Here is a 115,343-nt window from a genome sequence, read left to right as displayed (position 1 = left end):
GCCTGGCTGGAAAAAGCGCAGGGTCTGATGCCGGAGCTTCGCCAGCAAAAGGTCTATCCGGAACATATCGTGAGCGCAGTTCCGGATGCGTCAGCTTTTCAGGGATGGCGTATCGAACCACTCGGCTTAGCAGAACAACTATCTGATCAAGTGTTGTGCAAGGGAGACCGTGTTACGCTGGATTTCGGGGAGCATCTCGTCGGTTATCTGACCTTGTCGCTTCTTAACGAGCGCAGTAATGCAGATGCACCTCTCAGGTTGAAGCTCACATTTGGAGAAATGCCCTGTGAGGTCGGTGATGATTTTGCAGAATATTCGGGTTGGCTTAGCCGTTCATGGCTTCAAGATGAGATCGTGAATGTGGACGTGTTACCTGGCACGCTAACACTGGACCGTCGGTATGCCTTTCGGTATCTGAAAATCGAGGTGGTAGAAACTTCGATCCGTTACGATATTCGAATTAACGATATATATTGCTTGACGGTGACTTCAGCAGACACAGGGGCAGTACCTCAATTGCCTGAAGGTATCGACACGGAGCTGCTGGAAATAGATCGCTTGTCCGTGAAGACACTCCGGGATTGCATGCAGACGGTATTCGAAGATGGACCGAAGCGCGATCGACGTTTATGGATCGGAGATCTTCGCCTTCAGGCCCTCGTCAATTATGAAACATTCGGCTGTAATGATCTCGTCAAGCGCTGTCTCTATCTCTTTGCCGGAACAAGATTGGAGGGAGGCCAAGTAGGAGCCTGTTTGTACGAACAACCGGAACCGTACGTGGACGACATTTACCTATATGACTATGCGTTGTTCTTTATTGCGACATTATGGGACTATTTTGAAGCTACGAAGGACAGGGAAACGTTGGAAGAACTTTGGCCGGTGGCTCGAGAACAGATTGAGATTGGGCTTAAACGACTTGATGAGCGGGGCATCGTAAGGGATGACGATACATGGTATTGTTTTCTAGACTGGCATGAAGAATTAAATAAACAGGCCGGTGCTCAGGCAGTTCTCATCTATAGTATGAAAAGGGGAAGGTCGATTGCCAAAGAACTAGAGCTGCCGGAGTATGAGGAATGGATTAACGCACACATCAAAGACGCTGAGCAAGCAGCCCTCGCACATCTGTGGGATGGTGAGCAGGGCTTTTTCGTCAGTGGTGAGAAAAGACAGATATCCTGGGCATCGCAAGTATGGATGGTACTGGCTGAGATCATGGATGCTCCAGCGGCCCGGCAATTACTTGATCGGTTAATGAGTAACGAAGAAGCTATTGGCATGACCACGCCGTACATGGTTCATCATTATGTTGATGCATTGCTTATGTGCGGGGAAGAGGAGAAGGCACTGGAGCAGATCCGAAGGTATTGGGGCGGTATGCTGAAGGATGGAGCGGACACCTTCTGGGAGCTCTACAACCCGGACGACAAAACGTATTCTCCTTATGGTAGCAATTTGGTCAACAGTTATTGCCATGCTTGGAGCTGCACACCAAGTTATTTTATCAGGCGAAATTTTTCATGAATTTTGGACTTGAGGTCAACCAGGTACGTCTGGTTGGCCTTTTTGGATTAGTTCCAGAATTAAACTTAGAGCCAGCCATGCCTATTGTTTTTATTTATCTGTTTTTGTTCGTACCGTTAAAAGAACGAGTGGCTATTAATGAAGCGATAAATACGAATATTAAAATAAAGTTATATGGGTTTCCTTTAAGGTTGTAGACTTGAACGATGAGTGTCAGAGTTGAGATGCTTAAGATTATTCGCAGGACAATCGCCGATGAGCGATCGGGAACGATTGGAATAATATGACAACTTATTATAACATAGGTTTTTCTGGAGTCGGACATTTCCATAGAAGTTAAGGGACGAACTATGGTGTGCTTGGTGCAATATAGTTGATGTATTTTCACAGGATGGACTTTGCTTTCCTCCGGGGGGAGCGGTAAACTGTTGCATACGAGCCTATGGATTAATGTCCTGGATTTTAAGTCAAAAGGCGTGGCTGTGCTGATATGCATTTTATTTTTCAAACAGATGTGGAGGAAGTACGATTGGAAATGTTTACGATGCTGCTGGGTTTATTTGAACGGGCGGCGCTGTTGATTATATTTTTATTCTTTCTGTCGAGGGTGCCGAGATTTAGGCAGATTCTGCAAAAGGGGAAATTAAGGTGGCAGGAGTCTATTGCGGTTACCTTGTTATTCTGTGCTTTTGCCATCTTCGGGACATATACGGGCATTAATGTTGAAGGTTCACTGGTGAATGTGCGGATCATCGCCGTGTTATCGGGTGGTATTTTGTTCGGAGCGCCTGTGGGTATTATTACGGGGATTGTCTCCGGGGTGCATCGGTATCTGATTGATATGGATGGAGTCACAGCTATACCGTGTCTAATCACGAGTATCCTGGCAGGTCTGGTCTCCGGATATATACATAAGTACACGCCCAAACCCAAGCGATGGATTATCGGTATTGGTGCCGGAATGATCTGTGAAGCGCTCACGATGTTATTAATCCTGCTATTTTCCTATCCCGATCCACTGGGTGCTGATATTGTGTCGCAGATTGCGCTTCCTATGATTCTGGGTGAAGTCAACATTGGGCTGATTGTGCTCTTGGTGCAGAGTGTTGAAGGGGAAAAGGAAATGATTGCAGCTCGTCAGGCGAAGCTGGCACTGGAGATTGCAAACAAAACCTTGCCTTATTTCCGTTCGATTGATGAGGATTCTCTGCGTAAAATCTGCCGGATTATTCAGGAGGATATTCAGGCCGATGCGGTTGCAATTACGGATACCCGGAATGTACTGGCGTATGTAGGATTTGGTGAGGAACGATATCATATCGGTAATGAGATTATAAGTGAGATGACCAAGAAGACGATATCCAGCGGGGAGATTACGATCAGTAATGATGTGATTGATGAAAAAACACCCGATATCCACTCGCTGTTAATCATTCCGCTCAAAGAACGAGGAGACATTACAGGTGCGCTGAAAATTTATTATCGCAAAGCGTACAAAATTACGTATCCATTACAAACAATGGCTGTAGGTCTATCGCAGATCATCTCAACCCAGATGGAAGTATCGCGGGTAGAAGAGATCAAGGCTGCTGCCAACAAAGCGGAGCTACGTGCGTTACAGACAACCATTCATCCTCATTTTCTGTTTAATGCGCTAAATGCGATTGCTTCGTCCATCCGAACCAAACCGGATCGAGCGCGGGAGCTGATTGTGAATCTATCGGGGTACATGCGTTACAATCTGGAGCTGTCGGATGAGTTAATTGATATTCATAAGGAACTGGAGCAGGTCCGTAATTATGTAGAGATTGAGAAAGCTCGCTTTGGTAGCCGACTTAACGTGATCTATGACATTGATGAGGTCGCGGTGCATATTCCGAGTCTTGTTATCCAGCCGCTCGTCGAAAATGCAATTATTCATGGCATTCTCAAGGTCAAAGGACCTGGGACTGTTCGAATTCGGGTACAGGATTATCCGGAGTTTGTGCGAATCAGTGTCAGTGATACAGGAGCAGGAATCAGTGCAGATATAATTGAACGTGTTTACCATGACCGCATGCCTGGTAACCAGATCGGGCTATATAATGTGCATCGCCGGGTCAAGCTTATCTACGGACAAGGTGTAACCATTACAAGGCTGGAACAAGGAACGGATATTTTATTTGATGTGCCCAAAGGAGATGTCGTAACAAGGTGATGATGGATCAATGAGAGCTCTTATTGTGGAAGACGAGATTCTGGCGAGTGAGGAATTGAATTATTTAATCCAGGAACATAGTCAGATTGAAGTGGTGGACCGCCTTGAAGACGGGCTAGATGTACTGAAATTTTTACAGGAACAAGAAGTAGATGTCATTTTCCTTGATATCAATATTCCCTCGCTGGACGGTATGATGCTGGCCCATCATATTGGGAAATTTGCAACGAAACCCTACATTGTATTTACTACGGCGTATAAGGAACATGCAGCGGAAGCCTTTGAGTTGGAGGCGTTTGATTATATTCTGAAACCGTATGACGAGAAACGAATTGCTGCAATGCTCCATAAGCTGGAACTTGCATTCAAACGTGATTATGCGCCGGTGGAGCAACATGATGAGGATGGACCAGCCCCTACGGCGGACGGATCTGCTGCGCATGGTGAACTGGTACGAGAACGAGATACGAATTCCCATACAGACAGAAGAATTAATCTGCTGCGGAATGACAATATTATTGTTACGGATACGGCAGATATCTACTATGCGGAAGCACAAGAGAAAGTGACGAAGGTATATACCAAAAATGGGGAGTTCACCATGCCAGTGAGCATATCGGATTTTCACAGCCGTCTGCCACAGGATACGTTCTTTCGCTGCCACCGTTCGTACGTCGTAAATCTGTCGCAAATCCGTGAAATTGTACCTTGGTTCAACAATACGTATCTGCTCCGTCTGCGCGATTTGGAAGCTGAAGTGCCCGTGAGTCGCGGGAAGGTCAAAGAATTCAGGCAACTCATGCGCATCTAGAAGCATTTCATTCCGCATCTGATGCAACTCATGCTCAAAACGGTGTGATGAATCCCCTTTCATGTATGATTAGCTTGTGAACGCATTCATGTATATGACATCGGCAAAGGGGAGATCACGATGAAAGCAACCATTTCATCCGTTTCATCAACACCTGAATCAACATCTGCACCTACAAAAATGAATCGCTGGCTTATTGTTTTGGGGACCATCATTGTACAAATGGGTCTTGGAACCATCTATACTTGGAGTTTATTTAATCAACCGTTGTCTGATCGTTTCGGATGGGACGTCAGCTCGGTCGCGATAACTTTTTCAATTACCAGTTTTGCTTTGGCATTTGCCACATTGTTTGCAGGCCGGTTGCAGGAACGTTGGGGTCTTCAGCGCCTGATCCGTGTAGCCGGGGTTGTGCTTGGGCTGGGTCTTATTCTGAGTTCCCAAGTCACCTCGTTAACACTGCTGTACATTTTGGCTGGATTTGTTGTTGGTTTTGCAGACGGTACGGCGTACATTACGTCGCTGTCTAATCTGATCAAATGGTTCCCGGAGCGTAAAGGTCTGATCTCGGGGATCTCGGTCGGCGCCTTTGGTACCGGTAGTTTATTGTTCAAATATGTGAACACAGCATTGATTGGTGCCGTTGGTCCTGCTCAGGCATTTATGTACTGGGGTATTATCGTTCTGGTTCTGGTGGTTGCGGGATCATTCCTGATCCGTGAAGCGGTTGTTCGTGAACAGGCTCCTACAAGCAAGGAAGGATCCAAACAAGTCGTAGCACGTCATGATTACACGGTGAAAGAGATGCTGCGTACAAAAGAAGCGTATATGCTGTTTGTTATTTTCTTCACGGCGTGTATGAGCGGTCTGTACCTGATTGGTATTGTTAAAGATATCGGTGTACAGCTTGCAGGTCTTGATGTAGCTACCGCTGCGAACGCAGTGGCCATGGTTGCAATCTTTAACACGGCAGGACGTATTATTCTTGGTGCGCTGTCGGATAAAGTAGGACGAATGAAAGTCATCGCTGGTGCGCTGCTGGTTACAGCCGTAGCTGTCATGACACTTAGTCTGGTTCCACTGACCTTCGGGATCTTCTTCGCCTGTGTGGCGGCCGTTGCATTCTGCTTTGGCGGTAACATTACGGTATTCCCGGCGATTGTGGCCGATTACTTCGGACTGAAAAATCAAAGCAAAAACTATGGTGTGATCTATCAGGGATTTGGATTTGGTGCCTTGGCAGGATCATTCATCAGCGCCCTGCTGGGCGGATTCCATCTAACCTTCATCGTGATTGCTGTACTCTGCGCTGTCTCGCTGTTGCTCGCACTGATCATCACCCCTCCAGGTGAAGGTCGTCGTGCTCGTCAACGTGAAAAACAGATGAACCTTAACCCTTCATCCCGGGCAAGCTAATAACATGCACTGGAAGTACGGAACTGAGGATATTTCTTCATCTTAAAAAGCAAATTAAAAAACAAAGTAAACAAAGCGGTCTCCAGTAGAGGCCGCTTTTTGGTATCTACAGTGGCCAGATTGCTGACTTGTTGGCCTATCGGACCATCTGGCTGCCTGCAAGCGTGGTGCCTTGTGTGCATTCCATCATTCGCATCTGTTATACTCTAGGTGAATTCAACAAGACCAAGACAAGTTATGTACCCCAGAGGAGGCATATCATGAAGTTCATTAAATACACACAACCTGATTTTGATGATTATTATGCATTGGTTTCCAATATGGAAGTAATGAAACAGATTACAGAACATGCAATACCGGAGCAAGAGGCGAGAACGCAATTTGAGTCCATGCTGGAGTTTAATGAGCGTTCCACTTGCGGACATTACCGAGTATATAGTGAAGATGGTGCCGGTGTGGCGTATGCCAAATTGATTCCGGATCAGGAGGACCCGACCAAGGCTGAGATAGGTTACATGATCCTGCCTGAACATTGGGGCAAAGGTCAAGGCACATCCATAGCGTCACGGTTGATTATTCAGGCACAAGCCGCAGGGATTGGATCCCTCTATGCAGTTATCGATCCGGGTAACGCTGCTTCCCGCCGGATCTTGACCAGACAGAACTTTGTATCCACCTGGACGGGTGATTACGATGGTCTTCCTGGGGAGATTTTGGAGTTGAATCTTCAAACGAAGCGGTAAAGGAACTATTCTGAGGGTAATCAGATAATATAGGGCATTTTGCATGAGATGGCTGGAACTCATTATCACCATGGTGCATGGGTTCACCCATGTACATTTCATGCAAGATGCTTATATAGAGATGTGGAGGAGATGACATATGAGCAATTCAACCATGGAACGTCTGAATGCATTGCTGCCGGAGTGGCTGGAGACCAGTCGTTTGCACACCGGGCAGGGTAAGGTGGCTTCTTATATCCCGGAGCTTGTCAAAGCCTCTCAGGATGAGCTTGGTATACATATCATGGACGCCGAAGGGAACTATGTGTCGGCAGGGGATTGCGGTGTCCCATTTACAATGCAAAGTATCTCCAAAGTATTTACCCTTATTCTGGCCTTAATGGACCATGGTGAAGAAGCAGTCTTCTTTAATGTAGGAAAAGAACCCACAGGCGACGATTATGATTCGATGATCAAGCTTGAATTGGTTGAACCCGGTATTCCATTTAATCCACTGATTAATGCGGGTGCGATTACGGTGTCCTCGCTTGTTGGAGGAGACTGTAAGGAAGAGAAATCACGCCGCATTCTGGAGTTTTTCCGCAAACTGGCGAATAATGATCAGCTGGGCTATAACGAAGAGGTATTCCAGTCCGAATCGGAGAGTGGTCATATGAATCGTTCACTTGGCTACTTTTTGAAGCACAACGGGGTCATTAAGGATGACGTTGAAGACGTGCTTGCCGTGTATTTCCGTCATTGCTCCATTGAAGTGACGTGTGCAGATCTGTCTCGAATGTCACTCGTTCTGGCCTATAATGGAACAGATCCAATTACGGGAGAAGAACTCATCCCTCGTCGCTATGTTCAGATTGCCAAAACCTTCATGACCACCTGTGGTATGTATAATGCATCAGGCGAATTTGCCATCGAGGTCGGCTTGCCCGCCAAAAGTGGAGTATCCGGTGGAATTCTGACCCTTGTACCGGGACAATTCGGCATAGGTCTTGTTGGCCCGGCTCTGAATCGCAAAGGCAACAGTATTGCCGGTGTGCATCTGCTCGAGCGTCTGTCCAAGGAATTCGACTGGAGCTTTTTCTAAGAAGTTTTTCAGAAAAAAAGCTTTACCCTTATATGCAGCCGATGAATCACGTATCTGATATTTTGCTTCTTTAGAACGAAGTGAATGGTCTGGGTATGTCTCGTCGGCTGCTTTTGGTATTCACCTGGAAGTGTAGGAAGACAGTCCTGCATGGCAACGACTATGCTGCATCTATCATAGATTATCCGCAACATGGGGGCGGGTATATACGCCTTCAGTCATCGGCTAGGGCCACATCTGTAATGAGGTTCATCTGAATATCCCGGGACCCATCTTCCATCAGCAGTCTGAGGGTACGAGCCGGACGGTCCAGTCGAAGTACTTGACCAGTATAACGGATATCGTCATGTTCGTGAAACACGGTAATGGTGACCCTATCTCCAAGCATCATCGAGTTACTGAGCAAACGGGACATTTCTTCCGCGGCCTGGGCATCCAGGGATGGGCGGGTACGAGGAGCTAGTTGTTCCTGATGAAGAATGTAGGCTTCCCGGTGTTCGGGGAGCATCATGCGTGAGGACTCGAAGATACCGTTTTGCTGCAATTTTTTACTCATTTATAATGACCTCCAATTTTATGAGAACGTTCATGGGCTTGCGCGGACGAGCAGAGGGAGGATGCCCGCATGATGGCGGTATCTCCGTACCTGCGCTTGATATCATCCGTGGCACGTTCCAATTCTCTTTTGCGTTCGCGGTCATCAAACCAGGACAGTTGCACTTCGGAATCGGGTACAAGTCCGGTCAATGACACGCTGATGCGGCGGATGGGTAATCCGTCCCAATGGCGCAGGAACAGAGCTGCTGCCGCATCGTATACTTCATCCGTAATGTTGGTGGGTTCATTCACCTTCATCTGGCGGGAGAAACCGGTTGGTCGATCATAATCCTGTCCGCGACATCCAACCGAGACCACATGGCCCATGAGTGATTTGTCCCGGGAACGTCGACTGACGAGTTCCGCCAGTTCAAGCAGTACCACTTTGATATCTTCCCAGGAGTCATAGTCCCGGGGCAGCGTCATCTGATGTCCGATTCCCTGCTGCTGATGAGCATATGTCCCGGGTTTGACCGGGGAATCGTCAATACCGCGGGCGATACGCCACAGTACCTCGCCATTCACACCCCAACGTTCTCTCAGTCGGGACAGTGGGGTCTGGGCCAGATCACCGATGGTGTGAACCCCCATCTTGTAGAGATGCTGCGCCATGCGGGAACCAACCATGAACATGTCTCGTACAGGCTTCTGCCAGATGGTGGACGGCAGATCTTTGCGAGGCAACGTGCAGATTCCGCCAGGGACTTTTTTGGCATATAGATCACAGGCCATCTTACTAACGACCTTGGTATCACTGATACCGATTCGAATGTACACACCCGTCTCATCCATCACCCTCGATTGAATGCTGCGCGCAATCGTCTCGGGGCTGCCGAACAGATCCAGGCTTCCGGTGACATCGAGGAACTGTTCATCAATACTATAGGGTTCCACCAGATCGGTGTAAGACTGAAGGATACGCGTAATATGAAGGGACACCCGAATGTACTCGGCCATCCGGGGGCGAACAACAACAACATCTGGACATTTGGCGAGCGCTTCGCCCAGTCGTTCTGCTGTCGTAATTCCATAGGACTTGGCGAGTGGACAGGCCGCAAGAATAATACCCGAACGGCGCGCCGGATCTCCCGCGACTACGAGGGGGCGGTCCTTGTATTCGGGATGTGCAGACTTCTCCACACTGGCATAGAATGACTGGCAGTCTGCCAGCATGATGACACGTCTGTCTTGGCGGGGCATAAGACTTCTCTCCTTATTCGTGATGCTAAGCTCTTATGTTAAGAAGCAATTATTTTCATTTGAACATCGATAATTAACAGTTTATTTACAGTATGGAACAAGTGTTCTTGTTTTATAAGCATATCCGACAATTCGAAATGCGGCAACCGGAATTATTTTGCAAATTGGACACAATTATGGGTTAGCCATATTAGAGGCAGAAATTAGGAAATAAGATGTGCTTTTTTACATTTAATGTGAGAGATCCATGACCTACGGTTGATGACCGGGCGTTCATTTGGGTTTTTGTAAAAGGGTTATAAATGGGCACAGTCCTATAGAGGGGGACTGACGTCCTTTTTTGATTTTCTGCATTTTTCAGAAAACCTTGATGTGACGCGGAATATCGCTGATGCGTTATCGGACTATAGTATCAATTTTGTAATCTTTATGGTTAATACTGTAAAAAGGTCCGCAACTTTAACATATGACTCGCGTTTAATGGGGTATGTGTTCAAACGTAAAACGATGCCTGTACCCGCGTTGCACATAACAATAAAGGTTCCAGAAGTGCAAGATCAGCAGGCATCTAATCCATGCAATTCGAGCAATTATTAGTGTTTGGGAATCAGAGGTATCCCAGAGGCTTCCGAGTGGTAGTTGATGGACCTTTTTACGAATCATGGGCAGAATGTTCCATTTCATGTTTGCTTCCATCAGCCTAGTTACAAATACAGAGTCTTAGCGCTATAGTGAGAACTACACCGCTGACATCTCTACCAAGCGGACATCCGAAGCGGAATGATTCCTATGCTTCATGTTGGACCATTCGGTGTTGAAGCAGGATGCATAATAGAGAGGTGAGCAATCTAAAGACATGAGCAGACAAAGACGAAGACGCTGGTTATTAACGGTGTTGACGGGAGCAGTGGTGGTGACTGGCGGGATATTTGCTGGATGGCACTATATGCAACCCAAGCTCGTTACGTACACAGCGGAGAACGGCACGGAGATGAAATTCAAGACCGATGGAGACCGGTTCATGGAATACGGGCCAGATGGAACGTGGAGGGAGATGTTCGTCAAAGGTGTCAACCTGGGCGCAACTTCACCGGGGCATTACCCGGGAGAATTCCCGCTGACCAAAGAGGATTACTTGCGGTGGTTCCAGCAGATCGAGGATCTGGGAGCCAATGTAATCCGGGTATACACGGTTCACGAACCGATTTTCTACTCCGCATTAGTCGAATATAACCGCGGCCGGGAGCAACCGTTATATTTTATACAGGGCATATGGTCGCCTGAAGAAGAGTTAATTGAGAAGCAGGATGCCTATGCGGCGCATATTGAGCAGACGTTCAAGCAGGAGATTGAAAAGGCCGTATCTGCTGTCTATGGCGATGCGGACATTCCTGCCAAGCAGGGAGAGTCCAGCGGCAAATACAAGACGAATGCTGGAAAATATCTGATGGCCTGGCATGTGGGTACGGAATGGGACCCGGCGATGGTAGACAACACAAACGCAAAACATGCGGACGTGCCGCAGTACAAGGGAGTTCATTTCTCGGCGAGTCCAGAAGCGTCACCGTTCGAGAACTGGCTCGCAGAACTGCTGGATCATACAGCGGTCCTGGAGAAGAAGTATGGATGGGAGCATCCGATGACTTTCACCAACTGGGTAACGACCGATGTGCTGGATCATCCCGGCGAGCCGCTGTATGAAGAGGATCTCGTCAGTGTGGATGCCCGACATATTCAGCCGGAGGCGTGGCAGGGAGGTTATTTTGCAGCCTACCATGTGTACCCGTATTACCCGGATCTGTTCCATATCGATAAAACACTCCAAACCATCAAGGATGAGAACGGTGAGTACAACACGTACAAAAGTTATCTGCGCAAGCTGAAAGCCGAGTTTTCCGATATGCCTGTAATGATTACAGAGTATGGCGTACCCTCTTCTCTTGGTATTTCCCATCTGGGTATGGGAGGACGGAATCAGGGTGGACATAACGAAGTAGAGCAGGGAGATATTGACGCGTCACTGACGCAGGATATCTATGATGAAGGATACTCGGGAGCGATTGTGTTCATGTGGCAGGATGAATGGTTCAAAAAAACATGGAACACGATGCCACTGGAAATCCCGGCTGATCGCCGTGCATATTGGCTGAACGTACTGACAAACGAGAAGATGTTTGGTCTGCTTGCCATGGACCCGGGTAAACAGGAACAGTTGACCATCGACGGATCACTGGATGACTGGGATGATCTGAAGGTCGAAGAGGTCACGACCTGGCAGGGCCAAGTGGACGGCATTCAGGAAATGAAGATGACTCATGATGAAGCCTATCTGTATATTGGGCTGACCTTGGATCAACCGTTTGACCCGGAGAAGACAGTGCTGCGAATTGGCACAGATACACTTGCTGGAGGCAGTCAGCCTGACAAGTTACTCCCGGGCCGGACGCTCAGTGATGGTCTTGAGACGGTGATTACACTGGGGCAAGATGAAGAATCACAGGTGGGGATTGCCAAGGATTATGACTTTAATCAGCGCCTGTACGGCAAGGATGGATACGACATGCTGCCAGATCAGCAGTCAGACTCCGCAGATCCGTTCCACCCATGGAATCTGGCAGTCAGCCTGAGGATGACACCGCCGGATACCCGATCTGCTCAACCGTTCATGAATGAAAAGGTCGGAACATTGAAACGGGGAACGACAGCTCCCGGTCAGTCAGATACGGATTCATTAACGGCATGGCAGTATAACGGCAATCAGGTGGAGATGCGAATTCCCTGGATGCTGCTTGGGTTCGGTGATCCGAGTTCGCTGCAAGCGATCGACTATGGACCGCTCAAGAATGGACGTGAGTTCTCCACAGTTGCTGTGGAAGGCGTTACCCTCATTCCGTGGTTAACGGACCGCGCCACGAAGAAAGTATCTTGGCCTGGGGGTGAACAGACGACCCTGGATCTGAAGACATTGCCGGTATATAGCTGGCAGCCTTGGGAGCAGGTGCAGTATAGTGAACGCCTGAAGCTAAGCTACGAAAAAATGAAGAAGAGTTATGAAAAAATTCCTAGTTTTCAGATCGAATAAATAAGTATAAAGGAGGACCTTTTCACATGTTTCCAAGTTTGGCTTTGGCCTATCTGTTTTTGTACATCTGTATCGCACTTGTTGTTGTAGGCGTCATCGTATTGTTTGCCATGAAAATGTCCCACAATGGCAAACGACGCAAGACGGCGTTTTATGAATTGAAGCAGCGTGACTATTTCACCTATCTGCAAACAGCCTTGACCGAGAATAGTCCGCTCAGATTGCCACCAGGCAAACTGGCTCCGCTGGAACGCAGAGTCATTCAGGACAGACTGATTGAATGGATCGACCAGTTCAAGGGTGAGTATCGCGACAAATTAATCGCACTGTGCCGTGAAGCAGGATTCGTAGAGCATGATCTGAAGGAACTGGGCCGTCTGCGTTATGGTCGCCAGATTGATGCGGCTTATCGCTTGGGTGGCATGCGTTGTCCCGAAGCCGTTCCGGGTTTGATGGAATTGCTGAAGGATGAGAAACCAGGCCCGATGGCCATTATGATTGGTCGATCCATCTCCAGATGTACGACTCGGCAAGGTGAACTGAAAGACATGCTCGCTTTGCTGTTAACCAAAGGTAAGTCCATTCACCATCTGGCAGCAGATATTCTGCTCGAAACGAGTCTGGATACGAGCAGAGTTCTAATTGAATTGCTGGAAGACCGGAATCCTGATTTTGTCAAAGTCGGACTGGTTGCCATGTGGGGACAGGCTGTACCTGAAGTGATGCCTGCACTCGACAGACTGGTAGGCGCAGAACATCAGGATGTACGTGCCGAGGCGGTGAAGCTGTATCTTAGCGCAAGTCCGGCACTCCGGGATGAGACAATCCTGAAGCTGATCCAGGACCCCGATCCGGAAGTTCGCGCCGAAGTGGTACAAGCGCTTGGTTACAAGCATGCATCTGGCAGCATTCCATTGCTGCGCAAAGCGCTTCGGGATGAAGACTGGAGAGTTCGATATAACAGTGCGGAGAGTCTGAGCAAGCTCGGTGAACCGGGATTCGAAGCGCTGTGTCAGGCTGCGGTGCAAGGTACAGTTGCTGAGCGCGAGATTGCGATGCAGCAGATTGAGAGTACCATGCAGCATACGAGAACCGATGACAGAGCTGTAGAGCAGATGATTGCACATAACAAAAAAAGACTGCTGTACGATCGCTATTTTGGCCCTGTACGAGAGAACAGAACCAGCAAGAAACGTACAGGTGTCGCTACGGTAGGAGGGGATTACACTGCTTAGGGATCTACTATTAATCTACGGCATGGTCGCAATCTACTATGTTGTTTTTGTAAATACGCTCTATTTTTCCATTCTGGCCTTATCGTTCCGTAACATCTGGACGATCTTCCGGCGGTCGCATTATTCCAAATACAATACATTGTCAGGCTCGGAACTGGTACCTTCCGTTTCTCTGCTGGTACCGGCATACAACGAGGAACTGACGATTATTGAAAATGTGAACTGCCTGATGACGCTGAATTATCCAACGTATGAAGTCATTGTTGTGAATGATGGCTCCAGTGATGCGACACTGAATATCCTGTTGAAAGAATATCGTCTGAAGCCAGTACCCAATACGAAGATTCGGGGCAAGATCGCCTGTCAGAAAATTCGTGGGATCTACCATAACCCGGAGTTCCCGGATCTGTATGTCATTGACAAGGAAAACGGCGGTAAGGCCGATTCCCTCAATGCCGGGATCAACCTGTCTCATTATCCGTTGATCTCTTCCATCGATGCCGATTCTTTGCTGGAGAAGGATGCCCTCATTCGCATGGCACGCATGTATATGGAGAATCCGGAAGAGACAGTAGCCATCGGTGGAGATGTAAGGATCGCCAATGGCTGCAAAATTGAAAACGGGGCAGTGCAAGATGTATCGCTGCCACGCAAGATCTGGCCCATGTTCCAGTCGATCGAATATCTCAAAGCCTTCCTGGGCGGACGGATTGGCTGGAGTCACATGAACGGTCTGATCATTGTCTCCGGTGCCTTCGGCATGTTCCGTAAGGACGCTGTTATCGCCGTAGGTGGATACCGGGATGGTTATCCTGGGGAAGACATGAACATCATCATCAAACTTCACCGTTACATGCTGGAAAACAAATTGAAGTATCGCATTGCCTTCTGCCCTGAGGCCGTGTGCTGGACGCAGGCACCGGATTCCTACCGGATCTTGTCCAGTCAGCGCAAGCGCTGGGGCCGCGGGAATCTGAAGAACATGATAGAGAATCGTGGCATGTTGTTCAATCCAAAATATAAGGTTATGGGTATGGTGACCATGCCATATAACGTCCTTTTTGAAGCGCTCAACCCGTATTTCCGGATTACCGGACTTCTGGCTCTCGCTGGATATGTGCTTCTGGATATGACGCAATGGCCGATTCTGGTTCTGTTCGGACTGCTGAACTTTGTGAGTGGTTATCTGCTGAGTGTAGGCGCACTTGTCCTGGAGGAGATTGCTTTCAAACGTTACAACAAACTCTCCGATCTGGTCAAAATGCTCGTCTACTCCGCGCTGAAATTCGTGGGTTACCACCAGCTCGGCGTACTGTGGAGATTACAGGGACATGTGCAGTTCATGCAAAACAACAACTCATGGGGTACCATGACACGTCAAAGCTGGTCCGAGGATGAGAAGAAAACAAGCGAAGCCGCTTGATTAAAGAATAATCAAAGCAATTATATGTCCAACTAGACATTTACACGATAACGGAGAGGGCAGAAAAAGCCTGAAGAAGAGAAGCGTGCGCCTAAAAGCTTTCCGAAAGAAAGCTGCATCGAAAGCATACGCTTATTCCCGGATTTCCCCTTGTATAAAGGAATCAAAAAATCTGGGGATAACAGTGATCGAAAGGCTGTTCTGTCATCGGAGTGTCAGTGTAAATAATATTTTTTGGACTTATAGATAATCGAGGAGAAGGGTGGAAAAGAACATGCCAAATACGGCGACATTGCAGCGTGAGGCTGCCGTTAATGTGTACCGAAGTGTAGAACAGGGATTGAAGGAAACGGGTGCCGAAACATGCGGCTTAATGTTCATCCATTGTGCAGGAAACTCTCAACCTGAGCAGCAGGTCAGGACACATCTGGAACAAACGAGTGAGTCTGCCTTCCAGGTGTGGAAGGATGGGGCTACCCAAGCGATTGCCGTCCTGCTGCCAGGTTTGTCACTGGATGAAGTTCATTATGAAGGACTTCGGATCAAACATGAGTTGCAAGAGACTGTACCCGGTGCCGATCCACAGATTACACTGGCCAGTTTCCCGGAAGGGGAGCGCCCTTCGAAGGCAACTATTCAGCATATGGCTGAGTCCTCGAAGCTCGTAGATTCGTCGGAGATTCATATCTACACGCTGGACAATACGGCGGACGAGCCGGAACGAATTTTGATTGTGGACAACGATCCGACGGTACGCGAATTCCTGCAATTGCGGTTGAAGATGCAGGGATACGAAACCTATGAAGCCGTTGATGGACTGGCTGCACTGGAGTTGATCGAGAAAGTCACACCAGATCTGGTGCTCACCGAACTGAATCTGTATGGCATCGATGGTCTGCCGTTCATCCATCATATTCAGAATCTGGAGATGGAGCAGCCACCCAAAATTGTCGTGTTGACCGAGCAACGTGTCGAGCAGACGATTAGTCAATGTTTCCGCAGCGGAGTCGATGATTACATGACTAAACCGTTCTCGCCTGTAGAGCTGGATGCCCGAATCAGACGCTGCCTGCATTAGAAGACGGCTTGAATAAGCTGATTGTGTGAAGTGCAAAGTAAGAGCTTTTTTACACTATGAATCAGATAGATTAGAGCAACATTTAGAGCACAGACACTCATCTATTTATATGGATTTTAAGCACCACCAAATACACTGCCCGGAGGGAATATCATGGAGAATCAACAATTCCACACATTACTGAATGCGATTGAAAATAAAGAAGCTGTACTCGGCGTCGTCGGGCTCGGTTACGTAGGACTTCCACTTGCCGTGGAAATGGTCAATCAAGGTTTCACGGTAATCGGAATTGATCTGGATGCGTCCAAAGTAGAAAGTATCTATCAAGGAGATTCCTATATTCACGATATTTCGTCTGATGAGTTGAAAAAAGTAATGCAAAGCGGTCGTTTCCAGCCAACGACAGATTACAGCATGCTGCGTGTGATCGACGCCCTCAGTATCTGCGTACCGACACCTCTTAGTGAGAATCAGGACCCGGATACGTCTTACATCGAGACGGTTGTGGATCAGATCAAACTGCACATGAAACCAGGCATGCTGATTACGCTGGAGAGCACCACTTATCCAGGTACAACCGAAGAACTGATCCAGCAGCAGCTGGACAAGATCGGACAAGAAGCAGGTAAAGACTATTTCCTCTGCTTCTCGCCTGAGCGTGTGGACCCGTCGAACGGACGTTTCACAACATTTAATACGCCGAAAGTAATCGGGGGCACAACTGAAGCTTGCTTGAAGCTCGGAACAGCGCTATATGGAAAATATGTAGAAACCGTAGTACCGGTATCCTCACCAAAAGTGGCTGAGATGTCCAAACTGCTGGAGAACACATTCCGCAGTGTAAACATTGCCTTTGTAAATGAAATGGCGATGATGTGTGACCGTATGGGCATCGATATCTGGGAAGTTATTGACGCGGCGGCGACGAAACCATTTGGTTTCATGCCATTCTATCCAGGCCCAGGCATCGGTGGACACTGCATCCCGCTTGATCCGATGTACCTGTCATGGAAGGCCAAAGGCTTCCGTTTCTATAGCAAATTCATTGAGCTGGCGCAATCCACCAATGACAACATGCCATATTATGTATTGAACAAAACGTCAACAATTCTGAACGAATACGCTAAATCCGTACGTAAATCCAATATTCTGCTCCTTGGCATGTCGTACAAGCCGAATATTGCCGACCTGCGTGAATCACCAGGACTGGAAGTATATGAACTGTTCAAGGAAAGTGGAGCTAACGTTAGCTACTACGATCCACATGCGGATTCCTTCCAGGACAAACATGGCGAGACCGTACACAGTGAAGCGTTCAATCTGGAGCAGTTCAAGAAGTACGATTGCATCGTGCTGATCACCAACCACAGCGATTTGCCTTACTTTGATATTGCCGAGATGGGTGTGCCGATTCTGGATACACGTAATGCGTTCCGTTCGTACACACATCCGCATATCTACAAAATTGGTCACTCGGTACAGCATCCTGTGCTTGAACCAAGTGAAGCGTTGCTCGTCTGAGGAAATATATGAGGCAACGGGGCAAGCTGGTGGGTATGGCGAAATGGGCTATTCTGGCTGTGGTGTTGTGCCTGCTGCTTCTGTCCTGGATGTTCAAATGGTTCTCGGCAGAGGAACACAAAGCGACCTGGCTGTGGGACGCGTCCATTATTGCAGAGCAGACACCTGAGATTATTGCTTTCTCCAAAGAACAGGGCGTTGATACCATCTTCCTGCAAATCCAGGATGAGTTGCCTGACGCAACATACCGCAAATTCATTGCGGCTGCCCGACAGGCTGAGATTGAAGTGCATGGACTTAACGGTCATGCAGACTGGGCCTATGAGGAGAAGCGGGATGAAGGACTTGATTTTATCGAGCGAGTAAGAGCATATAATGCAGCTTCGGCCAAGAATGAACGCTTCGAAGGCATTCAACTGGATGTGGAGCCGTATCAGTTGAAGCGCTGGGAGAACGAGGAGAGCAGCGTCATTGCAGAGTGGCAGAACAACATGAAGGCCTGGACAAAAGCCGGCGAGGATGCCGGACTGTACATGAGCGCTGCCATTCCTTTCTGGCTTGATGCCCGTCAGTCGGCTGAAGGAGGTACATTCAGTCGCTGGGTGATCTCCCACTTTGATGCGGTGGCCATTATGGCTTACCGGGATAGTGGGCAGCAGATGTATGATCTGTCCAAGGAAGAACTGGACGAAGCGGATGATCTCGGCAAGAAAGTCTGGATTGGAGCGGAACTCGCGGATACACACGAGGGTGATCACCTGACCTTTTTCCGTAAACCGGTTAGCAATATGAATGAAGAGATGGCAAAGGTGTTTGATCTCGGTACCTCTCATTCTTCTTTTGCAGGTGTGGCTGTGCATCATTATGAAGCATGGTATGCCAAGGAGAACGGTATTCCGCTTGCGCGCAAGGATGAAAAGAAGGAATAGCGTTAGGTCAACGTAAAAAAGTTTCTAGTTTCAGGTAGTACGTGTAGTCAAGACTATAGTATAGAAAGAAGGCAAGTCCCGGGTAGATGGGGCTTGCCTTTTTGGTGGTGGATTTCGTAATGGGTTTGGCAGCACTATGATGTGCAGGATATGAAACTCAGGAGTCCGTTGTACTTTGGTAGAGGCAACATCTTACACACAGCACACAAGGCGTGGTGCATGAGGCATGGAGTATAGGCTGAGGAGGGAAAGTCGCTCCCTCATTCTTTCGTGCTCTCCGCTGTGCGATAGCGATTGGGCGGCAGACCGACTTGCTTTTTGAACGCTTTGGAGAAGGAGAACAAGTCCGGGTAACCTACGGAATGAGCCACTTCAGTTAAGCTTAGCGGCGTCTGCACGAGCAGACGTTTGGCCTGATTCATTTTCAATTGCTGGATATATTGCACAGGGGACAGGCCATAGGCTTTGCGGAACTGTTTGGCAAAATGGGTTCGATCCACACCCGCATGAGCGGACACGCCTTCCACGGAGATGCCACCTGCAAAATGGATGTCCATGTATTCCTTGCCTTTCTGGAGCCAAGGTGTGGCTGAACCCGGTTGCAATCCTTTAGTTGCGGGGGAGCGGGCTATCCGGTCAAAAAGGTTTAGAAACCGGGTGAGTCGTCCCAGATCACTCGCTCCGTCCTGCGGTTTTCGAACATCCTCCATGAATGAGCGCATGGCACTTGCAGTCTCCGGGGTAAGTACACCTGAACGGTATGGTGAGTCGGGTGTAAGTCCAATTCGGGAAAGCAGTTCGGCTGCATGTGCGCCGTCAAAGGCAATAAATATTTTCTGCAACGTATCCTCGGGGTCCGTCCAGTACTCATGGGTAACATGTGGAAACAGACAGAACGCATCCCTGGCTCGAAGGGCATGACGCTGTCCGTTCTGTATGAATGTACCTTCCCCCTCCAGCACAAACAGCAAATAATAATAAGGTGTAGTGCGCGGGCCAATATGATAGTTGGTCTTGGCTATATTGCGGCCGATGCGGATCGGCCAGGCGCCACCAGCTTTCTCGAATTCAGATGGAGTGAAGAAAATAATATCCAAAAACTCATGGTGGTCCTCCTTCATGCTCTCGGTCATCAGGAACACCTCTTTATTGTATAAGTATCGTTTGTACATTCCAAAAGTTTCGCTTACAGATGTAGTTCAAAAAGTCCACTTTTGATTACGAATCATGCCTAGTGGCATCATCAACATCGAATATGGCATTCAGCCGAAATGTCCGTTGCTCACGTAGCTCTATCTACGCTCTGCTACTCCATTTCTAACTTCATTCCATCTTCTCGGTACTGAAAACCGGACTTTTTGAACACGCATTTAAACCAATTATACAGGTGGGTTTTATATATATTCAAGATCAGGAAGACCTAAATCTGAGAAAAGACCACAAAATGACAAAATAAAATTGCCGCGAAATGACATTGCTCACAGACAAATCAATTGTTATGATGTCCATACCTATTAAACCAAGTTAATTAATCGGCATTTGGATACCTACTTTGAAAATGAGTTAGAAATTAGGCACACTTTAAAAATAAGTTTTAAACGAGTGCAAACGTAGTGGAGGGGACGAAATCGATTCTGAAGAAACGTAGTGTTCACCTTTATCTCCGGATTTCCCCTTAGAAAAGGGAATCAAAAAAATCTGGAGATAACAGTGATCGGAAGAACGATTCGTAACCGGAACGGCCAAGTGGCAGAACAGTGATCTTAATTTTTAACATGAGACTTTATTTATTCATAGAAGGGATTGACTTTTGTGAGCGAACAGGAAGATATGAAGTTTGGATGGTTTTTGCCTACAGCAGGGGATGGTAAGTATGTAGGGGTTGCTCCGGAGCGGGAACCGAGTCTGGATTATCTGGTTGATGTGGCACAGACGGCGGAGAAGGCAGGATTCGAATTTGTACTGATTCCTACAGGGGGAGCCTGTCTGGACGCGTGGGTGGTCGGCTCAGCTGTGATGAGTCACACGAAGACATTGCGTCCACTTGTGGCCATTCGCCCGGGTTTGGTTACACCCGTACTCGCTGCACGAATGGGAGCGGCACTGGATCAGCTCTCTGGTGGTCGCGCCATGATCAATGTGGTGACAGGCAGTTCTGTTCGAGATCTGGAGGAACTCGGCGATCCACTGGCACATGCGCATGATGAACGGTATGTGCGGGCGAGCGAGTATATGGAAGTCATGAAGCGTTCATGGACCCAATCGACGGGACTGAATTTGACGGAGTTTGCCGGAAGTGGTTCAAAATCTGGCGCAGATGCACCCAGTGATCCCAATCCTGAATTCAACGGCCAGTATTACAATTTCAAAGGACCGGTAGGCATGCCGGAGACGGTGCAAAATCCACATCCACCGTTCTATCTAGGAGGAAGTTCACCGATTGCGAAAAAGGTCGCTGTTGAACATGCGGATACGTTCCTCATGTGGGGTGAACCCCATGACTGGATTCAGGAGCAGATCGAAGAGATTGAGGTCATTCGTCAGCAGGTGAAAGAGGAAACGGGACAAGATCGTCAGCTCCGTTACGGCATGCGTGCTCAGGTACTCATTCGGGATACCGAAGAAGAAGCATGGGCAGCGGCTTGGGAGATTATTAGCAAAGTACCACCAGAAGCGATTGAGAAAGCCAAAGCCGCTTTTGCCGAGACGGATGCAACCAACCAACGCAGACAGAACGAGTTACGTGAACTGTCCGAGAAGCAGCAGTTTGTCGTAGGACCCAACCTGTGGACAGGCTTGTCCGTTGTGCGTTCCGGCGGTGCGATTCTCATTGTAGGTTCAGCCGAACAGGTCGCAGAGCGTTTGATGGAATATGGAGATCTGGGTGTGACAACCTTCATTCTGTCCGGTTACCCGCATCTGGAAGAGGCCGAAATTTTCGGCCGGACTGTGATGCCCATCATTCGTGAGAAATGGAAAACAAGACAGAAGCAGCACTCAGTTACTACCAATTAAGTAAGTTAACTTTTTTTACACTTTAACGGAGAGGGCAGAACCCATCTGAAGAAGCGAAGCTAAAAGCTTTCTGAAAGAAAGCTACTTCGTAAGCATCATCTCGCCTTTATCCCCGGATTTTTCCTTTTATAAAAAGGAATCAAATAAATCTGGGGATAACAGCGATCGGAAGGTTATTCTGTCATCGGAGTGGTCAGTATAAACATTCTTTAGTAAAATATCAAGCATCCTCAGGAGGTCGTCTTTCATGAAAAAAAATAAAAAATTGATCCTGCCGCTTGTCAGTATGCTGGTGATGTCCATCCTGCTGTCAGCTTGCGGCGGTGGGGATAACGCGTCATCTGGAGAGAACGGCTCCTCGGGTTCAGGTAAAGTTACGATCAGCTTCATGCACTGGCGTGGAGAAGATTCCGAAGCACTCAACAAGACTATTGACGCATTTGAAAAAGAAAACCCGAACATTAAAGTGGAGATGCAGACACTGCCCTCCGATCAATATCAGTCCACCGTACAATCCAAAATCAGTGACGGTTCGGTAGGAGATGTATTTGCTTCCTTCCCGGGTGCACAGTTCGAAGCCTTCACCAAAGCCGGATTGTTCACGGATCTGACTGGATCCTCGTTCTTGTCGGCCTACAATTCGAAGCTGATTGAATCAGGACAGCACGATGGCAAGCAATATGCAATTCCGTACCAACTCGTATACAACGATCCAATCTATAATGTAAAACTTTTTGAACAATACGGCCTGACGCCACCAACCGATTGGGAAGGCTTCCTGGCCCTTTGCCAGAAGCTGAAAGACAATGGTATCATTCCGATTGCTTTTGCCGGAGCTGACATAGGCCCAGGGCAATTCATGAATACGATGGTGATGAACAATGCACCGAGTGACGACATTTTTACCAAAGTAGAAGCGGGCGAAGCCAAACTGACGGATGAGTTTTGGGTGAAAACATTGACTCAAATCAAGGAACTGAACGATAAAGGTTACTTCCAACAGGATGCACTGGGTACCAAAGACCCTGCGGCGGGCGCACTGTTTATTCAAGAGAAAGCAGCGATGCTGGCAAGTGGATCATATCAGTTGGCTCAGAACAAGCAGCAGAATCCTAATCTGGAGCAAAAACTGCTTGCACCAATTACGGTAAGTGCAGATCAAGCGAAGTATGAAGGAGTGCATACCACTACGTTCATGCTCGCGGTGAACAGCAAGTCAAAACATCCGGAAGAAGCGAAGAAGTTCCTCGAATTCCTGAGCAATCCCGATGTAGCGAGTGACTATGCCAACCAGACGGGACAGAATGTAACGGTGAATGATGTGAAGTACGATACGCCTGAGCTTCAGGTAGCCGGAGAATGGGCGAGCAAAAAGACCGTGTTCCAGCCACGGTTCACCATCCTGAACGGAGACAATCAAAAAGCAGTAACCAACTCCATCCAGGCTGTACTGAGCGGCACTTCTCCGGAAGAAGCAGCACAGCAGGCACAAGCGATCATTGATCAGCATATCGGGAAATAAACGATGAAAAACCGTCTTCAGCTATCCCTATTTCTGATCCCCGGGTTGTTGCTGTACGTTGGATTGTTCGTATTTCCTACATTGACGGGGCTGTTCTATTCCTTTACGGACTGGGATGGGGTATCCCCGTCGTATGCATTTGTAGGGCTGGATAATTACAAGGACAGTCTCAGCAGCATCGTATTCCGCAAAGCCTTTGGCAACAACGTGGAGTTCATGTTAACAGTTGTTATTGCACAAACCTTTATATCACTTGTCTTGGCGCTGCTCCTGGTACGCAATACCAAGACACGCATTGTGCTTCGGGCATTGTATTTCCTGCCTGCGATTCTGTCCTCCGTATCGGTTGGACTGATCTGGGCATTTATGTATGATCCATCCATTGGATTGATCAACTATGGACTGAATGAAGCGGGTATGAGCAGCATCGCTCGCAACTGGATTGGTGATCCCAAGATCGCCATCTATTCCATCGCTGCGGTGCAAGTCTGGGCCCACGCTGGCCAGATGATGATTGTATTTATCGCGGGTCTGCAAGGCATTCCGGCAGAACTGTATGAAGCGGCTCGTATGGATGGCGGCAGCAAATGGCAGGTATTCCGTACCGTGACCTGGCCACTGCTGGCACCTTCGGCAACGATTGTTGTGGCCTATACGACGATTCAGTCGTTCAAGGCATTTGACCTCATTTTCACAATGACGGACGGAGGGCCGAACTACGCAACTGAAATTTTGACAACATATATCTATCATACCGCCTTTGGCAGCTATTCATTTGGTCTGGCTTCTGCCGGTTCCATGATCTTCCTGGTGTTGCTCGCGCTCTTGACGCTGTTGCAGTTCAAGGCACTACGTGCCGACCGGGTAAGTTATTGAGGTTGATGTTGGAGCATTCATCCTGCAATCGAGGCAGAAGGGAGTTCACATGTTTTTAAAATGGTTCAATCGCCTGATCTTATTGGTGTACGCGCTGCTGATTCTGGTGCCGCTGTACTTTGTGTTTGTATCCTCGTTCAAAACAAGCAGCAATTTCTTCACCAGTCCATTCAGCTGGCCGGACCCGTTTACGTGGGATAACATCACTGGCATGTTCCGCAATCAGCCGATGTGGCAATATTTCGGAAACAGTCTGGTCGTGACGCTTGGTACGGTTGCCATTGAGTTATTGCTGAGTAGCATGATTGCTTACGCCATTGTCCGCTGGGGCGGCAGTGTAGGCAAAATTGTATTTGCTCTGTTCGTAGCAGGGTTGATCGTTCCTTCCCAAGTGAGTATGCTGCCGATCTATTCTCTCACGCGTACACTCGGGTGGTCGGACAGTCTCACGGGATTGATTGTCGTATCCGCGGCAATGCTGATGCCTGTCTCAGTATTTATGCTGACAGGTTTCATGCGCATGCTCAATTCGGAGATTCTGGAAGCAGGCAGTATGGATGGAGCAAGTGAATGGAGACTCTATACCCGGATTGCACTGCCACTGGCTACACCTTCGCTGGCGGCAACGGCTACGTTCCTGCTCGTCATGGTCTGGAATGATTTGCTTATTCCGATGCTGATGCTCAGCAGTAAGTCCAAGCTCACTTTACCGCTCGCACTTATGCAGTTCCGCGGGGAATACGTGACGAACTACCCGATGATGCTTACAGGTGTGCTGGTAACGGCCATTCCGATGATCGTGCTGTTCCTTCTGCTCCAGCGTTACTTTGTAGCAGGTCTGACAGCGGGTTCACTCAAGGGGTGAGGTATCGCAGAAATCGGAAGGAAAAGCTTATTTTGCATTGATTTCTGGAGCATTCTGCATAATAATGATTTAGTGTCAGAATGACTACATAGAGATCAAGGGAGCTATAAGTGATGAGCAAACTGGAAGTATTGCGGAATCCCAAGCAGCGCAAGCTGCTGTTTAGTGCCGGCATGAGCTGGCTGTTTGATGCGATGGAAGTTGGTATGATCTCCTTTATCGTGGCTGCACTTGCCAAGGAATGGAGTCTCAGTCCCGGACAAGTCGGCGTGCTTACGAGTATTAACTCGATCGGTATGGCGCTAGGAGCTTTGCTTGCAGGTGCACTTGCGGACCGTTTTGGACGGAAGGCCATTCTGATGTGGACCTTGTTAATCTTTACGATTGCAAGCGGTCTGTCTGCACTTGCGACCGGATTTGCTGTATTGTGTGCACTGCGTCTGGTTGCGGGTATCGGACTTGGCGGAGAGTTGCCAGTGGCATCTACACTGGTATCGGAGTCGATGCCTACAGCGGAACGGGGACGTGCCGTTGTATTATTGGAAAGTTTCTGGGCAGGGGGCTGGATTGTATCCGCGCTCATTGCGAACTTTGTTATCCCGGAGTACGGATGGAGAATTGCTTTTGCCATTGGTGCGCTTCCGGCGTTCTACGCACTGTATCTGCGTCGTGCTATTCAGGACCCGCCGCGGTACAAGAATCATACCAAGCTTCATAAAATCACGTTCCGCGAGAAAGTGGCTACCGTCTGGTCAGCACCACATCGCCGTACAACGTTGATGCTCTGGATTTTGTGGTTTACCGTCATTTTCTCTTATTATGGAATGTTTCTGTGGCTACCTTCGGTTGTGATGGCAAAAGGATTCACGTTGGTTAAAAGTTTCCAATACGTGCTGATCATGACGATTGCACAGTTGCCAGGTTACTTCACCGCTGCGTACTTTATTGAACGTTACGGTCGCAAGTTCGTACTGGTTGTGTATCTTACCTTGACTGCATTCAGTGCGATTGCGTTTGGATTGGCTACAACGGAAGCTACGATCCTGACCGCAGGAATCTGTCTTTCCTTCTTCAATCTGGGAGCTTGGGGTGGTCTGTACGCCTACAGCCCGGAATTGTATCCAACTTCCGTTCGTTCGACAGGTGTTGGCCTTGCCACATCGGTTGGCCGAATCGGTGGCGTACTGGCTCCATTAATGGTCGGTATGCTGGTTCAACGCGAAGTGGCAATCAGCCTGATTTTCACGATTTTCTTCGTGACAATCCTCATTGGCGCAGCGGCTGTACTGTTCTGGGGCCGGGAAACGAAGGGTCAGGAACTTGCTGAGTAATTGTCAATAAATACAACGCAACTTTTGTACGGGTCTGCCAGCCTACGAAAATGCCGGGTTGGACAAGCGTTGTAAGGTTGATAGAAGAAGGGGTATGACCATGGTGTGACCATGGGCTCATGCCTCTTTTTGTTATGTTCAGCGTCGTTTTTTCACTGCGTCATCGGTCCGATAGACTTCATTTTTTCTATATCCTATAATGACACTCGGGATGTCCAACCGTGAGGATTCAGGAGAAAGATGTGGGATCTGGATTCAGAAAAGTGGAGGTTAATGGAATGATGAAGAATAATATTGGAATGGATCAAGCGAATGAAATCAATGAAAAGAATATGATAAGTGAATTAGATAGCGTAAGTGAGATGACAGAGATGAAGGGGGGAAGCCATATGAACAGTAATGAACGGACTACAGTTGATAGCACGAATGAGGGGCTGAATCCATTAACGTTTGCTGACAACATGGAACCTATCACTGTCAGTCGGAAAGTCACTCATGGGAAGGGTAACATGGCTGGCAAAAGAGCAGGGCGGGTCAGTATGCTTCTCGGTGCCTGCGCATTGACTCTGGGCTTGACCGTGGCAGCTCCTTCTGCGGGAGCACAGAAGCTGGAACAGGGCGTTCGCAGCGAGCATGTGCTGCAATTGCAGGAGCAATTAAGCGATCTGGGGTACTTTGACGCCGGAATGACTGGATATTATGGTACCATCACCAAAGGTGCTGTCCGCAAGTTCCAGCAGGCGCAGGGACTGAGTGCAGATGGAGTTGCAGGTCCGGCGACACTGAACAGGCTGAATAAAAAGGCCAAAGCCGAAGGCGAGACGTTACGCCAGTTGGCGAAGCTGATCCACGGTGAAGCGCGCGGAGAATCTTTTGAAGGGCAAGTCGCTGTAGGAGCGGTTGTGTTGAATCGGGTACATTCGAGTGAATTCCCGTCATCTATTTCGAAGGTTATTTTCCAGAAAGGGCAATTCACGGCTATAGATGATGGGCAGTTTAATACCAAGCCAACCCAGACCTCTTACAGGGCTGCTCGTAAGGCATTGAATGGCGCTGATCCGACGAACGGAGCGCTGTATTATTACAATCCGAAGATTGCCACTTCGGTGTGGAGTAAGAGCAGGCCGACGCTGCTGACCATTGGGCAGCATGATTTTACAAGATGAGTTTAAGTAGAGATATGTAGTGTAATATTTGAAATGATAATGGTGAACCTCGGCCGTACGCTGCTGAATGCAGACGTGTACCGGGGTTTGTTTTATATTTTGGTTGTGTAGGCGAGGAGTGGCTACTCATCCTTTAACCGCCATTGATACAAAATAACAGACACAATCGTTAATACAACCGTCCATATCAAAATAATGAGGAGGGGTTTAAATAGGTCTCCAAATGTAAAGCCTGCGTTGGGTATATTTAGCAAAGTCACAAGTTGAATGCTTGGTATATAATCCAGCATTTTAAAAATCGGGAAATCTCCAAACAAGATTGTTGCAACAGGAGGAGCAGAAAATACCATTGCTGCAGGAATGATTGATAATGAAGCTTCAAGGACCGTTTTAGAGAATAAACCACATATCGTTCCTACTGCTGTGTATAGAATTATTGAAAGAATGATTGCAATTGCAAATGCCCATATACTAGGTGGCTCATAGCCTAATATAAACGTAGCAATAGCCAGAACAATAGCAGACATGACAAAGACTAAGGTGCTTTTACCAACTAATACATCCATCGTTGTGGCTGGAGTCATCATTAATGATCGTAAGGTGTTACGTTCCTTTTCTTCCGCGATCAAACATGCTTGTGCGAAAGAGGTTAAGAGCACAAACGAAATATTTAGAAGAAAACCTATTGCCCCAGGGAAAGAAGGGCCTGCAGTGCGAAAAAGAAATGCGAATAGAATCGGAACAAGCAACATGATGGAAATGCCATAATTGCGTGAAAACTCTTTGTAGTCCTTTACAAATATTGCTCGCGCACGTTTTAACGAGATACTCATAACAGTTCACCTCCTGTCACTTTAATAAAGATATCGCCTAAACTTGGCTCTTTCGATTCCAATCGCTCGATTAAGCCTCTCTTCATCCAATCGGCAATTTGCTCAGCCGTTCCTTCATTCATCGGGAGCTCGTAGGTTTCCCCGTTTACCAATTCTACACAAACGACGTTTTCCCGATGCTGTTTTCTAAGCGCCTTAGGCGAGCCAATAGCTTGGATTTCACCTTGATACAAAATCGCTACACGGTCACATAACAATTCTGCTTCTGACATATCGTGTGTCGTTAGAAAAATTGTTGTCCCTTTCTCATTTAAGTAGCGTAGCCCTTTATAAATATGTGTGGAGTTTACCGGATCCAAAGCTGAAGTAGGTTCATCTAAAAATAATAATTCCGGCTCATGGATAATTGCGCATGCCAGCATAACACGCTGACGCATCCCTTTCGATAAGTGGATGACTTTCTTTTTGCGTTCTTCGCTTAAGTTTACAAACTGCAATACTGTATCGATCGAAGTTTTAGGAAGGTCATATAATTGGCGATACAACTCTAGATTTTCATCTATCGATAATCTTTCATATAGACCACTGTTATCTGACAAAATACCAAAGCGCATCTTCTGTGCAGACTGATGCATCATCTCCACTGGCTGGTTAAATACAGTTGCCTGTCCACTTGTCGGATTTAATTGCGCAGTTAAAATCTTAATTAAAGTTGTTTTTCCAGAACCACTTGGACCTAGAAAACCTAAAATTTCACCTTTTGGAATTGAAAAAGATACTTCTGATAATGCATTCTTATTTTTAAATCTTTTTCGAATACGTTCTACTCGGATAACATCCATGCATATCACTTCCTTGGAGTTGATGACTTAAGCATATAAAGATTACATGCCTCCAACCATCGAAATCCGCCGAAATGTAGCTGTCAACGGCTGAACGGTACCATTAGTTGCTGGATTGAATCGATATTTCCCTGGAAATCAAATGTTAAGATGTGTTTTTAATTCTTGTAATTTTGAACGAGATAACGGAACAATCGCATCTTGTCCTGTATTTAATCGCAAGCTGTAGCTATTTTTCGTCCATGTAATAATCTCTCTTACCTTCTGTAGATTAACAATATAGGATCGATGACATCTAAAAAATCCGAAGTTAAACAATTTCTGCTCGAGCTCGGTCAGCGTCAGCGCACAGATAAAACTTTCTCCACCTACATGGACAAGAACTGAACCATCCATACTTTCTATGTAATCAATTTCAGGCGGGTTAAATAAAATTACTTTGTCATTTTTTTTCGTATAAATCTTCTGCAGGGTTATATTGGCTCGATCTTGTTCCTGCACTGCTTGTTTATCCTCTTCTGAATCACGAATATCCAATAGATGAAATCCGGATTCATTCAGACGATAAATTGAATCACAGGAAATCATGGCATCCTCTAGATTAGAAGTTAAAATTAAAATCTGTATTTGTTTCGAAAGATCATCTAAAATCCGTTTAAACTGGCGCCGGTCTTGTTCTTCCAAATAAAAATAGGGCTCCTCCAGTACGAGTGTAGGCTGATGTGCAAAATAAACGCGCAGCAACGTCACATACATCCTTTTTGATGGACTTAGATTCTTGATTTTTACCTTCCGTTCTTCTTTCAAAGCGAAATAATCCAATAACATAGTGGCACGATCATTCCGCTCTGTTACGTTGATCAGAAAAGTGATTAATTCTTCCACCGTTAATTGTGTATACTCGTTTTGTTGAGCTCGAAGTATGTAATATTGGGAACGATCCTGTAGTTGATTCATTAAAATCTGTTTTCGCTTCAAGTCTGTTATAATGCCAATTGATTGGTTACATGCCATATTTAATTCGATTTTGGGTAAAAATAGTTCCCCATCATGATACACTGGTTGAAATTGCATCTTGTCCTCCTGGTCATCACTGCTTTTGGATAATATGTAACAATTATAATGTTGAAGTAATTTTTTGTCAGCTTCAATTGAGATAATTTAGATCCTCGATCAGGCATATGAATAATGAGCCTCCAGAAATCGGTTGGACGTAGCAGCATTGCATACGAAAAGCGATTGGATACCATGGATATATAAACAAAAAACCACTCCAAATGAATGAACTGCACTCCAATTGTTAGACACAACTACCAATTGGAGGTGCAGTTCAATGAATTAGGGTGGTTTTTAGAGTAGTAGTTTTGTCATAATGTGCGATGGGGCTGTGTTTACACTACTCTTGAACAGCAAAAGGAATTTTCAACAAAGTGGGCTCTACAATGGTTTTTCCAGTATCGTAGTCATAGACTTTGTTGAACACAAGTTCAATGGATTCCAACTTATCAGGATCATCGGTATATACCAAACCGTAATTCGTATTATCAATAACTACGCCATCATACTGATTATAGACATATGACTTTCTCATAAAATTGCGATCTGCGGAGATCGGCTTTCCCGTGTTTGGATGAACGGAGTTTAAGCCGTAAAAACCGATATTCTGATCGGTTGTATTTTCCACAGTGTAGAGGATATTGATATAAGTGATCTTGGAACCGATATCTTCTCGATTTAGAATGGAAATGTTTTTCTGTGAATCCTCAGGAATGTCACTAGCCTCTAATAATTGGGCATGAACAATATGAATGGTTAGTGGGCCACGTTCAAAACGTGTATTCAGAGGCACAGACTTTAGTAATTTCAGATTCCCGCCATAATCAAATATTCCTGTATCGCCAGGTTTGGATAGGATCGGTGACACAACACTTTCAAATAGCCTGTTCTGAAGACTGCTGGCGGCCTGCTCGAATTGATCGAGTTCTGGCTCCCATCCATTATAATTGCGTTCGGACCGGAAAGGTTCTAAACCGGTTTCCATGACTTGTCCAGGAGAAGCATCCATAGGCTGTATTTGATTGATTTCTAGTTGTGTAGAAGTGGCATGATTTGAGCTACCTGAGCTACCCAGAAGTGCGATAGCGAGCAGTAATTGAACAATAAACATAGGATGAGACACCCTTTCTCTCTAAAATAAAATTAAATAAGTTCATCAACCCACCTAGTTGTTATCTGAAAATAATATGGCCTGATATGATATTGGTGGAATAGATTTACGGTCAAAGTAATAATAATCATAGCAAAATGGCGCATTGAGATAATGAGAATAACGACCTAACTTCAGGTAATAGAAGATTGACGAGTGGATATAGTGATTTAGATATAAGGACCCATGCGACAAAGTGGGGATTTCTGTTCGGTAAGGACCAGGGTCGGTTATGAGTGGATACATAGAACCATTTTAGAAGAATAACAATGAAATTTATCGGAGGAACAGATCGAACAGATTCTACAGGCTGGATCGGTTGTGTTAGAATATAGGAATTATGGAAGTTGGAGGGTTGAAGTGGGGATACATAAAGAGTTAAGTCAAATTAGAGCTGAAAACCAATCCACTACAAAACAAAATGTCCTTTCAATTGTAAGTGCGATAACGATCGGAGTGATTTTAGGTTTAGCGGCAAAGCTTGTGGATGCTCAGGGGATTAACCCCATATTTGACGATATTGGTGGGCGTCTAGGTATTTGGATTTTTGTTGCCACACTCATATCGGTTATTAGTTATTCTCCTAAACTAGCAGCAGTTAAGGTATTCTTCTTTTTTGTGTCGCTACTAACTGTTTATTATCTATACACCGTGTTTTTTCTACATTTCGTTCCAATGAAAGAAATTATTTTTTGGGGGATGTGTGCAGTAGTATCTCCGGTGTGTGCTTATGTGATGTGGTATGCCCGAGGCAATGGAACTGTATCTAGTCTAGTGTTATCCCTTCCAATCACAGCTCTACTGTCCGAAGGGTATCAATTGCGCGATGCTTACTTGCCCGAGCATACTCATTACTACTTGATCCCAATACTTATGGGAATATATCTAATCATGGTCATTATTTTATTATTTATTGTTCCTACGAAAAGACTTAAATTTTTGATTATACTACCAATATCTATAATAATGTCTTTCATCATCATATATTTTGATGTTCTAGGGCGGTTATTCGGTGGCTTGAACGGAGTGTTATAGATCACTTTGGCAGATTGTCATACAAATGCGACAGTCTTTTTTACAATAGTATATTTGCTTGTGTCAAAGTCTGGTTCGTCCTGTGTTGCCATAACAGGATTAATATTTGAAAAGATGAGAGCTACTGCAAAAATGGTGACCATAATCTTCTTGAAATTCAAAATAATTCTTCATTTTCTCTAGATGTAATTTATTATGATCTCTTATTTTGCTAATTTAGTATTTGCTATATCTTGACTATAAAGGAGGATTTATTATGAAGAGAGTATCGTTTTTTTTTGCTTTTTTTTCTTCTATTGACAGCATCCGCTTGTTCAAACAAAGTCACTTCATATACAGGAGAGAGTGAGAATTGGAGTGTCTCATGTACCGTTCAAAGTAATAGCTCTGTAGCAAGTTATGAATATGAAATTAGGTACTTAGGAGATAATCCTTCAGTAATTAAAAAAGTTAAAACCAAATTTATGAGCAAAAATATTCATTCTACAGGGGAAGTTCCTTTTAATACTGTAATCAGAGGAAAAGCTGAAGGGATGTCCCCATTTTTGGATGAGGATGAATTTATAGTTCAGATGGATTGGGAAGGAAAATCGGAAAAGATAGTGGTTACCAAATGATGGTGATAATAAGCGGAAATATTAATAGAATTACAAACTACAGGCTAAAGTGAGGTGAATAAAATGAAATTTCTAAAGGGAGTATTGATTGTAATTGCACTAATAGTTGTAGCTTCAGTCACATGGTATGGCTCCTATAAGAATGATATGAAGGATCTTGAAGATGGTTTAAGAACGTATTTAATCGTTGAAAAGGGTATGGATGAACATGAGATTATTAGCATCACCGCTCGTCGAAGTAAAATGCCACAGTATCCTGTAGTCGTCAAATTGGAGGATAACCCACAGGAATATGTCTACACCTACAGAGAAACGAAATGGGTACAACTATGGCCTGATCCATAATTCTTCAATGGTATGTCCGATATTATCCGGTTTTATGGAATATTACGTCCTTTGGATGGGTTAGGCCTTATGTGTTGGATATGCAAGGATAAGTTGCAAGGTCCGGGTTTCAGCTCGCTTTATCAATCTTGGGGTAGCAAACTCTCAGATCATCTTTAATCTGAAAGCAACTGCATCCGGGGCCAAGATGGAAAGAGGGTAAATGGTACGTTGCTAAATAGAAGGAGGGTCATATTTGAGAAAAGGATTATTTATAGGTTTATTATTGATTACAGTAATCATTCTGGTGTTTTTTATGATGAAAGATCCGGTTCCCGTAGAAACTAGCAGGCATGTAAAATCTGTTGAACTAAAAGGTAATGTGTGCTTAGTTACCGTCAATAACCCTCAAAAGTCTACAGAGAGTACTCAAACAGAACAGTTCGAAAGTCAGTCATGCACAAATTTAAAAGAAGGAGATGCAATAAGCTACCAATCTCTAAATCAAGGTAAGTATCTACACATCGTTTCAATTAATAAAGAACTAACAAGAGATCCTCTGTCAGGCTCAATAACTAAGAAGTTTGAGGAGGGTGGAAATATGTATATCTCCGTTGAATTACCTGGTGTAGGGGAAGAAATCTTCTTAATAGATAAATCGGACTGGAGAACAGTCAACATTAAATCGGATATTACTTTTTACTTGGATATTTGGGGACTTCCTATTCATTTAATTTAAGTCTATTGTTCAACCAATACATATCTGAAGACTCACCAGTTGCTTTTACTACATGGGGGAATATGTCGAGGGACAAAATGTGGTCATTTAAAATTCGCTAATTTAAATTTAAAGATAAGTAAGATGTTCAAATATGATAATAAAATGGATCAATAAAGAAGGTAGTACTCTTGCAGTTCAGGTTTTTGATATATGAATAAAGTTAGGAGGATCATATATGGACAAAACGAATATTATGGCTGAATTTATCATTACAGGAGATCATTTCGAACCGAAGTTAATCACAGAACAGATTGGAATTGAACCATCTGGAACCTATATAAAAGGAGAAAAGATTGATGATAGAGATTTGTATCGAAAGGAAACCTGTTGGTTTTTGGAGACGGACTATCAGGAATCTTTTGATATCAATCAGCAATTGAATCACATACTCAATCTTTTGGAGCCACATATAGAAAAGTTGAAAACCTTGAGAATGAAGAATAATTTGAATTTTCGGTTTAGCTTCTCGATTAGGATTATGCATAATGAGACCCCTGCGATTACTATTGAGAAAAAGGCAATTGGTATAGCCTATGATTTGAACGCAGAGTTTGATTTTGATTTGTATATTCTGTAGCAATGGAAACAAGTCATTCTGAAAATACATACAGAGGACAAGTACCCAATTATCTGACCTTGAGAGTGGTGTTCTTTTTTTAAATAATCGCATGGAACTTGGAAAAAAATCAATCTTTCAATTATATTCATATATAGACAAAAGGGAAATGATTAAATGAATATTGGAGATATTGAGAAATTAGCGGATAGGTTACCTACAGAAGTTTTACTGTCTTTGTTCAGGAATGCTTTAAAAGATTTTGAAAATAAGATTCTTGATAAAAAAGTTTTTTTGTTAATCCTGTCCGAATTAACAGATCGACAAATCATGACTTATGAGCTTTTAGAGGATAAAACTAGAAATGAGATAGATGTCTTAATGAGGAAGTTATGGAATACTAATTCCTACGAAGATGTAGATATCATACTCTCTATTGTTGTTAACCTTGGTTTGAAGAATTGTTTTATTAAAATTAAAGAGTCTATAAGTAAAGAAGATAATATAGATTTGATAATTTTAAACGAGATTAAAGAGACGATTATGGAGGTTGGAGATCATATTTCAAATCCATACTATGACTTAGAAAGGTTTAAATCATCTAAAAGTGAGTTTTAGCTCATAAGATGGTAACCTGTGATATAAATTTATAGTTTTAATTTTGGTTCGTATCATTACTCATTCGAAGATGCCATTAAACATTTTGATGGCTCTTTTTTTGTGACAGTAGGGCAGTTTATTTAGAATATGTGTACATCTACAGAGAAGAGCAATGGATACAACTCCTGATCCATAATACCCAGATGAATTGATGATCACTTTCTTGATAGGAATAACTGGTTACTGGACGCCCATTCATCCACCTTTCTCTTCTCTACTTTACCTAATAGTACTTCAAGCGATGAATATCCTTGAAACCTAATACGAATTTACAAAGTATATATAAAGAAGGATATAATTAGTTACCATTTATAAATTTGTACTCGGTTACATCCATAGAGGGGAGGACAGATATGCCATTTATTGGGGGAATCATTTTAATTTTTATCCTAGCATTTATTCTATGGTCATTAATGTTCCCGCTATTCAATAAAATAGGTAGTAGAATTCTGAAGAAATACAATAAATTCAAACAAGAGGAGAATGGTGATGAAAAATTCAAAGACGTTTAGGGTAGGGGCAATTGCGGTTGCATTAGTTATTATTGTGGGAGTGCTAATGGTGACCTTCTTTTTAACACGAATTCCTAATGGATATGTTGGGGTCGTTTATTCACCAAATGGAGGCGTAAAAGATAGCACACTGAGTCAAGGGTGGAAACTCGTTGGAGCGTTTGATAAAGTGACGAAATATCCGATCCGAATTCAAACGGTGGAATACAGAGATATTCAGATTGCTACTTCTGACGGGAAAAACATCACAATCGATTTTGCTTACAACTACCAAGTAGAACCAAGTAAAGTATCTTCTATCTTTAATACATTTGGGCCAATTAGCATTCAAGAAATTGAGGATACATATCTCAAAACACGTTTCCGTGACGCAGCTCGTAAAGGTATCTCCAAGTTTACAGTCATTGATGTTTATGGTGAAAAGTCATCCGAAGCAGGAGTAGACGTGCAACAACGTTTTTCTGATGACGTTAAAGAATTAGGCTTTATTGTATCCAACGTTACTGTAGGTGTTCCTCAACCTGATGCTAAGACGCAGGAAGCAATCGATAAGCGTGTTGAAGCTTCTCAAGAACTGGAACGTAAAACGACTGAACTGGAGATCGCCAAGAAAGAAGCAGATCGCAAGCGCGTGGAAGCGCAAGGTAATGCAGACAAACTATTGATCGAAGCAGAAGGTCAAGCTAAAGCAAACAAAGAGCTTCAACAATCATTATCGAGTCAACTCGTTGAATATGAAACCATTAAGAAATGGGATGGAGCCCTTCCATATGTAAGTGGGTCAAATACGCCAATGATTCAATTGCCGACTACAAAAACTGAGCAAAATAGCGGCGGGGGGAGCGTATCTCCCTAATAGCGGTTTGAAATGCATCCCTTGCTTTCTCACCAATTGAATGTGTTGAATTCTAATGAACAAGCCAGTCCAATCGTGGGCTGACTTGTTCATTTTAAGTCTTTTCAAAGGTACCATGAGGGATTTAGTTAAGCCTTGGCATTGGATTCGCCTGTCCAATCCTGTACAATGGATAACGACAAAAACAACGGTAGATTAAGGATGGATCAGCACGATGAGAATTATCATATCACCAGCTAAAAAGATGAAGATTGATACCGATCTTATGGCTATCGCACAGATGCCGCAGTTTATAAACGAGTCAGAACAGCTATTGAGTCTGCTTCAAAAGTTATCCTATGACGAACTCAAAGCGATGTGGAAGTGTAACGATGCAATCGCCGAACAGAACGTGGAGCGGATTCAGAATATGAATATAAAAGCAAATCTGACACCAGCAATCTATGCCTATGAGGGCATTCAGTATCAGTATATGGCTCCAGGTGTTTTTCAAAATGAGGAACTGGCGTATCTTCAGCAGCATTTACGCATATTATCCGGTTTTTATGGCATGTTACGGCCTTTGGATGGGGTTACCCCTTATCGGTTGGAGATGCAGGGCAAGTTGCAAGGTCCAGGCTTCAAATCGCTCTATCAATTCTGGGGTAGCAAACTCGCAGATCAGCTTCAATCAGAAAGCAACTACATCCTAAATCTGGCTTCCAAAGAGTATAGCAAAAATATTTTACCTTTTCTGAGCGAGGAAACCCGTTTCATTACTTGTGTATTCGGACAAATGGTCAATGGGAAGCTTGTTGAAAAGGCAACCTGGGCTAAGATGGCCAGAGGTGAAATGGTACGTTATATGGCAGAGCATAAGATTACAGAGGTGAAGGACGTAAGAAACTTTGATCGGTTGAACTTCACTTTTTCAGAAGAACGATCCGACGAGAGTACGTATGTATTCATACAAGCAGAGGGCAAGTAGCCTGCTATGCAACGGTGGGTTCCTATACAAAGTCGGCCCTTTAATATCACAAAGAGAAAAGACGCAGGGGGATGTATATCCCTGCGCCTGATCAAGAATCAAATCCATGTCCAAAGCTGATGAGCTTTTGGGCTTATTTCCCGTATTCCTCATGATAGAACCAGGATAGCCAATTCCTCCAATATTCATATTACATCCTTCCTGTTAACGAACATTAATCCAAGCGGTCCACTGTGTTGGAATATTAATGGAATAGACCGTTCCTACAAATTGTCCCCCTGTAGTAGGCGCTTCATAAACCCAAGAATAGGCCCAAGCATCTACGACACGGTCACCGTCCAGATCAATAGCTTCAGACCAGTTGTTTGTCATTGTATTGCCGGCGAGTGTGCCGTAGTGACTGCTGTCATAACCGATCTGGAAAGTAATACACTGAATCCAAGCCCCACCATGATCATTGGTTGTGGACAGTGGGTTGTTATTGAAGCCGTAAATTTCTTGACCGCCATTAGGAGATACGACACCGTATACATTAATGTGAGATACTTTCGGAGCAGGCGCAAACAGAACTGGACCACCCACATTATCAGCCTTCTGCGATTCAAATTCAGCCTTAGCCGCTTTCACAGCTTCACGGAATTCTTTGGAATTAATAATTTCTTCCTTTGTCATAGGTTTGGCTTGAGTCACATCACCGTCTGCATAGGCAGCTACATTAAATGAAAGCATTAGAACAAGAATAAGAGCTAAACTAATCAATTTTCTCATAGCAATAAATTCCACCTTTCTTGTTATGGGTATTCTTTTACAAGAACATGCGGTTACGACAAATAGACCTACTTGCAGCTTAAAGCCTCTTGCCCTCCTCTCTTTTAAAGATGATTCTTCTCCTTTTTTCTTTACTAAAAAGAAATTAAGGAGGTAGAACTCTACAGGCTAGAAAACTCTATGAAGTAGGAATGTATATGTAAAATGAATGCCTGCCAATGATTATGTGTTGCAGACAAAATGTAAAACTCATTTATACGCATTGATATCTTAGTTATGTTAGGCTCTGATACCCATCTTGTTAATATAAGATTCCAAAATAAATATTTAAATTGTAATATATTCCATTTATACAAACATATAGTACACCTAATCATCCGCACGAGTCAAGTTTCTTCATTAATACTATGATTTGTTAAAGTTTTCGGCTTGTCGTAGTAAAATGCCACAGTATCCTGTAGTCGTAAAAGAAAAACCCTCTGGAACATGTATACACCTACATAGAGATCGTATGGGGCTGAGGGACGGATATAAATCATTCTGAGCGTGGATTCATGCAGTGAAATCAGGAGGTTAGCCGGATGTAATTGCCATTAAAATTCTGCTAACATAGTCCTATCATATCTTAGATGAGCGGTGAAAACGGATGAGTACAATTAAGGTGACTCCTGAGCAACTACATCATGTATCCAATCAGGTGGATCAGGCCAGACAACAGTTGGAGCATATTCGCAGTGAACTGACGAGACAGATCATGTTCGTTCAGATGATGTGGATGGGGGCGACGCAGGAGCGATTCTACTATGAGTTTGAACAGTCGCGCCCCATATTGGATAAAGCACTGGAGAGTATGGTGGGCATCTCCAAGGAACTCAAGGAGATCGCCATGCGGTTTGAGAATGCTGATGCTCAGAAGGTGAGTCTTGGAAGTGCTGTTGACGCTGTGGGTGCGGGAGTAATGATGAAGACCTTGGGTAATGATGCGAGTACGGAGGATAAAGGCTACCGGATGGCGCAAGTCAATGTGTATGGGAAGCTGATGTGGATGCCTGTGAACGAGAATGGTGTTACGGATCAGGCAGCCCTTCAGGCATATAAGAAGGATCAGGGGCATTTGGATATCAATCGGATGCAAGCTACGGATGCTGAAGCGCCAGGAGAAGATATTTATGCGATGCAGATCAAAGCCTTTGAAAATGGAATTCATCCCTTCACAGGCGAGCCTGTATCCGATAAATATGCTCAGATGATGTTGACTTCTCTGAAGTTCAGCCAGCTATTTATGGCATTTCAGATGGTTCGTGGGAGTATGCCGGGTGGCAAAGGGCCGTTTCGCTTGCCTGCCTCTGATCCGGCTGTGGCGAAGATTAAAAAGAATCTGGAAGCGAGGAAAGCGAATGAGCAGAAGAAGGGTTCTGAGGGCAAGGGACAAGCAACTAAGACAGTAATAAGTGAACATGTAAGTGATGCGGAGAAATTGCAAAGGCCATATGCTCACCTAGTAAACGTTGATGGATTTAAGAGAGGTAGCAGACCTGGAGTATCTGGCGGTCATAATATGGACAAATTTAATGGGGCCTTACAAGAAGACGCAAATAAGTATGGACTGAGTGTTAAAAAGGATTATTTTATAGGTGAACCCAAGAAGCACAATGTCGAGGGGATTTACGAGGTAGAGTATCAAATTCCGTCCTTGAAACGAAGTGAATCAGATAAAAGTATTTTTGAACCGATAACGGACCCAAATGGAAATGTGCTTGGGAAGAGAGTGAATGATCCCAAAACAGTATATGATCCTAATATAATTTCTAATGAAAAAATGTATAATTGGGGAAAAGCAGCATTAGAGCCACAGATACAGGCTGGAAACGTGAAAAACGGGATAGTTAAAGGAGAACTAAATGGGCTGAAATTTGTGGGGTTCGTAGATGAAAAAGGGAACATAAAGAACTTTTATCCTGCTTTTTAATTAATATCGAAGGAGAGATATGATGTACAAAATTTTGACAACAAAAGCTGAAATAGATAGATTAGTCGAATCTTATTTCTGGATTATTGATTTTCCAAGAGCTTTAACATACTTCGGAGATCATGAGAGACATGGTTATGGTTCAGGTCCACTGGAGGTACAATTTTCATCCTATCATATGCCAGAGGAGGAAGAGTATATTGGTGATCAGAAAGTGTGTTTTATTGGAGAGCCTCCAGCATACGATGAAGATGTAATGGCAGTGATGGAGCATGATGAATTCTATAACTATTTGATGATTTACAGTGAGAAGTACGTGGAGGAGCACCCAGAAGCTAAACCGGAAATTTATAAATTATTAGAACTGGTTAAAAAAAGATTGGGTTTACATTCTTAACTCACTGATTGTGAATCATAAATCATTTGCGAGGAACAACGAAAGTTCGTTTATCTTATACGTCCATAGTATTCATAGTCCAAATATTGGCTGTACAGTTGGGAAGATATGCAAGCACTAAAAACGTTACCGTATGACCCCGATTGATGTTATAAAAATTCGAAAGCTCTTCCCACCTGAACGTTGTGAGGATTGAGCTTTTTTGTATGCAGAAAATAACCAAAGAAGGTGACATGACAGCAAATAAAGGTGCTGAATAAATTATTGTGGGCTATATTGATATGATTACATCCGCCTGTCCATTGTAATAAAAAGATTGGAGATACGAACATGATTAAATATAGGTATACAATCGAATATAAAGAAGATTTCAACGAAGTTATCTTGGACTTAGGCATCGATTCATCGTTAAAGAATGGTTATCTAATTAGTAATTCTTTGGGCTCGGATATATTTGGAGACTTCGCAACGATCCAGGAAGAGATCGGAAACTTAATCGAATTACTGAAAGGGGAAATAACGTTATACGAAGGTGGAGGGAATGTGAACTTAATAAGATCTGACCAGTCTTTTACAACTTTTGAAGATATCTTTGCAGAAGAAGATGAAGAGGACAGTATATGTGAAATTGAGACGTTAGAATATGTAAAGATACTATTGTTATGGGCAAAAGAGAACTTTCAGTATAAAAGCCAGCGAGGCGTTATCTTGAAAGAAGAAGGGCAAGTAGCATTAGAGTGGTTAAACGAAAAATATATTGAGGTTTTAGTTTTGGGTCAAAAGATCGAGCGTATCAACAATTTGAAATTGATTGAATGAATGGTATGAACAATAGATCTGTAATATTTTGCGGAGAAAAGTGAAACTTTTCATTGCTCAAAAGTTACTGCAGTATAGCGAATTCGGAAAAACGTGTGCGAGTCAACGGTTAATACTATATCAAGTAAGTAATTAATAGATCCATTACATATACCTAGTTTGTTTCACTCAATGCGCGTAAGAACCAATTCATCTGCAATACTCAATGAGTTTCCCAATGGAATAACATCAAGAACGCGAAATTCACAATATAAGGAATATTAAAAGACAAAAAAGCCTAACCCCTCAGTATCTTGAACGAGGAATTTGGCTTATGGTCTTCAGCTTAAACAGTCGCGTCCGATGGGTGATTAAAATAATGATTTATTTATCCATGTATAAGTAATGAATTTTAACATTTGCCCATTCATTTCAAATTCTTTATCGCTAGTTTCTGTATGCTCGAATCCGTTTTGCTCTAAAACTTTTTGAGATGCTATATTGTTGGTGGTTGTTTTTGCCTTAACTTCTTTTATATCTAAATCAACTATTGTATTGAGTAATAATTTTAATGCTTTTTTAGCAACACCTTTTCCAGTGTGGATTTGTCCCACTCTATAGCCGAGAAATCCTATTTTATCGGAATCAATATCAACTAAATTTATTCTTCCAAGAATAGAGTTATTTTCGTTTTTTATTAAATAAAAAAAGGAGAGTCCTTTGACTTGTTCATCAAGCAGAGATGCATTCCTTACTTTAAAAACCTCAGGTATGTAATAATCATCTCCTCGAGACGGTACCATTTCCTCGAAAAAAATTCTGTTTTCAATTTCGAATTCATACAAGTCTTCAATATCTGTATCTTTTAACTTCTCAATTATTATATTCATGAACCCTTTCCTCCAATCAACTTGAATGCTAAATACTACGAATCTGCTTATGTAAACTATAATTTGTACTACGATAGTTTGTTCTAGTTCTGTATTTTGGTTATTTTAATTAATATGGAATTTATTTCAACTTTTTTTTGTATAGCAAGTGTAACATCCTATTTTGTTATTCAACATTATGGGCGATTAATGGATATTTAAATCCCTAGTAAATTTGAGTAATATTGGGATCAATATTATGGAAACTTGGGCGCTGAAATGTGGGCTTATATTAAGGGGCTTCTGGAACAAAACATGAGCAATTATATGAACGACGAATCTGCGGTTTTACAATTACCCGATGATGATGTACTGACTTCCCAATTGACTACAAGGAAATGGTCAATGACCAGAAAAAACGCGGTCAAGTCACCAGATAGAGCTGACGCATATGTTCTGACTTTTAGCGAATATTTAACAGAAGCCCTCAGTGTCTATAATGCTTCCGACCATAGCTGGATTGTCATTAAAAAGATAAAGTTCTTTGGATCCTTGAGTAGGGTGCTATAACTATAGAACAGAGATTGGTAGAAAAGCTGTCTTCTTACTAACCTAAAGAGAGGGCGGGGATTTTTCACATCCTCGCCCTTGCTGATATTGTTAAATTTACATTTCCTTATAAATTGTTCCTTTGTACTGTGCCTCCCAGTATGATCCATCGGGATAATTTACTTTTATAACAGTACTAGATCTAGTAAGAACACCACCATAATCGCCTTCATAATAAGTAGCTCTAAGTGGAACCATATCTTTTGTATAACTAGAAGTTGGGAATTTGAGAAAAACTTCCACTTCTCTTTGGAGTAATCCTTGGATCTCGATTTTAGGATGCAGAGAATTAGTTGACACTGAGTTTCCAGTCTCTAAAGCAAAGGCCGACAAGGGTAAAGTGCAGAATGCGGCAATAGCGGCTAATAAGATCTTTTTCTTCATTTTTTTCATCTCCTCATTTATTTTGGATTTCATTACAATTATATAATATATTTACATGTGAATATGTAACATATTTAACAAATGTTTCTCTCTGGGTGTTTATTCTGATAAAAGTATTACTTCCGCAGTATCCGAAAGTCGTTTATACGGAATAAGGATACATGATACCGGTAAGTTGGGGGTATGACGAATAGGTTGAATAAAGTCATATCAGAATAAGGACTTCCTTATGAGGTTATTTCAATCATCAATGGATCATCTTCTTAGGATGAACATTATGGAAACTTGGGCGCTGAAATGTGGGATTATATCAAGGGGCTTCTGGAACAAAACATGAGCAATTATTTGAAAAACGAGTCCGCAGTTTTACAATTACCCGATGATGATGTACTGATTTATGAATTGACTACAAGAAAATGGTCAATGACCAGTAAAGGGAAAATACTACTTGAAAGCAAGAAGGAAATGAAAAAACGTGGTCTCAAGTCACCGGATAGAGCTGACGCATATGTTCTGACCTTCGGTGAATATTTGATGGGAACCCCTCAGTCTATTAGGCTTCCAACAATAGGAGGTGTATCAATAAAAAGATAACAAGAAACTTTGAAATCATATTAAGAGGGAGGGTGATTATAAAGTAACTTGAATCTTCAATAAAACTGATCTGCTGCGGGCAAGACGGCAAACGCTACGATTCTTATAGAGAAACAACGCTGGGTGTACAAAAGATATGACTTCTATACACAACAGTTGGAAAGGGCGCAGCGGCTAATCAAAGACGAAGAAGCCTGTAAAGCCGTTGATTACAGATACATTCAAGGTTATTCACACAAAGAAACGATACTCTTCTTCCGGCGCGCTCTCAGTGATAGTACAATCAAGCGCAAGATCGATGAGGGGCTGGAGAGTGTCTCAAATACCTTGAAGCTAATCGGCTTTTTTGAGCAAGATGATGCAGAATACTAAAAGAGAAGCTGACGATTAATCGTCAGCTTCTCTTTTTTGCACTGTTATCCTTTAATGAAATCTTGCAGTTCGCTCTTAAAGAATTCCAATTTTCCTGGAGTGTTGTTTAACACTAATTCAGTCAGTTCCATTCCATGAACTATTTTATTGTAGTGTAAAGAGTAGCTTTCAAATAAGCGTTCTAACACTTCACTTCCAACGACATCTTTTAATACATTTGTAGAACCTTTTTTAGGGAATAATTTATTGTCATCGATTGATAATAATAAATGGTCGATTTTGCTCTTTATTAGATCTGGATCTGCAGTAGCTATTGACGAATTTCGATTAATGATTTCAGAAAGCTCATGATAACAGTCTAAAAAGTAGTTCTCGTACTCTCGTCGTCCCAAGATAATTATACTATCTCCATAGCTTTCTCTTAATGTGAGAAGTTTTTCGTCGGTTTTGTTATCTGCATCAATAATTATTTTATAAGGTATTGGACTCTCTGATATGCCACTTAGAATTAAGTCAAGTTTACCTTTATACTCTCGCATAGAAGAATTCTTAGTGAAATAATTACCAGTTCCCTTCATATTTAATACTCTGTAATTATAACCGATCTGTTTTAAGCCGAAATGAGAGAGGATCATCGGAATTACAAGTTCTTCAGTTTGTCCTTCTACAAATATTACTTTATCAGACAAAGCATAGTCGCTATTGTTGACACCAATGTCGGATAATACTTCTTGGATATGGCCTAGTTGTGTGAAGACACTTTCTCCATTTAATTTGCTAACATGGACTAAACGTTTTTCAACCGGGTAATTTATCAAAATAGGAGAATGAGTAGTGAATATGTATTGGTGCTCACTGTTATCACATACTAAATCATAAATTGCTTTCTCAGCAGAAGGGTGTAGGAATACTTGTGGCTCATCAAATAGAACTATACTATTATTTTTTGTAAACAGAACACATAACAATAATAGAACATGGGTATAACCACTACCACATTGTGATAAGGGAATTGGTGCTTGCATACCTTCAAAAAAAATACTTATATGAGTTTGATCGTTTTCATTCACTGGAGTGCTAATGTAAGAAGCGTCATTAAATATTTGTATGAAAGTTTCGTTTATTTTAGTGAAAATTCTGGGAGCATTATTATTTAACGTATAAAGTAAAGCATTAAGATTTGTTCCTTCGATATGTAAAGAGTTTTGTAAATTAATTCTCTCCGTTTGCTGCACATATCTTGATCCATTTATATATATAACCTTGTCTTTCAACAATTTGTGAATATTTTTAAGAAAAGTAGGAATTCCAGCTAGGTCATATTTTTGATTTTTGTTGAAGACTTTATATCTAAGATCTTGATCACTTGTAGAAGAGTAATAAAATGGTATGATTGCGTCATCAACAATTCTTTCAACTTTTTCTATAAATGATTGATTGGATTTAATATCGAATTGATAACTCAATCTTAAATGATTTAAATTTAATAGTATATGTTCTTCAAATACATCATTATTCAATAACGATTTTTCTTCATTCGATAAATTGATGTCCATCACTAAGTTTACTGTATCAAATTCACTATTTAGATTATCTACCAATTCACCATGAGTAACTTTATATATTGCTTCAATGAAAGCAGATTTTCCTGTGTTATTTTTACCTGCGAAAGCATTAAGAGTATAGTTCAAATCAATGTTGTCTGAGTCTTTGATACTTTTGTAATTTTTAATACGTACACTAAGTATTTTCATTATGTATACCTCTATTCTTTTTTCTATTAAATATAACAATACCATTATAGTCTATCTTAGCATGTAATTAAGAGAGGGGATTATTGACTCGAATGTGAACCGAGCATGACCTCATCTTGAGACCATGTTGAACCCCACATGACTATTTTTCCGTGATACATTAGGAGCATAGAAAAAGGCGCGAATGAAACGCACAGCTGCACATGCTGCATATGACTAAGGCGTTCCTCTTCTCGCTTTTTCTAATATTATGAAAAGATAAACCGATAAATAATTAGAAGAGGAGTGATAAAATGAGTGAGAATGATTCAGATATCAAACCAGAAGAAGCTATATTGAAAAAAATGAAAGATTTAGTAAAAAGTAGAGATAGAATTGAATTTGTCTCTATTCTTGCTAGAATGTCATTTATTCTTATGGCTTTTTTGTCAATATTTTCAATTGTATTCAGTGTTTATTTAATGGAAAAACCACTCAAGGATATCATACCTTTATCTATGATAGTGGTCGTAAGTTTAATAGCATTAATAATTCAACCATTTTTAATCAATAAAAATAAAATAGAAGACCAAATAATGGGAATTGAAAATGAAATGGATCTTCGAAATATTGGGGTTGAGTCGTTAGAAAAAAGGGCTGAGAAACAGTTTAGGATTCATCAAACTGAACTAAAAAGGTACTATGATTTATCACTTAACCAGAGTAGATGGATATTTTGGGTAGGGTTAATATGTCTACTTGCTGGTGTAGCTATAATTACTGTCACATTATTGTTTCTCTTTGAGGGTAATAACAATGAACTAATAATCTCAGTTACTGGTGGAGTAGCTGGCATGCTTACAAATTTTATAGGTGTTATCTTCTTGAAAATGTATTCTGAAACTGTTAAGTCACTTAGTACTTTTCACGAGAGATTAGTAACTACGCACCACCTTCACTTTAGTAATTTTCTTATCTCCAAAATTTTTGACGATCCCTTAAGAAATGAAGCATGGGCTAAATTGGCACTATCACTAACAAAAGAAAGTAACGAGATTTCATTTGATAGTGTCAGGAATAAGGAGAAAAGCACAGATTAACTGCAAAAAATATGCGGTTCGCTGTTTGACTTGTAAAGTATAGGCTCTGTATAATGGTCTCATTCTTCCTCTATTGTTACAAAGTACGTATGAATTTAAAGCAAAGAGCGCAGTTTTTTTGCTGCGGACGGTACGGACGCCAATTCTTTAAAAGCATCATATGAATCGCCAAAATCGTACATATAACAGCCAAAGTCGTTCCTTCACTGGATCGGCTTTTTTTATTGGAGGAATTGAAGCGATCAGCAGAAGACGGAAGAAGTTACGCATTCGCCCTAACAAGCAGCCGGAGAAATGCAATGGTTGTGTATGGGGCAGATGGGATGGAGTGAAGCAGTTTTGTCTTAAACTACCTGATTGTTGTGTGAGAAAGGGAAAACCTTCCTAAACGTCGAAAGTGGACGTAAGAAAGGGGGAGTGACATGGAACATAGTTTTGTTGATGGGTTTTACTCATTCGTTAGAAAGCGAGCTAAGGAGTTCCCATGTTTGGGCTGTATGGGTTATAACAATGAGCCGAAAACAAGAAAATTCATCAGTTCTACAAAGGCGGAAGTAACCTTGGAATGTCGAGATTGTAGTGGTGAACGGGTGGTAACTATAATAATGAGGGATTAACAGTAAGAAATTCGCCATTGTGCGGCCTTTTCTTTTGCTTTTATAAAATAAGGTGAAACTCTAAAAATGTTTGCTACCAAAATGTCCCAAAGACGTATAGCATAGTGAACTTAGTTGTGTCTATAAATCTAGCGGATAAGGGGCGTTATCGTATGAGTGACTGGATCAAGCAAGCGGCGGGAAAAGCAAAAGACCAAGCTGAAGTAAATGACGCTTTGTTCAAAAAAGTTAAATTAATTGAGAGTAACTTCACTGATTATTCAATGCAACTTTGGTTGAAGTTTGATGAAGTGTTCAAAGAAATTAAAGCTGAATTTGGTGATAATGCTAAAATTCATGCTAATGGTAACCAATTGAGAATTACCATAGGTGACGTTGAAATAAATGGTATCGCTAAGTATGGAGAATACTTCGGTGGATATTATGGAGATGCTCAACTCACATACTCTTCTAAAAGCGCAACCTCCTCCAAAGAATTACCCGTTACTGAACTATCATTGAAAGGGCCTGATAACCCTACTTGGGTGTATAACAAGCCTGTTAGAGACAAACTTTTCGGGCGTGATGAAGTGGAAGAAATATTCAAAACTGCAATGTGGCAATACTTAGATTAATCATTGGCACCCATCGTGGTGCTTTTTCTTTTGGTTTCATATGACAGAATATAAGCCGGTTTAAGCTTCTTGAAATAGGAACATACGTTTGGCATAATCGGTTCGTTGAAGAGCGGATAACAGCGTCTGATTGAGCAAACACATACATATGAAAGTCAGCCCAACGTTGAAAACAACTCAACACAAATATTCTTTGTTTGCACACTAAAAATTAAGTAAAATGTTTTTGAGGGGAGGGATAAAATGGAAGCGATCGGCGACACTCTTCATTTGGATCATGGAGACTTTGGAGAAATTGAAAGAATTAAAGCACAGAACCCTGGAACAGATTATTTGTATGCGTTGAATTCAAGAAGTCTAGCATTAACGGGTATCAATGTGAAGACGATTAAACATCTCAAAACCAATGATGAGATTAAAGAACTTCATGGTAAACTATTCAGGATCTTGGAAGATGCGTTGCAAAGTCAGTAAACATAGAGGTTACAGGGACGAGTCGTTATGCTTGTCCCTCCTTACCAACTGCCTGATTTTGTAAGACAGTGTTTCAGAAATAGTTAGGGGTGTTCAGATGAATAAGAAGTCTATTATATTGATTGCTACAGGAATTATTATTATATGGGCTGGTTTTGGGTGGGGTATAAACACTTGGATTAACCCAAGTTACCGCGGGACATTTGGCGATATGTTTGGAGCTGTCAATTCATTATTCTCAGGGCTTGCCTTTGCTGGACTGATTTACACAATTGCAGTACAAAGACAAGAACTGCAGGCACAAAGTAAGTCAATAGATATGCAAACAGATGAAATGAAAATACAAGTATCAGCTATTAAAATGCAGACCGAGGAACTCTCGCTTCAAAGAGCAGCTGTTCAAATGCAAACAGAAGAGATCAGGATGCAGAGAGAAGAAGCAGCTCGCTCTGCTAATCAACTTGAGGGACAAAAAAACTTGTTGAATCTTCAGATGGCTATGAGTGTAGTAAATGAGTTGATTAAAACGAAGAATATTAGGAAACGGGATATATCCTATGATTCGCAAAAAGGGGCTGATGCAATTCATTACATGACAAAAGTTAATCTTCATTTTTGGAAAGACAGGAGAGCTGTGAAATTATATCTCGAACTATTTTATTTCATCCTAAAATTTATAGAAGATTATGATCTTGAGGACAAACAAAAGAAAATACTTAGAGATTTGTTAATTGTGGAGACGACTGATGATGAGGTTGAAATTTTTTATATCGAGGCAGCATCAGACGAAGATAAATTAAAGTTGCTTAAGGTGAGTGGATTTGATCGCGATAAATTGAATAGAGAATAAACTGATTTAGCTTCCTATGAGATGGTAGCTTTTACTGATTTATAGAGGAGGTAAAGGACGTGAACATCAGAATCGTTGCGATCGATCAGATAAATGCACAGTCTATAACTCTGACTCAGCTTCATAGTCATGAGGAGGAAGATTAAATCCGTAGTAACCTCGTACAAAACGAATGATATTATTTATCCATAGAAGTATGAAGAACTTTAGGAGGTCAGGAAACTTTTCCTGCCTTCTATTTTTATGTCTGGAGGTGAAACATTGAAATGGTATCATAAAGCCATGTTTTCATTTGCGAATTCGGTTCTTCCAGCTACAGTAAAGCGTCAGATGATGGGTATTGGCAGGATGACCTCACCAAGATCGTCAAACGGATGGGATATATTCAATTGGCTCCCGAAAAAGTACCAGAGTGCTCATAATATTGATCTGACCAAACTACAGAATCACACAGCAGAGGAACTACTTGAGATTCTTGTGTCTGTTCATCCCGATATTTCGCATGCGCTCTACAATTTTTTGCGTATGGGTGACACTCCACTTACATTTACAGCAAAGAAGCAGAGTGGTAGTGACGATAAAAATGGGCAGAGATCGTTAGATGAAATCAAGAACTTACTGGATTCTCCACTTCATTCACCTGGTTATCAGCATGGAAGGTCGCTAGATAAGCTTGATACAATTCAGCGGATGATGATCATGGTACGTGGGGCTTGTGCTGGTGAAGTAGTTCTAAACGAGCGCTGTAATGATGTGATTGATATCATACCTGTTGACCCTGCGACGATTTGGTTCAGGAGAGAAGAGGGAACAAATCGGCTTGTCCCTTGGCAATACATTAAGAATCCACATTCTAGTGTTGGCGAAAAATAGTTTGGCTAGTATAAGAGGATCGATACGCCGACAATCATTTATAAAAGTTCGATCTTATAGCTAATGATCCTTACGGACGAACACCTATAAAAAATTTGAAAGATGCATTCATTAATATGGTACTATTTTTGGATTTTCTTCCAGTATGAAAGGACATGGCCTCGGGTATGTAAAACTCGAGCCGAACCACTTTGATGGTTAAGGCATTATTACATCCGTCCGATTCAAAAGATAATCTGTACTGGTCTGATGATAGTCAGCCAACTTAATCACTATAGCCGTTGAAATGTCCCACTCGCCTCATTCATAGTTGCTATATATGCGACTATAGCAAGATAAGCTTCATTTGGTGTTTGAGGCATGGTTTAACTTTAATTTTGACTCAATAAAATACTAGCGCATTTCCCGCTAAATTCACATCTCACCTCATACCTTGATATACAATCTGTTTGAGGTGACCATACCATGAAGGATAACATGTCAAACCTGATCGAGGATTTGTTTCACGGGAACTTGCGGTTGGACGAATCGATTCACCCTGAGCACACTGAGTATCAAGAGATCAATCGCCAGATATCGGACCTGATGCAGGATTACAAAACACAGCTTACCGAGAACGAATATGATGCTTTGGAACAACTGGTAGACCTGATCGGACAATCCACGTCCATGTATGTGGAAGCAGCGTTTGAGCAAGGTTTTCGCACAGGCGGCAGACTGATGATTGAAGTTTTAGCTAAACCGTGAGTATTTACCTACTTCATAAGCCAGCGGCAGACAATACACAGCAATTCAAAAATCCCCTCCTCCGTTACCACCGCTTAGGCGGAATGGGGAAGGGGATTTTGCATTTAATTACTCTATTATTTTACTAACTACCACTTACCGTGCACCAATATTCGTACCCACTGGCGTACCCGAGCCGATCAGATCACTGCCGCCCGCAAGCTTCAGGAAATTGCCCAAGACAGGTGTTCCGTCCGCGCTACGTGTTACCGAAGGCACGAGGGAGACAAAGTCGGCTGCGCTGGCGAGCAGGCCTTTGGCGTTCTCGCTTTTTTTATTCTTCCACCAGACGTTAGTGCTGCTGACGTCGGTTCCGCTTGTTTTGTCACTGGCGCCGCCTTGGAAGGACAGGTTGTTGGTGAAGATGTGGGTGCCAACATCAAAGGCAAAGTTGCTTTGCCCATTGTTCCAGGAGGTGTTGTTTTTCATCTGGATCGAACCGGGATTGCTGTTGTAGGTGAAGCCATGCTTTTTGTTATTAAACGCAATGCTGTTCTCGACGATATGATTCACTGCAATCTTCTCTCCGCCCAGCTTGAAGCCGTTACCGTCACTGTTGGAGGTAGAAGTGCCGTCTGCGGTTGCGCCATTGGCGTAGGCGATGCTGTTACGGATCGTGACTGCGCCAATGGCGCCTGTGTCCGTTTTGCTATACAGATCCCAGCCATCATCCACGTTATAGGCCGCAATACAACCGTCGAAGACATTGCCCGGGCCAACGGTCAATTTGGCTGCAAAACCGTCTGCATCCTCGCCGTCATCCGGGTCATAGTTGTTGTGGGAGTAGGAACGAATCACTTCATTATATGCAGGCCATTCACTCTTGGCGGCTGTGGAAGCATAACGTCCCATTTGAATACCCGTATCCCGATTGTGATGAGCTTCGATCTGCTCCAGACGGTTGTAACTGCCTCCGATGAAGATGCCGTTATCGCCTGCACCCTTCACCTCAAGCCCTTTGACGAACCAGTAGTCTCCGAACATTTGCAGTCCACGATTGGTGGAAGCGAAGGTTTGGGCTGAGAAATCAAATACCGGTTTTTCCGATCCATACGCCACCAGGTTTTTACGTTGTCCGGATGTACCGCTATTGCCACGCTCAATGGTAATAGTCTGAGAAAAGCTGTAGTTGCCGCCGCGCAGATAGATGGTCTTGCCTGGGGCGATCTGGGTCAATGCGTTAGCGAGTGACGTAGGGCTGTTCAGTGTTCCCGGATTGCTGGCTGAGCCGCCAGGAGACACATACAGATCACCAGCAGCAAGTGCGATATTCGAAGTCGCCACCGATTCGGAGGGATTTTGCAAGCTGCTCTCGATCAGCTCTTCAGCACCAGCCGATCCACCACCAATCAATAATAGAGGGAACGCGGCGCTCAGACAGATATGGGCCATTTTGGATTTGAGGGAGCGTTCCTTCAGAGAACGTGCAGATCGTGCAGATACATGAGTGGATGTGGATGGGAATAATTTCATTACGTAAGCCTCCTTGGTTAATTGGGAATAGAATGAAGAGCATGTGGTAGCCGTGTACCAGACCGTTACCTATGAGATAGGTCATGCCGGCTGGTTAGATGTAATCTCTAGGATACAGCTTTATGGTAAATGTTGTAAGCGTTATCATCAATAATCATCTGATCAGATGGAGGTACATGCAGGCAGGTCAGGCCTGCAAGCTTCCAATGCCTGTAATATCACGTGAATTATGTAATCTTTCCATTGGGTGATAGCTCTCATTTAACGAAGAATCATCTGAAATGAACGTAGAGAAGTACGCTTTTCCATCCTCAGAGTACCAGTTTTACTTATGATCCACTCCTATGAACTTCTTTTAATTTAAAATACATAGTTGCATGCATCCTGAAGTGGAGATTACACTCAAGCTAGTCATGAAAAAGCCCTGATAGCAGCTGCAACTGGCAACTTGACGATCAGGGCTATGTTTAATTCAGAACGTAATCTGCTTACTCAACATACTCGAATGTACTAACAGTGTCAGACTCAGCGATCCAAACGCTGTCCATCCACCTTAATAACCGTCCGTCTCACGACTGCGTTTCTCTGCTTGCTCGACACTTGGTTCATGTTTCGGTTGGACTGTGGCACTATCATCGGTTGGTACAGAGGTTAACCCTTCAGAGACGCGCCGACCGTAATCCGCATCCGCTTGGGTGAAATAAGAGATCATGCGCTCCCGGATATCCGGTTTGCATTGTGCCAACGCGCCGACCATGTTGCTGATTAGCTCATCCCGCTCCCAATCCTCGAATGCCCGGTACGTATCACCCGCTTGTCCAAAGTCATTGGTGCGCTCAATCTTCTCACGAACAAGTTGGCCTTCCACTAGTGGTTCATGTTCCTTGCCACGTGGGGCTGCTTCCTTTAAGCCACCAAGCGACGAAGGTTCGTAATTTACATGTGGATTCTGACCCGGCGCACGATCCACTTGATACTGCATCTGTCCGCCGCTCTGATTCGTGGCTACCCGATTTTTCGGTGCATTCACAGGCAGTTGCAGATAGTTCGCACCCACCCGGTGACGCTGGGTATCCGAATAGGAGAAGGTGCGTCCTTGCAGCAGTTTGTCATCTGAGAAATCCAGCCCGTCCACCAAGACACCTGTGCCGAACGCCGCTTGCTCCACTTCATTGAAATAATCTTCGGGATTACGATTCAACGTCATTTTGCCCACAGGTAGAAAAGGGAACTGATCCTGCGGCCATAGCTTGGTTGGGTCCAGCGGGTCGAAGTCCAACTCTGGATGCTCGCCATCTTCCATCACTTGAACGCACAGCTCCCATTCGGGATACTCCCCTTTTTCAATAGCGTGATACAGGTCCAATGTCGCATGATTGAAGTTCTGTCCTTGAATCTCGATCGCGTCTTTTTGCAGCAGGTTGCGTATCCCTTGATTGAGCGGTTCCCAGTGGTATTTGATGAGTACGCCCGTGCCTTCCTGATTGATCCATTTGTATGTATTAACACCCGACCCTTGCATCTGCCGATAATTCGCTGGAATGCCCCATGGAGAGAAGAGGAATGTCACCATATGGGTAGCTTCAGGACTTAGCGATACAAAGTCGAAAAACCGCTCCATATCCTGTGCATTGGTCAACGGGTCTGGCTTGAAGGCGTGTACCATATCCGGGAATTTGAGCGGGTCACGAATGAAAAAGATTTTCAGATTGTTACCCACCAGATCCCAGTTGCCATCTTCGGTATAGAATTTTACAGCAAATCCGCGCGGGTCCCGCAGGGTCTCCGGTGAATGTCCACCATGTATAACGGTAGAGAAGCGAACGAACACGGGCGTTAGTTTGCCTTTTTCCTGAAATAGACGTGCACGTGTGTACTTCGATACTGGTTCATCCCCGGCCGTTCCATACGCTTCAAATACGCCATGAGCACCAGCACCGCGGGCATGGACCACACGTTCCGGAATACGTTCACGGTCGAAGTGAGTAATTTTTTCGAGAAAATAATAGTTCTCCAGCGTAGTCGGTCCCCGGCTGCCAACGGTTCGTACATTCTGATTGTCCGTAATGGGATGACCTTGTCGATCCGTTAATGTCTCAGGGTCTTTGTCTGAGGAATGCTCTGATTGTGAAGACTGATGATTCATGGAGTGGAGCACCGCCTTTCCTTAAAGTGGATTCCTGTATATATTTTCCCTGAAAATTGGTTCTATACATTAAACCTCGCAAATAATCTCGTAAAAAAAGCTTGTCACCCGCTTCATCGCGTGAGATAATTAACTTTTGCCCTGCGGCCTTTTTTGAACGGAAAATGAAAGAGGACCGCGTCTAAGAATGGAGGCTGACCTAGGATTGTCTACACAACGTTATCCTTTTGCATATGATCCGGCTGAACCTTTTGTATCCCGTCTCGGGGAATGGGTTGCCGATGTTTTTTACGATATTTTGCCAGAGTTCGGCTTCGAGGTACGGGATGAACAGATTTTTATGGCGTACCAGCTCGAACGGGCCTATGGAGATAAAAAGACCATTATGGCGGAGGCTGGTGTCGGAACAGGCAAGACGTTAGTCTATCTGCTCTACGCGGTCTGTTATGCACGTTATACGGGCAAACCGGCGGTGATCGCCTGTGCCGATGAGTCCTTGATTGAACAGCTTGTGAAGCCCGGCGGAGATATTGCGAAGCTGGCTGCACATCTGGACTTGGAAGTGGACGCACGTCTGGGCAAATCACCGGACCAATACGTCTGTCTGAACAAATTAAGTGCAATGCGTTTTGCGGATGAGGATGCGCCTGTTATTGAAGAAGTGCATGAGAGTCTGCCGGATTTTGTGAATACCCCGGGTACACTTCAGGCCTTCCATCCGTATGGTGACCGTAAACAGTATCCACATCTGAATGATCGTCAGTGGAACAAAATCAACTGGGATCCGTTCCAGGATTGTTTTGTTTGTCCAAAAAGACAACGCTGCGGCCTGACGCTGTCGCGTGACCATTACCGTCGTTCCAAAGACATCATCATCTGTTCCCATGATTATTACATGGAGCATGTGTGGACGTATGATGCGCGCAAACGCGAGGGACAATTACCACTGCTGCCTGATCACAGCTCAGTTGTATTTGATGAAGGACATTTGCTGGAAGAAGCAGCCCTGAACGCACTGAGCTACAAGCTGAAACACCGCATCTTTGAGGAACTCGTCACTCGCCTGTTAGAAGGAGAGATTCGTGAATCCCTCGCCGAGTGTGTAGATGAAGCGATTGAGAGCAGTGAGCGACTGTTTGCGTTGCTGGATACGTATACGGTCGCGATCCCTGGTTCGGAACGGAAAGAAGTTCGGGTAGAGCCGCCACTGCTACGTGAGATTGAACGTCTGACGAGTGTGCTGGATGCAATCGGCGAAGAACTGGTATTTGAGAGCGGATTGTTCTCGCTGGATGGTTACCAGATGCGTGTCGTGGAAGAACATCTCGATATGATTCAGTCTGCGCTTGCCTTGTTCCGCAAGGAAGATGGTTACATCTGTTGGGCGGAAGAGAGCGAGGATGAGACGACCTTATCGATCATGCCGCGCACCGTGAAGGAAATGCTGAACGAGCGTGTGTTCAACACAGGTATTCCAATCGTGTTCTCCTCCGCCACGTTATCTGTGGACAGTTCATTCCGTTATGTGGCGGACAGCCTGGGCATTGATGATTTTGTATCATTCTCGGTGGCTTCCCCATATGATTATGCGGACAAAATGAAGATGAAGATTACAGATGAAGCTGTACCAGGTCACCCGGAGAACGAAAATCGCATGCGTGATGCGGTGTCGTTACTTCAGGAGAGCGGGGGACGTGCGCTGGTTCTGTTCCGTACGATGGAAGAGCTACGTGCGTTCAAGCAGGACATCGTTCATGTACCTGAAGCAGAAGGTTTGCGCTTTATGTATGAGGGCGATCGGGAGATCAGTGATCTGATCGCGGCGTTCCAGCAGGATGAGGAAAGTGTGCTGTGCTCCGTTAATCTGTGGGAAGGTCTGGACGTTCCAGGTCCGTCATTATCCAATGTCATGATCTGGTCGCTTCCGTATCCACCACAGGACCCTGTCTTCAATGCAAAACGCAGTGCGTCGGCAGCACCATACGAAGAGATTGATCTTCCGTATATGCTCTTGCGTGTGAAGCAAGGTCTCGGACGTCTGATTCGGACAAGCACCGATTCCGGTTCTGCGGTCATTCTCGATGAATCGCTGTATACCAAAAAGGAAGCCAAAGACCGCATTGCGGCCCTGCTTCCCGAAGGTGTGGAATGGACTACCCTGACACACTAACCAGCTTACGTTAAATGTTCTTACTTTGTTTTTGATGATAAGGTTTCTTGCCAAAATAAGTTCTTGTTCTCTGCGGATTCACCATCCGTATGTGAGCAAGAGCTTATTTTTTTATTTTGATGGTTCCTTCAATGTACTTCGCTTCCCTTTTTTCAAGGGATTTTCCCTCGCTCCTCGCTACCAATCGCTTCAACATTCTAACGAACCTACCGCACCTTATTAGGGTGATCATTAAGCGATGTGAATTCTAACGAATCTCAGTAACGTTATCCCGGCGAAAATAGCTTTTAAGCCTGAATCGACCGAATTTGGAGGAATAACGTCGCTGTGATTCGTTACACGTCAAACCCACGCAAAGAGGAGCGAATAGCGTGTGTCAGGTTCATTAGAACCAATGACCAATGAGCGCTAATAAGGGAGGGCCTCTGTCATGCTCATGACTTATGGGAGATGGAAGCCCCTTTTTGATGTGTACAGATTTATGCTGTGTTAAAAAATACCCATGCTCAGATACCGTTCCCCGGTATCCGGCGCAATGCAGAGCACCCGGTGCCCCGGCCCCAGTTCCTTCGCAATGCGAAGGGAGGCCCACACCGAAGCGCCAGAGGAAGGGCCGAGCAACAGCCCTTCCCGGGCAGCAAGCTGCCGCATCGTATCCAGTGCGTCCTCATCGGACACCTGGATGATGGCATCCCACACGTCGGTATTCAGGATGTCCGGAATGAACCCCGGACTTGTACCGACGAGCTTGTGTGGTCCGGGCTCGCCACCGGACAACACCGGAGAACCTTTGGGCTCCACCGCATAGATGCGGATGTCAGGTAACTGCTTACGCAGTTCCTCCCCGGTGCCGGTAATGGTTCCACCAGTTCCCGCCGTAGCGATGAAGGCATCCAGCTTGCCTTCCATCTGCTGCATAATCTCGGGAGCCGTCGTGATCCGGTGAATGTCCGGGTTCGCCTGATTCTCGAACTGCTGCGGAATGAAACTTCCTGGAATGTCTGCTTGAAGTTCTTTCGCTTTGCGAATTGCACCAGGCATCCGCTCCGCAGCAGGGGTGAGTACCACATCTGCGCCGTAGGCTTTCAGAATGTTGATGCGTTCCTTGGACATATTGTCCGGCATAATCAGAATGGCTTTATATCCTTTGGCGGCGGCATTCATCGCAAGACCAATCCCGGTATTGCCGCTCGTCGGTTCAATAATGGTAGCACCAGGGAGCAAGTGTCCCGCAAGTTCAGCCTGAACGATCAGGTTGTAGGCGGCACGGTCTTTGACGCTGCCACTTGGGTTGAAGTATTCCAGCTTCACATATACGTCAGCGGAGTCGCTACCTGTGAGTCGGTTTAGTTTAACAGCAGGTGTATGGCCGATCAGTTCTGTTACATCTGCGGCAATGCCTGTATGTGCGGGTGTTTGTTTAATCGAATGTGTATTCAAATCCATGAAGTACAACTCCTTGATTGATAAGACGTTGAGAGTATATCCGGTTGAAATCAATTCATGCCTTATTGGAATGGTTGGATATCTCTTCTCCATCTTAATGAACGTAACCTTCCGTGGTCAACTTGTTTTGCTGGGGAATGGGTTCTATATTGTTAGAGTTGTATCAGGTCTGCGCCAAGTCCATCTGCAGATGCCGACTGAGTTCTTTTTTGACTTCATTGCGTGCGAATGTCCACAGCATATAGAACCGTTGCCAATACCCTCTGCACATATACAGAGTTTCGATACCCTCGGCTTCCCGTTTCTCTTCCAGTACTTTGACACCGCGTGTTCTCATCTGTTTACGAAGGGCCAACATCTCCTTGAGCACATTGTTCTGAATGCGGGTCAGCGACAGAATGTAGACTTCGGGCATCTTCAGCAGCAACGTATCCAGTGTGTGAATATCTCGTTCAAGTACATCCAGCAAAAGCGTACGCACAACCAGACCTTTAATCAGACGATGGTCTTCATCCGCAGGGGATGGGGCGGAAGTTGAGGATGTCATATGTTCACTTCCTTAACCTTTAATTGGAATTTTATATTTACAGAACATGTGTTCCTATATTATAATCAATATATGTAATGGAGATACACAATACAACCGAGAAATATTGGAAGCACACATTATCGCATTTTTCTAAAGGTACAGATAGTGAGTGAGGCTAGGGATTTAGGGACAAGCCTGCTCCAAAATAAGGTATAATTTATGGGTTTTGCAGGAAACCTAAGGCCATAAACCAAATAAGCCTTATGCAATGCAGTCTGCTACAGAAGTAATTACAAGCAATGAATTGCGATCATGATTCAAGGATGCCTTGCCTTAACACAATGGCACCAGGTCAACGAGTAGAAGCAGTTTTATTTTAGCGAAAATGAGCAACAAAAAAGCCCCTGCCTTGGGCGGCGGGGCCTATGGAATACTGCCGATTCAGCGGCAGGTTTGATGATGTGTTCAGAAATTAAGCAAGATATTGAGGCTTTTCGTAGAACGCCTCTTTTTCAAGGATGACCTTATAAGGTCTTTCCTTGCCCTTCAGGGAGGGCCCAATGGTAGTTAGCGGTACGGCCGGCTTGTGGAAACGATCTTCTTCCTTGGGTTCCGGAACCGGTCGTGATGATTCGGGCGCAGAACTGAGGCGTACCTTTTTTTCGCTGCCCCAGCGCTTGCTTATTTTTTTCGTTTCCGGTTTCATTCCGGTTCGCCTCCTAACAAATCGTTGATGGCGTTGAACAGTTGACGATTCTGTAGGTCAATCTGCTGAAATACCGCCTCATCCGCTTCAATATGTCCAATAATGTGAACGGTGATTACATACCTCTTGGCTACAGGATAGCATAGCAGATACTCTTTCTCAAGGTAATCATCATACAGGTTAATCTTGATTTTATTCTCCCGGTAAGAATCAATCACCAGAATGCGCTTGGGATCATCCGGTTGTTTGTCGTCGTTAGCGGACAAGTCATACTTTCTCCCCGGTTCTCCAACATTACCACATAATTGCTCAATGTAACCACTGTCATCTGTACGGTATATGGCTGTGCCACGTACAGCGAATGGAGGATGAGAGACAAAGGCAGTACGCAAGGCATCGCTCATTCGCTCCAGCATCTTGGCATCTGCTTTGCGGGTACGCAGCAATTCCCTAAAGAACCGCAGCAACTTAAGCAGTTGTAACCTTGCTTCTCCCTCAGTGCGTTTATGCTCCTCAATGATGTTCTCCAATTCTGGATCACTCCAGCGTCCTTGTTCCTCAATACTGTCTGCGATTTTGGAACATGCCACGGACACGGCTGGTGCCCACTTTCCGTCGGAACGGATTTCATATACGAGTGGATTTAATCCCAGCAGATCTGTGGGCATACGCAATCCTTCGACCTTGGTTGTGTCCTTGATGTCTGTAATATCCTCAGGAAGAATGAAAAAAATACGTTTTCGTCCCAGACGACCCATAAACAGACCCATTTCCAGCATTGTATTATCCCGGACTGACGCGTAGTACTTCCCGCGAATTTTGGATATATCATCCGGATGAAAAATAAAAATGGCAAAGTCAGTCGTACGGACCTCTACTTCCAGATCGTCCATGGTATAGCTGCTTGGATTAAAAACCCCGGAATACCAAGGGGTAACTTCGGCTGAAAAACGTAAGTTTTCGTGTACTGCGGCTGCAATCGGCTTCGCTTCCAGCGAGCAGCCAATAAAGACTCTTGGCTTTAACGTTTTCATCAATCCGCCTCGCTTAAACGGTAGTGGGATTCAATTGTTATATTATACCATAAACAGCAGAGTAAGTCTGGAAACGTCTGAACTGGACAAAGAATAAGCCGATTACGTTTGCTATAGTGTATGTGTGAAAGGAAAATGATTCCTTTAAAAAGCGCAAGAAAATAAAAAAAGGCCCCAATTTGTCACAGTTGGGTGACTGACAGTTATTTTTGGAAGCTTTGGTCATAGAATAAAGGAGCAGGTTGCACCATTAGCAAGCATTGCTTATCCTGGTGTTGCCGTATGACTGCTGGAGCAGTCCAAAGGCTACTTTATGCCTGTTTTTGAGGGGTCTACTGTTTAGACCCGGTCACGTTGGTGTTATATAATAGAAGAACAAGCAAGTTAGCTTTGGTGTTTAAACTGAATGAACTTGCAACTGCTGTAAGTTGGATTTACAATTTACACAGGAACGAAGAGTGCAGAACCCATCTGTAGAAGCGAAGCGTTCGCCTGAAAGCTTTTTGAATGAAAGCAGCTTCGGAAGCATAAGCGATCACCGGATTTTCCCCAGAGGGAAAATGGAATTCCAAAAATCCGGGGATAACCGCGATCAAAAGAGGGTACTGTAATCCAAGTGTAAGTGTACAATTAAATGTTCAAGCTTATGCATTGTAGTTATTTTTCAGTTTAACTGAGCACAGCTAACCACAACAGAACAGAAAGGATCAGGATACCATGAGTTCCCGAAGGACAATCTCCCCAAGGACGATCTGGAAACGTTACGATCTCTCATACACATAGCGCCCCTTGTAGAGTACACCAACCGGTTCAAAAAAACGGCTGACTCTGCGAAAGAGGGGATTGGAATGAATATTCGAAGGACGTACACGATGATTTCTTCCAGGCTTACCTTTTGCAGGGTACGGTCGGTCTAAAAAACCAACCTACAAACTGCGAGGGAACCTGAATGAAGAGAACATCGTTAACCTTACAACACGTTAAAACAGAGGCGATCAAATTCGCCATTATGCTACTCGGTACATTTATTTTAGCTTTTGCTTATTATCACATTAACTTTCAGAATCATTTATCGGAGGGCGGATTTGTTGGTCTGGCCCTGCTCGGAAAATACGCAACAGGCTTATCACCTGCTATCGGTATGTTGTTACTGGACATTCCGGTCATGATCCTGGCTTGGTTCCTTAAAGGCTGGAAATTCATGATTCAGGCATTGCTTGGCGTCGGTGCATTTTCCCTATTCTATGACGGCTTTGAACGATACTCCACACTGGTATTGTCGTTTAACGGAAATCTGTGGATTCCGGCAGTTCTATCCGGTATATTGACAGGGGTAGGCGCTGGGATCGTGCTTCGATTCGGTGGAGCGACAGGTGGAGACGATATTCTCGCCGTGCTGGTTAGCCGCTGGAAGGGATGGAAGCTGGGAACAGTTTTCTTTGTCAGCGATGCTTTTGTATTGGGATTGTCGCTTTTCTTTCTTCCGGTAAAAGAAACTTTATATACGATTCTGGCCGTATGGATTGCCAGCAAAGTCATCACGTACGTTGTTAGTGTTCCGGCTCGCGGAACCGTGGTTACAACTTCGGCTGTGAAATTGCCGATGCCATCGGCTGCAGCCAAGGCAGTTAACGCTGCTGCTATTTCACAACGGACTACGGTGGCTAGAGGTGTATCCAATTAACCATACGTTTCAGAACAACCATAACCTGTATGCACATTCAGGTCTTGATAGTTAAAGTTCATACAAAATCCCTTTTGACTGCTCTTCAGTAGCAAAAGGGATTTTGTTGTTTTCCGATTCATTCAGGGCTTGATCGAAGAAGCAATCTGACCATCCTGATTATGGATAATCGCTCGAATATTTTGTTTGCTACTCAGTTCTTTGGCCTTATCTACAGCTTCTGCCTTAGTATCGAATGTCGACAGATAGGTAGACTTTCCTTCTTCCTTGATCGCCCAACCGGAGTCGGTAGGCACGACATGGATGTTGTCATGACTTTTGGACGAAGAGACGGGCTCGGAATGACGACGATCTGTGGAAGACGACTTTTTAGAGTTGGAGTTATCGGAAGAAGATGTGGAGTCCGATTTCGAACTTTCCGGTGCGGGATGGTTCTCATCCCATTCTTCTGCCTTAGCTGTCGCTATGGCAATCGAGCGCCCTTCCTCATACCCGTCATCGAGCAGAGCATTGGCAATCTCAATTGCTTTATGTCTAACACGTGGCTCCAGGTTCTTCATGGATACCGGATAATCCTGTTTGTTCCAAGGCATATGAACCCCTCCTATACAGTAATGGATTAGTTGTATATTACCCTGTGAGGGGAGGGATAAACGATGAACAGCCGAGGTCGTAAGTGCATTTACCGATGATCTATATAAATTGAAATAAACATTTACACGAAACGGAGAGGACAGAAAAAACCTGAAGAAACGAAGTGTTCGCCTTTATCCCCGAATTTACCCCTTTATAAAAGGAATCAAAAAATCTGGGGATAACAGCGATCGGAAGGTTGTTCTGTCATCGGAGTGTCCATTGTAAACATTCTTTATTTAAACTTATATAAAAGGATCTCGTTCCTATACTTTTGCAAGCCAGAGGAGTATAATGCTGTCCATGAAAGAAATAAGTTCAATAACAGGAATATAAAGGAGTACATACATATGTTTAGTCTTAGTCTGGCAATCCCTATGCTGTTCACCATGCTGATTCATGCCGCAGACAGCTTGTCATACGCGCTCCGCCTCGGTGGATTACGCACCCGCAGAATCGCGTTGGCCATTTCATTGGCAGGTATCTTGTTGTTGGTTTCTCGAACCTCGAATATGGCCCAGGGTCCGATGGTAGGTAATCTAGTGGATACTGCAACACGTGGAGCCAATCCACACTTTGCGGCGCAGCTGCACTGGTTAATGGGTGCGGCAACAATTGGAACGGCATTAGCCATATTGTGTTTTCCAACCATGGTGAAGCTCTCATCAAGAATGGTTGTACATTTTGAAGCAGCCGGTTCCATCCCTGCGATGGTTCGCGGTATGCTGAAGCGAAGCAAGATTAGAAATGCAACGTATTACATCACCCCGCCATCCTGGAAGATGGCCAAACGATTAGTACAACATGGGATGCCAAGACGGTTAATGCTGCTTAATGTAGCGGTAACCGCAATCTATACCACGGGTGTCCTGTCCAGCTTATACGCAGCGTACCTTTACCCAGGGCAGGCTGTAGCTGCATCCCAATCAACCGGGTTAATTAACGGAATAGCGACTATTTTGTTAACCATCCTGATTGATCCGCGGATTTCCCTGCTCAGTGACAAATCATTACGTGGCGAGATCCGTTTGGATCGCATGAATCAGATCTATGGATGCATGCTCGTATCCCGTTTATTCGGTACTCTGTTGGCACAGTTGTTATTAATTCCATTTGCGTATTGGATCGGTTGGATCGTAAGTATGATGTGACGACTTCTTTCCTGAATTGTAGCCAGGCACTCTCTTGTACATCTTTTGAAACAGCAAATGAGAGGGTGCCTGTGCAAAATGAATTGACGGAGTATTTGTGCTGTGATATTATTAGACCGAATAGTCGGTTTAATTTATGGGGGTTTTTCCAATCGAAGTTAAACGAAGAAAAGATGTTACCCAGATAAAGAAAGACATTGCACGTAATACCAAGGAACTGTTTGCCCAAAAGGGATATAGTGCAACTTCCATGGAAGACATATGTACGATTAACAATCGGAGTAAAGGCAGCATCTATTATCATTTCAAAAGCAAAGAAGAGTTATTCATGTATCTAATCAAGCTTAACAATGAAGATTGGATGGATGCTTGGCTGGACAAAGAATCCGGGTATAAGACTGCCATAGACAAATTGTACGGACTTGCTGATCATTACGTGGATGATTTGGCTAACCCGCTGAATCACGCCATTAACGAGTTTGTCTCAGGTCAGGTCGTCAGTCAGGAGATGCTTGATGAGATGCTTTCCCTGATCCGAATTCCGTATGCGACATACGAGTCCATTATTACTAAAGGGATGGAAGATGGAGAGTTAAAACCGGATGACCCACAGGATGTAATGCACATCATCTACGGTCTGTTTAGCGGATTGACTACACTCTATTATGAGAAGGACCTGACGGATATTCGTCGTATTTACCACAAAGGCATGGCCGGTCTGCTGGCAGGCATTCAACAACGTTAACCATGAAAAGCTGATGTAAAGTCAGTTTTTCTTTTTAAATATTAATAAACCGGACAGTCGGTTTAAAAGAGGAGATGGAGAATGAACTCATTGTTCAGGAATAAAGCTTTTTTAATCGTGACAGGGTCTGATCTGCTACAAAATCTGGCGATATGGATCCGGAATATGGCGATCCTCTATTATGTGATGGATCGAACTCAGGGAAGTCCAATAGCCGTCTCGCTGATTACCGTGCTTGAATATGCCCCGATTTTTGTTTTCTCCATCATAGGCGGTGCACTTGCTGATCGCTGGAATCCCAAACGTACGATGATACTGGGGGATATTCTGAGCGCGTTGTCTATTGTCATGATTATCGGTGTTTTATCTTCCGGGTATTGGCAGATTCTATACGTAGCCACGTTTGTATCCTCTATCGTTAGCCAGTTTTCTCAACCATCCTCTCTAAAGATTGTGAGGCGAAATGTAAAGGGAGAACATTTGCAATCTGCAATTGCTATTACACAGAGTGGTCAATCGTTGTTTTTAATTCTGGGACCAATCGTCGGAACGTTTATATACACTGCAATGGGAATTCAGGCATCCATGTACGCATTACTCATTCTGTTCCTCATCTCTGCGCTTCTACTCACATTTCTGCCTAAAGACGCCACTCAGCGGGAAACAAATACCTCATTATTAGCGGATATCAGAGAGGGCTGGAAATATGTTGCTCGATCTCGCTCGTTAAAAATGCTTAGTCTGGTATTCATCTGTATAGGGCTTTCGGCGGGTCTCATCAGTCCACTTGGAATATTTCTGATCACTGAACGTCTGGGACTTGAAGCAACGTCGTTACAGTTTTTATCTGGTGCGTCCGGAGTAGGTTTATTGATTGGAGGAGGTATTGCGGCTGCTGTAAGTGCTAAGCTGAACCAGACCTTAACTCTGCTTGTAGGTGTGCTGTGTCTGGCTGTAGCCACGATGGGGGAAGTGTTATCCAGTTGGTTCTGGCTGACCCTTTTGATCAGCTTCTTAAGCTCAATCAGTATGGCATTCATCAACGTCATCATCTCCACATACTTGGTCACTCGGATAGATGAGCATTTGATCGGGAGAGTGAATGGCACCATCACACCTTTATTCATAGGAAGTATGCTTCTTGGATCTTCGATGGCAGGTGTACTGATGAACAGCACATCCATTTTTATCGTCTACGCAATCTCGGTTACCGTGATGATCCTGGGTATTGTTCCAGCGATGCGAATTCAATTTCGTAATGATCAGATGGCTCCTGCCAATCAATTGAATTCGGAAATCTCTTCGAGCCAAACCTAATCAATGCATTCTTGTGCAACAATAGTTCGTCTATGAAAACAAAAATGTACAACAAAAAAGCAGCGGGATCATCCCACTGCTCTTTTTGTATTTGTATTATAACTTATTGGAAAAGGACGGCGTACTCACCGTATCCTTCTTTTTGCAAGTCTTCTTTGGGCACAAAACGAAGTGCCGCAGAGTTGATGCAATAACGCATTCCACCTGCTTCGGCAGGACCATCGTTGAACAGGTGACCCAGATGGGAATCGCCCTCACGACTTCTCACTTCGGTACGAATCATGAAGTGGCTGAGATCGGTTTTTTCCTTCACGTTGTGGTCACGCAATGGACGTGTGAAGCTCGGCCAGCCGCAGCCGGAGTCGTATTTGTCGGTAGAACTGAACAATGGCTCGCCAGATACGATGTCCACATAGATACCATCACCGTGGTGATCCCAGAATTCGTTATGGAATGCAGGCTCGGTCGCGCTGTTCTGCGTAACTTCATATTGAATCGGCGTCAAACGCTCTTTCAGCCCGTCTTTATCCACGTTACCGGTCCAGTTACGTTCGATGAAATCTACACGTCCAGAACCTTTGCTGTAGCGTTTGTAATGGGCAGGGTTCTTCCGGTGATAATTTTGATGATGTTCTTCCGCTTCATAGAACGGTTTGGCTGGCAAAATGGGTGTGAAGATTGGTTTGTCAAAACGTCCGCTTTGTCCCAGCTCCGCTTTGGAAGTTTCCGCAATCTTGCGCTGTTCTTCGCTGTGATAGAAGATGGCCGTCTGATAGGAAGATCCACGGTCATGGAATTGCCCGCCTGTATCCGTAGGATCAATCTGCTGCCAGAACAGTTCAACCAGTTTCTTATAAGGGAAGATGGCAGGGTCAAACGTAATTTGCACAGCCTCTACATGTCCTGTTGTCTCCGAGCAGACCTCTTCATATGTTGGATTCTCGGTATGTCCTCCTGTATAACCCGATACGATCTTATGAATACCGGGCAGTTCTTCAAAGGGGGATACCATACACCAGAAGCATCCGCCTGCAAAAGTTGCTAACTCACTTGAATGTTGTTCCATGCTATAGTCACTCCATTTCTGATGAAGATTTAGCGCTCGTGTTCGAGCTCCAGCAATCTACCGTTTTATTAAACTTGTTACACAAGCATTAGGCTTGCTCTTCTATTATATCCTGAATTGGCAAGCCAACCAAGCCGGAATGAAAACAAGCTGAATCTGAACGGTTTGCGAACTCTGAATTCAGGCTTTGTTGCGTGACCGAAAGCGAAATAAGAGCAATACAATGGCCATGAACACCAGATATCCGGCAAGGATGGCCAAGCTCAGCCAGATTGAGGTTTCAGCTTGTGCACCTGCATAGGCAAATACAAAAATCGCTGGCATTTTCCCAATGGCCGTGGCAAGCATGAAGACCCAGAATGGCGTGTACGTTATACCTGCGTAAATATTAACGGCCATCTGAGGCACGATCGGCAACAGTCGCATCGACATGACACCCATGAACGGATGTGCTTCCATCCATGTGGTAAAACGGTTCAGACCCCGAATACGTTCGAGGTACGATCTCGCCTGATGTCTGAAGATGGTTCTTGCTCCGCCGTAAACGAGCATGGCTGCAAGTGTGGTGCCAAGCCAGCATATCCAGGCTGCTGTGGTGGTACCGTAACTGTAACCAAAGGCGATAATAACAAACTTATAAGGAATTACAGGCACAAGAGCAAACAATGTTGCCATGGCGAGTAACAGCGGAATGGACTGATGAAGATCGGTCCAGGCCAGCAGTTCATATCTGTAAATAAACGTGACTCCTGCAAGTAAAACATATAACAGAAGCCATAACCATTTTCGCAAAATCCCAAACGCTCCTTTCAGATCAGGCAGGTCTGGTCGTGTCCCGATCTGTACTGCTGTTCCTCCTAAGTTTACCACGTTCGCCCATTGTCTGAACAATTCGTGCGAAGTGTGCTGCAATCACTGGCAAGTTGCTGTCCGAAGGGTTACACTATAGGACGTGGAAATATAGAACCGAACTGAAGGTGGAATGATCATCATGGAAACAACCCAACGTAAACGAGTTGCAATTATCGGCCTCGGCGATATTGCACGTAAAGTATATTTGCCGCTGTTAACAGCTCATCCGAACGTGGAGATTGTAGGCATTATGAACCGATCTCCGGAGCCGGTCAAAGCCGTTCAGGAGGCGTATCGATTAGAACGGGGAACAACGGATCTGAAGGAACTGTTGTCCTGGGATCTGGATGCGGTGTTTGTACATACAGCAACGGAAGCGCACTTTGACATTGTCATGCAATGTCTGGAACAGGGATTAGCCGTGTACGTAGACAAACCGTTATCCTATACGATTCGGGAGTCGGAAGAGATGACTGCTTTTGCCGAGGCACAAGGGCTGCTACTCGCAGTAGGCTTCAACCGCAGATTCGCACCGATGTACCAAAAAGCGAAAGAATGGATGCAGGGTGGAAAAGGTTTTGAATCCTTGACAGTGACCAAACATCGTACAGGCATTCAGGATCGTCCTGCGGCAGAAACTATCTATGATGATCTCATCCATATACTGGATCTGATGTTGTGGTACTCGGATCATAATGTGGAGTTGCTTCATCAATGGATTCGGAAGAATGATCTGGACAGACTGCTGCATGCAACCGGAACGGCCAAGCTGGGCAGAACAGCCTACGGTCGATTCGATATGGTGCGTGAAGCTGGGGCAGATCTGGAGAAGATCGAATTGCATGGTGGTGGACGATCTGTTGAAGTGGTGAACATGGACACGATCAGCTACATGGAACAGGGGAGTCTGGAAACCAAAGAAACGTTCGGGAGCTGGGACACCGTGTTAGCACGCAGAGGTTTTAGCGGAGCAGTTGACAATTTCCTGGCTTGTCTGGACTCACCTGATGATTGCCTGATCAGTGCAAGTCATGTCATGGACAGTCATGAACTGGCGGAACAATTGATTCGCAAATAATTGCAGAATACACATACGGAGGAATACAAGTTATGGATGAATATGAAAAGGAACGTAATAAACAGATCGAGGAAGCTGTTGTAGAAACCTATAAACAGGAAGAAGAGATGATGATCCTCGTATTTGCCCAGTGGTGTGTCAATAATGGTTTGGACCCGGAAGAGATGTACCGGCAAGCCTACCCGGATCAGCAGAGCAACGAGCGTTTGCAGCAGGTGCAGAAGCTGATTGTATCCAAGGAGGAAGCCGGTGAGATTCCGGATGATACGGTACTTGGCGTGTTGTCCATGTTTGGCAATGAAGATCTGGCGATGGTTGTATCCGAGGCCATAGCCGCGCGCAAATAAGTTCAACTTACGTATACTAATATGATTACATCTGTTCCCGGTGAATGACGCGGAATTCCTTCGGGGACATGCCGAACCGGGAACGGAATACCCGATGAAAATAGGTATAGTTGTTAAAGCCGGATGACTCAGACACTTGCTCCAGAGTCATTGGACTGAAAATAATCCGTTCCCTGGCCATGTTCAGCCGTACGTCAAGTGTGTATTGCATGATGCTTTTGCCAAACGCTTCTTTGAAGAGATGTACACCCCGTGAGACACTAATGCCAATATGTGTTGCCACATCATCGAGCTTGAATAAAGAGGAAGCGTTTTCTTCAATGTAGTTTTTGATCTCATAAGCCACATAATTGGTGTTGGTTATCGTTGGATGCTCCGCGAGCAGACGATCCACTTCGAGACATAAAATTCGCATATAATAACTTGAAATTTCCGGATAAGGATTGGAGATGCGGCGCTGTTCCAGTACGAGCTGTCGAAACAGGACCAAAAGACTTTCCGTCAGTTCGACTTTGATCCGGGTTGGCCTTTTGTGACGTTTCCACCACTCATCCACCCAGGAACCATTAAAGAAGATGTGATAGTCACCACTCTCCACCAGTCGTTCTCCCATCGGATTGGTTTCATTGTCTATTCTCAGCTCATAGGGTTCATCAGGATCAAAAAGAAGCAGATCGCCCGCATCCACCAGGGACATGTCCCCGTCTATGCGTGCACGGCAACGTCCGTCTGTTTGCAGTCTTAACAGGTAGTTCTTCACACCTTCAGGCTGCACCATAGCGTAGGGTTTACGATGAAATGAAAAGCCTGCTGTAAGAACTTGGCAGGATTGATCTGTCGGCATGGGCATACTCCTTGCAATTTGAAAATTATGACCAGATAGTTCATGTTTCAATCATATTATTCATTTTAATTGAAGCTGAAACGGAATACCATAGTATTAGATTTAAGGAACAGGAAACATCCAACAAAACATATGTATCTCAACCATTCAAACGCAGATTTTCACCATGCGTAAGGAGATGAACGTCACAGTGGAGAAAATGAAAGCAGGCATCATCGGGTGTGGTAACATCAGCGCCATCTACTTGGAAAATCTCAAAAACAACCCGGTCATTGAAGTCGTGGCTGTTGCGGATTTGATTCGTGAACGCGCTCAGGAACGGGCAGATGAATTTAATATCGCAAACGTTTACAATGTAGATGAGTTGCTGCAAAATAACGAAATTGAACTTGTGTTGAACCTTACGGTTCCTGGCAGTCACGCCATGACCGATCTGGCTGCACTCGAAGCAGGCAAACATGTGTATGCCGAGAAGCCGCTGGCAATTTCTCTTGAGGATGGTCGCAAGGTTGTTGAGTTGGCTGAGGAAAAGGGATTGTATGTTGGCTCTGCACCGGATACCTTCCTTGGTTCAGGCATACAGACAGCTCGTAAAGCCATTGAGGATGGGCTGATTGGCAAGCCGGTTGCAGCGACTTCATTCTTCATGGGTGGAGGACCAGAAGCTTGGCATCCTAATCCGGAGTTCTTTTATGTTGCAGGTGGCGGACCGATGTTTGATATGGGACCCTACTACCTGACCGCTCTGATTACGCTGCTTGGACCGATACGCAGAATCAGCGCCTCGGCAGGCATACAGATTGCAGATCGCAAGATTGGCTCCGGACCGAAGGAAGGTACAGCGCTACAAGTAGAGACGCCTACTCACTTGGCAGGAACCATTGATTTCGCAGAAGGAGCCATTGCAACCATGATCACCAGTTTCGATATTCGCGGAGCTTCGGATCTGCCACGTATTGAAATCTATGGTACAGAAGGTACGCTTAGTGTACCGGACCCCAATTATTTTAACGGGGAAGTGAAGGTTCGCAGATACGGTCAAGACACTTGGGAGACGGTCAAACCAGTCTTCGAAAGTGGACAAAACGAACGAGGCATCGGCGTAACCGAAATGGTTGAATCCATTCGTGCCGGAAGGGAACACAAAGCCAGTGGCAAGCTAGCTTATCACGTACTGGAAGCCATGCATTCATTCCAGCGTTCTTCACTTGAAGGCAAGCACATACATCTGGAGAGCAGCTATGATTCTTTTGCAGTAACTCGCACAGTTCAAACTGAGATTGAAACCGTGGAATCCCACTAGTCTGAGTAAAAGTGTTCGAAGCTTGATGCTCTTACAAGTGGTGAAGAATAACCAGTATTCTTACGTTCAATTTCAGGATAGAAACACTCTCGATTTTCCACACTAATCAAACAGGCATGTGATCTGAACGGTAATTGTATACAGTTCAATATTCATGAATTCAGCAATCATACGATATCTAATCCAGGGAGGAATCGCACTTGAAACTCGGCGTATTTTTGGTACTATTCGGAGGACGTAAATTGGAGGATGCTCTTGATTATGTAGCATCCAAGGGATTAAAAGCAGTAGAGATCGGAACAGGCGGACATCCAGGCAATGCACATTGTAAGCCAGATGAGTTGTTAAGCAATCCTACAGCCTTGAAAAACTTCAAAAATGCAGTGGAATCACGTGGTTTGACGATCAGTGCACTTAGCTGTCACGGTAACCCGCTACATCCGCAAAAGGATATTGCCAAAGGATTTCACGATGATTTTGTTAAATCGGTAGAACTGGCTGAGAAGCTGGAAGTACCTGTAGTGAATACATTCTCCGGTTGTCCGGGAGACCATGAGGATGCCAAATATCCGAACTGGCCTGTTGCACCATGGCCAAATGACTTCCAGGAGATCCTGAAGTGGCAGTGGGAGAACAAAGTGATCCCTTACTGGACAGAGTGGGGTAAATTTGCAGCAGATCGTAACGTAAAAGTTGGATTGGAGCTGCACGGTGGATTCTCCGTTCATACACCAGCAACCTTGCTGAGACTGCGTGAAGCAGCAGGTGAAGTGATCGGAGCCAATCTGGACCCAAGTCACATGTGGTGGCAAGGTATTGATCCGGTTCAGGCAATTCACATCTTGGGACGTGAAGGAGCTATCCATCACTTCCATGCAAAAGATACAACGATTGATCCGGTCAACGTGAACAAACACGGTGTAACGGATATGCAGGACTATACCAATATGCTGGATCGGGCTTGGCAGTTCCGCTCGGTCGGTTATGGACATGATAACAAGACTTGGGCAGATATTATGAGTGCCTTGCGTCTGGTCGGATATGATTATGTAGTAAGTATTGAGCACGAAGACGGTCTGATGTCGGTTGAAGAAGGATTCTCTAAAGCCGTGCAAAATCTCCAGCAAGTATTGATCGAAGAACCGCTGGGCGACATGTGGTGGGTTTAGAGCTACACTAGGGGGAAATTGAATATGATCAACGTCACCATTTGGAATGAATTTGTCCATGAGAAAATTCACGATGAAGTAAGGGAAGTCTACCCGGATGGTCTGCATCGAGCACTGGCTGACGGACTTGGCGGCGAAGGCTTTGCTATTCGTACAGCTACACTTGATCAGCCTGAACATGGATTAAGTGATGAAGTGCTGAATTCCACAGATGTGCTCATATGGTGGGGACATATGGCACATGATCGCGTAAGCGATGAGATCTCACAGAAGGTTGCGCAGCGAGTGCTGAACGGGATGGGAATGATTGTGCTCCATTCAGGTCATTTCTCCAAACCATTCAAAGCGCTGATGGGAACAAGCTGCGATCTGAAGTGGCGTGTAGCTGACGAGCAGGAAATTGTATGGTGTGTTAACCCATCTCATCCGATTGCGGATGGCATCGAAGGCAAGATTGTATTGGAAAAAGAAGAGATGTACGGTGAATTCTTCGATATTCCAGTACCGGATGAACTGGTGTTTGTGAGCAACTTCCAGGGTGGGGAAGTATTCCGGAGCGGATGTACGTTCCGGCGTGGTGAAGGTAAAATCTTTTATTTCCGACCAGGTCATGAGACGTATCCGACCTATTACAAACCGGAAATATTAAGAGTGATCAGCAATGCTGTGAAATGGGCATATCCTGCCCGCAGCTTTAAGCCGGAATTTGGCAAGAGCGAACCTGTAAGACCATTTGGTGGCGTGCTGGTCTAATTCACTAACTCAATCGTGTAATGGAAATTATAAGTTTTATACAAAAAGAACCCTTCTCCGAGTCATTGATGACTGTGGCAGCTGGGTTCTTTTTGGGTAAGATAGTACTATGGGGAAGTTATACGATATTTCCCATGGTGACGACGTAGCGTGTAATGTATACTGGGATGTATGATCCATTTTGGATGATATGCTTCTAAAATTTAAACTTTTTAGTTGCAGGCGTTTTCTTTGAAGCTTAAATATGTTATTATGAAATATACTAACAAAATGTAAGTTGATTTGAGTGATCTCTAAAGAGGTGATTAATGTGGAAGGTCAAGACTTGCGGATGTGTCCGCGTTTTGAGACGGCGTTTTCTTTTTTGGGCAAGCGCTGGAATGGTTTAATTATTCAAACATTGATGAGTGGTTCGAAGCGATTCAAGGATATCTCCAATCTGATTCCATCCATGAGTGATAAGATGTTATCCGAACGGATGAAAGATCTGGAGAGTGAAGGTATTCTGGTTCGTCACGTCTATCCCGAGACGCCAGTTCGTATTGAATATGAACTGACGGATAAAGGTAGAGCGCTCCAGCCTGTCATGAATCAAATTCAAGACTGGGCTGAGCAGTGGGTTGACTAAAGAATAACCAATATCACCCACTTTTGTTGCATGAATGACATAGACTCCTGATTTCTGTGGAAATCAGGGGTTTTTGTCTTAAGTACTATGTTGTTCGGCGTTTTTCTCTTGGGCTATGCACATGTTGTCATGAGTTGTAGTATAATCTATAGAAAATGGCCACAGACGGCCGGAGCGAAGGAGGCCCACTTGTCATGAGAGAAGAAAGCTTATCCCGTGAAGTACGCTACGGCAAAAAAGATATTGCAGAACTTGAGAGCGCATCCATTCAGGTCCATCTAATTTACAAAAAAGCTGCAGAGTTGTTTAAGCGCACAGCATATTCCCGTTCGGTTAAGGATGATCTTGCCGAAGTGAATACGCATTCTGTGAACAGCGATGGTCCGAGATTAGCTCCGGCGGTGCTGCAAAAATGGATTCAAACGTCCAGGGGCTGGAAGTGTATCGGATGTGAGCTGGGACAACCTGATTCAACGATGTCTCAGATGGAAGAAACTATGCATGGTAAGCAATTGGCTTTAGATGTGGGAGAAGGTCGGTTGGTTCAGGCAGAAATGCTGATTCAGGCGGTTGTCTGGTCTCAATATGAGAAGATTCGAATGTTTGCACCATGGCTTGGTGATGAACCCTTTTATAGCGTGCAGGAGCTGGATGTCATTGCCCGTTATATTGTGCCTACCTATTTCTCGGAACGGCCTTTGCATGAGCAAGGCAAGGTATTTAAGGTCCATCAACAATATGGGCAGATTCCGTTGTATCAGGAGTATGTAGACGCACCTTCATGTTGCGTGCAGGTTGACGGTGGATTGCTTGAAGGGCGATTGCTGACAGGTGTATACGTATCTGAGGAGCAGTTCTTCGGGCTTAATCCATATCTGAAAGATGGCGATGGAGGACGGACATACATGCAGGCTAGTGTCCAATGATAACGTAACCAATGAGAACATAAAAATGATATAGATTGGAGAGCCTGTGTGCAGGCTCTCTTTCTTGTACAAGCCTTATTTGCAGGCGGTAGCCTATAAAAGTAACGGCTTTGACACTTTTTTTTGCCGAAGGTTGTGCCATAATAGAGGTTATGGACAACAGGGTGAATGATTTTACGCAGGGTGGTGTTACCTACATGATGAAGAAAATCCCCGGTTACATAGGTGTATGTTTGCTCCTACTGGCGATCTTGGCTGGTTGTAGTGAGACACAGCCTTCCGAGCAGCCAATTGTCAAAGAGACAGAAACAGCGAATACAATCACAGTGGCTGTAGATGGCAGTACGTTTTTGCCTGATGCAACAAAGTCCATTAAGCGAGATTTTAGTGAGGGTTTGACACTCAAAAAAGCATTACTCAATAGCGGACTGGTAGATTTTACGGCAGATGGCAAACGGATTCAATCCGTCGGAGAAGTTTCTCTGGATTCTTCGCTGAGCTGGGCTGTCAAATTAAATGGCAAGGATATTGAGCAGCAAGATTGGGACATGGAGCTTCATGCCAAAGATGAAGTGATCATTTACGTGAAAGCCGCTGACAGTGGGGGGGATGGCGTTGCATATCAGACAACGTTACTCAAGGTTAGCGGTGGAAACATTATGCCAACCCTTAATCGTCAATATGCCGGCGTCTACGTTCAAGAGTGCACAGTTCGCGATGTGTTGAAGTCCAGCGGCATTGTAAGAATGTCGGAGAATAACAAATTTGTCGTTTCGGTCGAGAATGTCACGCCTCGTATGAATGAGCGGTGGGTCATTATGGTGAATGACAAAGAATTAATGGAAAATGGTCTGGACATGAAATTGAATCCACGTGATGCGGTTAAGCTTGAATTAACCAATGCATCCTAAGTATACCAAGAAGCCCAATCTCTTTTTAGAGAACTGGGCTTTTTTTCATTGAAATATATAAGCAAGATCCGATCAGCATAGTCAAGTATTAAATACGACAGATCTCGTTCGGGCAAAGCTCACAGTGACAGATTCCTTGTAGCATCTTCAGATCTTTGATGACAATCATGCCATTGTCATATTCAATCCCGTCTTTCTTACGCAGGTCGCTTAACATGCGGTTTACACTTTCACGAGTGGCTCCAATCATATTGGACAGGTCCGTGTGAGTAATTTTTTTGTGAATAATGACATGCTCTCCATGAGGCTCACCATACGAATTCGACAACCGAATGAGGGTGGAGCAGAGTGCACCCGGTTTGCCGTATAACATGAGATCCCGGAATTTGGTCTGTGTCAACCGGTGGTGGATGCCCATCCATTTCATGAAGTCGATCGCAAAGTCACAATGCTGGCAGATTAACATCTCCAGGTCTTTATGCTCCAGTACACCGATCTCACTATCCTCTAATACTTCCGCAGAGAAGCTGTGTTTAGAGCCAAAGAAGGGATCAGCCTGCCCAATCATATCACCGGATTGATACATGTACATGATCAGTTCCTTGCCTTCATCCGTGGATTTGGTGATCTGGGCACGGCCCCGTTTCATATAATAAAGTTTGTCAGAGATGTCGCCTTCCCAGTACAGATGTGTACCTTCCGGATAGGTTCTATCTTTCATGGTAACCAGCAGATGGTTGAAATTTGCTTCCGAGAAACAGTTAGTATTACCGCGCTTTTCCAGTACAGTTGTTAGTTCTCTCATAAGTCTATCTCCCCTTTATGTCCATCGGACGACCTTCTGTAGTAAGCAGTAGCCTCCGAGGTTCGCCGCAAACCGTTGCCGTCCTGATCAGGGTCATCTCGGCCGGGAGGAAGGACGGTACAAATTGCGGTGGTTCAATTTTTAAGTTCAGTATATACCTAATCTTACCGTTTGAGGGGGAAGGAAAGGGGGCAAAAATGACGAAATTTCAAACATTGTGATAAAATTCACTTTTAATGGAGAGGATGAATTTTACAGCCCTATATTTTAAATAAGAAGTAAAAATGGTCGTGTGAAGGACACTACAAAACTTAAATTAAATTTGTTATACTTTGTGAAAAAAATCACATAATTAAGTTTATTGTCATGTTACGATGTGAATGTAAACGAGAGAGACAAACTAATACGAACCTTTAGGAGGATGAGGGAGATGGCTGTAAAGAACGAAGTCGCCCCAGCAAAAGAACCGACAGCAGGTCAGTATATTCAAACGTTAATCGACAAAGCGAATAAAGCACACGCCGCATTCATGAAGATGGACCAGAAGCAGATTGACCGGATTGTGCAAGCAATGGCGCTTGCGGGTCTGGATAAACACATGATGCTCGCCAAGATGGCCGTAGAAGAAACTGGCCGCGGAGTATATGAGGATAAAATCACCAAAAATATATTTGCAACAGAATATGTGTACCACAGTATCAAGTACGATAAAACCGTAGGTGTGATTGAAGATAACGAGTATGAAAGCTTCCAAAAAATTGCGGAGCCGGTCGGCATCATCATGGGTATTACACCAGTTACCAACCCAACATCAACGACGATGTTTAAAGCATTGATTTCCATCAAGACGCGTAACCCGATCATCTTTGGTTTTCACCCATCTGCACAGAATTGTAGCCGGGAAGCTGCCAAAATCCTGCTGGAAGCGGCTGTGAAACATGGTGCACCAGCAGATTGCATTCAGTGGATTGATGATCCTTCCATGGATCGTACAAACGAACTGATGAATCACAATGATGTGGCTCTCATTCTGGCAACAGGCGGATCAGGCATGGTACGTGCAGCGTACAGCTGTGGTAAACCTGCACTGGGCGTAGGACCGGGTAACGTACCTTGCTTTATCGAGAAAAGCGCGGATATCAATCAGGCAGTAACGGATTTGATCCTGTCCAAGTCTTTCGATAACGGCATGATCTGTGCTTCTGAACAAGCGGTCATCATTGAAGAACCGATCTTCGATCAAGTGAAGAAAAAAATGATTGCAAATGGCTGTTACTTTGTTAACAAAGATGAAGCAGCAAAATTGACAGCAGGTGCGATTAATGCCGAGAAATGTGCGGTGAACCCGGCGATTGTTGGTCAATCTGCGGTGAGTATTGCGAAGTTGTGCGGTATTGAAGTTCCGGCAGGCACCAAAATTCTCGTGGCCGAGATTGAAGGGGTAGGTACCAAATTCCCATTGTCGGCTGAGAAATTAAGCCCGGTACTGGCTTGTTACAAAGTTAAAACGGCAGCAGAGGGCATTGAACGTGCAGCAGAAGTGGTTGCTTTTGGCGGCATGGGTCACTCCTCGGTTATCCACTCCACAAATGAAGAAGTGATCAGCAAATTCGCAGATCGTTTGCAAACTGGACGGATTATTGTGAACTCACCATCCACACATGGTGCCATCGGGGATATCTACAACACAAACATGCCGTCATTGACACTGGGATGCGGATCATACGGACGTAACTCGACTTCTTCCAATGTAACCGCTGTGAACTTAATCAATGTGAAAAGGGTGGCTCGCCGTACCGTGAATATGCAATGGTTCAAAGTGCCGAACAAAGTCTACTTCGAAAAAGGGGCAACGCAGTATCTTGCCAAAATGCCTGACATCACACGTGTGGCGATTATTACGGATGCCATGATGGTGAAGCTTGGATATGTTGAAAAGGTAGAACACTATCTGCGTCAACGCCAAATGCCGGTAGCCATCGAAGTATTCTCCGATGTTGAGCCAGATCCATCCACAACAACGGTAGACCGCGGAACCGAAATGATGCGCCGCTTCCAACCAGACTGCATTATCGCACTCGGCGGTGGATCACCGATGGATGCTGCCAAAGCCATGTGGTTGTTCTATGAATACCCGGACACGGACTTCAACGATCTGAAACAAAAATTCATGGATATCCGCAAACGGATCTACAAATATCCACGTCTCGGCGTAAAAGCGAAATTTGTAGCGATCCCAACCACATCAGGTACAGGTTCTGAAGTGACATCGTTCGCGGTTATCACAGATAAAAATCAAGGTAACACCAAATATCCATTGGCCGACTATGAGCTGACACCAGACGTAGCGATTGTCGATCCGGAGTTCGTGTACTCCCTGCCGAGAACAGCCGTTGCCGATACAGGTATGGACGTACTGACGCATGCGATTGAAGCTTATGTATCTGTTATGGCAAATGATTACACGGATGGACTTGCGATCAAAGCAATCCAACTGGTATTCCAATACCTGGAGCAATCGGCACTGCAAGGAGATAAACTGGCACGTGAGAAAATGCATAATGCTTCCACGATTGCAGGTATGGCGTTTGCCAACGCATTCCTGGGCATCAACCACAGCTTGGCGCACAAATGGGGCGGTCAGTATCACACCGCACACGGACGCACAAATGCAATCCTGATGCCACACGTCATTCGTTACAACGCAAAAAAACCGACCAAATTTGCATCGTTCCCGAAATATTCGCACTTTGTAGCGGATGAGCGGTATGCCGAAATTGCCCGTATCTTGGGATTGCCTGCTCGCACAACAGAAGAAGGCGTAACCAGTCTCATCAATGCGATTCGCAAACTGAACAAAACATTGGGCATTGAAGAATCGTTCCAGGAAATTGGATTTGATGCCAAAGACTTTGAAGCACATGTCGATTATCTGGCAGACCGTGCCTTCGAAGACCAATGTACAACCGCCAATCCGAAGTTGCCGCTGGTAACTGAACTGGCTGATGTATACCGCAACGCTTTCTACGGAAAGTTTGAATAATAAATTTAGAACAAAGCGTGCTTTACGGCAAGAAGATCAGGGTTCCCCGAGAGGGGAGCCCCGATTGCCGTCTTTCACACAATAACGAGAGGGCAGAAAAACAGAAGAGCGAGCATCTGTTTTTCAGGATTTATTCTAAGATTTGGTTTGCTCCGAGCGTAGAGGAGCAAAAGGGTTCTAGAGAGGTTACACGTAATCCGTGATGTGGCTGTTTGAGCCAGATGTTCACTCATTAACGGAGTGGGCAGAAAAACAGAAGAGCGAGCATCTGTTTTTCAGGATTTATTCTAAGATTTGGTTTGCTCCGAGCATAGAGGAGCAACGGGTTCTATAGAGGTTACACGGAATCCGTGACGTGGCTGTTTGAGCCGGATGTTCACACATTAACGGAGTGGGCAGAAAAACAGAAGAGCGAGCATCTGTTTTTCAGGATTTATTCTAAGATTTGGTTTGCTCCGAGCATAGAGGAGCAACGGGTTCTATAGAGGTTACACGGAATCCGTGATGTGGCTGTTTGAGCCAGATGTTCACACAATAACGGAGTGGGCAGAAAAAACTGAAGAAGCGGAGCGTTCGCCTTTATCCCCGGATTTTCCCCTTTGAAATATAAAATTGAAAAAATCCGGGGATAACAGCGATCGGAAGTTGTTCTGCCCGCGCAGTGGCTAAGTGTGAAATTTACAGGGGGCAATGGGACACAGCGCAGGTGAAGTGAGTTAGTTCACTGGCTTTGTGACAAAAATCACAGATGATGAAAGCCCCAAGTCGTATACTGAAAATGTAAGAAAAACATTCATCCCGCGGTTCCGGTTCCCAAGTAGAGAGAACATGTTCCGGTTTATGTGAAACAATTCACATTAATCGCGGCTCTGGGCACACAATGCTACGAATGAAGCAAGATGTTATGTGTCCAGAAATCCAAATTAGTGGAGGGATTACGATGTCGGTGATTGAAAAAGATGTCAAACAACAAACAGGCTGGAGAAACTTTACCAAAGGAACATGGACCAAATCCGTAGATGTGAATGATTTTCTGGCACACAACTTGTCTCCGTATTACGGTGACGAAGCATTTCTCGCAGGTGCAACCCAGAATACCAAAGAATTGTGGGAGATCGTATCTGATCTGACCAAAAAAGAACGGGATAACGGCGGTGTCCTTGACGTTGACGTGAACACACCAGGTACTATTGTTTCTCACCAACCCGGTTATCTGGATCAATCCAAAGAGCAGATTGTCGGCGTTCAGACCGATGCTCCGTTCAAACGTTCCATTCAACCAACAGGCGGAATTCGCATGATGATTGACGCATGTGAGGCATATGGCTTTGAAATGCCACAGGGCGTCATTGATATATTTACAAACATTCGCAAAACACATAACCAAGGTGTATTCGATGCTTATACTTCCGACATGCGTGCAGCGCGTAAAGCAGGAATTATTACAGGTCTGCCAGATGCTTACGGCCGTGGCCGGATCATCGGTGACTATCGTCGTGTAGCTTTGTACGGGGTAGACTTCCTGATTCGTAACAAAAAAGGCGAACTGAATGCACTCGAAGTTGATGTTATTGATGAAGATGTCATTCGTCTGCGGGAAGAATTGTCTGAACAGATTCGTGCATTGCAAGAATTGAAACAATTGGGCGATATGCACGGGTTCGATATTTCCTTGCCAGCGACAACAGCAAAAGAAGCATTCCAATGGTTGTACTTCGGTTATCTGGCTGCGATCAAAGAACAGAACGGTGCTGCGATGTCACTCGGACGTGTATCTTCTTTCCTGGATATCTACATTGAACGTGACCTGCAAGAAGGGATTTTGTCCGAAGAACAGGCTCAGGAATTGGTTGACCATTTCGTAATGAAACTGCGGATTGTCAAATTCCTGCGTACACCGGATTACAACGAACTGTTCAGTGGAGATCCAACATGGGTGACTGAGTCCATCGGTGGTATGTCCGTGAATGGTGAAACACGTGTAACCAAAAACAGCTTCCGTTTCCTGCATACACTGCACAACCTGGGTCCTGCACCAGAACCAAACTTGACTGTTCTCTGGTCAACGAAACTTCCAGAAGCTTTCAAAGATTATTGCAGTAAAGTATCCATCGAAACCAGCTCAATCCAGTATGAAAATGATGATCTGATGCGTCCGATCTACGGTGACGATTACGGTATTGCTTGCTGTGTGTCGGCGATGAAGATCGGGAAACAAATGCAATTCTTCGGCGCTCGTGCCAACCTGGCAAAAGCTCTCCTGTATGCGATCAACGGTGGTCGTGACGAGAAATCCGGAGCACAAGTTGGACCTGAGTATCCTGCCATTACTAGCGAAGTGCTGGATTACAATGAGGTTATGAAACGCTTCAAACCAATGATGGAGTGGCTGGCTAAGCTGTATATGAACACCCTCAACGTCATTCACTACATGCACGATAAATACAGCTATGAGCGTATCGAAATGGCATTGCATGACCGTGACATTGTACGTACGATGGCTTGTGGTATCGCTGGTCTGTCAGTTACAGCAGATTCACTGAGTGCAATCAAATATGCCAAAGTAAAACCAATTCGTAACGAACAAGGCATCGCTGTTGATTTCGAAATCGAAGGAGACTTCCCTTGTTACGGTAACAATGAAGACAGCGTAGACAGCATTGCTGTTGAACTGGTCGAGAACTTCATGGGCATGATTCGCAAGCACAAAGCTTACCGTAACGCAGTTCCAACACAATCCGTTCTGACGATCACTTCCAACGTGGTATATGGTAAGAAAACAGGGACTACACCGGATGGTCGTAAAGCAGGTGAACCATTTGCTCCAGGTGCAAACCCAATGCATGGTCGTGACAAAAAAGGTGCACTGGCATCCCTTGGCTCGGTAGCCAAATTGCCTTATGAACACAGTCTTGACGGGATTTCCAATACCTTCTCCATCGTGCCAAAAGCATTGGGTAAAGAGGAGACTACACGTAAATCCAATCTGACTGCGATGATGGATGGTTACTTCGGTCAAAACGCTCATCACCTGAACGTTAACGTATTTGATCGTCAGCAATTGATTGATGCGATGGATCACCCGGAAAACTATCCACAACTGACTATACGGGTATCCGGATATGCCGTTAACTTCATTAAATTGACTCGTGAACAACAGTTGGATGTCATCAACCGTACGTTCCATGGCTCGATGTAAGTAATTTGCTAGTAGAAGACCGCTAGAGCAAGGTATTCCAAATCATATTAAACGCACAGCGGATGCGGATACAGAAAGGAAGAGGCAGCATGGTTAACGGACATATTCATTCACTCGAAACTTTCGGGACGGTTGACGGCCCAGGCATCCGCTTTGTGCTTTTTATGCAAGGATGTCTACTCAAATGTCAATATTGCCACAACCCTGATACTTGGGCGCTGGATGGTGGAAAAGAAATGACGCTTGAGGAGGTACTGGCTGAAATTGAGCCTTACCTGTCTTACTACCGCAGCTCCGGAGGCGGGCTCACGATATCTGGCGGAGAACCAACGTTACAGGCCCACTTTGTAGCCGAGATCTTCAAGGAAGTGAAGCGGCGCTGGGGATTGCATACGACACTGGATAGCAACGGTTTTAACGAACCGGAACGGATTCACGATCTGTTGGATCACACAGACCTGGTTCTGCTGGACCTCAAACATATTGATGATGAGAAACATATCAAGTTGACAGGCAAATCCAACGAGAGAACGTTGAAAACGGCCAAGTGGTTATCGGAGCAAGGTCGGAAAATGTGGATACGCCACGTGTATGTGCCTGGCATTCATAACGAGGAAGAGGATCTGCTTAACCTCGGACGGTTTATTGGAACATTAAATGGCGTCGAAAAGTTCGAAATTCTTCCATACCATCAGATGGGGATCTACAAATGGGAGGCGCTCGGTAAAGTATATCCACTGGATGGAGTTCCTTCACCAAGTGAAGAAGAAGTGGAGCGGGCGTATCGCCTGATCGAACAAGGTCGCCAGGAAACAGCTGGCATGGCTTGTTCAGGTAAGTAATCTGACCTTTATATAATAAAAACAATCAACCAAGCAGTCCTTGCGAACATGTTTCGCAGGGGCTGTTTTTTGTCCAGTGAAGGATTTTATCCCTCCATTGATGAATTGTCATCCTTACGATGTAAGCTCCGGCTTTTTATAATCAGAGTGTAAAGCCAAACGCTCAATATCTTGAGGAGGGTCAACCAGATGAAAAAAAGAATGACATTACTGCTTTCATTATTGCTTATCACTTCATGGACTTTGGCGGGATGTGCAAGCTCAAGTAACGAGCCACAGCAAGGCGCGGGCAATACACCTGTGGAGGAAACAAGTAAGGAACCGGTTGAAATGCTTCTCCGCCACACGCAGGTGGGAGCCGACAAACAGAAAAGACTGGCCATTCTGCAGGATGTTGTGGACAAAGTTGAGGGAGAGATACCCAATCTGACCTTTACGCTGGATGGCGTCGAATCCGATGTGAATCGTAAGGAAAAGCTTCGCGGGGAGATGGCGGCAGGTAACCCGCCGGATATATTTGAACTGTTCGGTAGCCCGGATTCCAAAGTTTATGCCAAGGAAGGTATGCTGCTTGATCTGACTCCGATCTTGCAAGAGCTGGGCATTCAAGACCAGTTTACATCCCTTGAACCGTTTACGTATGAAGGCAAAGTATATGGACTGCCGATTGGCGGTTCGGGCGAAGGTTTTTTCTATAATAAAGAGTACTTCGAACAAAAAGGATGGAAAGCCCCAACTACCATGGCTGAACTGGACAATATACTGGCTGAGATCAAGGCTGATGGCAAAGTGCCGCTTGCTTCCGCATCTAAGGCGGGCTGGGTGCCGCTTATGTTAACCAACCATCTGTGGTCCCGGTATGCCGGGCCGGAGATTACCGCAAAGTTTGCAACAGGTGAAGCGAAGTGGACCGATCCGGGTGTTGTGCAAGGTTTTGCCAAACATAAGGAATGGGTGGATAAGGGTTATTTCAAAAAAGGTGAACTGGGCTTTGAGTATGCCGAATATACCACGCAATTTACAAGTGGAGAAGTGGTATTAATGTATGACGGAACATGGAAATCATCTGTATTTAAGGAAGGTCAGAGCGGTGAATCGCTCATTGGCAAGGTTGGATTCTTCAATATGCCTCCGGTAGAGAACGGAGCAGGTGATCAGACGTCTTTGATGCGGGATGTGAACAATGGATACGGATTCTCGGCAGCAGTGGCGGATGACCCGCAGAAGCTGGACGCAGTGAAAGCTTTTATCAAAAATTTCTACAATGAAGATATGCAGATCCGCGGCCTTGTGGAAGACGGTGTGTTGCCTGCCATGAAGCTGGACGAGAAAGTGCTGACCGATAGCATTACCGATGATCTGATGAAAGAAATTGTGGCTGTGCTTAATGCGTCCAAGACGTCGTTCCCAGCATTTGATGCACTCGTTCAGGCCGATGTGACAACAGAGATCAGTAATCTGCAAATCCAGAAGTTGATTGGTGGGCAGACCACACCAGAGAAAATGGCAGAAGAGTTGCAAAAGGTGCAAGAGGAAGCAAACGCCTCAGTGGAATAAACCAATTCAAGTCGAAACTGCGATCGTTGAAGTGACTGAAGGAGGCTGACTATGAATACTTCACTCCGCAGCCCGTTAATCTATACGTTGTTTGTAATGCCAGCCCTAATTCTGTTTGTAATGTTCTTTCTATACCCTATTGGTAGCTCCCTGTATTACAGTCTGACGAGTTGGAATGGGGTATCGGCTGAGCCACGTTTTGTGGGTTTATCCAACTATGTGAAGGCACTGACCGATGAACGTTTTTGGATTTCCACACGGAATAACGGCTTTTTCATCGGATTTTCGGTACTGATTCAGGTACCCCTAATCGTCCTATTTTCGCTTCTGATTGCCAATGTAAAAAGGCTGAAAGGTCTGTATAAAACCGCTGTTTTTTTACCATCCATCATGTCGACAGCCGTTATCGGTATTTTATGGGGATTCATCTATGAACCGAATATCGGGCTATTAAACAAAATGCTTCATGTGCTGGGAATCGATCCAATCTACTGGTTATCGGATAACCGATTTGCCATGTTGTCCATTTTGGTGACCAATGCCTGGCAGTGGACGGGATTTTACATTGTCATGGTGCTGGCTGCCATACTGGCGATTCCCCGTGATCTGGATGAAGCGGCTGCAATCGATGGGGCAACGGCGGTACAACGTGCAATGCGAATTACGTTGCCGCTGATCCGGCCGATCATTTCGGTGGTGATCATGTTGTCCATCGCAGGTGCCATGAAAGCAGCCGACATCGTGATTGTCATGACCAAAGGTGGGCCCGCTGGGTCCACTGAGGTTCTGGCGACATATATGATCAAATATGCAATTACCAACTTCAAATATGGTTATGGTAATACCATTGCAGTGCTGATCTTTGCTCTGACGCTTGTGCTCACTGCGGTGTATCAACTGCTGGTGGCGAGGCGGGGCGAGAAGGTGGAATATTGATGGCGAAAAGCATAAAAAGCAGTATACCTCATGTGTTGTTAATGTTGTATTTAATCGCGATTTTGTTTCCCTTTTTATTTGTGATTTTCTCTTCCTTCAAGCAGGATAACAATGAAATCGCCCTGAATCCATTCGGTTTGCCTACAACATGGGAGTTTAACAATTACGTGGAGGCTTGGGTGAATGCCAAGATTGGTACGTATTTCTGGAACAGCCTGTACATTTCGGTTTTATCGTCGGCGTGTACGATTGTCCTCGGCGCCATGTTTGCTTTTGCCGTAACCCGGATGAGACACCGGAGATGGAGCCTGTTTCTGTACAGTTTGATTCTGGCGGGCATGCTTATTCCCAACAATGCACTTATGCTTCCGATCTATCTGCTTGTTCGCAAAATGGGCATATTGGATACACATCTGGCATTGATCGTGCCCTATGTGGCCAATGCGATCCCCTTTACAATTATTATCCTGGCGGCTTTTATGCGTTCTCTGCCTGGGGAAATTGAGGAAGCGGCGGTCATGGACGGCTTGAGGGCCCCGGGTATCTTTGCTAAAATAGTGATACCTCTTACAGTTCCAGCCATTGTTACGGTTTTTATCGTTAATTTCCTCGGCAACTGGAACGAATTTTTACTCGCCAACTATTTTTTATCCACCGATAAATTGCGTACGCTGCCAGTGGGCATGGTCCAGTTTCGGGATCAATATCAGATGAATTATGCTCAGATGTCGGCAGGTATTGTATACAGCGTTGTACCTGTACTTGTGATCTACGCTATACTCCAGGAGAAAATTATAGAAGGAGTAACTGCAGGTGGTGTCAAAGGTTAATACCATGAACCAGTGAATAGGGAGAACGGGATATGAACTTGCGAATGAAGCTGGCTTTGGCATTTCTGCTGCTGATTATTGTACCGATGTGTGCGCTGGGCATTGGCATGTTTCTGGTCACATCACATACGATTGAGAAAAAATACAATCAACAGGCCGAATATGCGCTTCAGGCCATCAGCTACAATATCGAGAATGTATTTCAGCAGATTAATAATGTGACCGACAACGGGATAGCGACATCGGTTTTTCAAATGGCGTTGAATGCCAAAGATCCGACCAAGCAGGATCTGGGAACCGGTAATCAGTTATCCCTGAATGCCAGCCAGCGCAATTTCCGTTCCCTTCTATATAATTATCCGTTCATTAGTTATGCCTTTTTATATGATTTGCGTTCGTCCGAGAACAACCAGATTGTCTCCATTTTCACCAAAGAAAATTTTCAAGCCCTTCCTTTTCAGCAATTCAAAGTGCATCCCTTATTCAACGAAATTCAGCAACTTAATGGCGTGCCTAAATGGCTCGCACCTCTGGAATATCCCGAATTAACCGGGGTAGAGCCTGTCTTCACCCAGATCAGACTGGTCAAAGAACTCAGTTATTTTCAAAATATCGGCGTGCTTGTTGTTCAGATCAAAAAAGGAGAGATCGACCGGATCTTCCGTCACCTGCAAATCAGCGATTCGGCACAGGATACATCATTCCTGTTAATTAATGAAGAAGGGCTGATTGTCTATGATCCTGCAGGTATATATAACGGTGAGAACATGCAAAACCTTGGTGCTGAATCCAGCCGTTACGGTCCTGGCTTTAGTAGCGTCAGAACGGTCTTTGACGGCAAGGAGAGCATCATTTCACAATATCATCTGAAGAACTATAACTGGAGTCTCGTCAGTGTGACTTCATGGGAAGCCTTATCTGCGGAAACCAATGCCTTTGCAGGTTGGTCTGTCATCATTATTCTGTCATGTCTGCTCGCAGCGATGATCTTTAATCTTTTTTTCATGAATCGCATTACGGGTAACATTGCTGTACTTGTAAGGTTTATGCGTCGTGTGGATGATGGTGATTTTAATGCAAGGGTGGAAGGAAAAGGGTTCGATGAAATGCAGCTGCTTGCGCAAGGGTTCAATGAACTATTGGATCGGATCGGGGGATTATTCCGTCGTGTTCGTGCAGAGCAAGAGCAGAAGGCCCAAGCGGAACTACGTGTATTACAGGCCCAGATCAAACCTCATTTTCTGTTTAACACATTGGAATCCATTAATGGATTAGCGCTGCGTGGGGAGGGCCGTAAAGTAAGCGAGATGGTGACCAGACTTGGCAATATGCTTCGTATCAGCATTCAGGATCAGGAGGAGATTCCGCTGGGTGAGGAAATAAGACATTTGCAGAGTTATCTGGAGATTCAACAGTACAGGTTCAGTGATTTGTTCACCTATGAGATTGACATTCCACCCCATCTATACAGCTCAATTCTGCTTAAGCTTACCCTTCAGCCTCTGGTGGAAAATAGCATTCAACATGGGTTTGAGGGGATCACCTATCCAGGTGTACTGCGGATAAGCGCATATGCAGAACGGGGTCATCTGGTGTTATGTGTTGAGGATAATGGGATCGGTATTCCCCAGGAAATGCTCGCACGATTTGAGTATATGGCAGAAGATCCACCGGAAGATATGCTCGCGGAAGGGGCGGAATCATTATCGTCCATAACGGAACGCAGGGGATTGGGATTACGAAGTGTGGCAGATCGAATTCGTATTCAATACGGGGCCGGGTATGGCATATTTATATGTTCAGCACCGGGGTATGGCACAGTTATTCGATGCATCATTCCATTATATGAGCAGGAGGAAGCCGGATGAATCTGACTGCAATGCTGGTCGACGATGAGCTGCCGATTCTGGAGAATCTGAACTACATTTTACCCTGGGAAGAGATGGGGATTGAAATCACAGGTACAGCGAGAAGTGGTGTAGAAGCGCTGGGGAAAGTAACAGAAAGTCATCCGGACATTCTCTTGTGTGATATTCGAATGCCGTCTATGGATGGATTGGAACTTATTCGTTTGCTGCGAGAGCAGGGTGAAACGTGTGAGATTATTTTGCTGACCGGGTATCAGCAGTTTGAATATGCTCGAACTGCTATCAAGTATAACGTACATGAATACATATGTAAGCCCATTGATTATTTGAATCTGGAACATAAACTGCGTGAACTTGCCGGACAGATCCAGAAGAGACGTCTGGAAAACGAATCGCAACGTTATCGCAGCCAAGAGATGGAAAGCTGGATCAGACACAAACAGTTGATTGACCTGTTGCGAGGAGAAGCACCGTTGAAGGTTGCCTATCCTGCCTCTGTTCCTGAATTCATAACAACTGCTACACCGTATACGTTGCTGCTGGTGGATGCGGTCGGTTATTTTCGCCATTCTATCGGCTGGTCCGAGCTTCAGCACCAACGATGGCATGAGACCTTAAGTTCCAGACTTAGGGAAGTAGCAGAGAGAATTGAGGGGGACTGTCAGATTCTTTCGACTCGCAAAGGGGAGTGGTGCATCTTGCTGGAGGCATCAGGTGAGTGGAAACGTCGCTCAGAGGAACTGGCCCATCAACTGTGTCTCGAATTAAATGCGATATTGTCCTTGGATTCAAGTGTGAAGGTCAGTGTTGTTCAGGGTGCTGTGCCCGTGAACCTGGAAAGTGAAATTCTGGAGCGATACCGGCATTGTCAAAAAATACTGATGTCCCATTCGGAGAGTGAAGACAAGGTGCTGAAGGCGAGTTGTCCCGAAACCACCTTATCGTATGATCATACGGCCTCCAAAGGGGCTAACTCATGGATTACAAGAGAAGATCTGGAGCTTGTTACTCGGTGGATTCGTCAAGGGAACAAGCAGGGGTTATGTGATGTATTGGAGCGGCTTAAACAGCAAATGGGGAATTCAGGACAATCCTTCAACAGGATAGATGAAACCAATCTTCGGTTTATGCTTGTACACATGCTTCGGGAACTGCGTGAAATACAGGCCCTCGCTGAAGAGCACGAAGTGAACTTTTGGAATGCACTGCAAGGAGCTGTATCCATGAGGGAACTCCTTGAACTTGCAGAGGTCGTTACCCATGCCTCTCAGGGCAAACAAACGCAACCACGTCCTTCTGTATCGGAACTGATCCTCTCTGCATGTGAGTATATGGACGCACGGCTGCAACAGGACTTGGGAATAGATGAAGTCTCAGATTGGCTTGGAATCAGCCCGGGATACTTTTGCCAGCTATTTAAAACCCAAATGGGTGTTACTTTTGTGGAATATATGACGCAGAAACGGATGGAAAGTGCCGCTTTATTGTTGAGTACAACCGAATGGAGCATAACAGCGATTGGGGAAGCAACAGGGTTCAAGGAGCGCCGTTACTTCTCCAAGGTGTTTCATAAACACTTTCACATGAAACCCTCAGAGTACAGGCAGAGTAAACAATTGGGTTTGTAGTACCAAGGGAAACGGGAGGAGAGGTCGAATGAAACCCTTGAATGATCTGACATTGGAGCAAAAGGTAGGACAATTGTTGATGTGTGGATTTCACAGTCAGCACGCAGATGAACAGATTACTCGTTTAATCCGTGACTATCACGTCGGGGGTGTCATTTATTTCCGGCGTAATGTCGAAAGTGTAGATCAATTGACACGGCTATCCGCCGAACTGCAAGAGATGGCTGCTGAAGCAGGGGCTCTACCACTCATGATTTCGGTGGACCAGGAAGGTGGCATGGTTGCACGGATTGACCAAGAGGGAATGACCCAAGTGCCGGGTAATATGGCGCTTGGTGCGACAGGCAATGCGGAATATACTCTGGAGTGTGCTCAAATTCTGGGTCGTGAGTTAAAAAACATCGGTATTGATATGAACCTTGCGCCAGTGGTCGACGTGAATAACAACCCGCTTAACCCGGTTATCGGTGTGCGTTCGTATGGTGAACATGCTGAAAGTGTGGCCGCTCATGGCGTAGCAGCCATCACCGGATATCAATCACAGGGCATAGCTGCTACTGCCAAACATTTTCCTGGACATGGAGATACCGCTGTAGATTCTCATCTTGGTATGGTTACGGTACCTCATGATCGAAACAGGCTGGAACAGATGGAGTTGTTACCGTTCCGTAAGGCGATTGAGGCCGGAGTTGATGCTATTATGACAGCTCATGTGATGTTCCCTTCGATTGAGCCCGAGCCCATTCCGGCTACGTTGTCACATAAGGTGTTAACGGGTCTGCTACGTGAGGAAATGGGTTTTGAAGGCATTATTATTACAGACTGTCTTGAAATGCATGCAATATCCAAACCCTATGGGGTAGCTGAAGCTGCTATTCGTGCTGTGGAGGCAGGAGCAGATCTGATTCTGGTGAGTCATACCTTGCAAGATCAGGTTGCTGCGCTGGAAGCCATTGTGGAAGCAGTTCGAACGGGCCGGATCTCGGAAGAGGTTATTCATCAGGCGGTTGAACGCATTATGACATGGAAAAAAAAGCGCTGTGGCCAGCAGAATGATCATCTGGTTTCGCCGAAAGCGAGTGAAACGGTCGAAGCAACCGATGTTGAACCTGTTGATTGCACTAAACCCACTGAGCCCAACGAATTGACGTTGTTCAAGATTGCTTCAAGCAGTATTACCATCGTTCATAATGATGGGCTGTTGCCGTTGGACCCAGAGAAGGGCGTATATGTCATCTGGCCTGAGGTTGTGCAACGGACAGAGGTGGATGAACCATGGTCCCATACAGAATCGTTGGGTATGGCGTTATCGCAGCTGCGAGGCAGAGTTCGTGAGCACAAAATTACAACGCAGCCCACTTATGATGAAACAGATCGGATATTGGCTGATGTGTCAGATAGTGAACAAGTTATCGTATGTACGTACACATCGGCAGGTCATCTTCCGAAAGGGCAACAGTTTTTGGTTGAAAAGCTTAGTGAAAATCATTCGCTGATTGTAATTGCTCTGCGCAATCCATATGATCTGCTGGAGATTTCGAGGCCGGGAAGTTATGTGTGTACGTATGAGAATACACCTGCAGTTGTTCGGGTACTGTCCCATGTGTTAACCGGTGGACTGCAGCCAACAGGAAGTCTGCCTGTCCGTTTGCGCTAGACCTATTTAATCCTTACATCTCTCTGCGATATGGTGCTGATTGACCATCTCCTGGAGAGATTTTTTTGTTGGAATTTTCTATTGGTTAATTTTGGGATATGAATGCCAAAAAGATAATTGATAGATAACTATTTTCATAGTATTTTCCTTCTATTAAAAGTTTACAATTCTCCTCTTAACTTTTTAGCAACTTTTCCCGGTTCCAAGCGTCTAATAATATGACTTTTTGAGGGGGATATTTATAAAATGGGAGCAGAAGGAGCCAAAGACAAAGAATGAATTTGAAGAAGAAATTGTCCATACTTACCGCTTTTGCTGTGTTTCAGGCGTTTGCAGTGATTCCTGCCAATGCACAATCAGCAGATCAGAGCGATACTACATCAGTGAATACAGCCAAAGTTAAATCCGTGGAGGTTGTGAAGAAAGAACAGACCATCGCGGAATCCGAAGTGAAATCCGGAACAAACACTCCAACATCAAATAATGAAACAACTGAAGAAGTGAACCCTCCTGAGACAGATGTTCCTACAGGAACAGACGCGACTCCTGTTGAGCCGGTAATTGAACCTATGGACGAAGAAGGTACAGCTGAGGAAACACCAGCACCTGCACCAGTAGAAGTGGAGCAACCATCTACAGGCGGTTCATCTGTTGCTGGAGGCCGGGGTGGAGACCTCACTCTTTATATGAACAGTAATAAAATGATGCAAGATGGCAAAACATATCTTGCTGGACAGCCGATGGCTGTAAAAAATGGTGTATCCTATGTAGCGATCCGTGCTCTCGTTGATCGGGTTGGCTATGATGTCAAATATGATAACACAACTAAAGAAACGATCATTATTAGTGGTGAAGATGAGCTGCGTTTCAAAACAAATAGCAAGATCTATACCGTTAATGGTGTGTCCAGAACGATGAAGGGCGCGGCTTATCAACAAAAAAATACGTTCATGGTGCCGTTGACTTCAATTACACAGGCTCTGGACATTACGTATAAAGTAAATCAATCTGCCAAAACGGTTGTATTGAATCTGAGTACCAAACCGGTGGCAAGCTTCACGGTACAAAAAGAGGTCTTTGCCGGAGACCAGGTAACCTACACAACCAGATCCAGCTCTCCCAAGGGACTCAGCATTGTAGATGAGCGTTGGACAGGCCGTCAGGATTCATTCGACCAACCAGGTGTATACACAGTAACCTATGCGGTCCAGGATTCAAGTGGTCAATGGAGCGATCCGTATTCGGTTACTATTAAGGTTGAAAGACCGAATTTGCCACCTGTGGCAATGTTTACGACAGATAAAGAAGAATACAAAATGGGTGAGAAAATCACTTATATTGATCAAAGCACAGATGATGAGAATGCAATTGTAAAAACCGAATGGGATAACAATGCACTTGCATTCTTTGTTCCAGGACCGAAGACCGTAACGATTACAGTTACCGATAAACATGGTGCTAGCAATAGCTATACCAAGATGATCAATATTACGGGAGAAACACTTTATAGTGTGACTGACTTTAATCAATTGTTCACACCAGTCGGTGAGAAGTTCACTTTTGACGGTGGTGGAGTACCGGCATTGGAGAAAGTACCTTTCACTTATTATGATGAACCAAGTCTGCTGATCCGCAGTAACAGCCCGGAAACCGTGAATACGGAAGGCATTGTGTACAAGGAATCTTCCTTTGGACAGACACGCTTCATGATTCACCATGTGAACAACACGGGCAAAAGCGTAAAAATGTATGTTGTAGCGACAAACAACAATGCATACACGGCATCCATTGACCAGCAAAACATGGGTTTTGCAGGACCGTCTCCTTTTGCAACGGTAGCTGGAAAGCTGTCGATTGACCGTTGGTTCCAGTCGATGCAGAATGGTACCGGACAAAAGAAAGTGTACATCCAGCCAGGAGAAAGCAAGCTTATTCTTAATGATCTGAGCGTTCTTCCGATGAAACAGGGACAAGTCATTTCCTTGTATTCGGATGTATTCAGTGACTATGAACTGGATTACAACATTATCATGATCGAAGAAAACAAGGACCCGATGGAAGTGTTATCGAGCCTGCCGGTTCTGGATCGTGATGGAGTTCACAACCGTGGTACCTATCCAAATGCAACACGGATCATTACGTATGATCAAGAAGTAGGGTCGAAACCTGCACGTCTTCCACTTGGAGACAATGCAAGTGATCCAAACCTTGTAGGAACGGACCCTATGGCTTTCACTGAAGCGTCCAACGCGGGTAACTTCGGTGTATTGTACAAAATTACATTGAATAATGTTGCTCCGCGCACGTTGATTTCATTCAACCCTCGTGGAGGCAGATATTCAGGTGTGGCACTCGTGAATGGACAGGTCGTTCAGATTTCCACAGGTAAATCTGTAACTGCACCTAATGAGCAAAGTGTTATGTATCGCACAGGTTCGTACGGCGAGAGTGTAACTATTCTCTTCTCGGCGGCACCAGGAAGTAACTTGCCTGTTAACCTGCTGTTCACGCCGCTTCCGGCTGAAAAGTAATACCATGAACATGCACGGACGGTTTGGAGTGAAAGCTTATATCATATATACCCGTTCACCCCAAAAGTCGCCCGAACGATTGATCATCTGAACCGTCAGGAAGGGACTCCATCAAAATGTAATGTCATTAGCTCAAGCTAGACTAATGGCAATGCATGTGCATGGAGTCCTTTTTATGTGATGTTAAAATGACTTAACCCGGTGTCTTCGTTGACTCTAATCGTAATTTGATGCATTATTAGAGGTATACAAGAAAGCAAAAGTTTTTGCTTTTGCCGAATAAACTGTCGCTCTATGAATGATGCAAAATGCTCGTATGACAGGAGGTGCTTTAGATCATGCTGTCGACAGAACAGATTATTTCAACCATGTCCTCACAGGGGCTTCGCATTACCGATCAGCGGAAAACACTGGCCCGGTTATTTGCTGAGTCTCCCGGGTATCTTACACCCAAGGACGTCTATGAATATATGGGTAAGACATACAGCGGACTGAGTTTTGACACAGTATATCGTAATTTGCGGGTGATGCAGGAACTGGGTGTACTGGAACAGGTCATCTTCGAAGATGGCGTTAAATTCAAAGCGCACTGTAGTGAAGATCATCATCACCATCATATGATCTGTCTGAAGTGTCAGAAGACATATCCTATTATTTTTTGCCCGATGCAGCTTGCGGATGCGCCTGAGCAATTTCAGGTTGTGGACCACAAGTTCGAGGTATTTGGATATTGCAAGGACTGTGCTGAGCATGCTCCGGCCAAAGCGGCATCGGGACATACGCACGCTCATGGGAAGCACTGACCATGAAGTTATCGCGCAGAATTGCTCAGGCACCCATTCGGGTGTACCGCAACTATATCTCTCCATTAACACCGCCAACATGTCGGTTCTATCCGAGCTGTTCGGCTTACGCCATGGAGGCGATTGAAGTGCACGGTGCGCTCAAAGGTTCGTTGTTAACAGCGAAACGTATTGCCAAATGTCACCCGTTTCATCCAGGCGGTGTAGATCTGGTGCCACCAAAGGCGGAGAAATCCATGATGGTATCAGAGTAACGATGTAGCTTGAAGTATTCGGGTGGCCTGGAAGCAGGCCAGGATTGAACTTGAGTATGCTGTCCACTTGACAAAGGGGTCCGCATTTCAGTATATTTTTCCTATATGATTTCCAGTGAAGGGATAAGTACAGACACACCCCCAGTGCAGAGAGCCGGATGAGCTGAGAACCGGTCTGGGAGGAGGATGGAATATGGTCCCGGAGGAACCTCTTTCGAGCGTGCAGACAGTGATTTCAGAGCTGCTGTCGTAAGGCTGAGGCGTGATCCAGCGTTAATGGGCGGTCGAAGGACCGACAGAGCCTGTGTTTTGTGAAAAACATGGGGAATTTGGGTGGTAACACGTGAGAGCAACTCTCGTCCCATAGGGGCGGGAGTTTTTTGTGTTCTTTTTTAGTTGTTTTGGACGAAGGGATCACATGAAGCAGGAACATTTGAAGGAGGAGAAGTCATTCATGGCTGACCAAAAAACATTTTATCTGACAACCCCGATTTATTATCCGAGTGACAAATTGCATATTGGGCATGCGTATACAACTGTGGCGGGAGATGCGATGGTTCGTTACAAGCGTCTACGCGGTTATGATGCTCATTATCTGACAGGAACCGATGAACATGGCCAGAAGATTGAGCGCAAGGCACAAGAGAAAGGACAAACACCGCAAGCTTTTATCGACGATATCGTTGTGGGGATCAAGGAACTGTGGAACAAGTTGGACATTTCCAATGACGACTTTATCCGTACAACCGAAGAGCGTCACAAAACCATTGTTCAGGATATCTTTGACCGTTTGCTGAAACAGGGAGATATCTACAAAGGTGAGTACGAAGGCTGGTACAGCATTCCGGATGAGACGTATTACACAGAGACTCAACTGGTGGATGTAGAGAAAAATGAGAAGGGTGAGATTATCTCGGCCAAGAGCCCGGATAGCGGACACCCGGTTGAATTGGTCAAAGAAGAATCTTACTTCTTCCGTATGAGCAAATATGCAGATCGTTTGTTGAAATATTATGAAGAGAACCCGGGCTTTATTCAGCCGGAATCCCGTAAGAACGAGATGATCAACAACTTCATCAAGCCAGGTCTTGAAGATTTGGCCGTATCGCGGACTACATTTGAATGGGGCGTCAAAGTTAAAGACGATCCAAAACACGTGGTTTATGTGTGGATTGATGCGTTGTCCAACTATATTACAGCACTGGGCTACGGTTCATCCGATGCATCCCTGTATAACAAGTTCTGGCCTGCGGATGTTCATCTAGTAGGGAAAGAAATTGTTCGTTTCCATACGATCTACTGGCCAATTATGTTGATGGCGCTGGACTTGCCTTTGCCGAAGAAAGTGTTTGCACATGGCTGGTTGTTGATGAAGGACGGCAAGATGTCCAAATCAAAAGGCAATGTCGTTGATCCAGTGACTCTGATTGACCGTTACGGTCTCGATGCACTGCGTTATTACCTGCTGCGTGAAGTACCGTTTGGTTCCGATGGTACCTTTACACCAGAGAGCTTCGTAGAACGTGTTAACTCCGACCTCGCAAACGATCTGGGTAACTTGTTGAACCGTACCGTTGCCATGGTAGACAAATATTTTGAAGGCAAAGCCCCTGCGTTTGCATCGAATGTAACGGAATTTGATGCTTCGCTGGAAGAAGCAGGCCATGCTACGGTGGAAAAAGTGGAACAGGCGATGGAAAACCTGCAGTTTTCCGTAGCACTGACAGCGATCAGCCAGTTTGTCAGCCGCACCAACAAATATATTGACGAGACGCAGCCATGGGCGCTGGCTCGTGATGAAGCAAAACGTGATGAATTGGCATCCGTTATGGCTCACCTGATCGAAAGCTTGCGAATTGCTTCGATTCTGTTGCAACCGTTCCTGACACGTGCTCCTCATAAAATCTGGGCACAGCTCGGCATTCAGGAAGGTGAACTTACGGCTTGGGATACAGCCAAGCAATGGGGTCTGGTTCCAGCTGGAAACGCATTGCAAAAAGGTGATCCAATCTTCCCGCGTTTGGATTCCGAACAGGAAATTGCTTATATCTCCGAAGCAATGACTGGTGGCCAAAAAGCGGCACAGCCTGAAGTAAGTCAAGCAAATGCTGGAGCTTCAGCAGCTGTTGAACCTGTAACTGCACCTGAAGGTACCGAAGAGATCGGTATTGACGATTTTGCCAAAGTTGAACTGCGTGTCGCGCAAGTCATTGCCTGCGAACCGGTCAAAAAAGCGGATAAGTTGCTGAAATTGCAGCTCGATCTGGGTTATGAGCAGCGCCAGGTTGTATCTGGAATTGCGAAGTTCTATTCGCCAGAAGAGATGGTTGGACGCAAAGTCATCTGTGTGACCAACCTCAAACCGGTGAAACTTCGTGGTGAACTGTCTCAGGGAATGATCCTTGCAGCATCGCATGGCGACCAGCTTACACTTGCTACAGTACCAGACAACATGCCTAATGGCGCACAAGTGAAATAAGAATTTAGTTATGAAATTGATTCAAATTCTGTCATAAAAATGACTCAAGGTGGCCCGATGTAATTCGGGCCCCTTTTTTTGTTGATATAAATCGCATCTTAAGGGAAGAGAACAAGCATATACTGTTATGAACTCCGTACTTCAGGAAAGAATGAATAGGACGGGATAGCTTGACAAGTAGGTTCAGGTTACCTATAATTCTTTCAGTAATGTTTACGATTAAGAGATGCGGAGTGAATCATAATGACATTTTATAAAGTGCAACATCAAGCTCAGGATAACCGGATAGGGAAGACGAGCAAAAGAGGCAACATGAAGTTACTGTGGACGGGTTTGCTTATTCTCACTTTGCTGGTATTGTCAGCGTGTGGGCAGGATAGTTCCAATAATGCGAAGATTGTGGAAGGCAAGGTAAACGTCGTGACGACATTTTATCCTGTATATGCTTTTACGACTGCAATTGGTGGTGAGGATGCCAATGTTATTAACCTGCTGCCAACGGGAGTAGAGCCACATGACTGGACTCCGAAGAGTCAGGATATCGTTAATACGTCCAAGGCACAGCTGTTTCTCTATAATGGAGCTGGACTGGAAGGATGGGTTCCGAATTTCCTGAAGTCGCTGAATAGCGATACACAGGTGAAGTCTGTTGCCGTCAGTGAAGGTGTTAAGCTGTTAACTGCTGAGGGTGATGATGGGCACGGTCACGGCGAAGAGCACGAAGACGAGCATGCAGATGAACATACTGATGAGGCTGCAAGTGAAGATGTCGCTGATCATCATATTGATCCACATACGTGGGTTAGTCCGAAATCAGCCATGATCATGGCTGAAAACATCAAAAATAGTCTGGTCGAGGCAGATCCTGATCACAAAGCAGGTTACGAACAACGTTATGAAGAGCTTCGTACCAAGCTTGAGACGCTGGATCAGCGTTTTACAGATGAATTGGCTAACGTACCAAACAACGAAATTGTTGTCTCGCACCAAGCGTTTGGCTACCTTGCACGTGATTATGGATTAACCCAGCATGCCATTATGGGACTTTCCCCGGATGCTGAACCGACAGGACAGGATATTGTGAAGCTTGCGAAACTCGTTAAAGATGAAGGCATTAAATACATTTTCTTCGAAGAGCTGGTATCTGACAAATTGGCGAAAACATTGGCAAGTGAAGCAGGAGTGGAGACCATGGTCCTTAATCCGGTTGAGGGATTGACCAAGGAGCAGGCAACAAACGGGGATGATTATTTCACCCTCATGGAGAAAAATTTGCAAAATCTGCTGATCGCATTAAAATAAGATATAATGAAGAATTCAGAGCGAAGAGTCTTTACCGTTCACGGTGAAGGCTCTTAGGACGCTATGGGATTCTTATATATAATGAAGGGCGGCTTTGCCATGCAGCAAATCATGCCACTATGTCATGATCCAATTATAGAGATCGAGAAACTATCATTTTCCTATGGGGACCAGCGAGTGATTGAGAATCTCGATTTTATGGCCCAGGAACGGGACTTTGTCGGGATTATCGGTTCCAATGGGGCTGGTAAAACGACATTGCTGCGCATGCTGGTAGGACTTCTTCCTCCTGCGCAGGGAGATATCAAACTATTCGGACAGTCGATCCGGAGGTTCAAGGACTGGGACCGAATCGGGTATGTGCCTCAAAAGAATGCATTTAACCCGTTGTTCCCTGCGACCGTTCGTGAAGTGGTCATGTCAGGCTTGTATAATAACAAAAACATGTTCCGTCGTATGTCTCGCAAATGTCAGCAACAGTGCACGGATGCGATGCAGGTCATGCGGATCGAGGATCTGGCGAACAAACGTATTGGTCAATTGTCCGGCGGACAGCAGCAGCGTGTATTTTTGGCACGAGCGCTTATCAATCACCCGGATCTGTTGATTCTGGATGAACCTACCGTAGGTATTGATGCTGAATCACAGGCCAGTTTCTTTGAACTGATTACCCATATGCATGAACATCACCGAATGACTTTTCTAATGGTGTCTCATGATATGGATCGGATGGAGAGTTATCTGGGCTCTGAAGCTGTGGTAACGAATGGCAAAATTAATTTTCATGTCCGTCATTCGCATGAGGTACAGGATTGTGCTGAGACCAATCTGCAACATACCACTGCACAGGTACGCTAGCCGTATTCCATTAGATTAGAGTAAGGCCGAAGGAGTCGTGTTTGTTTTGGAAATATTAATGAGTGATTTTTTTCAGCGTGCCCTGGCGGGTGGGTTGTTAATTGGCATTACCGCTCCGTTAATCGGACTGTTCCTCGTCTTACGGCGGTTATCCATGATTGGAGACACCTTGTCTCATGTGACCATTGCCGGTGTTGCACTTGGATTCCTGATTGAAGTGTATCCCATTGCGGTAGGCTTGATATTTGCCGTGCTTGCTTCATTTGCGATAGAGAAATTGCGCAAAGCGTACAAGAGTTACGCCGAATTATCGATTGCCATTATCATGTCCGGTGGCGTGGCCCTTGCTTCCTTGTTCTTCACGCTGGGCAAAGGATATAATGCAGATGTCATGAGTTATTTGTTCGGCAGTATATATACGTTAGACGCTACGGATCTGAAGCTTGTAGGTGTGGTTACGCTGATCGTGGTGATTGTAGTGGCATTGTTACATAAGGAATTTTTCCTGCTTAGCTTTGAGGAAGATGCGGCAGCGGTTACAGGGTTGCCTGTGAGAATTCTGAACATGTTGATCACTGTGATGACAGCACTTGTCATAAGCACGGCGATCAAGATTGTCGGTGCGCTTCTGGTGTCAGCGCTATTGACGATTCCGGTAGCAGTCAGCCTGTTGATGGCCCGAAGTTTCAAATCCGCTATTATTTTGTCCGTGGTGATTGGCGAAATTGCCGTAGTCCTTGGACTGGTTGTAGCAGGTATCTGGAACCTCGCACCTGGAGCAACGATTGTATTATTGCTGATCATGATGCTGATTCTGACGATGATTGGAAAAAAAGGGTTCCGAGCCTGACGACTGAACGAGAAAGCACGTGAGCCCGGGGAAGGGAGACATCCGCTTCATGCCTGATGTTAATGTATGGATGGCTTTTGTAGCAGGTTTAGTCTCATTTATATCACCATGTTGTCTTCCGCTGTATCCATCATACCTCTCCTACATTACAGGTATGACGGTGCAACAATTGAAGGATGACCGCAATCAGCGCGAAGTCCGCTTTAAGACCATGACGCATACGCTGGCATTTATTTTAGGCTTCTCGGCTGTATTTTATTCGCTTGGCCTGGGTGCAGGACTGTTTGGCCAATTTTTCAATGATAACCGTGAACTGATTCGGCAATTGTCTGCGATTTTGATTATGCTTATGGGGTTGTTTTTGCTTGGTGTGTTCAAGCCACAGTTTCTGATGAAGGAACGCAAGCTGGATATGAAATGGAAACCAGCAGGCTATCTGGGCTCTTTTATATTTGGTATCGGTTTCTCAGCAGGGTGGTCGCCGTGTATTGGCCCTATTCTAACAGCAATCATTGCTATGGCTGCAAGTGAGCCCACAACCTGGCTGGCGCTGATTACAGGTTATACGGCAGGGTTTGCAATCCCGTTCTTCATTTTGGCCTTTTTCATTGGTTCGACACGTTGGATCTTACGGTATTCCAATGTCATGATGAAAGTTGGGGGAGCATTAATGTTGTTCCTTGGGGTATTGCTTTTTACAGATCAGATGACGAAGATTACGATCTGGTTGCAGCAGATTACACCAGACTGGATGATCATTTAAGCGGATGAACTGAATTTGAATTAAAAAATGCATGACAAAGCAGGCTACATGTCACCAGAGTCACTCTGGGTCATGTAACCTGCTTTTTAATCGTTTGTTAGGAATGCTTTTAACTGAATATGATTTTGGGCAATCCTGTTGTTCGTTTAGGTGAAGTAATCAATACTGGCTAGTGGGAAATGTTCAAAGATCCGTTCCGTAATGAATTCGCGCAGCGCATCTTGCTGGTCATCCTTATACACATACTTGTACTGACCCCAGCGGCCCCATTTCATCTTACGTTTCTCGATATCCATCTCCAGCTTGGTTTTAGGATAACGTTTCTCAATGGTTGCTTTGGCCGTTTTGGTAAAACGGTGCTGGATCATCTCAAAGGTAAGATCCTTGGTTGCTTCCTCTGGAAGCGTATCTGCCAGCTTCTGCAACAGATCCGAGTATCCTTCTTCCCAGCCTTCATACCACATGATCGGAGCGATAATGAATCCCAGGGGATAACCGGCGTGTGCAATTTTGCCAGCAGCTTCAATGCGTTCCTCAAATCTGGAGGTAGCCGGTTCAAAGTTTTTGATGACATAATCCGAATTGACACTAAACCGGATACGGGTGTGGCCGTTATGTTTAAGGTTCAGCAACGGATCAACGTGATGATATTTGGTTACAAATCGCAAGCGCCCATATTCTTCTTCCGCCATAAAACGAATCAGGTCACTTAAATTCTCCGTGATATGCTCGAGTCCTACGGGATCAGACGTACAGGCAGCTTCAAATCGTGTAATTTCAGGCGCGCGTTCTTCAATGTATCCTTTGGCAGCCTGAATGATCTCCTCGGTATTGACATAGACACGGACATAAGGTTTCGCACCAAGTGTAGTTTGAAGATAACAATAATGGCAGTGCCCCATACAGCCTGTAGAGATGGGAATGGCATATTCCGCTGAAGGTTTCGACTGGTCAAACTTGAGTGTTTTGCGCACACCGACGACCAGAGTACGCTTTGCCATCCGATATTTTTCTTGTTCGGTTTCACCCGGCAAGTTTGTGATTCGGTTATGGGATGTGGTCATCTGATAAGGTATGTTTTTGGATGTCACCCATTCCATAATCCGTTTGCCCTTATCATATTCCAACGCACCGGGTTCAAAATACACCAAATCGGGAATAAAGGGTTTAGTACCTTTTGCTTTACGAACTGGCGGTGAGGCTACACTTGTACTCACGAAATCACTCCTTTCGATGCGGAACTTTGCTTAGTTTGCCTCATTTGGGGAGAAGTCACGCCTGCCAATTACTTGTGTAACAGCGCGCTCCGAACTGTACAGGACTTGCCAATGCGTATTGATAACATGTATCATTATAAGATAGGGACCAGGCACGAATAGGGGCCGGTCAGAGAGAAAAGAGGGAAGCAGATGCCAACGCCCAGTATGGAAGATTATTTGGAGCGTATATACAAATTAATTGATGAAAAGGGCTATGCTCGTGTGTCTGATATAGCTGAAGGACTGGAAGTACATCCTTCATCGGTGACGAAGATGATCCAAAAGCTGGACAAAGACGAGTACCTGATCTATGAAAAGTACCGCGGACTGGTGCTTACGCCAAAAGGCAAAAAGATGGGCAAACGTTTGATGGAGCGCCATCATCTGCTTGAACAATTTTTGACAACGATTGGTGTTCAGGAACAAAATATCTACAATGATGTTGAAGGCATTGAACATCATCTGAGCTGGGACTCCATTACATGCATCGAGTCCTTGGTTGAATACTTCCGTCAGGATGAGAGTCGGTTGCGTGACCTCAAAAACCTTCAGGACGTCATGAGTAATACGGAGTCTTAAGTTTCAGCAGTGGAATACACATGGTGATCTACAATGAATTGTATCCTGTGATCAAAGGATGCTTCTTGCCGTTTCAATGGCAGGAAGCATTTTTTTGTGTGCAATCACACCATAATTTGGTGATTTTCGCAACTAAACGAACGGTAGGAGCGTCTATTAAACTAGTAGAATTTACCGCAAATTTATAATGATTTTGGAGGATTGCACTAATGAACGTTCGTAAAGGATTGATGCTGCTGCTCATTTTTGTACTTGGATTACAGACAGCAGGCATGACGGCACAAGCAGCCGGGCAGAAGGAAATCGCTATTTTTCTAGACGGAAACCGTTTGGAATCGGATGTATCACCCTACATCTTGCCCAAAGTAAATGTAACGATGGTGCCTCTGCGTGTTATTAGCGAAGGACTGGGTGCGTCTGTTCTATGGTCTCAAGCCACTCGTACCGTGACCATTCAGAAATCCGATTCGGTCATCTCTATGACAAGCGGACGCCAACAGGCGACTGTGGATAACGCTGTAGTTGGTCTGGATGCATCGGTTGAATTGAAACAAGGTCGGGTCATGGTACCCATTCGTTTCGTCAGTGAGAACCTGGGCATTCGAGTGAACTGGAATCAGTCAGCCCAGACTATTGATCTGTACACAGGAGACGAATCAGGCCCAACTCCTGAACCAACCCCGGCAACCCCAGCGGAGCCTGGAGGCACGGGCACTGTACCAGCTTCTGAAGAGATGCGGGGAGCCTGGATTTCCACTGTGAATGGAGACTGGCCTACATCCGGTGCCAAGGGAAATGTAGAGAAGCAAAAACAGGAGTATACAAAACAGCTAGATACGTTGCAAGGTATGGGCATTAATGCCGTATTTGTCCAAGTGAGAGCTAATGGGGATGCCATCTATCCTTCAGGTCTGGTACCTTGGAACAGCGTATTGACAGGAACACAAGGTAAAGATCCTGGTTATGATCCCCTCGCCTTTATGGTTGAGGAAGCACACAAACGGGGCCTGGAGTTCCACGCCTGGTTTAATCCGTTCAGAGCAACGAACTCAGCGAGTACGTCAAACTTGGCTGCAAACCACATCTCCAAGCTTCATCCAGACTGGATTGTGAATGCGTCTGGCAAAATGTACATTAACCCGGGTATCCCGGAAGCCAGACAGCATATTATCGATACGATCATGGAAGTGGTCAATCAGTATGATATTGATGGCGTACATCTGGATGATTATTTCTATCCGTCCAATGTGACTTTTAATGATGATGCAGCCTTCAAAACCTATAACACATTGAATACCAAAGACCGTGCTGAATGGCGTCGGGACAATATCAATCAGTTCGTTAAGCAGCTCGGGCAGAGCATTCACAGCGTGAAAGCTAACGTTGAATATGGAATTAGTCCATTTGGTGTGTGGCGTAACAAATCTGTTGATCTGACAGGTTCTGATACCAAAGCAGGAGTAACCGCGTATGACAGCATGAATGCAGATGTGCGGACATGGATTAATCAGGAGTGGATTGACTATGTTGCTCCTCAGGTATATTGGAGTATGACATTGAACGTAGCCCGATACGACAAAGTTGTCGACTGGTGGGCGAATGAAGTGGCTAACACAAATGTAAAATTGTATATCGGTCACTCTCCTTATAAGTTAGGTACGCCAGAGATCGGCTGGCAGACATCACAGGAGATCATCGATCAGCTGAACTACAACAAGAAGTATTCTTCGGTTAAAGGGGATATATTCTTCAGTTCACAGTACCTGACGAAGAACCCTCTCGGCTTGATTGCCAGATTAAAAGCCTACTATGGTCTATAAAACATTTTAACAATACAGTGATAAGACAAACCCTTGTTCTCATAGAGTGGCAGTAGAAACGTGGCTGCCTGGAGAACGGGGGTTTTTTGTTATGTTAATTAACGCGGTGTTTGAAGGTGGAGGCGTCAAAGGGATCTCGCTTGCAGGTGCTGTGCAGGGTGCTCAAGACTGCGGCATTCAGTTTAATCGAGTGGCAGGCACATCATCCGGTTCCATTGTAGCTGCTCTGCTAGCGGCCGGTTACAGGGCCGAAGAGATGAAAGTCATTATTGAGAATACCCCCTTTGTTTCATTGCTGCGTCGTTCCCCCATATTTAATACCCGATGGATCGGACCCGCGGCAAGGCTGTTCTTGAAGAAAGGACTATATTCGGGAGAAGCGCTGGAATCATGGATTCGCAAGATGTTGGAGCAGAAAGGGATTCGCACATTCGCTGACTTGCCACAAGGTAAGTTGCTTATTACCGCATCCGATATATCCAATGGGACCATTCTGGTGTTGCCAGACGATATTCGGCGGTTCGGCATTGACCCTGCGAAGCTGGATGTTGCAAAGGCGGTTCGTATGAGTTGCAGTATCCCGTATTTTTTCGATCCGGTAGTCATACGCAAATCACCAGTATTCTCCAAAGGACTTCCTTTTCAAGATCAGTTTGTGTATGTCGTGGATGGTGGATTGCTTAGCAATTTTCCGTTGTGGCTCTTCGATGGTGATCGTTCCGAACGAGGAGGAGACGTCATTCCGGTTGTCGGATTCAAAATGGTGGGGAAGACGGAAGTGGAACCTGCCCGGATTAAAGGACCGCTAAGCATGCTTCAGGCCCTTGTAGAGACGATGCTCACAGCACATGATGAACGCTACATCGAACAGATTAACCGGTTTCGCACAGTGAAGATACCAACGCTTGGCATTAAACCGACGCAATTTCATTTATCGTTACAGGATAGCACAGCCTTATATCGATCAGGCGCAACCGCAGGGAACGAGTTTTTCAATGGGTGGAATATGAAAATGTATGATGAACAGCTGGACAAACAAAGAAAAGAATTGCGCAAGAAACAGGCAGAAGCTCCACCTCTGATTCCTGTATAAACGTGAAAAAAGCAATTCTCCGCATGTTGGGAGAATTGCTTTTTTGGTTGTTCAGTACCTTTTAGTGAAATTTCGGTATATCTTCATCGCTTTTCCCTTTTTGTCCCTGAATCACTTGGAAAGGATAATCCTTGCGTTTCTTTGAAGAGCCGCTGCTCTTTCTGGCACTGGACTGTGCATTGACTTTTGCCATGGTTCGTGCCGATGGCTTAATCTTTGGTGATTTGGTTTTGCTTGCCCAGCGACGAGGCGGATATTTGTACAGCAGGAATACGGCTCCGAACACGACCAGAGGAATAATGATCCTGGATGGACTAGCGTTCCCCAGCCAAGTCAAGACTCCAACAGCAGCTAGTGCGATGAACGTCCAAAATAAGATTGCCTGCTTGTTCATATCATTCACCCTTTCACAGGATCGAGTGTTGCAACAGGTACTTCTGACGTAGCAGAGACATTGGCAAGCTTGGCATCCAACTCACGCATGCGGTTAAACGAAGCAATGGATACTTCTACCTGTTCGTTGGTCGGCTCTTTTGTTGTCAGCAATTGCAGCCACAATCCCGGGTATCCGAGATAACGCAGTACAGGAATATCACGTACTGAATTCGTGAGCTTTAACAGTTCAAAAGAAATGCCTAGCACAACTGGCAATAACAACAGACGCTGACCCATCCGTTCCCAGAGGTTATCGTACGTGAAGAGGGAGTATAGAAACACTCCAATAATGACAGTCAACATAATGAAACTGCTTCCGCAGCGGTAGTGCAGTCGGCTGTACTTTTGCACGTTCTCCGGTGTCAGTTCTTCACCAGCTTCATGTGCGCTGATTACTTTGTGTTCCGCTCCATGATACTGGAAGAGACGTTTAATCATCGGCGTCTGTGAGATTAACCACAGATAAGCGAGTAACAGGATCAGCTTAATGCCGCCTTCCAGTAAATTATGCAAAAACTGATTGTCGAATGCATTTTTGAATAGAAAATTCTCGATAACAACAGGAAGCAATGTGAGCACAACTTTACCAAAAAGGAATGAAAGGATGGCAACGGCGGTCACACCAATGATCATGCTAAGGCTCCAGCCCGAACCTTCTTTCTCTTTTTGATTGGCTTTCTCTTCCGGTTCCAGTTCATCATCAGCATAGGCGTCAGCAGAATAATTGAGATGTCTGCTACCTTTGACACTTGAATCTATAATGCTGACAATTCCGCGTAATAAAGGAATCCGCCGCAATTTCGTGACCCAGGACTTGTCTTGCTTGGGAACTTCCAGATACGTAATTTCGCCGTCTTTTCTACGAACAGCTGTAACGTTGACATGTTTCCCACCGAACATTACGCCTTCAATGACAGCTTGCCCCCCATAGCTGACAGGCTTGGATTGTTGAGGCAAATTATTCACCTTCCTATTCTGTTCTAGGCCTTCGCGATCAAAGGCAGTTTAATAACCCTATTGTATCGAATTTTGAGACCAATTTCTAGTTTGTGAGTCAAACCTTGAAGGATGTTGTTAAGATTGTCCTGTTTTGAACATACTACCTCGTAGAATCGGAGCGGAAATTCGAGGCATAATGCGGGATTATCAACTGAATGAAGGAGAATATCGATGACAGAACGTAAGCATGAAGATACATCACAAGATGAAGGTCAACGTAAGAAAGAACGGCAGCCAAAAGACAAGGGCAGGCGCCCTACCCAGAGGCAAGGTCAAGCACACTACTATACGAAGCCATTTTCCTTTGCATTAGAGCTTGGCTTCTTTGCCGGTTTTATCTGGGGTGGGCTACATTGGCTATTCTATCTGTTGCATTTTACGATTGTACCTGTCGGATTTCTGGCCGAGCCTTTTTTCAAACATGAATATATATATACCGCAGCAGGACATTTGACAGGCTGGCTGTTTTTTATCGTCTTTTCCATCTTGGCATCCTTACTCTACACGTTCACGATTAGAAAACTGAAAGGACCGTTACCCGGCATGGTATATGGAATCGTCTGGTGGCTGATTCTCTTTATACTGGTCGGACCAAAACTGGGGATGATGAAACCTTTGAACGGTTTAACGTGGGATTCAATCATCACGGAACTCTGTTTCTTTTTGTTATGGGGGCTGTTCATTGGTTACACGGTAGCCATGGAGTACACGGACGAACGCAAACGCGAGCCGGAGCAAGCGGGGGCATAGCGCAAAAAAGCTTCTCAATCCGGCAATGGCTGTGTTAAAATAGCAGATGGTTATTTGCAGAGAGGGTGGAGCAGCGATGAAACGAATTATTGTGATCAATGGTCCGAACCTGAACATGCTTGGTGTACGCGAACCGGGCATCTATGGAACGCTTAGTCTGAAGGATATTGAGGACAAAATTCGCAGACAGGCTGATGAAATTGGCGTCTCCATCGCTTTTTATCAATCGAACCATGAAGGGGACATCATTGACCGCATTCATGCAGCGATGGGTGAGGCAGACGGAATAATACTGAATGCCGGAGCATTTACCCATTATAGCTATGCTATACGTGATGCAATCAATGCTGTAAAAGTCCCTACAGTGGAAGTACATCTATCCAACATTCATGCACGCGAAGCGTTCAGACATCATTCAGTGATTGCAGCGGAAACAATCGGGCAGATTGCCGGATTTGGCGAAGTAAGCTATGAACTGGGATTGCTGGCTCTTGTGCGTCATCTGGACAAACAAACCTGAGCCGGGAACCCGGGAATGTGAGAGAAAGAAGGGTTACCGATGGAAAACAAACGAGTAAATAAGTTGCGTGAAGCCATGCGTGAGCATGAACTCACTGCAATGCTGATTACAAACCCGATTAACCGTCGTTATATGACGGGTTTTACAGGCTCGGCGGGATATGTGCTAATTACGGAACAGGATGCATATCTGCTGACTGATTTCCGTTATATGTCACAAGCGCCTCAACAAGCCAAAGGATTCACCGTTGTGGAGCATGGAGCCAAGCCGATGGATACAGTGCGTGAACTACTGGCATCCGCAAATATCAAAGAAGTGGGCTTCGAGCAGGATAGTGTCACATTTGGCACGCATTCCGCTTATGCTGAAGCACTTCAATCTATCGAACTGAAAGCTGTATCCGGGATCGTGGAACAACTTCGTATGTTCAAGGATGAAGATGAGATCGCGGTTATGCAGAGAGCAGCAGATCTGGCGGATGCCACGTTCAGCCACGTTTTGCAGTTTGCAAAACCAGGTATGACGGAGCGTGAAGTGGATCTGGAGATGGAGTTTTTCATGCGCAAGCATGGAGCAACGTCCTCTTCGTTTGACACCATTGTAGCATCGGGTGAACGTTCTGCTATGCCTCACGGTGTAGCGAGCAGCAAGGTCATCGGACAAAATGAGTTAATTACATTTGACTTTGGTGCACTTTTGGACGGATACTGTTCAGATCTGACACGTACCATTGCAACAGGTACACCTGTACCTGAACTGCGCAAAATTTATGACATTGTACTGGAAGCTCAGTTACATACGCTGGAGAACCTGAAACCGGGCATGACCGGACGGGAAGCAGATGCATTGGCTCGTGATATCATTGCAGGTCACGGATATGGAGATCAATTCGGACACAGCACAGGCCACGGTCTGGGTATGGAAGTTCACGAAGCTCCTCGCTTGTCCAAGCTTAGCGACGATGTATTGAAACCGGGTATGGTCGTTACCGTTGAACCGGGTATATATATTGACGGGCTTGGCGGCGTGCGTATCGAGGATGACGTAGTGATTACCGAGACGGGTATTCATATTCTCACGAAGTCGGACAAGAAGTTCACCGTAATCGGCTAAATTACAGCCACAGGGATATAAGACGATTTTTAATGTGTTATTTAAATTGAAAATAAGAAATTTCACCATAACAGAGAGTGCAGAACCAATCTGAAGAAGCGAAGCGTTCGCCTTTATCACCGGATTTTCCCATTGATAATGGGATCAAAAAAATCTGGGGATAACAGCGATCAGAGGATGGTACTGCAATCGAAGTGAACGAGGTGGCCATTCTTGGGCTCATTTTACATATAACATTAACCCATCGTCTTATATCACCTACTTTTTAACCATATCAGGAGGGATTTTTTGTGATTTCAGTAAACGATTTTAAAACAGGCTTGACCGTGCAAGTAGATAACGATATCTATACCGTACTTGATTTCCAACACGTTAAACCAGGTAAAGGCGCTGCCTTTGTACGTTCCAAATTGAAAAACCTGCGTAACGGTAACACTGTTGAAAAAACATTCCGTGCAGGCGAAACGATTGGTCGTGCCATTATTGAAAACCGTGGCGTATCCTACCTGTATGCAAGCGGTACAGAGCACACGTTCATGGATAACGAAACATATGATCAGTTCACATTGACTAGTGAACAACTGGAATGGGAATTGAACTTCCTGAAAGAAAACATGGTCGTTAAGATTGTTAGCTACCAAGGTGAAATTCTCGGAATTGACTTGCCAACAAGCGTTGAGTTGAAAGTCATCGAGACTGAGCCAAGTGTTAAAGGTAACACTGCACAAGGCGCTACCAAAAATGCAAAAGTGGAAACAGGCTTGAACGTACAGGTTCCTTTGTTCATTAACGAAGGTGACGTTCTCCTGATTGACACACGTGAAGGTAAATACTCTTCCCGTGCGTAACTTTCACAGCTTGTAAGCTAAAAAAGGTTATTAACAACCCTTTGCCATTCCTTTGGCAGAGGGTTTTTTCGAAAAAAGATTAGCCTATCAGGCGCTTTCGTAATATACTGGGTTAAAGTCATTTCTCGTAGAGAATAATGACGATGGACATTAATTATGCATACTGCACAAGGTAGGGAGTGGATTTGCGTTGTCATTGTACGTCATGAAATTTGGGGGTAGCTCGGTCGGAGATACAGAACGCATGAAGCGTGTGGCCGGACGTGTTGTAGAAAAAGCTGATGAAGGACATCGGTGTGTAGTTGTGGTTTCGGCCATGGGGGATACAACAGATGATTTGATTGATCAGGCAAAACAACTGAATAGTGAACTGCCTGCTCGTGAGATGGATATGCTCTTAACGACAGGAGAACAGATTTCGATCTCTTTGTTATCGATGGCTATTCAAGCGCTTGGACGTAAGGCAGTATCGTTTACGGGCTGGCAAGCGGGATTCCGCACAGAGCCGGTTCACGGAAAAGCACGTATTCATGATATTCAACCTGACCGTGTGAATGCAGCACTTGCCGAGGGCAACATTGTTATTGTTGCAGGCTTCCAGGGCATGACGGAAGACGGCGAGATCACAACGCTCGGTCGTGGTGGTTCGGATACAACAGCTGTAGCGCTGGCGGCAGCGATTAAGGCTGATGCGTGTGAGATCTATACGGATGTAGACGGAATCTATTCTACGGACCCGCGGATCGTTAAGGTTGCGCGCAAGCTGAAGGAAATATCGTATGACGAAATGCTAGAACTTGCTAATTTGGGAGCAGCGGTGTTGCATCCGCGTGCAGTAGAGTACGCGAAGCATTCCGGTGTACCTTTAATCGTAAGATCCAGCTTTAACCATAATGAAGGAACGGTTGTGAAGGAGGAAGCAGCAATGGAACAAGGCGTAGTGGTTAGTGGTATTGCCTATGACAAAAACGTGGCTCGCATCAGTATTCTGGGTGTGCCGGATGTACCAGGAGTTCTGGCCGAAGTATTTGGTGCGCTTGCATCCAATCAGCTGGATGTGGACATTATCGTTCAGAGCGGAGTGATGGATGGCAAAGCGGACTTCTCGTTCTCTGTGGCGCTGTCTGATCGTGAGAACGCATTACGTGTCATTGAAGGCCTTCACAGCCGCTTGCCTTACCGTGAAGTTACATCTGAGGAGAACCTCGTTAAAATCTCCATTGTTGGCGCAGGCATGGTCAGTCATCCTGGTGTAGCTGCGAAGATGTTCAAAGTCATTTCGGCTGAAGGCGTGAGTATCAAGATGGTGAGCACTTCCGAGATCAAAGTATCTTGTGTTATTGACGGAGATAAGCTGCATGACGTCATTAAGGCATTGCATACAGCATATGATCTCGACACTGCCGAGCAAGCCGTTATCGGTGGACCTCAAGATCGCAGATAAGTATCTTCAATATATGTAAATTAGCAAAGGTGTACTGTTGCCAACGGGCAGCAGTACACCTTATTTGTTTTTCTCATGGCAATTCTCACATCAACTTGAACATCTTTCCCCCGCGTATGCCTCTATAAGGCTGCATGCGGTTCCCCTCCCCCATCTCGGGAACACAATCCAGCAGGTTTAATTGAGAACAATACGAAATATCATGAACTCTGCCTAACTTTTCAAGCCTCCGCCCGCTAACAGACCCCTGGACCAACTCCGGGATGCTCTCACTACGTTGGGATACCGCCTGATGAAGCACTATGCCGAGATCGTTAAGTTGGAGGGGAGAACAGGATTGACGGTGCAGTTCATCGATGATACATCCAGCACACAAGCCGTCCTCCAGAGCAAATTCATCCTGGTTCCCCGCACATAACAGCAATACATCTCGTTGAAGTTCACATAGAGCTGCTGCAACAGCCTGCACATTGAGAAATGAACCAGCGAATACATGTTTCCCCTTGGAAGCCTTGATCAAAGCTCGTGTTCCATCGGTTGTGGTTAGAATGATTGTTTTATCTGCAATGCCTGCAGTCATATATTCATAGGGGGAATTCCCCACTTCGAATCCGGTGATTTTTTTGTCAAAACGCTCCCCGCCTCGAATGCAATCTTTCACTTCCATTTGTTTGGCTTGTGGAACGGTCTCTACGGCAATCACAGCCGAAGCGTCATACGCCAGAGCCGTAACAATCGTACTGGTCGTACACAATACATCAATGACAACTGCACTTCGCCCTGCAATATCAATGGTACGTACTTCATTCACATTGCCAACGACATCAACTCGCACTCCCCACAACTCCTTTCTGGTATCTGGGGATCGGTAGTTCTGTTTTGAACCGGAATGGAACTTACCTATCTGCAATTACTATATGCATGCACATCTAGACGGGTGCCTAGAACAGAAGGTGCATCTATGGTTTCAACTCTCAACCGCATTCTGAAGAATTGATAGATTTCAGCGTCATAAATTAAATGTACAGGCATAAACTTGAGATATGAACAAGCGCCAGAAGTGTGAACCAAATGATCTCAAGGTTGGAGGAGCCTACTCATGAAGGTGAACTGGAGGGAACTTTTTCCGGAACCGATCCGAACCATTCTTGGAAGAATGCCACCCGCTCTATTGGAACAAGTGGAGGAAGTACGTATTCGTGAAGGCAGACCCCTGGAGATTAATGCAGGCAACACATACCACTTCCTGACACCTCAAGGTTGTCCGACCGGGAATCCTGAAGAAGCGTATGTTCCTCAGAAAGAAGTGACGCACAGGTTGCTGGACCTGATCAGTAACCATTCACTTTATACATTGGAAGAGGAACTGCGCAAAGGGTTCATCACCATACCTGGGGGACATCGAATCGGGCTTGCTGGACGAACGGTACTAAGCGGTGGGCGTGTCGAATACTTGCGTGACATCAACGGGTTTAACGTTCGCGTAGCCCGTGAGGTACATGGAGTGGCTGATCGTATCCTTCCTTATCTTCTCGATATGAAGAGCGGACAGGTCCTGCACACGTTGATCCTATCACCACCACAACAAGGGAAAACGACGTTGCTGCGAGATCTGGCGAGACAAATTAGTAGTGGTACAAAGCTTACAGGGGGAACTGAACTGGTTCAGGGAATACGTCCACGTCTGAAAGTGGGCATTGTGGATGAAAGGTCCGAAATCGCTGGTAGCTACAAAGGAGTACCTGGCTTCGAC

Annotated in this window: 103 protein-coding genes (2 of these 103 cut by a window edge); 77 read left to right on the top strand and 26 right to left on the bottom strand. The window is 44.9% G+C overall.

Translation table 11 applies throughout. The features are described from left to right. From MHI48_RS20535 to glsA, 7 genes are all read left to right on the top strand, one after another. Positions 1-1,530 carry the 3' portion of a sugar hydrolase gene (locus MHI48_RS20535; RefSeq protein ID WP_405141614.1) on the top strand. Its footprint begins 24 nt before the window's first position, so only the last 1,530 of its 1,554 coding nucleotides appear in the window; the start codon falls outside the window, past its left edge; it ends in the stop codon at positions 1,528-1,530. Further along, on the top strand, positions 1,527-1,727 hold the full coding sequence (locus MHI48_RS20530) for a hypothetical protein (RefSeq protein WP_405141612.1): 201 nt from the start codon (positions 1,527-1,529) through the stop codon (positions 1,725-1,727). The genes MHI48_RS20535 and MHI48_RS20530 overlap by 4 nt, the downstream gene beginning before the upstream one ends. A gap of 347 nt (positions 1,728-2,074) precedes the next feature. Further along, the gene (locus tag MHI48_RS20525) at positions 2,075-3,727 is read left to right on the top strand and encodes a sensor histidine kinase (protein ID WP_036660169.1); all 1,653 of its coding nucleotides are present in this window, start codon (positions 2,075-2,077) and stop codon (positions 3,725-3,727) included. A gap of 10 nt (positions 3,728-3,737) precedes the next feature. Further along, on the top strand, positions 3,738-4,538 hold the full coding sequence (locus MHI48_RS20520; RefSeq protein ID WP_405141610.1) for a LytR/AlgR family response regulator transcription factor: 801 nt from the start codon (positions 3,738-3,740) through the stop codon (positions 4,536-4,538). Between the two features lie 180 nt (positions 4,539-4,718). Continuing rightward, entirely contained in the window at positions 4,719-5,954 is a 1,236-nt protein-coding gene (locus MHI48_RS20515; RefSeq protein ID WP_036614939.1) for an OFA family MFS transporter, read from the top strand. Between the two features lie 260 nt (positions 5,955-6,214). Further along, positions 6,215-6,697 (top strand): GNAT family N-acetyltransferase, encoded by a 483-nt coding sequence (locus MHI48_RS20510; protein ID WP_405141608.1) that lies wholly within the window; start codon positions 6,215-6,217, stop codon positions 6,695-6,697. A 139-nt stretch (positions 6,698-6,836) separates the two neighbouring features. After that, the gene (gene glsA / locus MHI48_RS20505; RefSeq protein WP_036614565.1) at positions 6,837-7,778 is read left to right on the top strand and encodes a glutaminase A; all 942 of its coding nucleotides are present in this window, start codon (positions 6,837-6,839) and stop codon (positions 7,776-7,778) included. A 214-nt stretch (positions 7,779-7,992) separates the two neighbouring features. On the opposite strand, the gene MHI48_RS20500 is transcribed toward glsA, so the two are convergent. Continuing rightward, entirely contained in the window at positions 7,993-8,334 is a 342-nt protein-coding gene (locus MHI48_RS20500; protein WP_047843669.1) for a YolD-like family protein, read from the bottom strand. Further along, positions 8,331-9,575, bottom strand: coding sequence for a DNA polymerase IV (locus tag MHI48_RS20495; RefSeq protein ID WP_036614560.1), 1,245 nt, complete (start codon positions 9,573-9,575; stop codon positions 8,331-8,333). Before MHI48_RS20495 ends, MHI48_RS20500 begins: the two co-directional genes overlap by 4 nt. An 856-nt stretch (positions 9,576-10,431) precedes the next feature. Here MHI48_RS20495 and MHI48_RS20490 point away from each other — a divergent pair. The 6 genes from MHI48_RS20490 (at position 10,432) to MHI48_RS20465 (ending at position 18,843) form a co-directional block, all read left to right on the top strand. Then, positions 10,432-12,657 (top strand): hypothetical protein, encoded by a 2,226-nt coding sequence (locus MHI48_RS20490; RefSeq protein ID WP_405141605.1) that lies wholly within the window; start codon positions 10,432-10,434, stop codon positions 12,655-12,657. Between the two features lie 26 nt (positions 12,658-12,683). Continuing rightward, a complete protein-coding gene (locus tag MHI48_RS20485) occupies positions 12,684-13,892 on the top strand; it encodes a HEAT repeat domain-containing protein (RefSeq protein WP_253501725.1) in 1,209 nt (402 codons plus the stop codon). A 22-nt stretch (positions 13,893-13,914) separates the two neighbouring features. Then, positions 13,915-15,315, top strand: coding sequence for a glycosyltransferase (locus MHI48_RS20480; RefSeq protein WP_179088526.1), 1,401 nt, complete (start codon positions 13,915-13,917; stop codon positions 15,313-15,315). Positions 15,316-15,589: 274 nt separating this feature from the next. Then, entirely contained in the window at positions 15,590-16,393 is an 804-nt protein-coding gene (locus MHI48_RS20475; RefSeq protein ID WP_036674925.1) for a response regulator transcription factor, read from the top strand. A gap of 153 nt (positions 16,394-16,546) precedes the next feature. Then, positions 16,547-17,914: a nucleotide sugar dehydrogenase gene (locus tag MHI48_RS20470; RefSeq protein ID WP_036674926.1), complete on the top strand. Its 1,368-nt coding sequence runs from the start codon at positions 16,547-16,549 to the stop codon at positions 17,912-17,914. Between the two features lie 8 nt (positions 17,915-17,922). After that, entirely contained in the window at positions 17,923-18,843 is a 921-nt protein-coding gene (locus MHI48_RS20465; RefSeq protein ID WP_405141602.1) for a hypothetical protein, read from the top strand. 260 nt (positions 18,844-19,103) lie between these two features. Here MHI48_RS20465 and MHI48_RS20460 read toward each other — a convergent pair whose 3' ends face one another. Next, positions 19,104-19,976 (bottom strand): AraC family transcriptional regulator, encoded by an 873-nt coding sequence (locus MHI48_RS20460; RefSeq protein ID WP_083677400.1) that lies wholly within the window; start codon positions 19,974-19,976, stop codon positions 19,104-19,106. 697 nt (positions 19,977-20,673) lie between these two features. On the opposite strand from MHI48_RS20460, the gene MHI48_RS20455 reads away from it, so the two are divergent. The 6 genes from MHI48_RS20455 to MHI48_RS20430 all read left to right on the top strand — a co-directional run bounded on the left by MHI48_RS20455 (position 20,674) and on the right by MHI48_RS20430 (position 27,618). Next, complete coding sequence (locus MHI48_RS20455; protein ID WP_076328234.1) at positions 20,674-21,858, top strand: LLM class flavin-dependent oxidoreductase; 1,185 nt, start codon at positions 20,674-20,676, stop codon at positions 21,856-21,858. Positions 21,859-22,105: 247 nt separating this feature from the next. Beyond that, entirely contained in the window at positions 22,106-23,380 is a 1,275-nt protein-coding gene (locus MHI48_RS20450) for an ABC transporter substrate-binding protein (RefSeq protein ID WP_076328014.1), read from the top strand. A 3-nt stretch (positions 23,381-23,383) separates the two neighbouring features. Then, positions 23,384-24,256, top strand: a complete 873-nt coding sequence (locus MHI48_RS20445; RefSeq protein WP_017687487.1) for a carbohydrate ABC transporter permease — start codon at positions 23,384-23,386, stop codon at positions 24,254-24,256. 49 nt (positions 24,257-24,305) lie between these two features. After that, positions 24,306-25,121, top strand: a complete 816-nt coding sequence (locus tag MHI48_RS20440; protein WP_076328013.1) for a carbohydrate ABC transporter permease — start codon at positions 24,306-24,308, stop codon at positions 25,119-25,121. 113 nt (positions 25,122-25,234) lie between these two features. After that, complete coding sequence (locus MHI48_RS20435; RefSeq protein ID WP_036614537.1) at positions 25,235-26,452, top strand: MFS transporter; 1,218 nt, start codon at positions 25,235-25,237, stop codon at positions 26,450-26,452. Positions 26,453-26,730: 278 nt separating this feature from the next. After that, positions 26,731-27,618, top strand: a complete 888-nt coding sequence (locus tag MHI48_RS20430; RefSeq protein ID WP_405141599.1) for a cell wall hydrolase — start codon at positions 26,731-26,733, stop codon at positions 27,616-27,618. A 122-nt stretch (positions 27,619-27,740) separates the two neighbouring features. Here MHI48_RS20430 and MHI48_RS20425 read toward each other — a convergent pair whose 3' ends face one another. The 4 genes from MHI48_RS20425 to MHI48_RS20410 all read right to left on the bottom strand — a co-directional run bounded on the left by MHI48_RS20425 (position 27,741) and on the right by MHI48_RS20410 (position 31,460). After that, a complete protein-coding gene (locus MHI48_RS20425; RefSeq protein ID WP_076328012.1) occupies positions 27,741-28,451 on the bottom strand; it encodes an ABC transporter permease in 711 nt (236 codons plus the stop codon). Further along, positions 28,448-29,293, bottom strand: a complete 846-nt coding sequence (locus MHI48_RS20420; protein WP_076328011.1) for an ABC transporter ATP-binding protein — start codon at positions 29,291-29,293, stop codon at positions 28,448-28,450. The genes MHI48_RS20425 and MHI48_RS20420 overlap by 4 nt, the downstream gene beginning before the upstream one ends. Positions 29,294-29,431: 138 nt before the next feature. Further along, positions 29,432-30,367, bottom strand: coding sequence for a LytTR family transcriptional regulator DNA-binding domain-containing protein (locus tag MHI48_RS20415; protein ID WP_076328010.1), 936 nt, complete (start codon positions 30,365-30,367; stop codon positions 29,432-29,434). A 322-nt stretch (positions 30,368-30,689) separates the two neighbouring features. Further along, complete coding sequence (locus MHI48_RS20410; protein ID WP_076328009.1) at positions 30,690-31,460, bottom strand: hypothetical protein; 771 nt, start codon at positions 31,458-31,460, stop codon at positions 30,690-30,692. A 399-nt stretch (positions 31,461-31,859) separates the two neighbouring features. Between MHI48_RS20410 and MHI48_RS20405 the strand changes: the two genes are divergently transcribed. The 8 genes from MHI48_RS20405 (at position 31,860) to yaaA (ending at position 37,807) form a co-directional block, all read left to right on the top strand. Further along, complete coding sequence (locus MHI48_RS20405) at positions 31,860-32,534, top strand: hypothetical protein (RefSeq protein WP_076328008.1); 675 nt, start codon at positions 31,860-31,862, stop codon at positions 32,532-32,534. Between the two features lie 296 nt (positions 32,535-32,830). After that, positions 32,831-33,151 carry a hypothetical protein gene (locus tag MHI48_RS20400; RefSeq protein ID WP_405141596.1) on the top strand — a complete coding sequence of 107 codons (321 nt, stop codon included), beginning with the start codon at positions 32,831-32,833 and terminating at the stop codon, positions 33,149-33,151. Positions 33,152-33,214: 63 nt separating this feature from the next. Further along, positions 33,215-33,496 carry a DUF3139 domain-containing protein gene (locus MHI48_RS20395; protein ID WP_076328006.1) on the top strand — a complete coding sequence of 94 codons (282 nt, stop codon included), beginning with the start codon at positions 33,215-33,217 and terminating at the stop codon, positions 33,494-33,496. A 235-nt stretch (positions 33,497-33,731) separates the two neighbouring features. Beyond that, positions 33,732-34,214, top strand: coding sequence for a hypothetical protein (locus MHI48_RS20390; protein ID WP_076328005.1), 483 nt, complete (start codon positions 33,732-33,734; stop codon positions 34,212-34,214). Between the two features lie 217 nt (positions 34,215-34,431). Continuing rightward, positions 34,432-34,833, top strand: a complete 402-nt coding sequence (locus tag MHI48_RS20385) for a DUF4279 domain-containing protein (RefSeq protein WP_244661021.1) — start codon at positions 34,432-34,434, stop codon at positions 34,831-34,833. 156 nt (positions 34,834-34,989) lie between these two features. Then, entirely contained in the window at positions 34,990-35,430 is a 441-nt protein-coding gene (locus tag MHI48_RS20380; protein WP_076328004.1) for a hypothetical protein, read from the top strand. 531 nt (positions 35,431-35,961) lie between these two features. Next, positions 35,962-36,840, top strand: coding sequence for a prohibitin family protein (locus tag MHI48_RS20375; RefSeq protein WP_083669817.1), 879 nt, complete (start codon positions 35,962-35,964; stop codon positions 36,838-36,840). Positions 36,841-37,054: 214 nt separating this feature from the next. Next, the gene (gene yaaA / locus MHI48_RS20370; protein ID WP_076328003.1) at positions 37,055-37,807 is read left to right on the top strand and encodes a peroxide stress protein YaaA; all 753 of its coding nucleotides are present in this window, start codon (positions 37,055-37,057) and stop codon (positions 37,805-37,807) included. Positions 37,808-38,011: 204 nt separating this feature from the next. On the opposite strand, the gene MHI48_RS20365 is transcribed toward yaaA, so the two are convergent. After that, positions 38,012-38,575, bottom strand: coding sequence for a DUF4879 domain-containing protein (locus MHI48_RS20365; protein ID WP_076328002.1), 564 nt, complete (start codon positions 38,573-38,575; stop codon positions 38,012-38,014). A gap of 646 nt (positions 38,576-39,221) precedes the next feature. On the opposite strand from MHI48_RS20365, the gene MHI48_RS20360 reads away from it, so the two are divergent. The 3 genes from MHI48_RS20360 to MHI48_RS20350 all read left to right on the top strand — a co-directional run bounded on the left by MHI48_RS20360 (position 39,222) and on the right by MHI48_RS20350 (position 41,760). After that, positions 39,222-40,544 (top strand): WXG100 family type VII secretion target, encoded by a 1,323-nt coding sequence (locus MHI48_RS20360; RefSeq protein WP_076328001.1) that lies wholly within the window; start codon positions 39,222-39,224, stop codon positions 40,542-40,544. A 19-nt stretch (positions 40,545-40,563) separates the two neighbouring features. After that, positions 40,564-40,941 carry a ribonuclease toxin immunity protein CdiI gene (cdiI, locus tag MHI48_RS20355; protein WP_143781419.1) on the top strand — a complete coding sequence of 126 codons (378 nt, stop codon included), beginning with the start codon at positions 40,564-40,566 and terminating at the stop codon, positions 40,939-40,941. A 330-nt stretch (positions 40,942-41,271) separates the two neighbouring features. After that, positions 41,272-41,760, top strand: coding sequence for a hypothetical protein (locus MHI48_RS20350; RefSeq protein WP_076327999.1), 489 nt, complete (start codon positions 41,272-41,274; stop codon positions 41,758-41,760). 350 nt (positions 41,761-42,110) lie between these two features. Here MHI48_RS20350 and MHI48_RS20345 read toward each other — a convergent pair whose 3' ends face one another. Beyond that, positions 42,111-42,629 carry a GNAT family N-acetyltransferase gene (locus MHI48_RS20345; RefSeq protein WP_076327998.1) on the bottom strand — a complete coding sequence of 173 codons (519 nt, stop codon included), beginning with the start codon at positions 42,627-42,629 and terminating at the stop codon, positions 42,111-42,113. 645 nt (positions 42,630-43,274) lie between these two features. Then, positions 43,275-43,601 (bottom strand): hypothetical protein, encoded by a 327-nt coding sequence (locus MHI48_RS20340; RefSeq protein WP_017687516.1) that lies wholly within the window; start codon positions 43,599-43,601, stop codon positions 43,275-43,277. A gap of 285 nt (positions 43,602-43,886) precedes the next feature. Here MHI48_RS20340 and MHI48_RS20335 point away from each other — a divergent pair, with 285 nt between their 5' ends. Both MHI48_RS20335 and MHI48_RS20330 read left to right on the top strand, forming a co-directional pair. Then, on the top strand, positions 43,887-44,195 hold the full coding sequence (locus MHI48_RS20335; protein ID WP_076327996.1) for a hypothetical protein: 309 nt from the start codon (positions 43,887-43,889) through the stop codon (positions 44,193-44,195). A 123-nt stretch (positions 44,196-44,318) separates the two neighbouring features. Then, positions 44,319-44,567: a hypothetical protein gene (locus tag MHI48_RS20330; protein ID WP_245838132.1), complete on the top strand. Its 249-nt coding sequence runs from the start codon at positions 44,319-44,321 to the stop codon at positions 44,565-44,567. Between the two features lie 44 nt (positions 44,568-44,611). Here MHI48_RS20330 and MHI48_RS20325 read toward each other — a convergent pair whose 3' ends face one another. Beyond that, positions 44,612-46,321 carry an ATP-dependent endonuclease gene (locus MHI48_RS20325; RefSeq protein ID WP_076327995.1) on the bottom strand — a complete coding sequence of 570 codons (1,710 nt, stop codon included), beginning with the start codon at positions 46,319-46,321 and terminating at the stop codon, positions 44,612-44,614. 293 nt (positions 46,322-46,614) lie between these two features. On the opposite strand from MHI48_RS20325, the gene MHI48_RS20320 reads away from it, so the two are divergent. From MHI48_RS20320 to MHI48_RS20295, 6 genes are all read left to right on the top strand, one after another. Then, positions 46,615-47,400 carry a TRADD-N-associated membrane domain-containing protein gene (locus MHI48_RS20320; protein ID WP_076327994.1) on the top strand — a complete coding sequence of 262 codons (786 nt, stop codon included), beginning with the start codon at positions 46,615-46,617 and terminating at the stop codon, positions 47,398-47,400. 769 nt (positions 47,401-48,169) lie between these two features. Next, complete coding sequence (locus MHI48_RS20315) at positions 48,170-48,631, top strand: hypothetical protein (protein ID WP_076327991.1); 462 nt, start codon at positions 48,170-48,172, stop codon at positions 48,629-48,631. 243 nt (positions 48,632-48,874) lie between these two features. Beyond that, a complete protein-coding gene (locus tag MHI48_RS20310) occupies positions 48,875-49,105 on the top strand; it encodes a hypothetical protein (RefSeq protein WP_076327990.1) in 231 nt (76 codons plus the stop codon). Between the two features lie 97 nt (positions 49,106-49,202). After that, complete coding sequence (locus MHI48_RS20305) at positions 49,203-49,955, top strand: hypothetical protein (protein WP_076327989.1); 753 nt, start codon at positions 49,203-49,205, stop codon at positions 49,953-49,955. Between the two features lie 261 nt (positions 49,956-50,216). Beyond that, positions 50,217-50,828: a hypothetical protein gene (locus tag MHI48_RS20300; protein ID WP_405141588.1), complete on the top strand. Its 612-nt coding sequence runs from the start codon at positions 50,217-50,219 to the stop codon at positions 50,826-50,828. Positions 50,829-51,293: 465 nt separating this feature from the next. After that, the gene (locus tag MHI48_RS20295) at positions 51,294-51,575 is read left to right on the top strand and encodes a DUF6809 family protein (protein ID WP_083677398.1); all 282 of its coding nucleotides are present in this window, start codon (positions 51,294-51,296) and stop codon (positions 51,573-51,575) included. Positions 51,576-51,710: 135 nt separating this feature from the next. On the opposite strand, the gene MHI48_RS20290 is transcribed toward MHI48_RS20295, so the two are convergent. Continuing rightward, positions 51,711-53,087, bottom strand: a complete 1,377-nt coding sequence (locus MHI48_RS20290; protein WP_076327987.1) for a right-handed parallel beta-helix repeat-containing protein — start codon at positions 53,085-53,087, stop codon at positions 51,711-51,713. A gap of 553 nt (positions 53,088-53,640) precedes the next feature. Then, positions 53,641-55,233, bottom strand: coding sequence for a catalase (locus MHI48_RS20285; protein ID WP_076327986.1), 1,593 nt, complete (start codon positions 55,231-55,233; stop codon positions 53,641-53,643). Between the two features lie 187 nt (positions 55,234-55,420). Here MHI48_RS20285 and MHI48_RS20280 point away from each other — a divergent pair, with 187 nt between their 5' ends. Next, positions 55,421-57,403, top strand: coding sequence for an ATP-dependent DNA helicase (locus MHI48_RS20280; RefSeq protein ID WP_047843649.1), 1,983 nt, complete (start codon positions 55,421-55,423; stop codon positions 57,401-57,403). A gap of 489 nt (positions 57,404-57,892) precedes the next feature. Here MHI48_RS20280 and cysK read toward each other — a convergent pair whose 3' ends face one another. The 4 genes from cysK to MHI48_RS20260 all read right to left on the bottom strand — a co-directional run bounded on the left by cysK (position 57,893) and on the right by MHI48_RS20260 (position 61,118). After that, the gene (cysK, locus tag MHI48_RS20275) at positions 57,893-58,849 is read right to left on the bottom strand and encodes a cysteine synthase A (protein ID WP_076327985.1); all 957 of its coding nucleotides are present in this window, start codon (positions 58,847-58,849) and stop codon (positions 57,893-57,895) included. 163 nt (positions 58,850-59,012) lie between these two features. Beyond that, positions 59,013-59,396, bottom strand: coding sequence for a hypothetical protein (locus tag MHI48_RS20270; protein ID WP_036674948.1), 384 nt, complete (start codon positions 59,394-59,396; stop codon positions 59,013-59,015). Positions 59,397-59,850: 454 nt separating this feature from the next. Then, the gene (locus MHI48_RS20265) at positions 59,851-60,084 is read right to left on the bottom strand and encodes a hypothetical protein (RefSeq protein ID WP_017687536.1); all 234 of its coding nucleotides are present in this window, start codon (positions 60,082-60,084) and stop codon (positions 59,851-59,853) included. Next, positions 60,081-61,118, bottom strand: a complete 1,038-nt coding sequence (locus MHI48_RS20260) for a nucleotide-binding protein (protein WP_083677397.1) — start codon at positions 61,116-61,118, stop codon at positions 60,081-60,083. Before MHI48_RS20260 ends, MHI48_RS20265 begins: the two co-directional genes overlap by 4 nt. Positions 61,119-62,067: 949 nt before the next feature. Here MHI48_RS20260 and MHI48_RS20255 point away from each other — a divergent pair. After that, the gene (locus MHI48_RS20255; protein ID WP_036614465.1) at positions 62,068-62,802 is read left to right on the top strand and encodes a YitT family protein; all 735 of its coding nucleotides are present in this window, start codon (positions 62,068-62,070) and stop codon (positions 62,800-62,802) included. Between the two features lie 122 nt (positions 62,803-62,924). On the opposite strand, the gene MHI48_RS20250 is transcribed toward MHI48_RS20255, so the two are convergent. Continuing rightward, complete coding sequence (locus tag MHI48_RS20250; protein WP_405141583.1) at positions 62,925-63,395, bottom strand: DUF2188 domain-containing protein; 471 nt, start codon at positions 63,393-63,395, stop codon at positions 62,925-62,927. Between the two features lie 390 nt (positions 63,396-63,785). Between MHI48_RS20250 and MHI48_RS20245 the strand changes: the two genes are divergently transcribed. The 3 genes from MHI48_RS20245 to MHI48_RS20235 all read left to right on the top strand — a co-directional run bounded on the left by MHI48_RS20245 (position 63,786) and on the right by MHI48_RS20235 (position 66,648). After that, a complete protein-coding gene (locus MHI48_RS20245) occupies positions 63,786-64,586 on the top strand; it encodes a lipid II flippase Amj family protein (protein WP_249913447.1) in 801 nt (266 codons plus the stop codon). Between the two features lie 136 nt (positions 64,587-64,722). Continuing rightward, positions 64,723-65,331: a TetR family transcriptional regulator C-terminal domain-containing protein gene (locus MHI48_RS20240; protein ID WP_405141581.1), complete on the top strand. Its 609-nt coding sequence runs from the start codon at positions 64,723-64,725 to the stop codon at positions 65,329-65,331. Positions 65,332-65,412: 81 nt separating this feature from the next. Further along, positions 65,413-66,648: an MFS transporter gene (locus tag MHI48_RS20235; protein ID WP_405141579.1), complete on the top strand. Its 1,236-nt coding sequence runs from the start codon at positions 65,413-65,415 to the stop codon at positions 66,646-66,648. 103 nt (positions 66,649-66,751) lie between these two features. Here the strand turns inward: MHI48_RS20235 and msrA are convergent, their stop codons facing one another. Both msrA and MHI48_RS20225 read right to left on the bottom strand, forming a co-directional pair. Further along, positions 66,752-67,714, bottom strand: a complete 963-nt coding sequence (msrA, locus tag MHI48_RS20230; RefSeq protein WP_339283339.1) for a peptide-methionine (S)-S-oxide reductase MsrA — start codon at positions 67,712-67,714, stop codon at positions 66,752-66,754. 180 nt (positions 67,715-67,894) lie between these two features. Further along, a complete protein-coding gene (locus MHI48_RS20225; protein ID WP_143781418.1) occupies positions 67,895-68,584 on the bottom strand; it encodes a TVP38/TMEM64 family protein in 690 nt (229 codons plus the stop codon). Positions 68,585-68,705: 121 nt separating this feature from the next. Here MHI48_RS20225 and MHI48_RS20220 point away from each other — a divergent pair, with 121 nt between their 5' ends. Together MHI48_RS20220 and MHI48_RS20215 are read left to right on the top strand one after the other, a co-directional pair. Beyond that, the gene (locus MHI48_RS20220; protein ID WP_100527167.1) at positions 68,706-69,644 is read left to right on the top strand and encodes a Gfo/Idh/MocA family protein; all 939 of its coding nucleotides are present in this window, start codon (positions 68,706-68,708) and stop codon (positions 69,642-69,644) included. Between the two features lie 32 nt (positions 69,645-69,676). Beyond that, on the top strand, positions 69,677-69,991 hold the full coding sequence (locus tag MHI48_RS20215) for a hypothetical protein (protein WP_036674958.1): 315 nt from the start codon (positions 69,677-69,679) through the stop codon (positions 69,989-69,991). Between the two features lie 25 nt (positions 69,992-70,016). Here the strand turns inward: MHI48_RS20215 and MHI48_RS20210 are convergent, their stop codons facing one another. After that, entirely contained in the window at positions 70,017-70,835 is an 819-nt protein-coding gene (locus tag MHI48_RS20210) for an AraC family transcriptional regulator (RefSeq protein ID WP_017687546.1), read from the bottom strand. A 190-nt stretch (positions 70,836-71,025) separates the two neighbouring features. Between MHI48_RS20210 and MHI48_RS20205 the strand changes: the two genes are divergently transcribed. The 6 genes from MHI48_RS20205 to MHI48_RS20180 all read left to right on the top strand — a co-directional run bounded on the left by MHI48_RS20205 (position 71,026) and on the right by MHI48_RS20180 (position 76,525). Further along, entirely contained in the window at positions 71,026-72,138 is a 1,113-nt protein-coding gene (locus tag MHI48_RS20205) for a Gfo/Idh/MocA family protein (RefSeq protein ID WP_036614448.1), read from the top strand. A 200-nt stretch (positions 72,139-72,338) separates the two neighbouring features. Next, the gene (locus tag MHI48_RS20200; RefSeq protein ID WP_017687548.1) at positions 72,339-73,307 is read left to right on the top strand and encodes a sugar phosphate isomerase/epimerase; all 969 of its coding nucleotides are present in this window, start codon (positions 72,339-72,341) and stop codon (positions 73,305-73,307) included. 24 nt (positions 73,308-73,331) lie between these two features. Next, a complete protein-coding gene (locus tag MHI48_RS20195) occupies positions 73,332-74,060 on the top strand; it encodes a ThuA domain-containing protein (RefSeq protein ID WP_017687549.1) in 729 nt (242 codons plus the stop codon). A 331-nt stretch (positions 74,061-74,391) separates the two neighbouring features. Beyond that, a complete protein-coding gene (locus tag MHI48_RS20190; protein ID WP_074096966.1) occupies positions 74,392-74,688 on the top strand; it encodes a helix-turn-helix domain-containing protein in 297 nt (98 codons plus the stop codon). A gap of 194 nt (positions 74,689-74,882) precedes the next feature. Next, positions 74,883-75,614: a hypothetical protein gene (locus tag MHI48_RS20185; RefSeq protein ID WP_101313604.1), complete on the top strand. Its 732-nt coding sequence runs from the start codon at positions 74,883-74,885 to the stop codon at positions 75,612-75,614. Positions 75,615-75,811: 197 nt separating this feature from the next. Further along, positions 75,812-76,525, top strand: a complete 714-nt coding sequence (locus MHI48_RS20180) for a hypothetical protein (RefSeq protein WP_076318956.1) — start codon at positions 75,812-75,814, stop codon at positions 76,523-76,525. Positions 76,526-76,613: 88 nt separating this feature from the next. On the opposite strand, the gene MHI48_RS20175 is transcribed toward MHI48_RS20180, so the two are convergent. Next, positions 76,614-77,330, bottom strand: a complete 717-nt coding sequence (locus tag MHI48_RS20175; protein WP_036614443.1) for a Crp/Fnr family transcriptional regulator — start codon at positions 77,328-77,330, stop codon at positions 76,614-76,616. Between the two features lie 430 nt (positions 77,331-77,760). Between MHI48_RS20175 and adhE the strand changes: the two genes are divergently transcribed. From adhE to MHI48_RS20090, 17 genes are all read left to right on the top strand, one after another. Further along, on the top strand, positions 77,761-80,373 hold the full coding sequence (adhE, locus tag MHI48_RS20170; RefSeq protein ID WP_036674963.1) for a bifunctional acetaldehyde-CoA/alcohol dehydrogenase: 2,613 nt from the start codon (positions 77,761-77,763) through the stop codon (positions 80,371-80,373). Positions 80,374-81,313: 940 nt separating this feature from the next. Beyond that, on the top strand, positions 81,314-83,572 hold the full coding sequence (pflB, locus tag MHI48_RS20165) for a formate C-acetyltransferase (protein ID WP_036674964.1): 2,259 nt from the start codon (positions 81,314-81,316) through the stop codon (positions 83,570-83,572). An 89-nt stretch (positions 83,573-83,661) separates the two neighbouring features. Continuing rightward, positions 83,662-84,414, top strand: coding sequence for a pyruvate formate-lyase-activating protein (gene pflA, locus MHI48_RS20160; RefSeq protein ID WP_036614436.1), 753 nt, complete (start codon positions 83,662-83,664; stop codon positions 84,412-84,414). Between the two features lie 189 nt (positions 84,415-84,603). After that, entirely contained in the window at positions 84,604-85,971 is a 1,368-nt protein-coding gene (locus MHI48_RS20155) for an ABC transporter substrate-binding protein (protein WP_036674965.1), read from the top strand. A gap of 51 nt (positions 85,972-86,022) precedes the next feature. After that, positions 86,023-86,907 (top strand): carbohydrate ABC transporter permease, encoded by an 885-nt coding sequence (locus MHI48_RS20150; protein WP_036674966.1) that lies wholly within the window; start codon positions 86,023-86,025, stop codon positions 86,905-86,907. Next, positions 86,907-87,737, top strand: a complete 831-nt coding sequence (locus MHI48_RS20145; RefSeq protein WP_036674968.1) for a carbohydrate ABC transporter permease — start codon at positions 86,907-86,909, stop codon at positions 87,735-87,737. The genes MHI48_RS20150 and MHI48_RS20145 overlap by 1 nt, the downstream gene beginning before the upstream one ends. 32 nt (positions 87,738-87,769) lie before the next feature. Then, entirely contained in the window at positions 87,770-89,605 is a 1,836-nt protein-coding gene (locus MHI48_RS20140) for a sensor histidine kinase (protein ID WP_036674969.1), read from the top strand. Continuing rightward, positions 89,602-91,233 carry a response regulator gene (locus MHI48_RS20135; RefSeq protein WP_036674970.1) on the top strand — a complete coding sequence of 544 codons (1,632 nt, stop codon included), beginning with the start codon at positions 89,602-89,604 and terminating at the stop codon, positions 91,231-91,233. Before MHI48_RS20140 ends, MHI48_RS20135 begins: the two co-directional genes overlap by 4 nt. Before the next feature lie 28 nt (positions 91,234-91,261). Further along, positions 91,262-92,890 carry a beta-N-acetylhexosaminidase gene (nagZ, locus tag MHI48_RS20130; RefSeq protein ID WP_036674971.1) on the top strand — a complete coding sequence of 543 codons (1,629 nt, stop codon included), beginning with the start codon at positions 91,262-91,264 and terminating at the stop codon, positions 92,888-92,890. A 275-nt stretch (positions 92,891-93,165) separates the two neighbouring features. Further along, positions 93,166-95,421: a stalk domain-containing protein gene (locus MHI48_RS20125; protein ID WP_036674972.1), complete on the top strand. Its 2,256-nt coding sequence runs from the start codon at positions 93,166-93,168 to the stop codon at positions 95,419-95,421. Between the two features lie 338 nt (positions 95,422-95,759). Next, positions 95,760-96,224, top strand: coding sequence for a Fur family transcriptional regulator (locus MHI48_RS20120; RefSeq protein ID WP_017687564.1), 465 nt, complete (start codon positions 95,760-95,762; stop codon positions 96,222-96,224). Positions 96,225-96,226: 2 nt separating this feature from the next. Continuing rightward, the gene (gene yidD, locus MHI48_RS20115; protein ID WP_017687565.1) at positions 96,227-96,478 is read left to right on the top strand and encodes a membrane protein insertion efficiency factor YidD; all 252 of its coding nucleotides are present in this window, start codon (positions 96,227-96,229) and stop codon (positions 96,476-96,478) included. A gap of 418 nt (positions 96,479-96,896) precedes the next feature. Further along, positions 96,897-98,957: a methionine--tRNA ligase gene (metG, locus tag MHI48_RS20110; protein ID WP_076318961.1), complete on the top strand. Its 2,061-nt coding sequence runs from the start codon at positions 96,897-96,899 to the stop codon at positions 98,955-98,957. A 243-nt stretch (positions 98,958-99,200) separates the two neighbouring features. Beyond that, positions 99,201-100,259 (top strand): metal ABC transporter solute-binding protein, Zn/Mn family, encoded by a 1,059-nt coding sequence (locus tag MHI48_RS20105; protein ID WP_081746024.1) that lies wholly within the window; start codon positions 99,201-99,203, stop codon positions 100,257-100,259. Between the two features lie 81 nt (positions 100,260-100,340). Further along, the gene (locus MHI48_RS20100) at positions 100,341-101,117 is read left to right on the top strand and encodes a metal ABC transporter ATP-binding protein (protein ID WP_235193988.1); all 777 of its coding nucleotides are present in this window, start codon (positions 100,341-100,343) and stop codon (positions 101,115-101,117) included. 46 nt (positions 101,118-101,163) lie between these two features. Next, a complete protein-coding gene (locus tag MHI48_RS20095; protein WP_017687569.1) occupies positions 101,164-101,967 on the top strand; it encodes a metal ABC transporter permease in 804 nt (267 codons plus the stop codon). Positions 101,968-102,016: 49 nt separating this feature from the next. Further along, positions 102,017-102,730, top strand: a complete 714-nt coding sequence (locus MHI48_RS20090; protein WP_036614418.1) for a cytochrome c biogenesis CcdA family protein — start codon at positions 102,017-102,019, stop codon at positions 102,728-102,730. 146 nt (positions 102,731-102,876) lie between these two features. Here MHI48_RS20090 and splB read toward each other — a convergent pair whose 3' ends face one another. Next, positions 102,877-103,947, bottom strand: coding sequence for a spore photoproduct lyase (gene splB / locus MHI48_RS20085; RefSeq protein ID WP_036614416.1), 1,071 nt, complete (start codon positions 103,945-103,947; stop codon positions 102,877-102,879). 192 nt (positions 103,948-104,139) lie between these two features. Between splB and mntR the strand changes: the two genes are divergently transcribed. From mntR to MHI48_RS20070, 3 genes are all read left to right on the top strand, one after another. Further along, a complete protein-coding gene (gene mntR, locus MHI48_RS20080; RefSeq protein ID WP_036614415.1) occupies positions 104,140-104,568 on the top strand; it encodes a transcriptional regulator MntR in 429 nt (142 codons plus the stop codon). A gap of 209 nt (positions 104,569-104,777) precedes the next feature. Beyond that, positions 104,778-106,388, top strand: coding sequence for a family 10 glycosylhydrolase (locus MHI48_RS20075; RefSeq protein ID WP_036614413.1), 1,611 nt, complete (start codon positions 104,778-104,780; stop codon positions 106,386-106,388). A 91-nt stretch (positions 106,389-106,479) separates the two neighbouring features. Further along, on the top strand, positions 106,480-107,481 hold the full coding sequence (locus MHI48_RS20070; RefSeq protein ID WP_036614410.1) for a patatin-like phospholipase family protein: 1,002 nt from the start codon (positions 106,480-106,482) through the stop codon (positions 107,479-107,481). A 61-nt stretch (positions 107,482-107,542) separates the two neighbouring features. Here MHI48_RS20070 and MHI48_RS20065 read toward each other — a convergent pair whose 3' ends face one another. Then, entirely contained in the window at positions 107,543-107,875 is a 333-nt protein-coding gene (locus tag MHI48_RS20065) for a hypothetical protein (RefSeq protein WP_036614407.1), read from the bottom strand. Between the two features lie 5 nt (positions 107,876-107,880). Next, a complete protein-coding gene (locus MHI48_RS20060) occupies positions 107,881-108,873 on the bottom strand; it encodes a DUF1385 domain-containing protein (protein WP_036614405.1) in 993 nt (330 codons plus the stop codon). 213 nt (positions 108,874-109,086) lie between these two features. Between MHI48_RS20060 and MHI48_RS20055 the strand changes: the two genes are divergently transcribed. From MHI48_RS20055 to MHI48_RS20035, 5 genes are all read left to right on the top strand, one after another. Further along, positions 109,087-109,665 (top strand): YqhR family membrane protein, encoded by a 579-nt coding sequence (locus tag MHI48_RS20055; RefSeq protein ID WP_036614402.1) that lies wholly within the window; start codon positions 109,087-109,089, stop codon positions 109,663-109,665. Between the two features lie 76 nt (positions 109,666-109,741). Further along, positions 109,742-110,185 carry a type II 3-dehydroquinate dehydratase gene (gene aroQ / locus MHI48_RS20050; RefSeq protein ID WP_036614400.1) on the top strand — a complete coding sequence of 148 codons (444 nt, stop codon included), beginning with the start codon at positions 109,742-109,744 and terminating at the stop codon, positions 110,183-110,185. A gap of 39 nt (positions 110,186-110,224) precedes the next feature. Continuing rightward, the gene (locus MHI48_RS20045) at positions 110,225-111,298 is read left to right on the top strand and encodes a Xaa-Pro peptidase family protein (RefSeq protein WP_036614396.1); all 1,074 of its coding nucleotides are present in this window, start codon (positions 110,225-110,227) and stop codon (positions 111,296-111,298) included. 290 nt (positions 111,299-111,588) lie between these two features. Then, complete coding sequence (gene efp / locus MHI48_RS20040) at positions 111,589-112,146, top strand: elongation factor P (RefSeq protein ID WP_036614394.1); 558 nt, start codon at positions 111,589-111,591, stop codon at positions 112,144-112,146. A 190-nt stretch (positions 112,147-112,336) separates the two neighbouring features. Further along, complete coding sequence (locus MHI48_RS20035) at positions 112,337-113,590, top strand: aspartate kinase (protein WP_036614392.1); 1,254 nt, start codon at positions 112,337-112,339, stop codon at positions 113,588-113,590. A gap of 85 nt (positions 113,591-113,675) precedes the next feature. On the opposite strand, the gene MHI48_RS20030 is transcribed toward MHI48_RS20035, so the two are convergent. Next, positions 113,676-114,425: a 2-phosphosulfolactate phosphatase gene (locus tag MHI48_RS20030; RefSeq protein WP_076251020.1), complete on the bottom strand. Its 750-nt coding sequence runs from the start codon at positions 114,423-114,425 to the stop codon at positions 113,676-113,678. A gap of 264 nt (positions 114,426-114,689) precedes the next feature. Here MHI48_RS20030 and spoIIIAA point away from each other — a divergent pair, with 264 nt between their 5' ends. Continuing rightward, positions 114,690-115,343 carry the 5' portion of a stage III sporulation protein AA gene (spoIIIAA, locus tag MHI48_RS20025; RefSeq protein WP_036614390.1) on the top strand. It continues 351 nt past the right edge of the window, so only the first 654 of its 1,005 coding nucleotides appear in the window; its start codon is at positions 114,690-114,692; its stop codon lies beyond the right edge, outside the window.

It is taken from the genome of Paenibacillus sp. FSL H7-0942, from assembly GCF_045040715.1.
GTDB lineage: Bacteria > Bacillota > Bacilli > Paenibacillales > Paenibacillaceae > Paenibacillus > Paenibacillus amylolyticus.
This window is presented reverse-complemented; position numbering and strand designations above follow the sequence as displayed.

Excerpts from the sequence above, each read along its gene's own strand:
- MHI48_RS20175 (WP_036614443.1), bottom strand. The coding sequence starts at position 77,330 with ATGAGAGAACTAACAACTGTACTGGAAAAGCGCGGTAATACTAACTGT.
- MHI48_RS20195 (WP_017687549.1), top strand. The coding sequence starts at position 73,332 with ATGATCAACGTCACCATTTGGAATGAATTTGTCCATGAGAAAATTCAC.
- MHI48_RS20495 (WP_036614560.1), bottom strand. The coding sequence starts at position 9,575 with ATGCCCCGCCAAGACAGACGTGTCATCATGCTGGCAGACTGCCAGTCA.
- MHI48_RS20285 (WP_076327986.1), bottom strand. The coding sequence starts at position 55,233 with ATGAATCATCAGTCTTCACAATCAGAGCATTCCTCAGACAAAGACCCT.
- MHI48_RS20420 (WP_076328011.1), bottom strand. The coding sequence starts at position 29,293 with ATGGATGTTATCCGAGTAGAACGTATTCGAAAAAGATTTAAAAATAAG.
- MHI48_RS20235 (WP_405141579.1), top strand. The coding sequence starts at position 65,413 with ATGAACTCATTGTTCAGGAATAAAGCTTTTTTAATCGTGACAGGGTCT.
- MHI48_RS20530 (WP_405141612.1), top strand. The coding sequence starts at position 1,527 with ATGAATTTTGGACTTGAGGTCAACCAGGTACGTCTGGTTGGCCTTTTT.
- MHI48_RS20475 (WP_036674925.1), top strand. The coding sequence starts at position 15,590 with ATGCCAAATACGGCGACATTGCAGCGTGAGGCTGCCGTTAATGTGTAC.
- MHI48_RS20440 (WP_076328013.1), top strand. The coding sequence starts at position 24,306 with ATGTTTTTAAAATGGTTCAATCGCCTGATCTTATTGGTGTACGCGCTG.
- MHI48_RS20360 (WP_076328001.1), top strand. The coding sequence starts at position 39,222 with ATGAGTACAATTAAGGTGACTCCTGAGCAACTACATCATGTATCCAAT.
- nagZ (WP_036674971.1), top strand. The coding sequence starts at position 91,262 with ATGAAACCCTTGAATGATCTGACATTGGAGCAAAAGGTAGGACAATTG.
- MHI48_RS20375 (WP_083669817.1), top strand. The coding sequence starts at position 35,962 with ATGAAAAATTCAAAGACGTTTAGGGTAGGGGCAATTGCGGTTGCATTA.
- MHI48_RS20340 (WP_017687516.1), bottom strand. The coding sequence starts at position 43,601 with ATGAAGAAAAAGATCTTATTAGCCGCTATTGCCGCATTCTGCACTTTA.
- MHI48_RS20290 (WP_076327987.1), bottom strand. The coding sequence starts at position 53,087 with ATGAAATTATTCCCATCCACATCCACTCATGTATCTGCACGATCTGCA.
- metG (WP_076318961.1), top strand. The coding sequence starts at position 96,897 with ATGAAGCAGGAACATTTGAAGGAGGAGAAGTCATTCATGGCTGACCAA.
- MHI48_RS20310 (WP_076327990.1), top strand. The coding sequence starts at position 48,875 with ATGGAAGCGATCGGCGACACTCTTCATTTGGATCATGGAGACTTTGGA.
- MHI48_RS20070 (WP_036614410.1), top strand. The coding sequence starts at position 106,480 with ATGTTAATTAACGCGGTGTTTGAAGGTGGAGGCGTCAAAGGGATCTCG.
- MHI48_RS20260 (WP_083677397.1), bottom strand. The coding sequence starts at position 61,118 with ATGAAAACGTTAAAGCCAAGAGTCTTTATTGGCTGCTCGCTGGAAGCG.
- MHI48_RS20320 (WP_076327994.1), top strand. The coding sequence starts at position 46,615 with ATGAGTGAGAATGATTCAGATATCAAACCAGAAGAAGCTATATTGAAA.
- MHI48_RS20125 (WP_036674972.1), top strand. The coding sequence starts at position 93,166 with ATGAATTTGAAGAAGAAATTGTCCATACTTACCGCTTTTGCTGTGTTT.
- yaaA (WP_076328003.1), top strand. The coding sequence starts at position 37,055 with ATGAGAATTATCATATCACCAGCTAAAAAGATGAAGATTGATACCGAT.
- MHI48_RS20490 (WP_405141605.1), top strand. The coding sequence starts at position 10,432 with ATGAGCAGACAAAGACGAAGACGCTGGTTATTAACGGTGTTGACGGGA.
- MHI48_RS20410 (WP_076328009.1), bottom strand. The coding sequence starts at position 31,460 with ATGTTTATTGTTCAATTACTGCTCGCTATCGCACTTCTGGGTAGCTCA.
- MHI48_RS20445 (WP_017687487.1), top strand. The coding sequence starts at position 23,384 with ATGAAAAACCGTCTTCAGCTATCCCTATTTCTGATCCCCGGGTTGTTG.
- MHI48_RS20100 (WP_235193988.1), top strand. The coding sequence starts at position 100,341 with ATGAAGGGCGGCTTTGCCATGCAGCAAATCATGCCACTATGTCATGAT.
- MHI48_RS20350 (WP_076327999.1), top strand. The coding sequence starts at position 41,272 with ATGATTAAATATAGGTATACAATCGAATATAAAGAAGATTTCAACGAA.
- MHI48_RS20470 (WP_036674926.1), top strand. The coding sequence starts at position 16,547 with ATGGAGAATCAACAATTCCACACATTACTGAATGCGATTGAAAATAAA.
- MHI48_RS20315 (WP_076327991.1), top strand. The coding sequence starts at position 48,170 with ATGAGTGACTGGATCAAGCAAGCGGCGGGAAAAGCAAAAGACCAAGCT.
- MHI48_RS20150 (WP_036674966.1), top strand. The coding sequence starts at position 86,023 with ATGAATACTTCACTCCGCAGCCCGTTAATCTATACGTTGTTTGTAATG.
- MHI48_RS20250 (WP_405141583.1), bottom strand. The coding sequence starts at position 63,395 with ATGCCTTGGAACAAACAGGATTATCCGGTATCCATGAAGAACCTGGAG.
- MHI48_RS20430 (WP_405141599.1), top strand. The coding sequence starts at position 26,731 with ATGATGAAGAATAATATTGGAATGGATCAAGCGAATGAAATCAATGAA.
- MHI48_RS20450 (WP_076328014.1), top strand. The coding sequence starts at position 22,106 with ATGAAAAAAAATAAAAAATTGATCCTGCCGCTTGTCAGTATGCTGGTG.
- MHI48_RS20345 (WP_076327998.1), bottom strand. The coding sequence starts at position 42,629 with ATGAATATAATAATTGAGAAGTTAAAAGATACAGATATTGAAGACTTG.
- cysK (WP_076327985.1), bottom strand. The coding sequence starts at position 58,849 with ATGGATTTGAATACACATTCGATTAAACAAACACCCGCACATACAGGC.
- MHI48_RS20425 (WP_076328012.1), bottom strand. The coding sequence starts at position 28,451 with ATGAGTATCTCGTTAAAACGTGCGCGAGCAATATTTGTAAAGGACTAC.
- MHI48_RS20120 (WP_017687564.1), top strand. The coding sequence starts at position 95,760 with ATGCTGTCGACAGAACAGATTATTTCAACCATGTCCTCACAGGGGCTT.
- MHI48_RS20380 (WP_076328004.1), top strand. The coding sequence starts at position 34,990 with ATGAATATTGGAGATATTGAGAAATTAGCGGATAGGTTACCTACAGAA.
- MHI48_RS20460 (WP_083677400.1), bottom strand. The coding sequence starts at position 19,976 with ATGACCGAGAGCATGAAGGAGGACCACCATGAGTTTTTGGATATTATT.
- MHI48_RS20270 (WP_036674948.1), bottom strand. The coding sequence starts at position 59,396 with ATGACATCCTCAACTTCCGCCCCATCCCCTGCGGATGAAGACCATCGT.
- MHI48_RS20180 (WP_076318956.1), top strand. The coding sequence starts at position 75,812 with ATGATGAAGAAAATCCCCGGTTACATAGGTGTATGTTTGCTCCTACTG.
- MHI48_RS20305 (WP_076327989.1), top strand. The coding sequence starts at position 49,203 with ATGAATAAGAAGTCTATTATATTGATTGCTACAGGAATTATTATTATA.
- MHI48_RS20515 (WP_036614939.1), top strand. The coding sequence starts at position 4,719 with ATGAATCGCTGGCTTATTGTTTTGGGGACCATCATTGTACAAATGGGT.
- adhE (WP_036674963.1), top strand. The coding sequence starts at position 77,761 with ATGGCTGTAAAGAACGAAGTCGCCCCAGCAAAAGAACCGACAGCAGGT.
- MHI48_RS20465 (WP_405141602.1), top strand. The coding sequence starts at position 17,923 with ATGAGGCAACGGGGCAAGCTGGTGGGTATGGCGAAATGGGCTATTCTG.
- MHI48_RS20480 (WP_179088526.1), top strand. The coding sequence starts at position 13,915 with ATGGTCGCAATCTACTATGTTGTTTTTGTAAATACGCTCTATTTTTCC.
- MHI48_RS20365 (WP_076328002.1), bottom strand. The coding sequence starts at position 38,575 with ATGAGAAAATTGATTAGTTTAGCTCTTATTCTTGTTCTAATGCTTTCA.
- MHI48_RS20395 (WP_076328006.1), top strand. The coding sequence starts at position 33,215 with ATGAAATTTCTAAAGGGAGTATTGATTGTAATTGCACTAATAGTTGTA.
- MHI48_RS20295 (WP_083677398.1), top strand. The coding sequence starts at position 51,294 with ATGAAGGATAACATGTCAAACCTGATCGAGGATTTGTTTCACGGGAAC.
- MHI48_RS20210 (WP_017687546.1), bottom strand. The coding sequence starts at position 70,835 with ATGCCGACAGATCAATCCTGCCAAGTTCTTACAGCAGGCTTTTCATTT.
- pflB (WP_036674964.1), top strand. The coding sequence starts at position 81,314 with ATGTCGGTGATTGAAAAAGATGTCAAACAACAAACAGGCTGGAGAAAC.
- MHI48_RS20435 (WP_036614537.1), top strand. The coding sequence starts at position 25,235 with ATGAGCAAACTGGAAGTATTGCGGAATCCCAAGCAGCGCAAGCTGCTG.
- mntR (WP_036614415.1), top strand. The coding sequence starts at position 104,140 with ATGCCAACGCCCAGTATGGAAGATTATTTGGAGCGTATATACAAATTA.
- MHI48_RS20385 (WP_244661021.1), top strand. The coding sequence starts at position 34,432 with ATGGACAAAACGAATATTATGGCTGAATTTATCATTACAGGAGATCAT.
- yidD (WP_017687565.1), top strand. The coding sequence starts at position 96,227 with ATGAAGTTATCGCGCAGAATTGCTCAGGCACCCATTCGGGTGTACCGC.
- MHI48_RS20325 (WP_076327995.1), bottom strand. The coding sequence starts at position 46,321 with ATGAAAATACTTAGTGTACGTATTAAAAATTACAAAAGTATCAAAGAC.
- pflA (WP_036614436.1), top strand. The coding sequence starts at position 83,662 with ATGGTTAACGGACATATTCATTCACTCGAAACTTTCGGGACGGTTGAC.
- MHI48_RS20185 (WP_101313604.1), top strand. The coding sequence starts at position 74,883 with ATGAGAGAAGAAAGCTTATCCCGTGAAGTACGCTACGGCAAAAAAGAT.
- cdiI (WP_143781419.1), top strand. The coding sequence starts at position 40,564 with ATGATGTACAAAATTTTGACAACAAAAGCTGAAATAGATAGATTAGTC.
- MHI48_RS20075 (WP_036614413.1), top strand. The coding sequence starts at position 104,778 with ATGAACGTTCGTAAAGGATTGATGCTGCTGCTCATTTTTGTACTTGGA.
- aroQ (WP_036614400.1), top strand. The coding sequence starts at position 109,742 with ATGAAACGAATTATTGTGATCAATGGTCCGAACCTGAACATGCTTGGT.
- MHI48_RS20485 (WP_253501725.1), top strand. The coding sequence starts at position 12,684 with ATGTTTCCAAGTTTGGCTTTGGCCTATCTGTTTTTGTACATCTGTATC.
- MHI48_RS20065 (WP_036614407.1), bottom strand. The coding sequence starts at position 107,875 with ATGAACAAGCAGGCAATCTTATTTTGGACGTTCATCGCACTAGCTGCT.
- MHI48_RS20055 (WP_036614402.1), top strand. The coding sequence starts at position 109,087 with ATGACAGAACGTAAGCATGAAGATACATCACAAGATGAAGGTCAACGT.
- MHI48_RS20280 (WP_047843649.1), top strand. The coding sequence starts at position 55,421 with ATGGAGGCTGACCTAGGATTGTCTACACAACGTTATCCTTTTGCATAT.
- MHI48_RS20415 (WP_076328010.1), bottom strand. The coding sequence starts at position 30,367 with ATGCAATTTCAACCAGTGTATCATGATGGGGAACTATTTTTACCCAAA.
- MHI48_RS20105 (WP_081746024.1), top strand. The coding sequence starts at position 99,201 with ATGACATTTTATAAAGTGCAACATCAAGCTCAGGATAACCGGATAGGG.
- MHI48_RS20190 (WP_074096966.1), top strand. The coding sequence starts at position 74,392 with ATGTGTCCGCGTTTTGAGACGGCGTTTTCTTTTTTGGGCAAGCGCTGG.
- MHI48_RS20265 (WP_017687536.1), bottom strand. The coding sequence starts at position 60,084 with ATGAAACCGGAAACGAAAAAAATAAGCAAGCGCTGGGGCAGCGAAAAA.
- MHI48_RS20500 (WP_047843669.1), bottom strand. The coding sequence starts at position 8,334 with ATGAGTAAAAAATTGCAGCAAAACGGTATCTTCGAGTCCTCACGCATG.
- MHI48_RS20245 (WP_249913447.1), top strand. The coding sequence starts at position 63,786 with ATGTTTAGTCTTAGTCTGGCAATCCCTATGCTGTTCACCATGCTGATT.
- MHI48_RS20220 (WP_100527167.1), top strand. The coding sequence starts at position 68,706 with ATGGAAACAACCCAACGTAAACGAGTTGCAATTATCGGCCTCGGCGAT.
- msrA (WP_339283339.1), bottom strand. The coding sequence starts at position 67,714 with ATGGAACAACATTCAAGTGAGTTAGCAACTTTTGCAGGCGGATGCTTC.
- MHI48_RS20140 (WP_036674969.1), top strand. The coding sequence starts at position 87,770 with ATGAACTTGCGAATGAAGCTGGCTTTGGCATTTCTGCTGCTGATTATT.
- MHI48_RS20240 (WP_405141581.1), top strand. The coding sequence starts at position 64,723 with ATGGGGGTTTTTCCAATCGAAGTTAAACGAAGAAAAGATGTTACCCAG.
- MHI48_RS20145 (WP_036674968.1), top strand. The coding sequence starts at position 86,907 with ATGGCGAAAAGCATAAAAAGCAGTATACCTCATGTGTTGTTAATGTTG.
- MHI48_RS20455 (WP_076328234.1), top strand. The coding sequence starts at position 20,674 with ATGAAGTTTGGATGGTTTTTGCCTACAGCAGGGGATGGTAAGTATGTA.
- MHI48_RS20525 (WP_036660169.1), top strand. The coding sequence starts at position 2,075 with ATGCTGCTGGGTTTATTTGAACGGGCGGCGCTGTTGATTATATTTTTA.
- MHI48_RS20215 (WP_036674958.1), top strand. The coding sequence starts at position 69,677 with ATGGATGAATATGAAAAGGAACGTAATAAACAGATCGAGGAAGCTGTT.
- MHI48_RS20045 (WP_036614396.1), top strand. The coding sequence starts at position 110,225 with ATGGAAAACAAACGAGTAAATAAGTTGCGTGAAGCCATGCGTGAGCAT.
- MHI48_RS20520 (WP_405141610.1), top strand. The coding sequence starts at position 3,738 with ATGAGAGCTCTTATTGTGGAAGACGAGATTCTGGCGAGTGAGGAATTG.
- MHI48_RS20255 (WP_036614465.1), top strand. The coding sequence starts at position 62,068 with ATGAAGAGAACATCGTTAACCTTACAACACGTTAAAACAGAGGCGATC.
- MHI48_RS20155 (WP_036674965.1), top strand. The coding sequence starts at position 84,604 with ATGAAAAAAAGAATGACATTACTGCTTTCATTATTGCTTATCACTTCA.
- MHI48_RS20090 (WP_036614418.1), top strand. The coding sequence starts at position 102,017 with ATGCCTGATGTTAATGTATGGATGGCTTTTGTAGCAGGTTTAGTCTCA.
- MHI48_RS20135 (WP_036674970.1), top strand. The coding sequence starts at position 89,602 with ATGAATCTGACTGCAATGCTGGTCGACGATGAGCTGCCGATTCTGGAG.
- glsA (WP_036614565.1), top strand. The coding sequence starts at position 6,837 with ATGAGCAATTCAACCATGGAACGTCTGAATGCATTGCTGCCGGAGTGG.
- MHI48_RS20510 (WP_405141608.1), top strand. The coding sequence starts at position 6,215 with ATGAAGTTCATTAAATACACACAACCTGATTTTGATGATTATTATGCA.